This window comes from Chitinophaga solisilvae, assembly GCF_009928525.1.
Lineage (GTDB): Bacteria > Bacteroidota > Bacteroidia > Chitinophagales > Chitinophagaceae > Chitinophaga > Chitinophaga solisilvae.
The window spans coordinates 173,015-274,791 of record NZ_JAABOK010000011.1 but is presented as its reverse complement, the minus strand read 5'-3'; the positions used below and the strand labels follow the sequence as shown (position 1 = coordinate 274,791).

Below are 101,777 nucleotides of genomic sequence, written 5' to 3'. Positions count from 1 at the left end.
AGCCTTTAAGAGGCTGCCAGCTGATAGTAGCCTAATATTACATTCTGATCAGGGATGGCAATATCGCATGGAAAAATATCAGACACTGCTTAGCGACCGGGAGATTTTACAGAGTATGTCTGCTAAAGGCAATTGTCTGGATAATGCTGCTATGGAAAGTTTTTTTAGTATCCTTAAAACTGAACTTTTCTATCTTCAAAAATTTGATTCAATTAAGTCGTTGAGACAGCAAATCGTTAAATACATCGAGTATTACAATAATGACAGGATAAAACTTAAACTAAATGGCTTGAGTCCAGTAAATTACCGTACTCAAGCCGCTTAATTTTTAAAATCTAATAAAAGTGTCCAACTTTTTGGGTGCACTCCACTTTTAATCTTCGTTTTAATCTTCGCTTCTACATTCGTAATTCGCAATTCGTAATTCGTAATTAAACCCACCTACTTTGCCGCCTATCACTATTTCCCCACCTATACTTGCATATCCCCGCCCATCTTTATATCTTACCGTCACCATCAGCCAAAACATATCACAGTGAACTAACAGGGATCTATAAACGAATCCAATCAAACAGATATATGGCAAAACAAAACAGCGATTCAAGGCGCGCATTCCTCCGGAATTCCCTGGGGGCACTGGCCGCTTTTACGATTGTTCCACGGCATGTACTGGGGCGCGGCTTTCTGGCCCCCAGTGACCAGCTGACCAAAGCAGTAATAGGCACCGGCGGTATGGGCCGCGGCCACTTTGGTTATGCAGGCACCCGCGTAGTGGCAATCTGCGATGTTGACCGCAACCACCTCAAACTCGCTATGGACCAGCTCGGAGATAAAGGCGTCAAAACCTTTTCCGATTACCGGGAAGTCATCACGTTACCGGAAGTGGACATCGTTCACGTGGCCACACCGCCGCACTGGCACGGTATTATTGCTGCCGATGCAGCACGCGCCGGTAAAGACATCTGGTGCGAGAAACCGATGACAGCTACCATCGGCGAAGGAAAACGCCTGGTGGAAGCAGTACAGCAGCATGGCCGCATCTTCCGGCTCAATACCTGGTTCCGCTTCGAAGACCGCTTCTATGGCATGGGCACCACCGTGAAACCTATCAAGAAACTGGTAGACAGCGGTCTGCTCGGATGGCCCCTGAAAGTCACCGTAAGCAAGCATACCGGGTTCGACTGGAAATTCTACTGGGTCGGAAAAACCAACCTGGAAGCCATGCCCGTACCTAAAGAACTGGACTATGACATGTGGCTCGGCCCCGCACCTTACCGTCCCTACAACGCTCATCGCGTACACCAGACCTTCCGCGGCTACTGGGATTATGATGGCGGCGGGCTCGGCGATATGGGACAACACTATCTCGATCCAATACAGTATTTCCTCGGTAAAGATGATACCAGCCCTGTCAGCGTAGAAATAGATGCACCGCAGCAACACCCCGATGCAGTAGGCACCTGGAGAAGAATTACCTACACCTACGCCGATGGCTGTCAGATCATCCTGGACGGTGAAGGCAAAGATGAAAAGGCCGCTTATATTGAAGGCCCGAAAGGTAAGCTGTATCCGGGTTTCCGCTCCGATATACCGGAGCTGGAAAAGAAACTGGCTGCATTCCCCGACCCGGCGCCACAGCAGACAGACTTCGCTGACGCGGTAAAGAACCGTAAGAAATTTGCACTCAACGAAGAAAACGGTCACCGCTCCTGTACGTTGGTGAATATCGGAAAGATCGCCCTGCGCCTGAACCGCAACCTGAAATTCGATCCCGTAAAACAGGAATTTATCGACGACGCAGGCGCCAACAGCCTGATCTATCAACCCATGCGTGGTTCATGGACCATCTAAATCTAACTACCAGGAAATTTAAACTATGAAAAAGAGTTTATACATATTGGCATTGCTGGCTGGCTGGTGCTGTACTGCGTTTGCGCAGGGCCCGTCTGATCAGCGTGCATTTCATACCAAAGTAGCTGACGTACTGGCCCTGCTGCCATCGCCGGATAACGCGCAGTTCAACACCAGCATGAGCGCCATCGCCGCTCTCGGAGAAGAAGGACTGACCCGCATCGCCGGTATGCTCGCCGCACCCGGCAAAGGCGACAACACCCAGCTGCAGTATGCGCTGGCAGGATACGCCTATTATGTAACCCAACCCGGAAAAGAAACCCTGCGCAAACAGGCCGCAGCAGCCTTCTGCCAGGCAATCGCCAAAACTGCCGATCCGGAAAATAAAGTGTTCCTGATCACGCAGCTGCAAACTACCGGCGACAATGACGCCGTAGCCACCCTGAAGCCGCTGCTGGCGGAAGACCGTTACTGCGATCCTGCTGCACGCGTACTCATCAAAATAAATACGCCCGATGCACAACAGGCATTACTCGGTGCGCTGGCAACCGCCAACGCTGAGAACCGTATCACACTGACTACCGCCCTGGGCGATAGCCGCTGCCGCAAAGCGGTAGCAGCCATTACGCCTGCTGTGAACAATGCAGACAAGAGACTGGTGAAAGCCTCCTTATATGCGCTGGCGGAAATTGCCGACCCGGCTTCTGCCGCCACCATCGCCGCCGCTGCTGCCAAAGCCGGCTACAACTATGATATTACCAATGCTACGGCCTCGTATATACGCTTTGCCGGTCAGCTGCTGTCAGACGGCAACAAAGCCGCTGCCGGAAAGATCGGGGAAGCGCTGGTGAAACAATGCACTGCTGATGCACAGGTGCATACCCGCACTGCCGGCCTGAAACTTCTCAGCGATGTCAACAGGGAAAAAAGTATCACCGCCGTTATACAGGCCGTCAACAGTAAAAACAATGAGTACCGCGACGCTGCCCTGAAATTTGCTGCGCCTTATGCCGCTGCTAATGCTGCCGCCTGGCTGCAGCAGCTGAAAACTGCCGGCGATGATAACAAGGCTGCTATTCTGACCATGCTCGGCGCGGGACAGGTGAAGGCTGCTCTGCCCGTAATGCTGCTGGCGACTGCTGCTAAACAGGAAAACGTAAAACACGCTGCTGTTACAGCTGCAGCCAGAACAGGTGAAACGGCTGCGCTGCCCGCACTGCTGGCAGTCATGAAAACAGGTACTGCAGCAGACATTGCCGCAGTGAAGGACGCATTGCTTCAGATCCCCGGCGAAGCAGTGGTACAACAGTCCGCCGCCGCGCTGGCAACTATGCCACCTGCGGCACAGACAGCTTTGATAGCTGTGCTGGCGGCCCGTAAAGCTGACGCGCATGTGAGTGAAGTACTGAAGCTGACCGAAAGTACGGATAAGGATGTACGAAAAACTGCTTTTGGTGCGCTGAGAAATATAGCCGGTAAAAGTATGATACCGGTATTCTTTAACATGTTACGCGTTGCTGCTGACCCGCAGGAGATCAGTGACATACAGGCAGGTCTTATCAGCGCCGGCGCCGGCAGCGAAGAAGTACTGGCACAGATGAAACAGGCGCCTGCTAACGATCAGGCCCGCTACCTCGCCATCCTGGCAGGTATTGGTCAGGGTACCGCATTACAGCCGGTAATTGCTTCCTTTACTAACGGTGACGGAAGTACGAAAAAAGCGGCGGTAGCTGCGCTGGCAGGATGGAAAAATGCTTCCGCTGCTCCCGCATTGCTGCAGATAGCCCGCGACGCGGCTAACAGCGCGTATAAAGAACAGGCGCTCAGCGGCTTTATCAACCTGGTGAGAAAATCCGGTTATCCGGCTGACCAGAAGCTGCTGCTGCTCCGCGATGCAATGGAATTAGCTCCTTCTGTGCCTTTACAACAGCAGCTGCTGGAAGGCGTGGAACAATGCAAAACACTGTCTGCCTTACTCTTCGCCGGCAACTACCTCGATAACAGCAACCTGCAGCAGGAAGCGGCCATGGCAGTGATGAACATTGCACTGGCCAATAAATCCTATAACGGTGCAACCGTACGTAACCTGCTGGAAAAGGCCGCCAAAGCGCTGAAAGGCGGGGATGCAGACTACCAGCGGCAGTCTGTCCGCAAGTACCTGGCAGAAATGCCGGCAGGCGAAGGCTTCGTGCCCCTGTTTAACGGAAAAGACCTGAGCGGATGGAAAGGCCTGGTGGAAAATCCGGTGGCCCGTGGTAAAATGGATAACAAAGCCCTGCTGAAAGCACAGGATAAAGCCAATGAAGCTATGCGCAAAGGCTGGTCCGTGAAAGACGGCCTGCTGGTTTTCAACGGGCATGGCGACAATCTCTGTACAGAAAAAAAATACGGAGACTTTGAAATGCTGGTAGACTGGAAAATTACGGCCAACGGAGATGCAGGCATCTACCTGCGCGGTTCCCCGCAGGTACAGATCTGGGATACCTCCCGCCGCGATGTAGGCGCAGATGTAGGTTCCGGCGGATTATACAATAATCAGCAGCATCCTTCCAAACCACTGGCGCTGGCAGATAACGGTATCGGTGAATGGAATCATTTCCGCATCGTGATGAAAGGAGACAGGGTAACAGTGTATCTCAACGGCGTACTGGTGACAGATAACACTATCCTCGAAAATTACTGGGACCGCGGCCTGCCCATCTTCCCGGAAGAACAGATAGAACTGCAGGCGCATGGTACTTATGTAGCGTACCGCGACCTGTATATAAAAGAACTGCCACGCGTACAGCCGTTCACGTTAAGTGAAGTAGAAAAAAAGGCAGGATACAAGGTGTTGTTCGATGGTACCAATATGCACGAGTGGACCGGTAATACCAAAGATTATGTGATTGATGAAGGCAACCTGGTGATCTATCCGAAAAATGGTGGTCACGGTAACCTCTATACGAAAAAGGAATACGGTAATTTTTCCTTCCGTTTTGAATTTATGCTCACACCGGGTGCAAACAATGGTTTAGGTGTGCGTGCCCCGCTGGATGGCGACGCTGCTTATCAGGGTATGGAGTTACAGATCCTGGACAGTGAGGCAGACATTTACAAGGACCTGAACATATACCAGTATCACGGTTCCGTATATGGTGTTATTCCTGCGAAACGTGGTTTCCTGAAGCCTGTGGGAGAATGGAACTATGAAGAAGCGATTGTAGACGGCACCCATATCAAGGTGATCCTGAACGGTACGGTTATCCTGGACGGAGACATTGCCGATGCCCGTAAGAACGGTACACTGGATCACAAGGACCATCCCGGACTGAAGAATGAAACCGGTCATATCGGTTTCCTGGGACATGGTTCTGTAGTGCGTTTCCGCAATATCCGTGTGAAGGAGTTGTAATAAAGCTGACTGTAATACAGTAAGGGCGCCGGTACTTACCGGCGCCCTTTTTTATACAACCTGGCGAAAGGAAAGTAAGAGGTGCTGCCTGCGTATCCCGGATGATGGGGCCGGAACTGCCATAGGCATCAGGAGAAACGCCGGCCGGAACCGGCGTTCTTTTTATTGAACGAAAGGATCCGCAAATTTCGGATCAGTAGCGAGTGAGTGGTCGGTAAGGGTTTTCAGGAAGGCGATAATATCTGCCATATCATTTCCGCGGAAGGGAATACCCGGGGAAATGCCGCTCAGCTGAATACCGATATTCGGGTTTTGTTTGATGCCGGTATGATAATGTTCCAGTACCTGTTCCAGCGTGGTGAAGCGGCCGTCGTGCATGTAGGGGCCTGTTAGCTCCACATTGCGCAGGGCGGGGATTTTGAAGGTTCCCTGGTCTTTCGCAAGATGGGTGATTTCGCCGATACCTTTATCGGTATAATCCGTTTCCAGTCCGTTGTTGGAGCCGAAGCCGGTATTGACGCCGGTATTTTCCACGATGAGCATGGAGGGTATCTGTCCGAAGGTAGAGGTTGGAAGGTCGCTGTGGCATTCAGAGCAGAAGTTCACCTGGAACAGCCGCAGCCCGTTTTTTTCCTGGGCGGTGAAGTTGCTGAAGTTATTGTCTGTGCCTTTGTCGTATTTGGAACTGAAGGAAACGATGCTGCGCAGGAATTGAGACAACGCTCTGGAGATTCTGTCAGCGGTAACAGTTTCAGTACCGAATGCTGCTTTGAACAGGGGCCTGTAGTAGGCGATGCCGGTGAGTTTGGTTTCCAGTGCGCTGAGGGAGGGCATGCCCATTTCTATCATGTCCTGGATAGGCATAAGCGATTGCGCTTCGAGATGGGCGGCGCGCAGATCCCAGAACATGGTTTTGTCTTTGAAGAAACGGAGGTTTACCGTAGGCATACCATTGCGGCGGGTGAGTTCGCCGGCGAAACCGGGTGACCGGGAGAGGCCGTCTGTAAAGCCTTTATCCTGATGGTGGCAGGAGCCGCAGGATTTTGTATTGTTTACCGAGAGGGCTTTGTCATAGAACAGTACCCGTCCCAGGGTGGCGCCTTCATTGGTAATCTGGTTGCCGGCCGGCATATTGTCTATCTCCGGCCTGCCGTTGAGGAAATTTTTCATATAGGTGGGCATGTTATTGCGTGTGCCTATATAATCATAGAGAGTGGCCGGCAGCCGGGGAACGCCTGTTTCTGTGACCGGTGCTGACGGCTCAGGGGCCTGGCCACCGGCTGAGGGCTTAGGATCTTTCCTGCACGACTGTGTCAGCAGGAAGGATACACTTACAGTAAAGCATAGGAGCAGCAGGTGTTTTTTCTGCATATTTTTTATCATGTCCGGTTATTTGCAGTAGTACACCTTTGAAAAGAAAAACCCTTACATCTATATGAAAAAAATTAATTTGCCGCGCGATAAGGGTATTCTTTACCTGAGGTGTATTATTACCGTAACAGCTAAACATTGGACGAACATCTGATAACAGGCGGGGATCAGGAACAACTGGTGGAACGGGCCTTTCATCTTTATTTTGAAGGGCTGCACCGTTATGCCTTTACCATACTGAAAGACAATGACGAAGCCAAGGATGCTGTGCAATCCGTATTTCTGAAGCTATGGGAAAAGAGAGCAGGACTGGATGAGCAGCAGTCCGTTAAATCATACCTGTATACGGCAGTATATCATTATTGCCTGAACATCAAACGGCATGAAAAAGTAAAAGACAGTTATATATCAGCCAGCAGTAACGTCACCGGAGTACAGGAACATGCGCTTGTCAGCAAAGAAACCTATCAGCAGATATTGCAGCATATTGAAGCGCTGTCGCCACAATGCAGGATCATCTTCTGCAAAAGCCGGTTCGACGGAATGAAATATGCCGAAATCGCCGCAGAAATGGGATTATCGGTGAAAACCGTGGAAGTCCAGATGGGTAAGGCATTACGCATATTGAGAGAAAAACTGTCTGAATTCCTGGTAACGCTGATCATTTTCTACCTGTTATAATCAACTATGGCATTCAATTTTACACGGCATGAATAAATCCGAACATATTCCATATGAACTGCTGGGAAAGTACTTTTCGGGGGAAGCCTCCCCGGAAGAGGCTATAGCAGTGGAAGATTGGATAGCGGCCGCTCCGGAACACCGCCGGCTGTTTGAGCAGACGGCCGGTTTATGGGAAAATGCGGCCGGCGGACAGCAACATACCTTGCCGGATAAAGCCGCAGTATGGCAGGAGATCCGCCGGCAACTGCCGGGCGCCGCTCCGCTGAAAACAGCTGCTGTACGCCCGGGCAACCGTCGCCTCATGGCTGCCGCCATACTGCTGCTTATCTGTGGCGCTTCGTTGTATTTCCTGCTGTACCGGACATCGGCGCCTGCCGCAGATTGGGTGTCCAGGCAAACTACTGCCGGCATTTTCCGCGATACGCTGCCGGATCATTCCCTGGCTGTGATAAACAGCCATTCCGCTATCAGCTATGAAAAAGGTCTGGCCGGCCGGAACCGGCTTATCAGGTTAAAAGGACAGGCATGGTTTGATGTAACTTTTAATCCCGGTAAACCGTTTATTGTGGAGGTGGGCGATATAGCAGTGAAAGTACTGGGCACCGCTTTTAATATTCAGCAGAAAGACAGCACCATCGAAGTAGCTGTACTGAACGGAAGCGTTGCTATGATGAACAGCCGGAACAGGCTCACCGTAACCGCCGGCCAGCAGGGTATCTATCATGCTGCCTCCGGCACCTTCGAACTGGTGAACGCTTTCAACAGCAACAAAATGGGCTATGCCACCCGTGTGTTTAACTTTGAGAATACATCCCTGAAAGATATAGCCGCACAACTGGAAAAAGCCTATGGCGTTACCATCCGCATTGCAGATAAAAAACTGGAGAACTGCGCCATGAGCAGCTCTTTTGAGAATAAACCATTGGATTATATTTTTGAAGTTATCTCTGTGACGCTTAATGTTCAATGCAGGGTAGAAAAAGACAGTGTATATATAAATGGCGAGGGCTGTAATTAAGCATCTGATCAGCAAGGCTGCTGTACTGATTTTCCTGATAGCAATAAGTGCTGCCCGTACCCGGGCGCAGCAGACACCTGCTTCCCTGCAACGGAAGGTAAATATAACAGTAACGAATATACGTTTTGACTCCCTGCTGAGCCTGGTCAGCAAACACACCGGCGTTAAATTTGCCGTGAATACACACAAGTTTCCCCCTTCAAAAATTATACGCGTCAGAAAAGGCGTACAGCCCATAACTACGCTGCTGGATAATATCAGGGAGCATACCGGCATCTGGTATACCGTCGTCGGGTCGCATGTTATTTTTGTAGATAACCCGCCGCGCAAAAAGGAACCGGTAACAGCACCCGCGACAACCACTGCTGCAAAGTATCCCGCGATACCTGTAAAACGTATAGCCGATACCGTATTCCGCATCGCACTGCAGCCACTGGCTACCGTGCAGTACCGCCCGGATACTATCCCGGATAGCTCCGGACTGGCATTCCCTTCTTTCGGTATAAAATTAAAAAAGACCAGAAAAGTAACCGCCGATACCAGCGCTACCGGATGGCTGAACATCAGTCTCCTCCGGCTGCCTTCCCTGTTTTCGCTGGGACTTTACCGGAACGATACCATGTACAGGCAGCTATCGGCGCACAGATCCCTGGTCATTGCCGGATGGTATGATACCACAAAGCAGCAGCCGCCACCGCCTTCGCCTGCAACCGCAGCAAAAAATACTGCTGCCCGCATCGTTGCCGCCAGACAACATACGGAGCGTAAACCAACACTGTTGCAGCGTACCGGCGATTTTATTAAAGAGGCCCTCACAGTGCCATACCGGCCTTCTACCAATGATACCAGATCAGAGAACAGTGATGCCGCCACCTTTGCGTTAGCACCCTTTATCAGAACAGGCGTATATGCGGATGAAACTTTTTATGTGAACCCCACCCTGCACCTGGGATTGCCATTCCTCTACGGCGTGCTTACCTGGAGCAGTAATTTAAATAAGTCGCTTGTCCGTTACGGCGCCGGTACGTCTGTACGGCTGGCTGATAACTGGCGTATGCACCTGCAGGTGACTACAGGTTCTCTGAACCTGAATGCAACAGACCATGATACCCTGGGAACTGCACTGCCGCTGGAAACAAAATCCAACTACCTGAAAGCAGCATTGCTCGCAGATAAACGCGTGGGTAAACAATTCAGGCTACTGGCAGGCGTTACCTTCAATCAGCTCAGCAGCACCTATTACTTCCGTAATAACCCGGTAGCCCCCGGTGACAGAGACTATCCCCGCTTTGCCAATCTGCAGCCGCCAGGCCCGCCCTACGGTAACAACAACGAAAACAATAAGCGACAATGGATTGGTTTTTATCTAGGCATTTTTTATCAGCTTGATTTTTTAAAATAGCATAAGGGTATTTTCTAAGGGAGGTGTATTAGTAGTGATTAAAATGAGCATGTAACTATTTCACTCACTACAACTTCTTATGACAATGATCGCACTACTCAAGACTGCGGAACGGACCAGCCATACTTCCTTCATCAACAACTATGTTTTTCAGCGGCACGTATTTGCCTATAAGGCTATTCCTCTTGAACATGTTGCCGGCCGTCATGTGCTGGAACTGGGCAGTGGCGAAGGTTACGGCATACAGCTGCTGTCGCGTTACTCAGCACGCTACCTCGCGCTGGACAAACATAAGCCGTTTGCCGAATTCCTGCCGGTGAATGCATCCTTCGAACAATGCGACCTGCCGGACCTTTCCCGTATCCCGGATAATACTTTTGATACCATCGTATGTTTCCAGGTAATCGAACACATAAAAGACGATCATACCCTGCTCCGCGAAGCCAGACGGGTACTGAAACCGGGAGGTACAATGTTTCTGACCACACCGAACAGACTTACCTCGCTTACCCGCAATCCCTTTCACGTAAGGGAATATCTGCCTGCAGAAATGAAAGCGCTTATCCGCACACATTTTGCCATCTCCGAAGTACAGGGCATCTATGGTAATGACCGTGTTATGAGCTACTACCAGGAGAATAAAAAAAGTGTGGAAGCCATTACCAGATTTGACATCCTGAACCTGCAATACAGGCTGTCGGCAGTTTTGCTGAGAGGGCCCTACACCCTGATGAATAACATCAACCGCTGGCTGCTGGTAAAAAAGATGGCAGATGTTACCGTGAATATCGAACACAAGGACTTCTTCCGGCAGCATCTGCAGGATGACTGCCTTGATTACTTCGTGACCGCAGTAAAAGAACAGTAGGGACTATTTGGTTATTTGAGATGTGGTTATTTGAGATTTGTATCTCATCATGATCATCCTCCTGACAACCAGGCTGGCATCATGCGGTGATACAAATCTCAAATAACCACATCTCAAATAAACAAATATTAACTTTTCTTTTAAAACTGTTTTTTGGGAAGGTGTAGTAAAAAAACTAACTTTTATATCAGATCCTGATCAGTGGTTTTTTTAACTATTAAATCTTCCACCTATGATTGATTACCTCTATTACAAAATGTACCGCGCATTCCTGTTATCCTATCTGAGAGACATCCCGCACACTTCAGCCAGGATATATTTACCAGGTCTTCTCTATGTCAACGTTCTGATCTTAAATGCACTGCTCTCGCGGTTGCATGTATTGCCTTTTATCTTCTACAACACCGGCATCGCCGTCTCGGTATGCCTGCTGCTGATAACTTTCAGTTTCGCCTACTTCAGCGATGACAAAAGTCTCAGCGTTGTAGAACGTTACGAAGATGAAACTGACGAGCAGCGTGTCAATGGCAACAAACGAGTGATCTCCTACGTTATCCTCACCCTGCTGTCTGTCCTCGCCATACTTATTATTTAGTTATTTGAGATTTGGTTATTTGAGATTTGTTTCACCTCACGATGTCCTCCTGCCCGTCACGAGGAAGATGATGATTTAAAACAAATCTCAAATAACCAAATTTCAAATAACTAAATATTCGCCGGGTTTTGCTGGAAGATGCGGCTCAGCATCTGGTATAGCTCCGGATGTTTTTCGGCGAGGAGGTCCGGCCGTTCGAAGAAGTATTCTGATATGACAGCGAAGAACTCGGCTTCGTTGGTAGCGCCGTATGGGTTTATATCGGTGTGCCCTTCAGACATTTCATGGATGGTTTGATGAACGAGTTTCATCCAGGGGATGCTGTAGCTGTGTTCCAGTAGTTTGGTAGGGAGGCCGTCTACCGTACCGTCTGACTTATCCAGGAGGTGTACAAATTCATGGATGGCGGTATTGCTTTTGTCGGTGGTGTTGGAAAAGCCTTCCCGCAGGGCAGAGCGGGAGAGGATCATTTGTCCGTTCAGTGCGCCGCTGCCTACCATGCCCAGGATATTACGGCGGTTGCCTTCAAACTGGTAGCTCTCATCAAAGGTGTCCGGGTAGAGGATTACATTGGTAAGATTGAAATATTCCCAGTCTTTGAATCCGAAGATGGGAATGATAGCGCTTGCGGCGATCAGTACACGGTCCAGGGGTTCTGGTTCAGCGCCTACGCCTTCGATATGTGTTCTTTTGAGGAAGCGTTCTACTTTTTCTTCAAAGCGTATTTTATCGTTGGGGCCCAGTTGCTGATAGTAGCGCACATTGGCTTCCAGCAGTTGCCGGTAACCGGTGGGAACGGCTGTTTTTTTGCGCTTCCGCCGGGTGTACAGGTTTTTGAAATAGAGCATGAGTATCAGCCCAATCAGTATCAATCCGAATAAGTCCATGCTGAATAGTTGAAAGTATTATTTTCTGTATGCTTTAAACTCTGATCCCGTTTTCCATTGAGGGAATCCGGTTTCATTGCTGAGGGTATAGCCAACATCGAACAGGAGGCGTACATCCGTTACCATGCCATCCATCACCCAGGTAGCCGGATTGAATTCATCGGCGGGGGAGTGGTAACGTAAACGGTTATACGCAGCTGTCTGTTCTTTCCCGGATCCGGGGGCTTTTCCGGAAATGTCGTTACCAGGGCCGATATAAAGGCCGGGAATACCTTTTTTGGCGAAATTGAAATGATCGGAGCGGAAGAACCAGCCGCCTTCAGGATTGGCTTCTTTCACGATGATGCGGTGCTGTTTTGCGGCGGCCCGCTGTGCGTATTCATCCAGTTCCGACTGACCGTATCCGATAACGGTTACATCGCTGGTAATACCAAAAGTATTGAGTACATCCAGGTTGATGTCTGCCACTGTTTTCTCCGGAGCAAAGACAGGGTGGGAGGCGTAGTATTCAGATCCCAGCAGCCCTTGTTCTTCGCCGGTGACAGAGAGGAACAGTACGGAACGTGCCGGTTTTTGTTTCAGCCGGGTGAACGCGGTGGCCAGTTCCAGCAGCCCGGCAGTACCGGTGGCATTGTCTACCGCGCCGTTATAGATAGAATCACCTTTAACGGCTTCACCTATCCCGAAGTGATCCCAGTGGGCGGAGTATACCACGCATTCCTGCGGCCGTCTGGCGCCGGGCAGTATGGCCAGTATATTATGTGAGGTGGATTTTTTGATGGTGTTGTTAATCACCAGGGATGTTTGCAGATGGAGGTCTACCGGCTTGAAATCCTTGTTCCTGGCCTGCTGCATAATATCCGGAGACACGCCAGCCAGCTGGAATATTCTGCGGGCGGCATCCTGCGTGATCCATCCTTCCAGCGCTGTCCGGGACATATTGTTGTCGGCTGTCTGCAGGTGCAGTTTAGAGTTGGACCATCCGCTGCGCACTACTTTCCATGGGTAGCTGGCGGCGGCGGTTTCATGGATGATGATAACGCCGGTAGCGCCCTGCCGGGAGGCTTCTTCAAATTTATAGGTCCAGCGGCCGTAATAGGTCATGGTGCGTCCTTTGAAGAGGGTGCTGTCTACGAAGCCCGGATCGTTAATCATCACGATAACGGTTTTCCCTTTTACATCCAGTCCGGCGTAATCGTTACGGCCATATTCCGGTGCTACGATGCCATAGCCGGCAAATACCAGCGCCGAATTACTGACGGTCACCTGCTCCTGTACACGGCGGGTGGCGGCTACATAATCGTCGAGATATTGCAGGGATACTTCGCCGCTGCTGCCTTTGATGACCATGTTGCCAGCGGGTCTGGAGGCGATATTCACCATCGGTACTTCCTGGAAATAACTGTTGCCGTTACCGGGTTTCAGTCCGAGTTGCCTGAACTGTGCTGCCAGGTATTGAATGGTGCTGTCTTCCCCGCGGGTAAAAGGTTTACGGCCTTCAAAGGCGTCGGAGGCAAGCACCTGTATATGTTTTGCAAAGCTGGTGGCATTGATTGCCCTGATAGCAGCGCTGTCCTGTGCGCGGATGCCATGCATGACCATTGAGCCGGCCAGGGTTAATATAACGGATGTTTTCACGGTTCTGATCAGTTGTTTGTTTGCAAATATTAACTTTTTTGTTGCAAAAATTAACCAAAGCTGCCGGTGTTTTAAAATGGCCGGCGAAGGAAATTTAATACAGCAAAGGTTCTACAGTAAATCTACGTATTTAAATGAGGAAATCCGAAAATCCCGGAAATTCAAAAATGATGCTTACATTGCCATATGCTAAACGCCAACCGCACTGCTGAAATGCCTGCCGGCAAACATGAGGAAAAGGATTACGCCGGTTTTTGGTACGAGATGCAACAGGACAATGAACAAGGCCTGTATAAGATTTACCACGAGTTATATGATAACTTTTATCATTACGGCATCTCCGTCGTATTGGATAAGGCTATTGTAAAGGAAGCCATCAATGATATTTTTGTAGAGATATGGCGGAAACGGCATCAGCTGGAGATGCCCGCCAATATTAATGCCTACCTGTTTATCTGCTTTAAAAGAAGATTGTATAAGATGCTCGCCAGGGAACAAAAGAGCGCGGTAATATCGGACAGTCAGCTGTTCCGTGAACCGGAAGAACAACCCTGGGAGACAGTGCTGATACGCCAGGAAACGGATTCGCTGGTGAAGGAGAAGCTGGAAAAAATGCTGACGCTGCTCACTTCCCGGCAACGCGAATTTATCCGGATGCGGTTTTACGAAGACCTGAGCATCGATGAAATAGCCATGAAAACGGCGGCTACGCCCCGTACTATTTATAATACCATTCACAACGCCCTGGTACGTATCCGGGAAGTATATACAGATGCCACATTTATAGCGCTGCTGCTGCTTTTGATAGACATAGAAAAAAATTCCTGAAATTCTTTGGTAAAAAATTAACCGGGTGGTCCTCTTTATCTTAAACGCCCGGAATGGATTTACAGCAATACAAGGCGGAAGACTTCATCCTCAACGATTCCTTTGTTCGTTATTGCCTGCGCAGTAACGAATCAGACATTCAGTTCTGGGAGAACTGGCTGGAAAGGTATCCGCATAAGCAGGAAGAAGCGGCTATCGCGCGGGAATGGTTGTTCCGGTTGGGGCTTCGCATTACCCCGGAAGAAAAGGAAGCGGAGTTCGGCAAGCTGAAACTGGCGGTAGCCGGAGCAGCAACGCCGCCGTCGGCCTTTCCCCGGAAAAGAATAATACGTATAGCCGCTGCTGTCATGCTGCCACTGATACTGGCGGGTAGCTGGCTGCTGAGCAAAAGACAGGGCCATACACCACAACAGTCTGATACATATACGATATATACCGCTGCCGGCAGCATACGCCGCGAGATCATGCTGGCAGACGGAAGTCATGTGATCCTGAATGCCAGCAGCACGCTGAAAGTACCGCACAGTTACAACCAACAGGACCGCCGGCTGGAGCTGCAGGGCGAAGCGTTGTTCGAGGTAGCAGGCGTAGAAAACAAACCATTTATTGTTAACAGTGGCAGTCTGCATGTACAGGCATTGGGCACTGCATTTAAATTACGCGCCTATCCCTTTGATACCGCCGCCGCCGTGCTGCTGGTAAACGGAAAGGTACGCGTGGCGCAGGCGGCAGCTACTGCAGACCTGCAGCCCGGAGAACAGCTGACAACCGGTAAAGAACAGCCGGCATTCCGCAAAAGTACCTTTGACACCAGCCGGGAAATGGCCTGGAGAAAAGGCCAGCTGATATTCAGCAACGCGTCCCTGGCAGATATTGCCGCTTCGCTCGAATACTGGTACGGCATAAAAGTAGTGGTACAACCAGGCAAATACAAGCCTATCCGCTTCAACGGCGTATTCAGCAACAAGCCGCTGCAGGATGTACTGGCAGCAGTGTGCTTCGTGAACGGATTATCATCATCAACAAAAAACAACATTTTATACATACAGGCAGTAACTAAATAAGACCACGCTACCATCTAAACAACCAAAATGCGTTATGACGAAAACATCCCTTTTGAGGGCATGCTTTGGCATGCTCATGTCCTTCCTTTTGCTAAGCTGGGTACAGATAGCAGAAGGTCTGAAAGATAAGATCGACGTTGGTTTCAGACAAACGAAAGTACTCGGTGTGCTGCAGTACCTCGAAAAAAATACCCGTCTGAAATTCTCGTACAATCTTGACGATCTGGAAAAATTAAAACCTGTTACGATCGATAAAAAAGAGAGAACAGTAGAGAATTTATTACAGGAAATCAGTCATGTTACTTCACTTGAATTCAGGATGACAGAAGACATCATCCTGGTGAAAGTGCCTGCTGCCAGAAATGTGGCAATGGTAACCACAGCTGCACCGGCACAGGAAAAGCCGGTGGCAGGTACGGTGAAATCTGCTTCAGGAGAGGCTTTGCCTGGTGTAAGCGTGCGCGTGAAAGGAACTTCACGCGGCATGCTCACTGACGTAAAGGGTGCTTTCCGCTTCACTGACCTGCCCGCAGGCGCAGTGCTGGAAGTATCTTTTATCGGCTACGATAAACAGGAAGTGGCATATACCGGCCAGCAGGTGCTGGATATTACCCTCAATACCTCCACCAAGGTACTGGACCAGGTGGTGGTAGTAGGCTACGGCACCCAGAGCAAAAGAACGGTGTCCAGCGCTATCTCCTCTGTTAAAGGCAGCGAGATCGCCAATGTAGCCAGCAACAACCCTGTAGGCGCATTACAGGGCCGCGTGGCGGGTTTAACCGTCAACAATACCGGTGGTACCCCCGGCGCCATGCCTGATATCAGGCTCCGTGGCGTAAGCACCTATGGTTCCCACGCTCCGCTGTTTATCATAGATGGTAGCCCCGGAGATCCCTATTACCTGAATAATAATGACATTGCTTCCATTGAAGTACTGAAAGACGGCGCCGCGGCGTCTATTTACGGTTCTAAGAGTGCCAACGGCGTTATCCTCGTAACTACCAAGAAAGGTAAAAAAGGCGCGCCTAAAATGGAATTCAACGCCTGGTACAGCATGGTAAACCCTACCGGTAAAATGAAACTGCTGGATGCGGAAGGCTACCTGAAAGTACACACCATGATGTATGATAATGCACCCAGGGCCAAACGTCCGGCTTACCTGAAAACAGGCGTTACTGCCAACACCAACTGGCAGGACGAAATCACCCGTTCCGGTAGTTCTGAAAACTACAGTCTCAATGTTACCGGCGGCGGCGATTATTTCAACTATGGCCTGAGTGGTAGCATCGCCAATGATAAAGGTACTTTCATCGGCAGCGACTTCAAGAAGAAAGCACTCCGTTCCCGTAACGAGTATAAGAAAGGCCGCCTCACCATTGAGGCTAACCTGGTATATGCCGAAACTGAACGCAAGGATGTAGCTTACAGCATCAAGGATGCCTACTTCCAGTCCCCGCTGCTGTCTGTTTACGATGCAAAATCCAAATATGGCTACGGGATGCAGATCAACGAACTGCCGAAGTTTGAAAATCCTGTAGGCGTTAACTTCTATAACGACAACTACAGCAAGAGCCAGTATTTTAATGGTAACGCCCGCCTGTCATTACAGCTGATCCAGGGTATGAAGTTCGTGACGAACCTCAACCTGGTGAACACCAACTATATCAACTACGCTTTCCATCCGCCGTACCGCGCCAATGCAAACGATCCGGAAACGCCTTTTGCACGGCTGGAAGACGGCCGTTCCAACTACCGCGAACGCCTGATGGAAAACCTGTTATACTATGACCGCACCTTCGGTAAGCACAGCCTGAACCTGCTGGCGGGTTACACTGCACAGCAATATCAGACAAACAGCATTACCACCGTGGCGGATGGTAAAACAACCGTATACACCGTAAACGGCGATGGCGCTATTGAAAGCAATGTGATTCCCGGCGGTTTCCTGGATCCTTCCTTCAATACTATGGATGGCGCTGCCGGCGGTTCCTTCAAGGCAACCGGCTCCCGTCCGCAGTACTACCGCCTGTCTACACTGGGTCGTATTAACTATGCATACGATGGTAAATACCTCCTGCAGCTGTCCGTTCGCCGCGACGGTTCTTCCAAATTCGGTGAAAACCGCCGCTATGGAGTATTCCCGTCTGTGTCGGTGGGCTGGAACATGCAGAGTGAAAACTTCATGCAGTCCCTGACCTGGCTCAATCAGCTGAAATTACGCGCCAGCTATGGCCGCCTGGGTAATGAAGATGTACTCGGATATTACGATCACCAGCAGCTGATCTCCGTACTGAACTACATGGGCGGCGGATATGTGCAGGGTGATGGCAGCACGGCATGGCCCGGCGGTATCGCCTGGGATCTGAAAAACAAAGATCTGCGCTGGGAAACAAACGTATCCCGCAACATTGGTTTTGATTTTGGTGTGCTGAATAAACTGACGGGTTCCTTCAACTATTTCAACAACGTGACGGTTGACCTGCTGATCACCAAGGAGCTGGCTCCAAGCGCCGGTCTGGTAGAGCCTACCCTGAACGCCGGCCGCATCGGCAACCGCGGATGGGAACTGGACCTGACCTGGGCTGATAAAAAATCTGACTTCTCCTATAGTGTAACCGGTACCGTTAGCCAGGTGAAAAACAAAGTGCTGGAACTGGCCAACAAGGGACAGTACCTGAATGGCCTTGGTCTGAAATACGGTACTTCCGTATTCCCTACCAGCAGCCGCGAAGGCACGGAAATGGGCGCTTTCTACCTGTATCAGACACAGGGCCTTTTCCAGTCTGACGAAGAAGCGGCCAACTATAAAAATGCCAAAGGCGAAAGATTACAGCCTGCCGCAAAAGCCGGTGATATCCGCTTTGAAGATACCAACGGCGACGGTGTGATCGATGATAACGACAAAACCTATAAAGGCAGCTATTTCCCTAAACTGGAATACGGCCTGAACATCAACCTGGCGTACAAGGGCTTCGACCTGCAGATGTTCTGGCAGGGTGTTACCGGTAACAAAATCTATAATGGTAATATGTATGAACTCCAGGGTATGGATGCCGGCCGTAACTTCGACGTGAGCACCCTGAATGCCTGGACGCCACAGAATACCAATACCAGCATACCACGTGCTGTGTTAGGTGATCCGAACAGAAACAACCGCGAATCTACCCGCTTCCTGGAAAATGGCAGCTACCTGCGCCTGAAGATGCTGCAGCTGGGTTATGCCTTCTCTCCGAAACTGCTGGAAATGGCTAAAATATCACGGTTACGCCTCTACGTAAGTGGACAGAACCTGCTCACCTTCACCAAATATTCAGGGCTGGATCCTGAAATCGGTAATGCGGACGCACTGAACAGCGACCCCACTACCCGGAAATACGGTAGCCTGAGCAATGGTATCGATCGCTGGAAATATCCGCAGAACAAAGTGTTTATGGTTGGTATGCAACTGGAATTCTAAAATTATTCGTTATGAAAAAATCTTTGTTATATACAATGCTGGTATCAGCAGGACTTTTTTGCAGCACCGGCTGCAAAAAGGAGTTGCTGAACCAGAACTCTCCTGATAAGCTGACTACCGATAACTTCTGGAACAGCCGGGAGCGCGCACTCAGCGGCCTGGCTGCCGCCTATTCACAGGTCGAGAGCTTCGTAGGCTGGGAAAACTTCATCGAAGGCCGTTCCTGCCGCGAGTACTTCCGCGAAGATTTCGTGGAACCAGGTACAGACGCCTACAACTACAGCTGGTGGATGGAGATATACAACTTCACCTATCAGTCAGACAATGTGGCCATCGATTATTTCTGGAAAGATAATTACCGCGGTATCAACTTCACCAACCAGGTGCTGGCCAACGTAGCGGCGATGACCGACAACCAGATCGACGAGGCCAGCCGCAAGGCTATCCTGGCGGAAGCCCGCTTCCTGGAAGCCTATTACTACTTTAAACTGCTGACCAACTTCGAAAAGGTAATCATCCGTGACAAAGTGCCTGAAGGCGAATCTGATATGCCTAAAGCTCCTGCCTCCCGCAGTGAAGTATGGGATCTGATTATCAATGACCTGAAGCTGGCGGAAGCTGACCTGCCACTCCGCAGTGGCAGACCTAACAAGGAATTGGGAAGGGCCACCAAAGGCGCTGCACAGGCTTACCTGGGCAAGGCGCTGATCTACCGCGGTGGTGAAGATGCCGCCAACAAAACCAAATACTACACAGAAGCTGCTACCTGGCTGAAGAAAGTGATGGACTCCAATGAATACTCCCTCGAATCCAATTTCATGGGCATGTTCAACGGTACACTGAAGAATTCCAAAGAATCTGTTTTCGAACTGCAGATGACCATGGATGAATCCAATGGGAACTACTTCAAATCACAGCTGAGCGACTGGATCGCAGCCTTTGAACTGGGCGGCTACGGCGAAATCTATGGTACGCCACGCCTGCTGGCAGAAATGAAGAAAGAAGGCAAAACAGCCTCCGATGGCCTGTACGATCACCGTATCTACAGTACTGTTTTCTTCAAGGATGCCTACTTCAACGATCCCGCAAACCCGCGCGTATATGATGAGATCTACGACGACGTGTTCAAAAACAACGACGGCGCCATTGCCTTCCGCAAATGGATTCCTGCCAGCAGCGCCCTGCTGGGCAACGCAACCGCCATCAATATGCCTATCATCCGCTTTGCGGACGTGAAGCTGTTGTATGCGGAAACACAGAACCACCTCGGCGCCCAGGATAAAGCCATGGAACAGGTCAACGATGTGCGCGCACGCTCCGCAATGCCTGCACTGAACCTGACTGCCTCCGCAGACGTATTTAACCAGATCGTGCACGAACGTGTCATGGAGTTCACGCTGGAAAGCAGCCGTTTCTACGACCTTCGCCGCTGGGGCCTTTTGGCAACAAACATGCAGGCTGCAGGCCGTACCTGGACAACAGCGAATAACTATTTCCCGCTGCCGCTGAAAGAAACATTAAACAACCCGCTTGCTAAATAATTACGAATTGCGAATTACGAATTGCGAATGATAGCGAAGATGGGAATTTGATAATTAAGAATTATGAATTATGAATGATGAGTTAACGGGAAGATAAGAGCGGAGATGGAAGCATTATTAACACTTGTTCTTTATGCCTATGCCAGCTTTTAGCTTCGCTGCTATTTTCCCGTTAACTCATCATTCATAATTCTTAATTATCAGATTTCCATCTTCGCTATCATTCGCAATTCGTAATTCGTAATTCGCAATTCTTAATCCGGAACCATGAAAAAATTCCTCCTCTATCTGCTTCTTCCACACCTGGGTTTTGCACAACTGCCTGACTGGGAGAACCCGCAGCGGCCCTCGCTGAATACTATGGCGCCTCATGCGCACTTTACGCCTTACCCGGATGCCGCTGCTGCTATGAAAGGTGGCGCATCAGACTTTATATTGTCACTGGATGGCACCTGGCAGTTTCACCTGGCCCGTAATCCGGACGCGCGTCCGGATGGTTTTGAAAAACCGGGCTATGATGTCAGCAAATGGAAAACTATTGCAGTACCTGCCAACTGGCAGACGTACGGTTATGCCCCTTACATTTTTACGGATGTGGAGTACCCGTTTACACCCAATCCGCCTTATGTGCCGAAAGAAGATAACCCTGTAGGGTCCTACCGCCGCGACTTCCGCCTGCCTGCCGCCTGGAAGGGCAAGCAGGTACTCCTGCATATCGGCGCAGCCAATGCCTTCGTGTATGCCTGGGTAAACGGACATATGCTCGGCTTCAGCAAAGACAGTAAAACACCCGCCGAATTTGATATCTCCGCCTGGCTGAAACCCGGCGCCAACACCGTAGCGCTGCAGGTATTCCGCTTCAGCGACGGCTCCTACCTGGAAGGACAGGATATGTGGAAACTCAGCGGCATCGAACGCAGCGTTAAACTTGTCGCCAGGGAACGGTTAAGCATATACGATTTCTTCGCCCGCCCGACCCTTACCAATAACTACCGCGATGGCCAGCTGCAGCTGGATATTGCCCTGAATAAAATACCGGATGTAACGGACAGGAATAAACGTATTAAAGTACAGGTGCTGGATAAAGACAAAATTCTCCTCTCCCGTATCCTCGCTATTGAGAAAGACAGCCTCCTGCAACTACAGGAATTATTCCCCGCTATCCGCCCCTGGAGCGCGGAAAAACCACATCTCTACCAGCTGGTAATTTCCCTGGAAAATAAACAGGGCGCCGCTGTAGAAGTATTTAAACATGCTATCGGATTCCGGCAGGTGGAAATAAAGCACGGCCTGCTGCTGGTAAACGGTACCGCGGTGAAAATTAAAGGCGTTAACCGCCATGAGCATGATATGCAGACGGCCAAAGTAGTGAACGTGGATGGCATGCTGAAGGATATACAAACCATGAAGCAGTATAATATCAACGCCGTGCGTACCAGCCACTACCCCAACCGGGAAGAATGGTATGAGCTGTGCGACCGGTACGGATTATATGTAGTTGATGAAGCCAATATAGAATGCGATGGAATGAGCATGCATCCGCTGCAGACCCTCTCCGACAAACCGGAGTGGAAAGCTGCTTACCTCGACCGTACCCGCCGTATGGTGGAACGCGATAAAAACCACTGTAGTATTATCACCTGGTCGCTCGGCAATGAAAGCGGTTTCGGTGAAAACTTCATTGATACCTATAAATGGACCAAAGGCCGTGATAATACCCGCCCGGTACAATACGAAGCTGCCCGCAACAATCAGTGGACAGACATCGTATGCCCTATGTACAAATCACTCGGATGGATGCAGGAATATGTGCGCGAATACCGCGACCGCCCGGCTATCCAGTGCGAATATGCGCACATGATGGGCAATAGCGGCGGCAACCTGCGCGACGACTGGGAAATGATATACCGTCACGATCAGCTGCAGGGCGGATTTATCTGGGACTTCACGGATCAGACATTCCTGCAGCGCGACTCCCTCGGCAGAACCATCTGGGCTTATGGCGCAGATATGGGAACCGTTGGGTCTACCAGCGATACCAGCTTCTGTGCCGATGGCATGCTGGCTGCCGACCGTACGCCGCATCCCCAGGCCTTTGAAGTAAAGAAGGTGTATCAGCCGGTACACTTTGCTACGGTAGATTTATCTGCCGACCAGATCCGTATTCAGAACCGCTACGACTTTAACCGACTGGATAATATCATCCTGAGCTGGACCCTGAAGGCGGATGGAAAGGTGCTGGCAACCGCCACGTTGCCGGCGCTGCACACCGCTCCACACCAGTGGGATACTGTGCGTATAGCCTTACCCGTTATCAATCCGGCTCCGGGTACTGAGTATTTTGTACACCTCCAGGCCCGCCTGAAAGAAGCAGACGGTCTGCTCCCTGCCGGCGCCATAGTAGCCGCCGATCAGTACCAGCTGCCGGTATATGCACCCGTACAGGCGAAAAAAATTGCCGGTAAATCCCTGCAGGTGAAGCAGGAACAGAATACCTGCGAAATCTCAAATGATCATTTTACGGTTACCATAAAAGACGGCTGGCTGCAGCAATTCAGGGCTAACGGGCACGACTATATGCAATCTGCCCTTCTGCCGTCCTTCTGGCGCGCCGCTACGGATAATGACATCGGAAACAGCCAGCAGGTGCGCTGCGCCATATGGCAGCATGCTGCTGATAACGCTGTCGTAAAATCGGTGGAAGTAATCCGTCAGGATGAAGCGCACGTACTGGTGAAAGCCCGTCATTACCTGCCGCTGGTAAAAGTAAACTACGCTACCGACTATACGATTTATGCCAATGGGGACATAAAGGTGGCCGTGCAGTTCCTGCCGGGAGATGCCATTTTACCGGAAATGCCGCGCATGGGGATGCGTATGCTGCTGCAACCGGCAATGGATAAGGTTTCCTGGCTGGGCCGCGGGCCTTTCGACAACTACCAGGACCGCAAATATGCTGCCGATGTAGATGTATATACCATGCCTGCAGACTCCCTGTTCCATCCCTATCCACGCGCCCAGGAAAGCGGCTATCGCTCGGATGTACGCTGGATGGCGCTCCGCAACACCGCCGGCAACGGCTGGATGGCCTGTACAGATTCACTCCTCAATATGGGCGTATTACACTTCGATATGAGCCGCCTCGATTTTAACCGCAAACATAATATCCATGGCGGTTCCATGAATAACCAGCCGCTCATCTGGTGGAATATTGACTACCAGCAGGCCGGTCTTGGCGGTGATAACAGCTGGGGCGCAAAACCACATGCCCCTTACACTGTCATCTGCAAGGATTATCAGTACAGTTTTATATTAAGACCATTATTTAACGGAGACGATGCTTCCGCAAAGGCGAAAGAAATATATGAATAAACTGAAATGGTGTGTACTGCTGCTCTGCATGCAGCAGCAGGTACAGGCCCAGCGCACACAATTTCCTGATGTACTGGACATCCGGTACACCGTGAAGGATACAGGCAGGGTGTCGGGCTCTTTTTTCTCGGACAACGGGGCATGGCATGCCTATGCACTGCCCGCAAATAATACGGCAGCTGGCTTTACAGGCCCGCTGCTGATGGATATGAAAGGAGAGTGGCTCTCCGGATGCATCGCGCAGCTACGGCTATACGAAAATGACCGGGAGCTGGTATTGCAGCAGACAGACAGCGCCATGCGCTATTACCCCGGACTGATACAGGGCGCCTGGAATGCAGGCCCGGTGAAGGTGAACATGCAACTCCTGTTCAGCAGTAACAGAACCGCCATACTACAAACCACCATTATCAATACCGGCGGCAGTCCGCTGCAACTGAAAGTGCAATGGGAAGGTAAAACCGCGTTGCAGCGGGCGCGGCTGGAGTCCGGAAAAAATGAACTGCGTATAGGCATTGCCGGTACCGGCCATCATTTTAATATCCGTTACCTCACACAACAGCCATGGGATATTGCCACTACCACCGGCAGCTATACCGCTGCCAGCAATATTTCCCTGGCAGCGCATGGCAGCTGGTCTGCCACACAGGCTCAGTCTTTCTACCCGGAATATAAAGAGCAGGAACTGCCGCCGGTTGATTTTGCTGACGCCTTCCGGCAGAATGAAACACGCTGGAATGGATACCTGAAGCAGTTATTCAGCCATATGCCGTTTCCTGCCAGCGATACCTTCCGTAGCCGCCTGGCAGTAAAAAGTATGATGACGCTGCTCACCAACTGGAGAAGTGCATCCCGTCATATACGCCGTGATGGCGTATTCCCGTCTATCTCCTACCAGGGATTCTATGGTATCTGGTCCTGGGACAGCTGGAAGCAGGCAGTAGGTATCAGCTATTTTGATCCTGCCCTGGCGCAATCCAACATACAATCCATGTTCGACTACCAGGATGCTGCTGGCATGGTACCGGATTGTATTTATGCAGACAGTACCGAGAATAATCTCCGCGACACCAAGCCGCCATTGGCAGCGTGGGCCGTGTGGACGGTATTCGGAGCTTCGCGGGATACTGCTTTTGTCAGCCGCCTGTACCCATCGCTGGTACGCTATCATAACTGGTGGTACACTGCCAGGGATCATGACCACAACGGATTGTGCGAATTCGGCTCCACCGATGGCACCCGCATTGCAGCAGCCTGGGAAAGCGGGATGGACAATGCCGTGCGCTTCGACAAAGCTGTGATGGTAAAGAACGGCGAAGGCGCCTGGTCGCTCAACCAGGAATCCGTTGATCTCAACAGTTATCTCTATAAGGAAAAGCTGATACTGGCGCAGATGGCTACCATGTTGCACCGGCCGCAGGAAGCCGCCACCTGGCGCAGACAGGCAGCCGCTTTGAAAAAACAGATTCATGCTGCTTTCTACGATGAAGCCAGCGGCTATTACTATGACCGTATGCATAACGGTACGCTCATCCGCGTAAAAGGACCGGAAGGCTGGATTCCTTTATGGACAGGTATTGCACCAGGAAAAGCTGCTGCAGCCACCATAAAATATATGCAGGATACCACTGTTTTTAATACATTAGTGCCCTTTCCGGTGCTGGATGCCAGTGAAAAGGCGTTTGACCCGCAACGCGGCTACTGGCGTGGTCCGGTGTGGATAGATCAGTTCTATTTCGCTATCGCGGCCATGAGGCAGTACAAGGCCGGCGCAGCTGCTGCCGGCATGAGCGCCAAACTATGGAACCATGCGGCAGGTATGCGCGGCAACGGTCCGCTGCACGAGAACTACCATCCGCGCACAGGTAAAGGATTGAATGCATCAAATTTCAGCTGGACAGCCGCACATGTACTGATGCTGCTGGCAGATAAACAATAATAACGGGATTATGTACTATACTTTTTCTACAACAGGCATCATTAAACTGGTGCAGGAATATTACGGACTCAATGTGACAGGCAAGGAACTCGAAGGGTATGAGGAGGCGAACTTCTTCCTGGAAGATGAAAACGGAAAGAAATATATCTGTAAGGTAGCAGATGATACACATAGCCCGTCTTTCCTTGATGCGCAGGCAAAAATACTGGATAAGCTGTCCCGCAGCAATATCGCCGGGCATTTCCAGCAGGTGCTGAAGAATAAGAAGGGGGAAGCAGTTACACCGCTGATATTCCCCGAAGAAATACATTACATGCGCCTGTATACCTGGCTGGAAGGAAAGCCCATGGTAACGGTAAAGGGTACACGGGAACTGAATGTCTCCCTGGGTAATTTCCTCGGTAAAATGGATCAGGCCCTGGAAATGTTTTCTCATCCGGCCATGCACCGTTACATCAAGTGGGATATTGCGCAGGCGCTGGATGCACGTGCACAGCTGCCCTGCATTAAAGACCATGAGAAACGCAGACTGGCAGCCTATTTCCTGTTGCAGTTTGAAATGGAGGTTTTACCGCAGCTCTCTTCCCTGCGTAAGGCATATATCCACAATGATGCAAACGATTATAATGTTCTTGTAGAAAATAATGCCATCAGCGGGCTGATTGATTTCGGCGATATGGTACATACCACACTGGTGAATAACCTGGCTATTGCCTGTACCTATGTTATGCTGCAGGCAGCCGATCCGTTGCAGGCCGCCGTAGAAGTGGTGGGCGGTTACCACCAGGCATATGCGCTCACGCCGGAGGAAACAGATCTGCTCTATTACCTCATCGCTGCACGTTTATGCATCAGCGTTACTACTTCTGCCGGTAAAGCTGCGGAAGGCAGTGATAATGAATTCCACTTTATCACAGAAAACGGCGCCTGGCAGCTGCTGTTCAAACTGATTACCATCAACCCGGTGGCTGCGCAACAGGCATTCCGCCTGGCTTGCGGGTTTCCGTCTGTTATTCAGGAAGATGACGCCTATGCACCGCTGTTAGACAACCGCCGGGCACATATCGGCCGCAATCTCAGTATCAGCTATAAAAAGCCGTTGAAAATAGTACGCGGCGCACTGCAGTACCTCTATGATGATAAGGGCCGCACCTATATTGATTGTGTGAATAACCCCAGTCACGTAGGGCATTGCCATCCTACCGTGGTAAAAGCGATGCAGCGCCAGATTGCGAAGCTGAATACCAATACCCGCTATCTGCACGATAACCTGGTGGATTATGCGGAGCTCCTGTTATCTACGTTGCCTTCCAGTCTGGAAGTCTGCTATTTTACCAATTCCGGCAGCGAGGCCAATGACCTGGCTATCCGTATGAGCCGCCATTTCACGAAACAGAAAGATGTTGTTGTACTGGATCATGCTTACCACGGCACTTCTACGGTGGCGATGGAGCTGAGTCCGTATAAGTTCGATGGTAAAGGCGGATTCGGCAAACCGGAGCATACCCATAAAGCCCTGAATCCTGATATGTTCCGCGGACCATACCGTAGTGATGATCCGCAGGCAGGAGAAAAATATGCGGAAGATGTGCAACGCATCATCACCGGCCTGCAGCAGGACGGTAAAGGCGTGGCGGCATATATCTGTGAAACGTTGCTGGGCGTAGGCGGCCAGATTCCATTACCACCCGGTTACCTGAAAAGCGTGTATGCCGCTGTGCGCGCCGCCGGCGGCGTTTGTATCGCAGACGAGGTGCAGGTTGGCTTCGGCAGGGTAGGAGACGCTTTCTGGGGCTTTGAATTACAGGAGGTAACTCCGGACATCGTGGTGCTGGGAAAACCGATCGGCAACGGTCACCCGCTGGCCGCCGTAGTAACCACCAAAGCCATTGCAGACGCATTTAATAACGGGATGGAATATTTCAACACCTTCGGCGGTAACCCCGTATCTATGGCTACCGGGCTGGCAGTGCTGCAGGTCATCAAAGAAGAAGGCTTACAGGAACACGCCCGCGTTACCGGTAATTATTTCATGGAAGGCCTGGAAAAACTAAAGGCACGGCATGCCATCATCGGCGATGTGCGCGGACACGGTTTCTTCATCGGCGCAGAGCTGGTGCGCAGCCGCGAAACGCTGGAGCCGGCTGTTCCGGAAATAGACCAGATTGTAGAGGCAATGAAGGAAAGAGGTTTCCTGCTGAGTACCGACGGACCGCTGCATAACGTGCTGAAAATAAAACCGCCCATGGTGTTTAACAAGGCGAATACAGACGCATTGCTCGCGCATCTCGACGAAGTACTTGCCTCATTCTGATTCCTTATATTTGTTGCATGCAACAGGATCTGGCAAAGAAAGCCGCAGGAGAAGCCGCGGCAGCATATATTCAGCCCGGTATGACCATCGGGCTGGGAACAGGCAGTACCGCCTATTACGCGATTATGCGTATAGGCGAGCTCGTTAGGAACGGGATGCAGCTGCAGGCTGTCGCTACTTCGGCCGCTTCTGAGGAACTGGCACGCGCGCAGCAGATCCCCATCATCCCTTTTGAACAGGTAGACAGCATAGACCTGGATATTGACGGAGCTGATGAGGCAGACGAATCGCTGCAACTGATTAAAGGCGGCGGAGGCGCTTTGTTGCGCGAGAAGATTGTGGCCGCTGCCGCGAAGGAAATGCTGGTGATTATGGATGCTTCCAAACTGGTGAAACAGCTGGGAAATTTTCCCCTGCCGGTGGAAATCATTCCATTCGCCTGGGAGTTCACCTTCCGGCACCTGGAGCAGTCAGGCGCATCACCGGTGCTCCGTAGAAAAGAAGGTAAAATATTTATTACAGATAACGGTAATTATATCCTGGATTGTCATTACGGCCGGATTACAGCCGCCCCTGAGCTGCACCGGCAGCTCAATGACATCCCCGGCGTAGTGGAGAACGGCTTGTTTCTCCGCTACGCCAGCCGTCTGCTCATCGGTTATGCGGACGGTTCTGTTAGATCCTTGTCCAGATAGGAGTTCCGCCTGGTATCTTTGGAGGTAATATATACCAGCAGCGATATGAAAATACAAACTGTCACATACCAGTAGTACCAGGATTCATGTCCTGTTTTCTTAAAATATAATGCGATGGATTCCGCGGTACCGCCAAACAGCGCTACCGTGAGCGCATACGGGAAGCCTACGCCCAGCGCCCGCACTTCAGCGGGGAACATTTCAGCTTTTACGACCGCATTGATGGAGGTATACCCGCTTACGATGATGAGCGCCACCAGTATCAGCAGGAAGGCCGTGCTTTCTGAGGTAGTCTGACTGATGCCGGTTAAGATAGGCACCGTAAAGAGGGTGCCGAGCACGCCGAAGCCTATGAGTAAAGGCTTTCGGCCATATTTATCTGACAGCAGCCCGAACAGAGGTTGCATGCAGGCGTATATCAGCATCAGGAAGAAAACGAGTGTGGTTGTCCGTTCAATGCTTAGTTTCACTGTATTCACCAGAAATTTCTGCATGTAGGTAGTATAGGTATAGAAGGCCAGCGTGCCGCCCATGGTGAGTCCTACGACGGTAAGCACCGCCCGCGGATATTTTTTGAACAGCTCTTTTACGGAACCTTTTTTATCTGTCGCTTTGGATTTGTCAAACGAGGTAGATTCCTGCATATGGGAGCGCAGGTAGAGGGTGAACAGGGCCAGCAAGGCGCCTATTACAAAAGGAATACGCCAGCCCCAGCTGTAGAGCTGCTCCCGTGTAAGCAGGGATTGCAGGATCATCTGAACACCGAGTGCGGTGAGTTGGCCGCCTATGAGTGTTACATACTGGAAGCTGGAGTAGAACCCGCGGCGGTTGGCGGTTGCCACTTCGCTGAGGTATGTCGCGGAAGTGCCGTATTCGCCGCCTACGCTGAGGCCCTGTAATAACCGCGCCAGGAGCAGCAATACAGGCGCCATCACCCCAATGCTTGCATGCGAAGGGGTAAAAGCAATCAGCATGGAACCGAGGGACATCAGCAATACAGACAGTGTCATGGCTGTTTTGCGCCCTTTCTTGTCAGCAATGGCGCCAAACAGCCACCCGCCCACAGGGCGCATGAGGAAGCCTACCGCAAAGATAGCCGCCGTATTGAGCAGCTGTGCTGTATAATTATCTGATGGAAAAAAGACAGGCGCAAAATATAAAGCAAAAGTAGAGTAGACATACCAGTCATACCATTCTACCAGATTGCCCGCCGACCCGGTTAATATGGCTTTTATCCGCCACGTATCAGTGTTTTTCATATAACCCGCTAAAATATGTAGTTATTTTTTTATTTTATTATCTGAGATTTGAAGGCAAAGCAAGAATTCAAAAGAGAAGTACATTTTATGTTAAACTTCAAACAGTAAAATATAAATTTATTTTATCATCTTATTATTTGATATTAGAATAGGGTAAATGAACCTAAAAAATCTTCGCTCATTTCAAAATCTCAAATAATAAAATAATTAAATAATCAAACGGGATGGGGCCTTGCGGTAAAAAAAGTTTGGTTCGTATTCCGGAAAACTCTTATCTTCGTTGCGCTTCTTAAGAATATTGTATTTCAATTCTGTTGGTAATCTCCTTTTACACTCAGCTTTTATTTTACATTTTTTCTTCTAGTCGCCCAGGTAGCCGCCTGTCTAATAATTGGCGAGAACAAGTTCACAATTAAATATTAAATAAATGCAAACAGGTGTAGTAAAATTTTTTAATGAAGCTAAAGGTTTTGGATTCATTAAAATCGAAGGAACTGGACAAGAAATTTTTGTTCACGTATCTGGTATCAAAGAAAGCATCGGCGAAAATGACCGCGTAGTATTCGACGTGGAAGAAGGCAGAAAAGGCCCGAATGCTGTTAACGTAAGACTGGCATAACTTATTGAATAATAGTTTTGTTATTAACTGCCCAAGCTTAGCTTGGGCAGTTTTTTTTTGCCATCTTTCGTTATCTTCATGAAGGAATGCACATATTGTTAACCCGTACTGCGAACGCCTATGAAGCTATCGGCTTTTTTTCTATCTTCGCAGTTTCAATTTTTAAATAATCATGCCCCAACCGGATAATACGAATACCATCTTTCACCTGGCGGCAGATTTCATTAACCACACACACCGCCATATATTCCTTACCGGGAAAGCCGGTACAGGGAAAACTACGTTCCTGAAGTATATCAAAGAACATACAAAAAAGAATACGGTAGTAGTAGCGCCCACCGGTGTTGCCGCTATCAACGCAGGCGGTGTAACCATGCACTCTTTTTTTCAGCTTCCTTTCGGCCCCTTTGTTCCGGGTACGAAAAGAGGCTTCGCGATGGATGAAATCAGCAGTACGGACAAACACAGCCTCTTCCGCAATATCCGCTTTACCAACGATAAGAAAGCGCTGTTGCAGGAAATGGAACTACTGATTATTGATGAGGTGAGTATGGTGCGCTGCGATATGCTCGATGCTATCGATACCATCCTCCGTCACTTCCGGAACAAGCCCCTGTTGCCTTTCGGCGGCGTACAGGTACTGTTCATCGGGGATCTTTACCAGTTGCCGCCCGTAGTGCCGGATGCCGAATGGCAGCTCCTCTCCGAATATTATAACAGCTCCTTCTTCTTCGATGCCAAAGTGATTGACCAGGCGCCGCCTTTATATATTGAACTGAAGAAGATCTACCGGCAGAATGAACAGACCTTCATCGATATTCTCAACCGCGTGCGGAACAGTGAAGTGCTGCAGGATGACCTGACTACGCTGAACAGCTTGTACAGACCGGATTTCAAGGGAGAAGACGGAGAATATATCGTGCTTTCCACCCATAACCGCAAGGCGGATGAAATCAATACCCGCCGCCTGGCAGATATGCCCGGAAAGCTATATCGCTTCGAAGGCAGGATAGAAGGTGATTTCAGCGATAAGGCATTGCCCACAGAGCTGGTGCTGCAACTGAAAATAGGAGCGCAGGTCATGTTTCTCAAAAACGACCTGGCCCAGCCCCGCCGCTACTATAACGGGAAAATCGCTACCGTAAAGGAAATCAACGATACGGAAATTACGCTGGTATTATCAGGATCCCATGAAGAGCTGAAACTCGAAAAGGAAACCTGGCGTAACATCCGCTATTCCTATAACCAGGAAGAAAATAGTATTGAAGAAGAAGAGATCGGCAGCTTTACACAGTTTCCGATCCGGCTTGCCTGGGCTATCACTATTCATAAGAGCCAGGGGCTTACTTTTGAGCGTGCCATCATTGATGCAGGATATGCCTTTGCACCCGGACAGGTATATGTGGCGCTGAGCCGCTGCACGTCCCTCGAAGGACTGGTATTACATTCACGCATCAGCCACGGCAGCATCAGAACAGACCGGCAGGTGATTGAATTTGCAGAGAAGGAAGTAGCGGCCAATGAACTGGTAGTATTGCTGGAGATGGAAAGGAAAAAATTCCAGGCTACCACGCTGCTGCAGCTGTTTGACTGGTATCGTATGCAGGCTACCATGAGGAGTCATGGTGTCTGGATACAGGATAAAAAAGTGCCCGACTTCGATGCGTCTATTCAGCTGAGCCGGCATCTGAGCAGCAAAACAGAACAACAGCAGGAAGTAGCCAACAAATTTGTGGTGCAGCTGCATCAGCTGCTGGACACCGTGGTGCAGACCGGCGAAACGGAACAGCTGGAAGCGCGCGTCAATAAAGCCATTGGCTACTTCACCCAAAGCATATACGAAGATCTCATCAAGCCGCTGAAGGCACATATCGAAACCGTCAGAAAGGCGAGATCGAAGAAATACCTGCTGCAGCTGATGGGGCTGGAAAGTGACTGCTGGCATAAGCTGCGGCAGATATGGGAGGTATCCTATGCGGACCTGAATTTCACACAGGGACTGAAAGATTATTTACAGCTGCGGGAAGAAGAAGCTACCACCACCGGTGAAAAAGTACCGGCGGTAAAACCACCGGCCAAAGGCAAGGTGGAAAAAGGCAGCAGCCGCCGCGGCACACTGGAGCTGTACCTGGGAGGTAAATCCATTCCGGATATCGCGGTAGCGCGGCAGCTGGCCGTCAGCACCATTGAGAGCCACCTGGCCCAATGCGTGGAGGCCGGAGAGCTGGACCTGCACCGCTTCGTCAGCGAATCCAATGTAAAGCTGATTATCTCACACATAAAGGAACTGGGCGCCACCGCCACAGGACCTATCAAAGAAAGGGTAGGACCCGCCATCAGCTTTGCGGAAATACGCGCAGTACAATGGTATCTGAAAAAACAGCAGGAGGAGGAAATCATGCGGGATTAACGTAACAGGAAACGGCAGCTACCAGTACGACATACAGCACAGACAAGATACATTCAGATCATATAAAAGAACAACAAGATGAAACTTAGTGTACTGGATCAGTCGCCCATCAGAAAAGGCAGCAACGCCACCGAAGCGTTGCACGAAAGCGTGGAATTGGCGAAACTGGCTGACAAGCTGGGTTATACACGCTATTGGTTATCGGAACATCATAATACAAAAAGCCTGGCCGGCGCTTCACCGGAAATATTAATTGCCAGGCTGGCCGGCGTCACGGAACGCATCCGGCTGGGATCGGGCGGTGTCATGCTGCCCAATCACAGTGCCCTGAAAGTAGCGGAGAACTTCCGGCTGCTGGAAGCCATGTATCCCGGCAGGATAGACCTTGGTATAGGCCGCGCCCCTGGCGGCGACCGCGTAACGGCGCATTTGCTGAACCCTTCCAACACCTTCGATCCGAAAGAATTTGTACAGCAGCTCGTAGATCTGCAAGCATGGCTCACCGACACAGCCGCACCCGGCTCCATGCAGGAAAAGGTGAGAGCCATTCCTTCTATTCCTACCACCCCCGACCTCTGGATACTTACCTCCAGCGGGGAAAGCGGCCTGCTGGCTGCCCACTTCGGGATGGCCCTTTCTTTCGCCCACTTCATTTACCCGGTTGGCGGCCCTCAGGCGGTGAGCAACTACCGCAAACAGTTTAAGCCTTCCGCCTGGCTATCCGCACCCCAGGCCAGCGTAGGCATATTCGTGTTCTGCGCCGACACCGAAGAAAAGGCTGCACAACTCCAGGCCGTTATGGATTATCGCCTGCTTAGCTTTGAAAAAGGTCGCTATGACCTCAACATCGACTACGCCGATGTGAAGGATATCACCTACACACCGGAAGAGCAGCAACGTATCCAGGCCAACCGCGGCCGTATGGTAGCCGGTACGCCCACCCAGGTAAAAGCGCAGCTGGAGCAGCTCGCCGCCGCCTACGACGTGGATGAACTGGTCATCGCCACCATCACCCCCGATCATGCAGACCGCCTCCGTTCCTACGAACTGCTGGCGCAGAGCTTCGGCATCAGATAATCATTTACGGATTTTGGAATTTTGGAATTTTGAGATTTTAAAAATGCAGCAAATATTTACACAATGGTCTTCGCTGCATTTTCAAAATCTCAAAATTCCAAAATTCCAAAATCCGTAAATGTTAATCAAATCTCAAATAATCAAATAATAAAATAACCATATATTTGTAGCGTCTTACCATAATCCAAATGCCTATGAAGAAACTGTTTATTGGCGCAGCTATGCTGGCCGCTGTCATTACTGCGTGTTCCAAAAAAGATGATACCAATACCGGCAGTGGTAACCCGGATAACAATACACCTGTACCTGGCGTGACCAAAAAGGATACGCTGGCAGTTTACAAAGACATTGAATTTGACATCTCCCCTGACAAGGATAAATATGGAGTAGCCTTTTCCACGAAGGAAGGAAAGGTATATCTCCGCAAAAACCTGCCTGCTGACGGCAGCAAGATAGACCTGGTATTTGCAGATGTGGATCCGGCGATGCTCTTCTTCAGCAGCCCTGACAACAAAAACCTTACGGTAAAGATTACCGGCGCCACCACCACCCTGTTCCGGAACTATCCTTCGGCGAACGAGCTGGATCCTGCTAAATTTGATACGCTGTCGCACGTAGCTGCCCTGAATAACCTGTTTACTGCCGCCGACAACGGCAGCTTCCCCATGACCTACAAGGGACTGGTACTGTTCAAAAATGCCGCCGGCAAATTCGGGGTGATGAAAGTTACCGCTATCAATGCGGAAAGGGTGCAGGTGACTATTAAGACCCAATTGTAATTAATAATTATGAATTAATAATTATGAATTATGAGTTAAAGGGAGAAGATCCAAGCGAATAACTATTCTATTATTCGCTTGGATCTTCTCCCTTTAACTCATAATTCATAATTCTTAATTCATAATTATTAAAAATAAGTTAGTAAGCGGTAAAAAACAGGAAGGAATCCTCCTGCCTTCACCGCTAAATTTGCAGGTGATCATTTAAACTATTGTATCCGTGAAAGTAGGATTATTTATACCGTGTTACATAGACCAGTTTTATCCGCAGGTGGGTATTGCCACGTTGCAGCTTTTACGGAAGCTGGGATGTGAAGTGGAGTATCCGCAGGGACAGACCTGTTGCGGACAGCCGATGGCGAACAGCGGTTATGAGCATCTGACGCATCAGTGCAACAGCCTGTTTATTGAGCATTTTGCCGGATATGATTATATAGTGGGGCCTTCGGGCAGCTGCGTGCTGCATATCAGGGAGCACCTGCATGATGCGGAGCAGGAGCCGGCAGCGGCCGGCATACGATCACGGATATACGAACTGACGGAATTCTTAACGGATGTGCTGAAGGTAACGTCGTTGCCTGCACGGTTTCCCTGTAAGGTAGGCCTGCATCAGAGCTGCCACGGGCAGCGCGGCCTCGGGCTGGCGCAGATGAGCGAGCTGGTGGCAGCGCCTTTCTCCAAACCTTTACAGCTGCTGCAGATGGTGGATGGAGTAGAGCTGGTAGAGCTGGACCGCAAAGATGAGTGCTGCGGATTCGGAGGTACTTTCTGTGTAACAGAAGAGGCCGTGTCTGTCAAGATGGGAAAAGACCGTGTAGCCGATCACGTTAAACATGGCGCTACCGTGATTACCGGTACGGATGTGAGCTGCCTGATGCACCTGGAAGGTATCTTACGCCGCGGGCATCAGCCGGTGAAAGTGATGCATATTGCAGAAATCCTCAACCAGACAACAGATGAACAGGCAAACAGCTGACCACGCCACGCTGGCGGATAAATTCAATGAAAATGAACCACGTGTCAACTGGCACGATGAAACGTTGTGGTGGGTGAGAGCCAAGCGCGACAAACAGGCATGGAGCATTCCTGAATGGGAACAGTTACGCGAAGCTGCCTCGCAGATCAAGTTGAATGTGCTGGGTAACCTGCACGGCTACCTGCTGCAGTTCGAGCAACAGGCACGGCAGAACGGCGCAATAATACATTGGGCCGCGGATGCTGCCGAGCATAATGAAATAGTGACCGCTATACTGAAGCAGCATGGCGTGAAACGGATGGTGAAGAGTAAGTCCATGCTCACGGAAGAATGCCACCTGAACCCGCATCTGCAGGCCAACGGCATTGAAGTAATAGATACCGACCTGGGAGAACGCATTGTACAGCTGGCAGATGAGCCGCCCAGCCATATTGTGCTGCCCTGTATACATAAGAAGAAGGAAGAGATAGGGGAGCTGTTTCATGAACACCTGGGAACACCCGCCGGCAATGCTGATCCGCAGTTGCTGACTGCGGCGGCACGTGCACACCTGCGTAAGGAATTCCTGGCATCCAGGGCTGCGATCACCGGTGTGAACTTCGCAGTAGCGGAAACGGGAGAGATGGTGGTTTGCACCAATGAAGGCAATGCCGATATGGGGGCGCACCTGGCAGATGTGCATATAGCCTGTATGGGCATTGAAAAAATTATTCCGCAGCGTAAACACCTCGGGGTGTTTTTGCGGCTGCTGGCGCGCAGCGCCACCGGCCAGCCCATCACCACCTATTCCAGTCATTTCCGTACGCCCGTTCCCGGTAAGGAACTGCATATTGTGCTGGTAGATAACGGCCGCTCCAGGCAGCTGGGCAGGGAAGATTTCCGTAACTCGCTGAAGTGTATCCGTTGCGGGGCATGTATGAACACCTGCCCGGTATACCGCCGCAGCGGCGGGCATAGCTACCATACTGCGGTAGCAGGACCAATAGGCGCTATCCTGGCGCCCAACCTGGATATGAAGGATTATGCAGACCTGCCTTTTGCTTCTACCCTGTGTGGCTCCTGCTCTAATGTTTGTCCGGTGAAAATAGATATACATCAGCAGTTGTATAAATGGCGGCAGGTATTGGTGAAGGAAGGGCATACCACTGCGGGGAAAACTGCAGGGATGAAGATGATGAGCGCTGTGTTATCAAAGCCCGGTACCTTTAAAAGAGCGGGGAAGATGGGACGCTGGGTGATGCGCGCCTTTCCGGGCATGGTGAACAACCGCCTGAACCCCTGGTACAAACAACGTGATATGCCTGCACCGCCGAAACAATCTTTTGCAGAATGGTATGCAGCGAATGAAGAAAAAAAGTAACCGGATATTTATCGTAGTAATCAGATAAGTATCGTAGTGTCACAAAAAAAATAATGATGAGCAGCAGAGATAAAATATTAAGCGCCGTAAAAATGAATCAGCCTGAGCAGGTAGCATTGCCTTCGCTGGATGGTCTGCGCGGCGCTATGCCAGCTACTTTGGACGCCTACCGTAAGGTGCTGGAAAGCCTTGGTGGCAGCTTGTTTGAGATCAGCGATGAGAAGGAGATCCCTGCTTTGCTCGCGCAACATTATCCAGAAATGAAGCGGGTGATAGCAGCCACATCAGGAGAACGGTCATGGATACACGAAGATCCGCATATGCTGGAGGATGTGGATATGGCTGTTATCCGCGGACAGTGGGCCGTGGCGGAAAATGGCGCTGTATGGGTCACAGAGGAAGAAGCGCCGGTGCGCGTACTGCCTTTCATCTGTCAGCATCTGGCAATCGTTATCTCACGGGAACGCATCCTCGCAACCATGCATGATGCATATGAAAAAATTGGTTTACCCCTCACCGGCTTTGGCGTATTCATTGCGGGCCCTTCCAAAACCGCTGACATAGAGCAATCCCTCGTATTAGGCGCACATGGCGCAAAGAGTCTGGTTGTATTCGCATTGTAATCTTCCCGTTAATCTTTTAATTTTTTCAAAAAATTTAGTTGAAATCGTAAACACTTTACCTAACTTTAGTTCGAAATTTATTGTTTCTACTAAAGTTGGTATGGTGTTTGTTTCTTAACGCCCGTCTGAAAAAGACTTTAGTAGTTTGATTATTGAACCATATCGCGAACTTTAGTTAACCGGAAAAACCGAAGAACCATGTATCAAAGTGTTAAGACCTTAGCTATGCCAGCGGGCAAATGTTTGAGAAATAATAAATATAGCAGCAGTCTCGAGTATGATAAGCGGTTGAAACTGCCCGGCGTTGGCAGTTGTTGCTGCTAGTATCCCTTTTCGTATATCCCATGTTGTTAGTAGTCCGAATCTGCCTGAAATACAGGCCGGGTAAGACTGCCAGGGGATTGTATTTTCAGGTTGGGTCCTTACTGTCACATCAGTTACTGTTCACAGGGAAAGTCATCTTTGAAAAGTTTATGTTTTTTAAAATTGTTTACTTTTTCATAATAGAGATGTCAAAATTTAGTGTTTACTTTGCATGAACTTTGAAAACCATATCATGCGAGTTTGTAACTGAAATCTGATTTGTAGGTAAAGACGCCGACTATGAAAACCCGGAAAGGGCGTCGCTTATAAAATAGACGAGCATATATTTAATAACCATATCTTATCATTGAAACCTATGGTGCACAGATCATCATGGATTACCCCGTCATGGCTTATTTTGCTCTTAGACCTTGGGTGCTCCGTTCTCGCCATCAATCTGGCCTTTCTGCTCAGACTTAACTTTGAGGTAGAAACGCTCTACCGATATCCCCTGAAAGAAATTTCCCTCCTCGTAACAGGCGTGACCCTGATACTATCACTGATACTGCGTACTTACCGCGGTATTGTCAGACATACCAGCCTTGCAGACATAGGTAATATCGCCTGCATGAACATCATCAGCTGCTGTATGCTGGTCAGCATAGGCTATAGTCACGTGCTGGATGCAGATGCCAACCTGTTTCCATTGTCAGTAGTCCTGATTAATTTCTTTATAGGCTCCTTCTTCCTCTTATCGTACCGCCTGCTCGTGAAATGGGTGTTCAAATATTACAACAATTTCCGGGCAGTGAACAGAACACGTGCGGCCATTTATCATACCGGACATACCAGCCTTATGCTGCGTAAGGCTATTACAGACAATCCCGGTTCCGATATCCGTATTGTGGCCTTCCTGGCAGATTCAAAATCTCATGCCGGTAAATCTATTGAAGGCCTGCCGGTGTATGTTTCCCGCAAAGGTCAGTTGTTCAAAATGGCCCGTCAGGGTAAAATCTCCCTGCTGCTGATTCCGGATGACCACCTGGATATGCCGCACCTGAATGAGCTGGTGGAAGAATGTATCTCCCTAAACATTCGTGTACAGAAAATTATTTCCGTTGATCAGTGGATCGATGGCGCACATAATAATGGTATTCAATTGAAAGATATTAATATAGAGGACCTCCTGGAAAGGTCTGTGATCAATATCAAGAATGAACAGCTGAGTGAGGAACTGAAGGGAAAGAGTATTCTTGTAACCGGTGCTGCCGGATCTATCGGCTCTGAAATTGTACGCCAGGTCATCAAGTATGAACCCAGTGTGATTATACTCTGCGATAAGGCGGAATCGCCGCTGCATGAACTGGAGCTGGAGATGCTGGAGAAAGGCTCCGATGTGCCCGTTATTCCGTACATCGGTAACGTATGCGATAAAGTACGTATGCAGCAGCTGTTTGAAGTATATGCACCGGCTATCGTATATCATGCTGCTGCCTACAAGCATGTGCCTATGATGGAAAAAAATCCTTCCATCGCAGTTATGAATAATGTGCTGGGAACTAAAATCATGGCGGAACTCGCAGTAGAATTCGGTGCAGAGAAATTTGTGATGGTATCTACCGACAAAGCCGTGAATCCTACCAATGTAATGGGGGCATCCAAACGTATTGCTGAAATCTTCACACAATCTTTCAATAATTCCATAAACGAGCATTTCAAGCAGACAGGCCCCATATTCGGCCTGCCGCCTACACGTTTTATCACTACCCGTTTCGGCAACGTACTCGGTTCCAACGGGTCTGTCATTCCACGTTTTAAAAAGCAGCTGGAGAGCGGCGGTCCGCTCACCGTAACGCATCCGGAAATCACCCGTTATTTCATGACCATCCCCGAAGCCTGCCAGCTGGTGCTGGAAGCGGGCGCTATGGGACAGGGCGGCGAAATATTTGTGTTCGATATGGGCAAACCCATGAAAGTGGCAGACCTCGCCCGGAAGATGATCCGCATGAGCGGAAAGGAACCCGGCCGGGATATTCAGATCGTTTACTCCGGATTAAGACCGGGAGAAAAACTGTATGAAGAACTGCTCAACAACGCAGAAAATACCCTGCCTACCTATCATGAAAAAATACTGATTGCCAAAGTACGCAGCTACAGCTTTGCAGAAGTAGACGCGAGAGTCAGCGAACTGATTGCCTCTGCGCAACAGCATTACCTGACGCCTACCGTGGCGCTGATGAAAGCGCTGGTACCGGAATTCATCAGTAAGAATTCTGCTTTCGAAGAACTGGATAAAGACAAAATAAAACTGTAATAAAAGATGAAGTTATTCAAGCGGGAAAATCGCTCCCTGTTTTTTAAGTGTTTAGGTGGTAATAGCTGGTCTGACTGGAGCATGATGGCTGTGTTGAGCATATGCCTGTTTTCCTGTGCTGCGCCTAAGAATATTACTTATTTCAAAGATCTGCCTGATACATTGAACAACCGGGAGGTAACACAGGCTGCCTTTAAAACACCGGTAATACAATCTGATGATATTCTGCAGGTGAGCATCCAGACACTGGACCCCGCAGCTACCACCTTACTGAACCAGCAGAACACCGCCAGCTGGCCGGTAACAGGAAATTCCAGCCTGCAGCCAGCTGCAGCCAACAACGGCGTTGCGGGTTACCTTGTTGACAAGGAAGGAAACATCGTACTGCCGCTGGTAGGCAAGGTGCTGGTAAAAGGATTATCCACTGACCAGGTACGTGATACCATCCGGGCAAAGGCGGCTGAGTACTACAAAGACCCGGTGGTAAACGTACGTTATGCCAACTTTAAAATTACTGTGCTGGGAGAAGTAAACCGCCCCTCCACCTACGTGATGCCCAATGAAAAAGTCACCCTGCTCGATGCATTGGGTGTTGCCGGAGATCTTACCATCTACGGGAAAAGGGAAAACGTACTCCTCATCCGTGAAAATAACGGCAGGAAAGAATTTGCGCGGTTCAATCTCAATAACAGCAACCTGTTTACTTCTCCGTATTTCTACCTCCGTCAGGGAGATGTGGTTTACGTGGAACCGAATAAATCAAAAGCTGCTTCAACTGATATGGCACAGGTAAAACGGATTTCTATCATGGCCTCAGTATTATCACTGCTGATTGTTGTTGTGTCGAGAGTAAACTTCTAAGTTTTTTTAAGGTTTGATTATGCAGGAAATTATTAAACATAACGGCATACACCTGAACGGTAACGGGGTGGATATGCCGGTCGAGAGCAAAGACAATTCATTTAATCTGCGGATGATACTGGATCAGTTTCTCGCATACTGGTACTGGTTTGCCATCTGCCTGATCGTGGGTGTACTGGCGGCCTGGCTCTACCTCCGCTATGCAGTGCCCCAGTATAAAGTGGCCGCTAAAATACTTGTTCAGGATGAACAGAAGGGAGGAAATGCTCCCGGTGAAGAATTACTGTCACAGCTGCAGATATTCAACAGCAAAAGTAATGTGGACAATGAAGTAGAAATTATTAAGTCGCGCTCCCTGATGGAGAAGGTGGTAAAAGACCTGCAACTGAATGTAACCTACTACACGGAAGGCCGGGTGAAGAAAACGGAGGAATTCAGCCGTATGCCCTTTACTTTCCGGTGGCTTAACCTGAAAGATTCTATCGGGAAAGGAATTACTTACAAGCTCAGGGCTACAGATGCAGGATACGCACTGTCAAAGCCAGGGTACGATCATGATGGCGCCTGGGGCGATACCTTGGTACTGCCGGAAGGTACCCTGCATATGCAACGTAACCGCGCATACGAAATGAGCAGCGAACCATTTCTCATCAACGTGGTATCTGTTGATCAGGCAGTATCTGACTACCAGAAACTGCTGGAGGTACGCGTTCCCAACCTGCAGGTGAGCACCGTGGATCTGACGCTGACCACCACCATACCGGATAAGGGAGAACTGATCCTCAACCGGCTGATGGACTTCTACCAGCGTTCCAGCGTGGAAGCCAAAAACAGGATTGTAGACAGTACCATCGCCTTCGTGGATAACCGACTGGTAATCGTGAGCCGGGAGCTGAGCGGCGTGGAAAAGGAAATACAGTCATTCAAACAGTCCAATGAACTGGCTGACCTGACGGAGCAATCCAAACAACTTATCCAAGGCACCGGTGAATTTACAAAGCAGCTGACAGACCAGCAGGTACGCCTCAGTGTTATCAATACCCTGGAAGAATATATCGGCGACGAGAAAAACAACAAACGTATTGTTCCCGCGGCCATGATTATGCAGGACCCTACGTTTATGTCGCTGGTAGAAAAGTATAACAACCTGCAGATGGAACGGGAACGCCTGCTCATGGCCAATACCGCCTCCAACCCGGTAGTGGTGAATACAGACCGGCAGCTGGCCGGCCTGCGGGGAGACCTGAAATCTAACCTGTCCACTATCAAAAGAGGGGTAGAGGTCAGTATCAGCGAGCTGAAATCCCGTGCGGGCAGCCTGGACAGCAAGATAAGGCAGGTGCCTGCAAAGGAGCGTATCTTCCTGGACTTCTCCCGTCAGCAATCCATCAAACAGGAATTGTACCTGTTCCTGCTGAAAAAGCGTGAGGAATCAGCTATTTCCAAGTCATCCAATCTGGCGGTTGCGAGGGTGATAGACAGTGCCAAAACCGCTGCCCTGCCATTCTCTCCCAAACGTCCGCTGATATATCTGCTGGGACTGATGTTCGGGGTGATATTCCCGGCAGGCTGGCTGTATCTGCGGGATACGCTTAACCGCCGCGTGAGCCGCAAGCAGGATATTACCAACTATACGCCGGTGCATATACTGGGTGAAATAGGCCACAGCTCCTCCAGGGAATTGATTGTAGCCCAGCAGGGGGCCACTTCCGTGATCGCAGAACAGTTCCGCGCCATGCGTACCAATCTGCAGTTTATTTTAGCAGGTAAGGAAGAAAAGGTAATACTCCTGACTTCCAGCATGAGCGGCGAGGGAAAAACCTTTGTATCAGTGAATCTGGCTGCAGTACTGGCTTTGTCAAATAAAAAAGTGGTACTGCTGGAAATGGATCTGCGCAAACCCCGGATATCTCAGCAGCTGGGTGTTCCCAATAACATCGGATTCAGTACTTATGCCGCGGGGCAAACGCCATTGGAGGCCCTGATTCGTCCTTCGGGTATTCATGATAACTGCAGTATTATTTCTTCCGGACCATTACCACCGAACCCTTCAGAATTATTGATGCTGGAAAGAACGACTCAACTGTTCAACCGGTTAAGGGAAATGTTCGATTACATCATTATTGATACAGCACCGATAGGTCTGGTTACGGATGCACAGCTGCTCGCAAGGCAGGCAGATGCTACACTGTATCTGGTAAGACAGGGATACACCTTTAAAGATCAGGTGCAAATGACAAGGGAGCTGTATTACTATAAGAAACTTCCCAAGCTGAATCTTATCGTGAATGATGTGAAGGCAGATGCCGGCAGCGGTTACGGATATGGTTATGGCTATGGATATGGTTATGGCACAGAGAATAACCGGAAAGGTATGTTCAGGAAAATCAAAAAAACTTTCTCAAAAGTATAATTAATCAAATTGTATTTCAATTAAAAAAGCAGAATATGAATCAGCAGGATGTAAAGATTGCTATTGTCGGATTAGGATACGTAGGCTTGCCTCTGGCAGTGGAATTCGCCACCAGATACAACACAGCCGGCTTCGATATCAACCAGGGAAGAGTTCAGCAACTTAATGATGGTATAGACATCACTCTGGAAGTAGAAGGTGATAAGCTGAAAAGTGTACTGAAAGACGGAGGAGCCCCGGGCTCTGGTCTGTTCTGTACCTGCAGCCTTGATGGTATCAGGGATTGCAATTACTATATCGTTACCGTGCCAACACCGGTAGACAAACATAATAAACCAGACCTTACCCCACTTTACAAAGCCAGTGAAACCGTTGGTAAAGTACTGAAGAAGGGTGATGTAGTAATATATGAATCTACGGTATATCCAGGTGTAACGGAAGATGAATGTATACCGGTACTGGAAAAGGTTTCCGGCCTGAAATTCAATGTGGATTTCTTCGCCGGTTATTCTCCGGAACGTATCAACCCGGGGGACAAGGAACATACTGTTGCCAAAATCAGGAAGGTAACTGCAGGTTCCACCCCTGAAATAGCGGAGAAAGTAGATGAACTGTACAGATCCATTATTACTGCCGGTACTTTTAAGGCTGCTTCAATCAGGGTTGCGGAGGCTGCAAAAGTAATTGAAAACTCTCAGCGCGATATTAATATCGCTTTCATGAACGAACTGGCAAAAATCCTCAACCGCCTTGGTATTGATACCAATGATGTGTTGAAAGCTGCCTCCACCAAATGGAACTTCCTGAACTTTAAACCCGGTCTTGTAGGTGGTCACTGTATAGGGGTAGATCCCTACTACCTGGCCCAGAAAGCACAGGAAACAGGTTACCATCCTGAAATCATCCTCGCCGGAAGACGCCTGAACGACGGTATGGGAGAGTACGTAGCGCATGAAGTGGTGAAGCTGATGGTAAAGAAAGATATTGCTATTAAAGGTGCTAAGATTCTGGTGCTGGGAGTAACTTTCAAGGAGAACTGTCCGGATGTCCGTAATACAAGGGTAGTTGATATTCTCAATACTTTATCAGGATACGATACAGATATTACTATTTATGATCCCTGGGCGAAACCGGAAGAAGTAAAACACGAATATGGATGGGGAGCTATTAATCAGCTCAACGGACACCGTGATTTCGACGCTGTTATCCTGGCCGTTGCCCACCGCGAATTTGAGACGCTTGAGATTAACAGGTTATGTAAATCCAATGCAGTGGTATATGATGTAAAAGGCGTATTGCAGAAAGAGGCTGTAGACGCAAGATTATAGCAGCAACTTTAACGAAAACCATGTACAAGAAACCATATCATACTGAAGACCTGAGCCGTAGCTCCTTCCTGGTAACAGGCGGAGCCGGGTTCATAGGCAGCCATATCGTTGAATACCTCCTGAAAAACGGCGCCGGTAAAGTGCGGGTGCTGGATAATTTTTCAACAGGATCCAGGGAGAACCTTGCCCCGTTTGCAGATAATCCTGCTTTTGAACTGATGGAAGGCGACATCCGCCACGCGGAAGATTGCAGTAAGGCAGTGGCAGGAATGGATTATGTAACCCACCAGGCTGCGCTCGGATCGGTACCCCGCTCCATCAACGATCCCATCACCACCAATGATGTCAATATCAGCGGCTTCCTCAATATGCTGGTGGCCGCACGCGATCATAACGTGAAACGCTTCGTGTATGCCGCCAGCTCCAGTACTTACGGAGATCATCCGGGGCTGCCCAAAGTGGAAGACCGGATCGGAAATCCGCTTTCTCCCTATGCCGTCACAAAATATGTCAACGAACTATATGCCGCGGTATTCTCGCGTACATATGATTTTCATGCGGTCGGGCTGCGTTATTTCAATGTATTCGGACCCCGGCAAAACCCGAAAGGGCCGTATGCCGCAGTGATACCATTGTACATGGAAGCGGCGTTGGAACAGCAGGCGCCTTTCATTAACGGCGACGGAGAAACCAGCAGGGACTTCACCTTTGTTGAAAACGCCGTGCAGGCCAATATCAGGGCGCTGCTGACGGAAATCATAGACAGGCATGAAGTGGTGAACATCGCTTTCGGGCAACGTACCACCCTCAATGAACTGTGGCAGGAAATATGCAACATCACCGGTATTGAACTGGCGCCCATCTACCGGGAAGAACGCAAAGGCGATGTAAGACACAGCCTGGCAGATATCTCCAAAGCTGCAACACTGATTGGTTATAACCCGGCAGTTTCCGTACGTGAAGGTCTGAGAATAACCGCCGGCTGGTACCGGCTGGCTGCGGACCACTAACGGAAACGGCTAACCGCTAATACAAACACCATTACTATGAATACCAGTCAACGGAGCAATAGTCTCAAAAAAAACGTGTCCTGGATGTTTATCGGTAACGGAAGCTACGCTTTTGCCCTATGGGTACAACTTTCGCTGGTAACTAAATACTGTGGCCCGATGGACCTGGGTACCTACACCCTGGCCCTGGCAGTAACTGCGCCCGTATTTATGTTTACCGGTCTGAATCTGCGGGCTATCCAGGTCACCGATGTGAAAGGAGAGTGGCGCTTCGCTGATTACTTCACCCTGCGGCTCTTCTCTGTTATCCTGGGGCTGCTGATCATCGGCGGCTATGCACTGCTTTCAGATACACACGCCATCGCCATCTTCCTTTGCATAGGATGCCTCAAGGCAATTGAAGGCTTTGCAGAAGTATTCAACAGCAAGCAGCAGCTGCACGAACAAATGAAAAATATAGCGATATCGCTGATGTTGAAAGGACTCAGCGCTACCATATCCATCGCTGTGGGCGTATACTTTTTTCATGCCCTCCATATAGGATTACTCCTTGCCATTTTTACCAATTTCTGTGTATTATTTTTTAATGACTACCGGAGATGCCTGCCGCTTATCAGCGGGCAACCACTTTTTGAAATAGATATGCCCAGCCTGAAAGCATTGCTGATAAGGGCTTTGCCGCTGGGTATCGTGATGTTCGTCATCTCTGTGAATACCAATGTGTCCAAATATTTTGCGGAATATTTCCTGGGCACCGCCGAACAGGGCGTGTATTCTACCATTTCTTACCTGATTGTACTGGGCAATTTCGTGAACATGGCCATCGGACAGTCGTTCACGCCCAGGCTCAGCAGGTATTATGCAGACGGGCAGCTGTCGCAGTTTATCAGACTGAAAAATAAATTCATGCTGATCAGTACCGTACTCGGAGCAGGGCTGTTCCTCGGCTCCCTGGTGCTGGGAAAGCCACTACTGACAATGCTTTTCAGCAAGCGCATTGCGGAATACCATCAGCTGTTTACATTGGTGATGTTTGCCGGCATATTCGTGTACAACGCATCTGCCCTGGGTTTTACCCTCACCTCCATGCGCATTTTTAAGGTGCAGCCCTACATCAATCTGGCTGTACTGGCGGTGAATTGCATCAGCAGCTATTTCCTGATAAAAAGTTACGGACTGTATGGTATCACCTATGCATCCGTACTGGGATTTGCCACCCAGCTGATAGTCACCTGGTTTATTATCAGAAAACACCTGAAAGAAAAAAGCAACACAGCAGCAGCTGCAGTAACGCATACAACAACAGCATTGGCCGGAGAAGTTTTGTAAGAAATTAAAGGATGAAAGAAATGAAAGCACTGCACATATTGGCAAGACTGGACAGGGGCGGGGTAGAAACCTGGCTGAAAGACGTATGCCTGAACCTGGAGGGAACGCCGCTGAAAATCGACTTTATGCTGATGAAAGGTGGCAAGGGCGCATACGACGACGTGATTGCCGCCAGCGGCGCTCAGTTGTATTCCCTGCCCCTGCAGCGCAAAAATATTTTCAGCTTCGTATGGAAATTTTACCGGCTGATTAAAACACAACACTACGATGCGGTACACTCCCATGTGCACCACTTCAGCGGATTCCTGCTGTTCATCGCCTGGCTGGCAGGGGCGCGCTGCCGCGTGAATCACAGCCATACGGACTCGCGTATACGAAATGCAAAGGCAGGCAGGCTGAAACGGATGTATATCAAAGTATCACACCTGTTCTCAGATCTGTTCTCCACAAAGAAAGTGGCCGTTTCTCCGGAAGCCGGTATCGCCCTGTTCGGCAGCAAGAAATTTACCATCCTGAAACTGGGAATAGACCTCAGCCGCTTCGGACAGGCTAATCCTGCCTTCCGCCGGCAGATATTGCAGGAACTGCACATCCCGGACAATGCCCTGATTATAGGGCATGTGGGCCGTTTCATGGAAGTGAAGAATCATCGGTTCCTGATAAACGTGTTCAGCGAAATACTGGGAGAGAACAACAACGCCTGGCTGCTCCTCATCGGCGCAGGGGATCTCCAGAACGATACGGCCAGACAATGCTTTGAGCTGGGTATCGCAGACAGGGTGAAGTTCCTCGGACTACGCGGTGATGTCCCCGATTTTCTCAGAAATGTTTTCAACGTAGTAGCTATGCCTTCCCTCTTCGAAGGCTCGCCGGTAATACTGCTGGAATCCCAGGCCGCCGGTGTACCCTGTGTGGTGTCCGACGGCATTTCCGCTGTAGACCGCCCCATCCCGGAACTGTTTACAACGTTAAGCCTGAATAACCGCAAGGAATGGATAAGAAGTTTGCAGGAAGTCACGCCCGCCAATGATGCGGTAAAGGCGGCGTGCTACCTGCGTATGGTCAACAGTGATTACAGCATCGCCAGCTCGGTGAATGCACTCATTCAATTATATGCAGCGAAATGAATAGTTTAAAAGCCATCATCATACAGATTGTATTCATCCTCGTGATATTCACGGTGTCATCCTTCATTTATGACGCCGGTATCCAGGAATTTGAACTGACGTTATCTTACCTGATCGTCATACAGTTTGCATGGCAATCGCTCAACTTCTTCCGGTTGAACGATACCGTGGTGAGCATCTTCTACTTTTTCCTGCTGGCAGGCATGCTGTTCAACGGTGGTGGATTCTTCGTGAAAATATTTAATCCGACCGAATACTCATTGATGACAGAAATTACGGATCTGGCTGTAAAGCGCGACACCATTATATTTGTGGCGTTGTGTTTTTCCTTCCTCTATCTCGGCGCACTGCTCTATCTGAATCACGGTAACCTGAAATCAGTGAAAACCATTGTCTACAATCAGCCGGTATATATCCGTACCTTCCGCGTAGTAGGTTTTGCACTGCTGGCGGTTTCCATCGTATTTGAAATGAGCTATATGATGGATTCCCTGCAGGTGGCGATGGCCAACGGTTACTACGCCCTGTACGGTATGGAGAAAGTGTATGGGGTAGACTCCGTGCCGAAGATTCTGCGCGACTTCTACATTCCGGCCTTGTATATTCTCTACTGGTGCGATGTAAACAGCGGTAATAGAAGAAGCCTGATATGGATGATTATGATTTTCGTGCATTGCATGCTGCTGTTTATGATCGGCTTCCGCGGCCACTCCATTATGCCCGTACTGGGATTTGCCATCCTGTACGACAGATGTGTGGCACGCATCAATATCCGCAAGTCTTTCATTATCGGCGCAGCCGTATTGTTCTTTGTATTCCCGCTGATTAAAAACTACCGCAACGCAGCCGATAAGCCAACCATGGAAGCGGCCCTGGAATACCTGGGCGACTCCTTCCGGGAGCTGGCCATCCTCAAGGAAATGGGCAGCAGCGTGAAAACCGTCGGATATACCCAGACACTCGTGCCGGCGGAAAGAGATTACGCCTACGGCTCCGGATACTTCTGGGCCATGACCAGTATTTTTCCCAACATATTTACTAACGGAAAACATCCGGCTATTGAGAACGCTCACTACAGCCAGTGGCTGACAGAACGCGTAAACCCGCATGCTGCTGCAGCCGGCGGCGGTGTGGGCTATTCATTTATCGCGGAAGCATATATGAACTTCTCCATCTTCGGCGTATTCTTTATGGTGTTGCTCGGTTATATGCTCGTGAAACTGGACGTATTTGTCATGCAGAAAAATACCCGGCTGATACTGGCGGCATCCTTTACTTCATTCTTCCTGATGTATGGCAGAGGCGAGTTCCTGTTTGTGGTAAGAAGCCTGCTGTGGTATTCCATCGGACCTTACCTGCTGTACAAATTTCTGTTACAGCGGGCCATTAAACCCAAACTATTTCAACGCATAAATGCATAAAAGCTTTTTATTATGACCAATATTTTGATACAGGCATGGGTGGTGCATAAAGCAGGAGATCAGTATTATCTGCCATATACCAACTGGGTTTATCTCAGTGAAATAGTAAAATATTATGATGACGTTTGCCTGCTTTCACCGGTAAAACAGGATGATACCGCCGAAGAAACAGGACTGCTGCCGGTAGGCCGGTTCAGTAACGTACGCGTTATCCCCCTTCCTTACGCGGAAGGCTATATGAACCAGGTCAGACATCTTTTTTCGTATAACCGTGCCTATAAAAAACATGCCGCAGGCTTCGACTCCGTGTATGTCAGATACCCATCTCCCTGTGGCTGGCTGAGCAAACGCTATTTCAGGAATAAACGCCGCATCGTGCATTTTGTGGGAGATCCCATTGATGCCGCCCGCAATAATCCGAATTTCAGCCTGCTGAAGAAAACAATGCTGATTTCCTTTTTTCAGCCGGAACACCAGGCTTACCTGTGGGCCTGCAAAGGCGCAAAGGTATTCACCAACGGCACACACCTGCAGCAAAGACTGGCAGCGCAACGTGTAAATGCTACTGCCGTTGTTTCCAGCACACTGGATGAAAACGACTTCTTTCTGGATGAACAGCGGCAGCTATCACAGCAACCGCTGAAACTCCTGTATGTAGGATATCTGCGTAAGGCCAAAGGTGTGGAAGTGGTTATCAGGGCTTTTCATGAATTGCTGCAGACGAAACCCGACGCCACACTGACGATCGTAGGCTCAGGCGATTTTGAAAATGACCTGAAGACACAGGCCGCTCAGGCAGGCATCAGCAATAAAATCAATTTCGTGGGGCATGTGGACAAACGCAATCAATTAAACCGCCTGCTGAGAACACATGATGTGTTTGTTTTTGCCAGTCTGTCGGAAGGCTCACCCCGCGTAATTCTTGAGGCAATGGCCAATGGTATCAATGTCATCAGCACACCGGTAGGATCGCTGCCCGGTATGTTCAAAAATGAAGAAGATATCCTGTTTGCGGATTTTAATGATCATACAGATTTTAAGAATAAAATCATCAGCCTGACTACGGATGATGCGCGTGCCGCAAGCTTACGGAAGAATGCATTTAACAAAGTGAAAGAAGTAACGATACAGCAGTTTATCAGGAAAATATTTTATGAATCCTGATGCTGGTATTAATCAGACAACTATGACAATTATCTATCTGCACCAGTATTTTTCTTTGCCCAGCACCGCCGGCGGAACGCGTTCCTATGACCTGGCGAAACAGTTTCAGCAGCAGGGGCACCGGGTAGTGTTTATTACCAGCAGCGCTTTCCTGAAGGGAATGCCGCTGTCCGGTAAATGGACCGTTACACAGGTAGAAGGACTGGAGCTGCATATTCTTCAGCAGGAATACAGTAACAAGCTGAGTTTCTTCAAACGCATACTGGTATTTCTGCAGTTTCTGATAGCTGCTTCAAAGCGGGTACTGCACATAAAAGGAGAAGTGGTGATTGCTACCTCCACTCCGATTACCATTGCCATCCCTGCGCTGGTAAAGCGCTGGCGGCATAAAACGCCTTTCATTTTTGAAGTGAGGGACGTATGGCCGGAAGTTCCTATAGCCATGGGCGTTATAAAGAATAAATGGGTCGTGAAGGCGCTGAATGCCTTTGAACGCATAATTTACAAGCGTGCGGCGCATATCGTGGCTTTGTCGGACGATATGAAGGCATCTATCCTGAAACGTACTGCTACACCGGCGGAGAAGATTACGGTCATACCCAATATTTCAGAAGTAAAACGATTTGAAGCGTTTGATCCGGAGAAGAAAATGCTCACTGATCTGCTGGGATTCAGGCCGCAGCGCAGCGTCTTGTATGCCGGTACCATCGGAATGGTGAACGGGCTCCGGTATATGCTGGACCTGGCTGTACATACCAAATCCATCGATCCGGAAATAAAATACCTGATTATCGGTGATGGTATGGAAAAGGATGCCCTGCTGAAATATGCGGCAGATCAGCAGTTGCTGGATCAGAACGTTTTCTTTTTACCACCGGTGCCGAAATCCAGTTTGCCGCAACTGTACCATGAATGCACCGTAGCTTCCTCATTTGTGATTCCGGTCCCCGAGTTGTGGGCTAACTCCGCCAATAAATTCTTTGATAGTCTGGCGGCCGGAAAACCCATGCTCATCAACTATCGCGGCTGGCAGGCCACTGTGCTGGAACAGGAGAATGCTGGCATCGTTTTGGCGGAGGATGTTTCCTGTATAAATACAGAAGCCCGGCGTTTTACCGGGTATATCAATAATGCGGCATTATTATCTGCCCAGGGATTAAACGCTACCAGGTTAGCCCGTGCAAACTATGCGCTGAATATTGCTACACAAAAATATTTAGAGGTAATCAAAATGAGTGCATCATGAAAAACCGATTAGTGCAGGCGGGTATCGCCATGTCTTTATTGTGTATTACTCTCTCTGCTGCGGCGCAGCTGAACAGCAACTTTAAGTACCGCAAACTGCCTGCAGCCTATATGAAAAAGGGCGGCAGCGTACAGGCTTTTGCTGCTGCGGCGCCTGCCGCAAAAAGTATGAAAAGCGATGCTGCCGGCGTATTTGATCTGACTACCCTGTTACCCAGAGGATATGTGAAAGACGGCTCTGTGGATTATACGGATCAACTGCAGCAAGGTATTCAGCAACATGAGGATGTGATGTTTCCCGATTTTCCGGTAGCTGTAAATGCAAGGGGGCTTACCCTGCGCAGTAATACCAGCGTGCGTTTTCAGCCAAACTCTAAACTGCTGCTGTTACCCAACAGCAAGGAAAATTATGAAGTGCTGCGCCTGCATCAGGTGAAACAGGTGAAAGTGTATAATCCTGTTATCACCGGCGACCGCAAAGCGCATCAGGGCAGCGGCGGACAGTGGGGGATGGGCATCTCCGTGAGAGGCTCGCAGGATGTGACGATTGTCAGCCCGGTGGTGTCCGACTGCTGGGGAGATGGTATCTACATCGGGGATATCAGCGGGAAATGCAGCAGCAACATTATCGTGAATGACGCTATGCTGGACTTCAACCGCCGTAACGGTATCTCCGTTACCTGTGTAAATGGTCTGCAACTGAACAGGCCCGTGATTTCCAACACTTCCGGTACCAATCCTAAAAGCGGTATCGATATAGAACCTAACAGCAATACAGATGTGATCGATAATATCAGCATCAACAGTCCGGTTACTTTCAATAATGGTAGCGCCGGAATAGTTGTATCGCTGGGGAAGCTGACGGGTAAAAGCCTGAAAGATGTAAATATCACAGTCAGAAATCATATTGACGATGGTTCATTTATCGGGTTCTATGTGTACGGTACAAAACGTGAGCTGCCGCAGCCAATGAAAGGCAGTATCAATGTAGAGAATCCGGTATGGAAGAACTGCCAGAAGAAACCTTTTCTGTACAACTCTGCAGATTATGGCGTAAGTACAAAACTGAAAAATGTGGAAGTAAAGAGAACAGAAGCCAGCAGGGAAGTAACTGATAATAATGCGCTGATGAATATCCGGAAAGAAGCAGCACAGCAGAAAGTGCAGGTGCAGTAAGCATTTCCGGCAATCGTCCGATATCTTTATAAAAACCATATCAATTGAAGCCTTACCAATTTTTCTTCAAGCCGTTAACCGATGGCGCAGTAGCCCTGTTGGGGCTACTGTTATTATCTCCTGTTTTCCTGATACTGGTATTGTTGCTGAGTATAGCCAACAACGGGAAGCCGTTTTTCTTCCAGGCACGTCCCGGCAGGAATGGCCGCATCTTCCGGGTAATCAAGTTTAAAACCATGAATGACAGGCGCGATGCCGGTGGTATGCTGCTGCCGGATCATGAGCGTCTGACAGCGGTGGGCAGCTTTGTGCGCAAAACATCCCTGGATGAAATTCCGCAGCTCATCAATGTGTTGAAGGGAGATATGAGCCTGATTGGTCCGCGGCCGTTACTGGTGGATTATCTCTCTTTATATTCTCCGCGGCAGGCGAGAAGGCATGAGGTAAAACCCGGTATCACCGGATGGGCGCAGGTCAACGGCCGCAATGCCATCAGCTGGGAACAGAAGTTTGAACTGGATGTGTGGTATGTGGATCATATCAGCCTGTTACTGGATATACGGATTCTGATAATGACAGTGATAAAGGTATTTAAGTCGGAAGGAATCGCACAGGCAGGGCATGTGACGACCGAGAAATTTACCGGTACTGTTAGCGTGTAGCCAGCAACGTTAGTAAAATATTAACCATATAATTATTGTTAACTATGAATGAAAAGATCTGGCTTTCCTCGCCGCATATGGGGGAGAGCGAACTGAAGTTTGTCAACGCGGCGTTTGAAACCAACTGGATTGCGCCACTGGGGCCAAATGTAGATGGATTTGAAAATGACCTGAAAGCATATCTCAAAGCGGGTGATGTGGCAGCATTATCTTCCGGTACTGCAGCGCTGCACCTGGCGCTGATACTGGCAGACGTAAAAGCGGGCGACGAAGTTATTTGTCAGAGCATGACCTTCTCCGCTTCCGCCAATCCGATTGTATACCAGGGCGCAACGCCGGTGTTTGTTGACAGCGAAACGGATACCTGGAATATGGACCCGGTATTGCTGGAAACAGCTATCAAAGACCGTATCAGCAAAGGCCGGAAGCCAAAAGCCATTATTCCCGTGCATCTCTATGGTATGCCGGCAAAGATGGAAGAGATACAGGCGGTGGCAGAAAAATATGAAATCACCGTGATTGAAGATGCGGCGGAAGCACTCGGATCTTTATATGATAACCGCGCCTGCGGCACATTGGGAGAATATGGTGTGCTGAGTTTCAACGGTAACAAAATTATTACGACCAGCAGCGGCGGCGCTCTGGTAGGTCATAATCCGCATGCGCTCACGAAAGTGCGCTTCCTCGCTACGCAGGCCAGGGACCCTGCGCCGCATTATGAACATAGCCACATCGGTTACAATTACCGGATGAGTAATGTTACTGCCGGTATTGGCAGAGGCCAGATGGAAGTACTGGATGAAAGGGTAAGGCAACGCCGCGCCAATTACAGTTTTTATGAAGCACAGCTGCAAGGGCTCCCCGGTATTGAATTTGTGGCAGAACCTGCGCGGATGTTCAGCAACCGCTGGCTCAGCACTATCCTGGTGAACCCGGAAACAAGCAACGGGATTACCCGGGAAACCATCCGCCTGGCGCTGGAAAAACTCAATATTGAATCCCGGCCGCTGTGGAAGCCAATGCACCTGCAGCCGGTATTCTCCGGAGCGCCGGCCTATGTAAACGGTACCGCTGCCCGCCTCTTCGAAAACGGGCTTTGTCTGCCCAGCGGTTCCAATCTCACTACAAAGCAGCTGACAGCTACCGTTGATTGCATTAAATCACACTGGCAATAATATTCCATTCCACGTTTTGGTCCGTGCCATTCATCAAAGCAATTATTGCAAAGATGTCTGGCACTTTTTTTTACTGTCGCCGGAAACAAGCCACCGGCAAGTGTATGCGCGAAACGCTTTTTGAACAGGTACGATGAAAATATGATTCCCTCTCTTCATAATCAGTTGTCCGAACCAAGAGGGGACTGAGCCGAAAGGCCGGTCCCCTTTATGTTTTCATACGATTATATTTTTTCTTACTGTTATATTTTTTGAACAAACAATAATGTTTTCATGTTGACAGTTATTAAATAATCGTTCGGGGATAAAATTAATATGTACATTTGTGTTCATGTGTTATTGTTTATGTGAAAGAAGTTAATAGATCTATAATTTCCTAATGCGCTCAAATACTTAACCATTCTGATATTGATTGCCGGTAGCATATTTGCCAGCGAACATTGGCCGGATTTCAGAGCAAGCACTTAATTTATGGCTGCAGTGAAAAACCTATTTGTAAGAAAAAATTTCTTGACGATGCTGCTATGGCTATCCTTTTTGTCTTTAACGGATATCCATGCACAGGATGTTATTATCCGTAATCCTTCCCTTGAAGGGAAGCCCAAAGCTGCCACCGCCCCGCCGGAATGGACGATCGCAGCTAATTCGCCCGACATTCAGCCGGGCACCTGCTGCAACATTATGAAGCCTGCCGTGAACGGCGATACCTACATCGGGCTACTCGCTACAGCAGAATGGGATGAAGGCATCTCCCAGCAACTGAATGGTGTACTCAAGGCGGGCATCACCTATGCGCTGTCTTTTGATATGGCTTTTCCGGTAGATTATTTTAAGCAGAAAGTATGTAACGGAGGTCTTGCCATATACGCCGGTAACGGTTCGCAGGCTAAAGGGGAGCTGTTGTGGAAATCGCCCGTATTCACGCATACGGAATGGAAAAGATATAACATCATCTTTACACCGAAGGCAGACTACCACGTGTTTTCCCTGTTCAGTTATCACAGCAGCGACTGCAACAATGGTCGTCTGGCGGGTATACTGGTGGACAACCTCTCGGCCAGCGTACTGGAAACCCCGCGGCTGTCGCTCTCTTCACAGAACACCTGCCAGGGAGAAAGTACCGGCATTGTTCGTGCAGCCGTTACCGGTGGTACCGGCCCCTGTACTTACCTGTGGAAGCCTGGCGGACAAACCACCAGCCAGGTGACCCATCTGCCGGCAGGTAACTACGAGGTAACAGCTACTGCCCGTAACGGTACCACCAGCACCGGGCAGATAACCGTGATGGAAACCATCCTGAAAAATGATATCCTCATCACACCCTCCCGCTGCTCCGGTGATAACAACAATGAAATAGCGCTGACGACCAGCGGCGGCACACCGCCGTATCATTATTTCTTCAACGGCGGAGGTCATCCCACGGAAACACCGCAGTTCAGGAAGCTCCGCCCCGGCAGCTATCAGGTAAAAGTAAAAGATGATCCGGGTTGTTCGGTAACACTGAATGATATCCGGGTCGTAGAGCCATTACCGTTACAGATAGCACACCAGGAGGTAAAGGATATCAGCTGCAGCGATACCCGCGATGGCCGGATCTCCCTCGCCATAGCCGGGGGCACCATGCCTTACCTGTTTAAACTGGAACTGGGCAACTGGCAGTCAGACAATGCCTGGTCCCAGCTCAACGAGGGCCGCTATTATTTCCAGGTGAAAGATAAAAATGAATGTGAGGTACGCGGCAATGCTGAAATTATCCGCAACCAGCGGCAATGCGCGGTATATGTCCCTACGGCGTTTAGCCCTAACAGTGATGGCCTGAATGATGTGTTCCGCTGCCGCGTGAATGATGATGTACGCGATTTCCAGCTACAGGTATTTAACCGGTGGGGGGCTGCCGTTTTCCGGAGCAGCAATCCGCAGGATGCCTGGGATGGGGCGCAGCAACCTGCGGGCAGCTATATTTGGGTACTTACCTATACAGACAGCCGGCAGCAGGCCCGTAAGCAGCAGGGGAGCCTGACGCTCATCCGCTGACAGCTAATCCAGATGGGTGAGGGTATTGTTTTTAAACGGGTATTGTTCCAGTGTTTTCAGCAGCTTCCGGTTCTCCGGAATTTGACACAGGGCATGCATATGCTTATCGTGGTGCAGGTCAGTGCCGATAAAGTCAATCATCTTCTGCTCCATTAATTTTTCGGCGGCCTGTTGTACGCTTTTACCATAGTACCCGGTAAGGGAGAGCAGGTTCACCTGCAGCAGGCATCCCCACTGCTTAAACTGTTCGTAGGCGGCAAAGTTTTTATGACAGTAGTTATATCTCTCCGGATGAGCAAGCACAGGCACATAGCCCTGGGCTACCAGCTCAAACAGCCACCGGTGCATCTGCGGAGGGGCCATGATAAAAGATACTTCCACCAGCACGTACCGGCCGCTGAGGGTGAGCAGCGGTGACTGCATCAGCAATTCAAACTGTTCGTCCATATAATATTCAGCGGCATACCTGAACTGCAGCTCCGGATGTTGTACCGAGAGTACGCGCATGACTTCCTGATAAGGCCCTGCCAGCGTTTTGACAGAGTTAGGATACCGGTCCATCATGATATGCGGTGTGGTAACAATTTTCCGCAACCCCATTTCCTGCAGCTGCCGTATGAAACGCAGGCTGGTATCAGCATCCGGCACGCCGTCATCCACGCCCGGTATGAGATGGGAATGTATATCTGTTTCTATCGCTGATAAAAATGGGGTGAGTATTTTATGGCTTTCCTTTTTTTTTCCAAAGAAGAACATGGCAAAAATTTCTTTTAATGAATGAACGCTTGGGATTTTCCAGGCTGGTTGCTCAAAATCTTTGCCAGTTGAGGTCCGGACTATTATCTGCCTGTCTGTTCCAGTGTTATAATGCTATTAATTTTACAATTTCTTCCAGGTATTGCTGATCGGTGGTATCAAAGTGATCCGGCAATTCGCTGTCAACATCCAGCACACCGGCCACTTCCCCGTTTTTGAACAACGGTACTACAATTTCTGATTTGGATAAACTGCTGCAGGCGATATGTCCGGGAAATGCCTCCACGTCCGGCACTATAAGGGTCGCCGCCTGTGCCCAGCTGGCGCCGCATACGCCCCTGTTCTTACGGATACGGGTACACGCAACCGGACCCTGAAAGGGGCCTAATACCAGTTCTTCCTGTCTGACAAGATAGAACCCCACCCAGAACCAGCCGAACTGTTCTTTCAGCGCTGCGGCCACATTAGCGAGGTTAGCCACCAGATCCGGTTCCCCGTCCAGCAATCCTTTTATCTGCGGTATCAGTGCCTGATATTGTTCCGCCTTACTGCCCTTTGCTATCTGTAAATCCTCTGCCATTGTTTCTTTTTTCTGTAAAAATACAGTAAATCCGTATTTGTAATTTTTTTCTCTATTCAGCGTTATTATTGTATATTTATTTAGGTAACCATTAGAGAGTAGACGATTAAAGATCTGTATTTTACTGCCAGCTAACATTTATTAAATATCTTTGTTACGCTATGAATTTACCTGAAGTAATATTAGTGACAGAATCCGATGAGGCTATAGGGACAATGGAAAAAATGGAGGCGCACCGTAAGGGCCGGCTGCATCGTGCTTTTTCAGTGTTTGTAATGAATGATGCGGGAGAAATGTTACTGCAACAGCGTGCGCTGGATAAATATCACTCACCCGGGTTATGGACAAATGCCTGCTGTAGTCATCAGCTGCCGGGAGAACCCACACTGGCCGCCGCTCACCGTCGCTTACAGGAGGAAATGGGTTTCGACTGTCCGATGCAGGAAATTTTCACGTTCACATATAAAACAGTATTTGACAACGGACTTACTGAGCACGAATTTGACCACGTGCTGCTGGGGACTTTCAATGGTGCTATCGTCCCCGATACAACGGAAGTAAATGATTACCGGTATTTGCCAGTACACCAGGTACTGGAATTAATGGAACAGGAACCTGCTACCTTTACGAGTTGGTTTCACCTCGCGTTACCGAAGGTATTACAACACCTGAACCTACCTGTCACAACAGGACTGTAATTCGCTTCAGGGATTTTTCAACGCTTTACCGTTAACCGAAGCAGCTGATTCAAATTTTACTATGCTATACGTATGGTAGGCCTGTGGTATGCCTGCCAGTCATGTTTCCGGGGAATGACAAGCACTCCGGAAAAGCCTATGTCATTTCTAAACCCTAATAGTTAACGATTAAAATCCACAGACACATGACAACGATCCAGTTTCCCCGGATCCAGTATCCGTTTCCATCCCGTATCAACATCCATGTAGCGGAAGCCCAGGAGCACATCTGCAGCTGGGTAAGAGATTACAACCTGCTTACAACAGAGAAGGCGCTCACCAGATTTGAAAAATCCCGTTTCGCCTGGCTGGTGTCCAGAGCCTTCCCCGATGCCTCCCTGCATGAACTCTGTCTAATCTCCGATTTCAACGCCTGGCTCTTCATCCTCGACGATCAGTGCGATGAAGCGGAAACTGGTAAGAAATCCGCTTACCTCAGAAGCCTGATGGCCAGTCTGACCGACATCCTGCACAACAACAAAGTAGTTACTCCCGCCTATGGTGCGCCCCTGGCCGCCGCCCTCAGCAGCATCTGGGAGCGTATGCGCGCTATCAGCAAGCCCTCCTGGCGGCTCCGGTTTATCCGCGACATCGAAGATTATTTCAACGCCTGTATATGGGAAGCCGAGAACAGGGAAACGCACATCATCCCCTCCGTAGCCGACTATATTAAAATGCGGACACATACAGGCGCCGTATATGCGGATGTTACTGCGGTAGACATCATCGAAAAAATTTACCTGCCGGAAGATCTCCTGCAAAACGCCATCCTGCAACGTATGGTCCTCGCCTGCAGCAACGTGGTATGCTGGGCCAACGATCTCTTCTCCTGCAACAAGGAATCCCGCCAGGGCGATGTGCACAACCTTGTACTGATACTCCGGCACGAACGCCAATGCTCCCTGCAGGAAGCCATCAACGAAGCCGCCCGCATGCACAACGAAGAAGTAGCCATCTTCCTCGTCCTGGAAAAACTACTACCCCTCACCGGCACAGAAAAAGACTACGAACTGCTCCGCTATGTATCCGTTCTCCGCTCCTGGATGATCGGCAATTATGACTGGAGCATGCAGGATACAGGGAGGTATGGAGTGGCGGCGGTGAAGGAAACAGTTAGTGTTTAATTTAATTATGAATTACGAATGATGAATGATGAGTTAGATCGAAGAGCTAAGCAAAGAATAAATTTTGTTCTTTGCTTAGCTCTTCGATCTAACTCATCATTCATCATTCATCATTCATAATTTATTTCTTCATTCTTTTCTCAATCACCTTCCCCAGCTGCCAGAACGACAACGCCAGGATGGCGAAGAAAATACCTTTATTGGTGCGGTCCCAGAGGTATTCAAAGTAGCGGGTGTATAAATCCAGGAGCAGGAAAATGATGCCGAGGTCCCGGAGCTGGTTGTCTTTCAGGCGGAGGCCAAGCAGGAGTACGGCAATGCATTGGGCGCTGAAAATAAATACCCACATGAGCAGATGCACCTGCCGGAGTTCCTGCCATTCCTGCCAGGTGCCGCAGTTGCCGAAGATGGAGATGAGCCAGCCGGAAAGCATGAACAGCAGCCAGCTGCCGCTCCAGGTAATATCTTTTACGGGTTCATACAGGTTGGTGTTGCGCATGATGCGGGCAGCCAGTATCATGATTCCCGCGAGCAGGGCCATGCGGCAGGGGAGGTTCATCCCCAGGAAATAGGGGGCATCGCCGGTAAGATAGTAGGTGAGTTTTACGTAGGCCGGTATCAGAGAAGCCAGCGTTCCGATCCAGAGCAGGCGGGAACGCAGCGTCAGCGCCAAGACGGCATAGATAACGGTGGCCAGCAGCCAGAAGAGGCCATAATTGCCGTTGAAATAATGCACGCTTTTACCCAGGTATACTACGGTAACGCCTGTACTGAGAACCGGCAGCAGCCAGAACAACTCCCTGTTCAGCGAAAAGCCAGGCTGGTGCCTGTTCCTGCGCCATCCCTGGTAACACAGCAACCCGGTAATGACGGCAAATAGAAAGGCAATGACACCGTCCGTCAGGGAGAATTTCTTGCGGATGATCTCAATCCACTTCTCATCCAGTACCAGCGAACCAAACGCCATCAGCGCACAGGAAATGGCGGCAATGAATATATACAGGGCGATGGTCTGCCAGTCTGTACTGCGTATGCTCCAGGTTTTCCGCAGCTGATCCGCCTGGGCGCCGGTAATCAGCTGCTCCTGTTCCCACCGGCGGACTGCATTTTCCAGTAAACGTGCTTCTCTTTTGTCAAGTTCCAGCATAGGCTAACTGCTTTTATCCCCGATATGCACGAGGCGTAAGGTATTTCTTTTCTTTATCCTGATCCGGAAATAGTTAAATAACACCAACGCAGGTATGAAGGTATAACTTAAACGCTGAATAGTCATACCATCCGGGAAGATGAAGAAGGAAAGCGCTAGTGTCGTGAAAACAGTGGCTACCGTGAAGAAGTTGTATTTAAACCGCTGATATAACAGCTCTTTTTCTGTATGATGACCCGCAATTGCCAGACCCGGATTACGCTGGAATACGTAGTAGCTCAGCCAGAACAGACCCGCCAGACAACCTGCCAGGTTGCCCAGGTAAATAAACATGGGTAATACAAAGTTCGTAGTAAGATGCATCATCGCCGCAGCAGAAAAGGGAAAGCATACCACGAAAAATAAAAAGAAAAGGTTGCGGTAAACCAGCCCGATATTATAGTGCTGCATAAAGCGGCATAACTGCAGGTGCCTGATCCAGAAATTGCCGATAAAAGCAAAGCTGGCAACAAAAGTAAAAAACTCAAATACAAAGGGCTGTATGACTTTGCTATACTCGCCCGGCGCCAGGTGCTCCGGCACATGCGGTAATTTGATTTCGATAATCAGGAGGGTAATCGCAATGGCAAATACCGCATCGCTGAATAATATAACCCGCTCCAGCTCAAACTCCTTGTGCTCCTGCCTGGGCTCTTTAATAACTGACATAGACATAAGAAAAACGTATAGCTTTTCAGCAATATACGAAAAGCTGATAAAGCAGTTGGTTTTTTGGCAGAAAGCAGGAGATTTCCGGACAACCTTTTCACCATTCCTGTGTTATGTAGTTATCAATCATCATATACTTTCAAAGTAATAAGTATGCGTTGTAGCCTTGTTTTGTTTTCTTTTCTTTTTTTATCAGGAATAACAACTGTTTACGGGCAAATGGATACTACCCGGTCTGGAAACTATATCTTCAATCTGGCTGATTGCATACAATATGGGCTTGCCCATCATCATGATATGGTAAATGCCAACCTGGATGTTCATTTTTCAGAAGAACAGGTGAAGGAAGCCACCGGCAAACTCTTGCCGCATGCGGATATAACTGCCGGTTTCAACGATAATATGAAACTCGCCACCTCCCTGATTCCTGATATTGCCAGCGGTAACTACGATAAGAAAATTCCGGTGCAATTCGGTACCCGTTTCTCCTCTAACGTGCTGGGGCAGGTGAATCAGACCATCTTCCAGAGCGATTATTTCCTGGGCCTGAAAGCCGCGAAGGTCTATTCTGAACTCGCCTCTAAAACGTATACACGAACAGAAATAGATACCCGGGTGGCCATCACCAAATCATATTATGCCGTGCTCACCAACCAGGAAAATATCCGGCTCACAAAAGCCAACCTGGATCAGCTGAAGAAAACGCTTGCTGACACCAGAGCCAGATATGATGCCGGTGTTGCGGAAAGAATTGATGTTGACAGAATCCAGGTATCCTATAACAATTCCGCTACGGAAATTCAGAACCAGATCCGGCTGCTGGTATACACCATGCAGCTGCTGAAATTTCAGATGGGCATGCCGCAGGAAGACCAGCTGGAGCTGAAGGAAACCGTACAGGACCTGACGGTAGATGATTTTGCCACAGATACCTCCAACTATGCAGTAACAGACCGTATCGAATACAGCATACAGAATACACAGATCGCCCTGAATGAGCTGAACCTGAAAAGCAAGAAGATGGCGTACCTGCCCAAATTATCCGCTTTTGTCAACTACGGCTATAACTATTTCTCGGATAAATTCAGCAGCCTGTATAATACCGGCTTCGCTGCCTCTACGCTGGGTCTGTCTCTTACCTGGAACATTTTTACAGGTACCGAAAGGCTGCACCAGATCCGGCAGAACAGGATCACCCTGGAGAAATCCGTGAACGACCGGAACTATCTCTCCCAGCAGATCAAGGTGGAAGTGAAAAATGCCAATACCGTCTACCAGAACAACAAAGCGCTTTTTGTAACACAGAAGGAAAACATGACGCTCACGCAGGGTATTTACGAACGGGTGGTACTCAAGTTTGAACAGGGCGTAGCTACGAGCCTGGATGTGATTTCCGCTGAAAGTGAACTGACTCAGGCACGCACGCAGTACGTCAACTCCATGCTCAATACCCTTATCAGCAAAACTGATCTGGATAAGGCGATGGGCAGAATCAAATGATAAACAACTTTTCCTGATTAGCAATAAGTAATTCTATCATAATATGAATAACAGGATTTTACTGATCGTCATTACGCTGACCGCCGCAGCTTGCGGTGGCGGCAATAAACAGCAACAACAGGCGGCTATGATGGGGAGGATGAAAGCAACGGTAGTAGCACAGGAGGTCACCGTGGGCGCCCGTACCGTCAGCTCACAGTTCCCGGCTACCCTGGTGGCGCATGATATTGTGGAGATACGTTCCGATGTCACCGGTTTCCTGGATGCCATCAAGGTAAAGGATGGCAGCAATGTAACCAAAGGACAGCCCCTGTACGAAATTGATAAAAGCCGCTATACTGCTGCATACGGACAGGTAGTGGCCAGTCAGCAGCAGGCCGAGGCAGACCTCGCCCAACGGCAACGGGACTACGAAAGATATAAGACGCTGCTGGACCATGACGCTATTTCCAAACAGACCGTGGACCAGGCTTATACAGCCGTACTCACCGCCAAAGCCAATGTGGCCGCCGCCAAAGCATCGGTAGCCAGGGCCGGCACTGATGTAAATCACGCTATACTGCGTGCTCCCGTAAGCGGTAGTATCGGCATCTCCCTCCTGAAGGTGGGCGACATCGTGAATGCCGGGCAAACACTCATCAACACCGTCGTGAATGAACACCCCATGTTTGCCGACTTCGACGTGCCGCAGGCCAGTTTACCTGAGTTCCTGCGCATTCAGAAGGGACAGGGCGCTGAAAAATTCTTTCTGCAGTTCACCAATGGCGACAGATACGGGGAAGAAGGAGCGATACAGACAATTAATAATACCGTGGATGCGCAGACCGGCACCATCCGGGTGCGGCTGGTGTTCCCGAATAAAGACGGTATGCTTAAATCCGGTATGAGCTGCGTGGCAGTCATGCAGTTCAGCACCCCCGCCACCCAGATTTCTATCCCGGCCAAAGCCATTGTGCAGAACCTGTCTGAAACCAGCGTGCTTACACTCACGCCGGCCAACGTGGTGAAACCCGTGGACGTAATGCCCGGCGCCATCGCCGATACCATGATACTGATCCAGAGCGGCCTGAAAGCCGGTGACCGTGTCATAGTAGAAGGACTGCAGAAGGTAAGACCCGGCGATACCGTGAATGTTGCAGGCGCTACACCGCCGGCAGGTAAACAATAATCCTAAAACCGCCATCACAGTATGATCTCAAAAACATTTATAGAGCGCAAGAATACTACGATTGTAATAGCTATCATCCTGGTGATTGTAGGGTTGATCTGTATGTTTAACCTGCCTATTGCCCAGTTGCCGGATATTGCACCGCCCGTTACCGATGTACGGGCCAACTACGTAGGCGCCAACTCCACCACGGTGGAAGAAACCGTTACCACGCCCATCGAAAACCAGGTGAACGGTACCCCCGGCGCCATGTACATTCAGTCTGTAAGTGCAAACGACGGCTCCATGAGCCTGACCGTTACCTTTAATATAGGTACCGATCCCGACATCGCTACACTCGATGTACAGAACCGTGTGAGCCTCGCCCTGCCCAGTACCCCCGATGAAGTAAGGCGTGTAGGCGTTACCGTTAAAAAGCGTTCCAATGACATGCTCATGGTAATAGCCCTGAACTCGCCCAAAGGCACCCATACCCGCGAGTTCATGGACAACTACGTGAACATCTACCTGAAGCCGGAGCTGGCGCGTGTGACAGGTGTCGGCGACGTGAACGCCTTCTCCCAGGACTATAGTATGCGCATATGGCTGAACCCCGATAAAATGGCGGCCCTCAGCCTGACGCCGGGCGATATTGCCCGCGCCATTACAGAACAGAATCAGCAGGTGCCTGCCGGTAGTATCGGCGCGCCGCCCATGAGTAAAACACAGGCATTTGAATACACCGTCAGTGTTAAAGGCCGCCTCGCCACCTCCGAAGAATTCGGCAACGTGGTAGTGGCTACCAGCAAAACCGGCGGACTGGTCCGCCTGCGCGACGTTGCCCGCATCAACCTCGGCTCCTTCACCTACGCCATTGATGCCAAGGCAGACGGTAAAACAGGCAGCGGGATGGCTATCTACCTCGCTCCCGGCGCCAACGCACTGGATGTGAATGACCGTGTCATGAAGAAAATGGAAGAACTGTCCAGGTCCTTCCCGGAAGATGTCAACTGGCTCGTGCCCTTTGAAACGACTTCCTTCGTGAAAATATCCATCAATGAGGTTATTGAAACCTTCCTGGAAGCAATGGCCCTGGTGGTACTGGTGGTGTTCATCTTCCTCCAGAACTGGCGCGCCACGCTCATTCCCATCCTGGTAATACCTATCTCCCTCATCGGTACGTTCATCTTTTTCCAGCTGCTCGGATTTTCCATCAATACGCTGACCCTGTTCGGGTTTGTACTCGCCATCGGTATTGTGGTGGACGATGCCATTGTGGTGGTGGAGGCGGTGCAGCATCATATCGATTCCGACCTCATGTCGCCGCGGGAAGCCACTTTCAAAGCCATGTCGGAAGTGCAGGCGCCGGTAATTGCCATCGCGCTGATCCTGGCGGCAGTATTTGTACCGGTGGCGTTTATACCAGGGGTAAGCGGCCGGCTGTATCAGCAGTTCGCCCTGACGATCGCCTTTTCCGTATTACTGTCGGCCTTCCTGGCGCTGTCTTTTACACCGGCGCTAACAGCCATACTATTACGGCCGGCGCATCTCACGAAACAATCACATGGTCTGAATAAACTCTTTTTTAAATTCAACGAATGGTTTAACCGGGTGACCAACCGCTATGGCAATTTCGTGATGCGGCTCATAAAAGTCACGCCCGTAGTGCTTATTGGTATGGGGATCCTGTTTGCCGTCGCCTTTTATCTGTTTAAGAAAACACCTACTACCTTTGTGCCCCAGGAAGATATGGGCGCTATGTTCATCGCCCTGGAACTGCCGGAAGCTGCATCTGCAGAGCGTACCAAGGACGTGATTGCCGAAATCAACAATATCCTTCTGAGTGACAGCGCCGTGAATCACTTCTTCGGCATCAGCGGAATGAACTTCGTGGCCAACGCGGTGAAGCCCAACTCCGGTACGTTCTTCGTGAGCCTGAAACCATGGGATGAACGCTATGCGCACGGCGATGATATCAATACAGTGCTGGGGCGGATCCAGGGTGCTACCATGCGCATCGTCGGCGCCACTATCATCTGTATCCCCGCGCCCACCCTGCGCGGTATGGGTACATCGGGAGGCTTCTCCTTTATCCTTGAACAGAAAAGTAACCCGGACATCGGGGAGTTTATGAAGGTAATGGGGCAATTCCTCATGGCTGCCAACCAGCGCCCGGAAATTGCGCGCGCCTACGCCTTCTTCAGCGCCAATACCCCGCAGTTCAATGTGGATGTAGACAGGGATAAATGTAAACAGCTGGGCGTGGCGGTGAGCGATGTGTTTAACTGCCTGCAGACATTCCTAGGTGGCTTGTATGTGAACGACTTTACCAAATTCAGCCGCAGCTTCCGCGTTGTGTTGCAGGCTGATTCATTATACCGCACCAGTATCGATAACCTGGCAACATATTACGTACGTAACAACGTAGGACAGATGGTGCCGCTCAGCGCCCTGGTGACCTCGAAGAAAGGATCAGGTGCGCCGGTTATCAATCACTTTAACCTGTATCGTGCCGTGGAAATTGACGGGGACAGTAAAGTCGGTTACAGCAGCGGCGATGCCATCAATGCCCTGAAAGAAGTGGCCGAACAGACCCTGCCTGAAAATTTCGGGTACGACTGGGCCAACGTATCCCTGCAGGAAATACAGGCAGGTAATACCAGTGTTCTCATCTTTGCCCTGTCCATATTATTTGTATTCCTGCTGCTCACCGCACTCTACGAAAGCTGGTCCGTTCCGTTCTCTGTACTGCTGGCGGTGCCGGTAGCCCTCTTCGGGTCTATCCTGGCGCTGACATTAACCCGGCAGGCCAACAGTGTGTATTCCCAGATCGGGTTGATTACACTTATCGGCCTGTCTGCCAAAAATGCCATCCTGATTGTGGAGTTCTGTAAGGAACGTGTAGACAGAGGAATGCCTTTGATGCAGGCTACCCTGGAGGCAGTAAAGCTGCGTTTCAGACCGATCCTGATGACTTCCTTTGCCTTTATCCTCGGCGTGGTGCCTCTGTGTCTGGCAAAAGGCGCCGGTGCAGCTTCCCGTGTCAATATCGGCTATACGGTGGTGGGCGGTATGCTGGCGGCTACGCTGCTGGGGGTCTTCACTGTTCCGGTACTGTACGTGCTGATTACCAAAATGGCCTACGGCAAGAAAAAGCTGGCCGACCTGGAAGCCCATGGCAATGAAGAGAAGAAACCACATGGTCTGGGAGAATAACTTTATTTTTAGTCTGCCATGAAAAACACAGAACGATTCAGCAACCGTGTGGATGACTATGTCAAATACCGTCCGCAATATCCGGTAGCCATCATTCCTTACCTGCAGGAGGTTGCCGGTCTTACGCCATCAGCCGCAGTAGCCGATATCGGCTCCGGTACAGGCATCTCCGCACAGCCTTTCCTGGACAACGGAAATACCGTGTATGCCGTAGAACCCAACCGGGAAATGCGGGAGATGGGAGAGCGACTGCTGCAACGGTACCCTTATTTTAAAAGTATAACGGGAACGGCCGAACGAACTACGCTGCCGGATGCATCAGTAGACCTGCTGATAGCCGGACAATCCTTTCACTGGTTTGAGCGGGAGGAAGCCCGGCAGGAATTCCGGCGTATCATGCGCCCCGGAACTTCTGCCGTATTGATGTGGAATTTCAGGGAAACAGACACTCCCTTCGATAAAGCCTACGAAAAACTGCGTCATGACTTTGGCATCGACTACAAAGACATGAAGCACCGCAATATTCAGCCGCAGGAAATAGCCCGTTTCTTCCTGCCGGACACCTTCCATGAAAAATACTTCCACCACGTACAGCGCCTGGACTACGCCGCCATCAAAGGACTGCTGCTGTCATCCTCCTATATGCCCGATAAAACCCATCCGCGCTACAACGCCATGATCCAGGAACTGGAAGATGTATTTGAAAAACACCAGGAGAACAGAATGGTGGCGTTGAGGTATGAGACGAAGGTGTTTACGGGTAAATTATGAAGAAATAATTACGAATTACGAATTGCGAATTACGAATGAAGAGCGAAGACATAAGCGGATAAAGAATTTACTTCTTTGCTTATGTCTTCGCTCTTCATTCGTAATTCGCAATTCGTAATTCGCAATTAAACTATCGCATCATATAGTATTTCCACCGGATGCATCGCCTTCACCCCCGTTCCATCCTTTACCTGATGTCGGCAGCTGGTGCCGGGAGCGGCAATCAGCGTGCCTTTGGCAGCGTTGCGGACGGCAGGGAAGAGCACCATTTCACCGATTTGCATGCTGAGGTCGTAGTGTTCTTTTTCGTAGCCGAAGGAGCCGGCCATACCGCAGCAGCCGGAAGGGATGACTTCCACGGAATAGTTTTGCGGGATGCTTAACATCTGCTGACTGTGCTGGGAAGAGGATAGTGCTTTCTGCTGACAGTGGCCGTGCAGCTTGATATGCTGCTGCGCGGTGGTGAACTGCGCAGCAGTGATATGTCCTTTGGCAGCCTCGTTGGCGATGAATTCATCAATGAGGAAAACGTGTCTGGAGAGGTCATGTGCCTGCTGCCGTAAGCCTTCCCTTACCAGATCCGGGTATTCATCGCGGAAACTGAGGATGGAGGAAGGTTCTACGCCAAGCAGGGGCGTGTCTGCATTGATAACGGTACTGAATATACGAATATTCTCTTCTGCGATTTCACGCGCCTTGCGCAGCAGTCCTTTAGACATATAGGCGCGGGCGCTCTCCGGATGCTCCGTCATTTTTACATCGTAGCCCAGCTTATGCAGCAGCTTTACGGCTTTGATGCCGATGGTGGTATCGTTATAGTTGGTGAACTCGTCGCAGAAAACGTATACGGTTTTATTGCCGGCAGTACCTGTCTTTTCTTTGGGCCATTGCCGGTTAAACCATTTGCGCCAGGTGGTGCTGTGAAGCGCCGGCAGTGAACGTTTGGATGCAAAGCCGGAGAATTTCCGGATGATGCCGCCGGTGAGTTTATTATTGATTAATCCGTTATAGATACCTGGTGTGATGGCAGCGAGTGCAGACAGTTTAGAGAAGTTGCCGATCATTTTTGCACGCACCGGAACACCGTTGGCATCGTAGTAATGCTGGAGGAATTCCATTTTCATCTTGGCCATATCTACGTTGGACGGGCACTCTGACTTACAGCCCTTGCAGGCGAGGCAGAGGTCCAGCACTTCATAGATTTCCTTATGATCAAAGCGGTTTTCCTTGTGGGAGTGTGTCAGAAATTCCCGCAGGATGTTGGCTCTGGCGCGGGTGGTATCTTTTTCGTTGCGGGTGGCCATGTAGCTGGGGCACATGGTACCTCCGCTGAGCGGTGTTTTGCGGCAGTCGCCGGAACCATTGCATTGTTCGGCGTGCTGCAGGATGGTTTGTTCCGGGAAATGAAAGATGGTGTTGAACGCGGGTGTTTTCTGTCCGGGTTCATACCGCAGCATGCTGTTCATGGATGGCGTATCCACTATTTTGCTGGGATTGAAGATATTTTCCGGGTCCCAGGTGTATTTGATCTGCCGGAGCAGTTCATAGTTTTTATCGCCTACCATCTGTTTGATGAACTCACCGCGCAGGCGGCCATCGCCATGTTCGCCGCTAAGGGAGCCGTGGTATTTTTTTACGAGGGTGGCAATTTCTTCTGCAATTTTTCTGAAGAGGAGATTACCTTCTTCCGTTTTCAGGTTGATGATAGGGCGGAGGTGTATTTCGCCGCTGCCCGCATGTGCGTAGTGAACGGCATAAAGTCCGTATTGCTGCAATATGACGTTGAAGTCACGGATAAATGCGGGGAGGTCTTCCACGGCTACGGCTGTATCTTCAATAACCGGCACGGCTTTTTCATCGCCGGGGAGGTTGCTGAGCAGGCCCAGACCGGCTTTGCGCAGCGCCCATATTTTTTTGCTGTCGTTGCCGAACAGCAGGGGGAAATGATAGCCTAGTCCGGCGGCGCGCAGCGTGGCTTCCACACGGCCCGCTATGGCAGTGATTTCTTCCCTGGTATCGCGGCAGAATTCCACTACCAGGATGGCGCCGGGATCTCCCTGTACAAAGAAGCGGTTCTTGCTTTGCTCGATATTGTCTTTGGTACATTCGAGTACGTAGTGGTCAATCAGCTCGCTGGCGCTGGGTTTGAAATCCATGACGAGCACGTTGGCGCGCAGGGATTCATCTACATTATTGAAGTGGATGCAGAGCAGGCCCGTTTCTTTCGGAGGAAGCGGATCTACATGCAGTTTTATTTCTGTCAGAAAAGCCAGGGTGCCTTCAGATCCGGCGATAAGTTTACAGAAGTTAAAATCTTCTGTTCCGGCTGTGAAAGGCGCGGTTTCCAGGAGCATATCCACGGCATAGCCGGTATTACGGCGCGGGATACTTTTCTTCGGGAATTCGCGGCGTATTTCATCCTGGTTGGTATGATGGCTCAGGGCAGTGCGTATCTGGCGGTAGATTTTTGTTTCCAGTGTATCCGGGCCTTCGCATTTCTGATGGAAGGCTTCGGTGTCCAGGGTGCTGAAGGTGACTTCTTCGCCGTTGCTGAGCAGGGCTTTTACTTCCAGCAGGTGTTCCCGGGTACTGCCATAGACCACACTGTTGGAACCGCAGGAGTTATTGCCTACCATGCCGCCTATCATGGCGCGGTTGGCGGTAGAGGTTTCCGGGCCGAAGTAAAGTCCGTGCGGTTTAAGGAACATATTCAGTTCATCCCTGATAACGCCGGGCTGAACGCGTACCCAGCTTTCCGCTGCGTTGAATTCCAGTATGCCGGTGAAAGTACGGGATACGTCTACCACGATGCCGTTGCCGACCACCTGTCCGGCCAGCGAAGTGCCGGCAGTGCGGGGAATCAGCGAGGTATTGTTATTGCGCGCAAAACTGATCAGTGTTTTCAGGTCTGCTATATGTTGTGGGATTGCTACTGCCAGGGGCATCTCCCGGTATGCCGACGCATCGGTGGCATAGAGAGTCCGCATGGTATCATCTGTATAAAGCGTGCCTTCCAGTTCTTTGGCCAATTGCTCTAGCTTGTCGCGCATCATTGTAAAATACCGGTTTTGAGAAGGCGAAATTAATATTTCAGACTGTCATTTTTTAGCCTTGTAATGTATTCGTCAAAAAATAAATTATTCCTTTACAAACCGGGGCTTTTTTACGTGGAGGCCGCAAACGGCCTCCAGCCTGTCTGCCAGGTAGAGCGCCAGTTCGGGTGACAGCGCTTCATCATGCATATGCATAAAAAAATATATCTCCTGCAGGCCTTTGTCCAGCCAGTATTTGATGCGGTTGGCCCAGTCGTCGATACGGGTGTAGTCTGTCGGATGCAGGCTGTTGCCTACAAACCGGATGAATATTTTGGGGATGGTAAGATGCATATGCGCCACATCCCTTCTGCCTGCGGTATCCGTAATCACCGCGCCTACCTTCAGTTTGCGCAGCGTTTCGAAAAAATCCATGCGGGCAACCTCATCTTCGTACCACTGCGGATGCCGGACTTCCACAAAGAACTGCAGGTCGGTAGGCAGCGATGCCAGGTATTCGTATAGGGCTTCCCGTTTGGCCGGACCATATTTGTCACTCAATTGCAAAAAAATGGGACCCAGATGGTTGCCGAAAGCCAGCACACCTTCCAGGAAGGCGGTGGTTTTAGGCCCGGCGCTGACCAGGTTGCTGAAATGGCTGATGGCCTGCGGTACTTTCGGGCAGAATTTAAAATCCATTCCCTGCGCTTCCGCATCCCATTTGGAAATAGTGGGAGGGCCATAGATTTGGTAGTGAGTAGCATTGAGTTCTATGCTGTTGAAGTGCTTCACATATTCATGCAGGAACTGTGCGTCTTTGGTTCCCTTAGGATATATCTTGCCCAACCATTCCTTACGCCCCCATTTGGCGCATCCGGCATAGGCCAGCGGTTTCTTTACAGGCTTGCCTTTCAGTACTTTCTTGTTAAACAGCGGTTCTGCCGGAAGTTTGAAATCCAGTTCCTCCAGCGCTGCAGGTGTTACACGACCGAAATCCATGAGCAATGGTTTTAGCGTTAACAGGATAGGGGAAATCACATGACATGAAGTATAACAAAGATAAGAAAATGAAAGTGTTGACAGCTCAGGCGAAAAAGTCTGCGCTGCCGCCCTGCATACCGGCAAATCTCAAATAACCAGATAACAAAATCTCAAATAAATAAATTCCCGCAAACCTTTTGTTTTCTTATTTTTCCAAGGTAACTTAAGACAGATTATCAATTATTTAGCATGGAAATATTGCACGTGAGCGCCGAGTGTTATCCGGTAGCGAAAGTAGGCGGACTGGGAGATGTAGTGGGCGCTCTGCCCAAGTATCAGCAGCAGCTGGGGAATATCGCCAAAGTAGTAGTACCGGCCTACAGGAATAAGTATTATGACACACATGAGTTTGATGTGGTACATCAGGCCGGTATGTGGCTGGGCCACGATTGGTACCACTTTAATGTACTGAAGGAAAGACATAATGAACTCGGCTTCGACCTGTACCTGGTAGATATTCCCGGATTGCTGGACACACCGGGCGTGTATGGTTACCCCAACGATACAGAACGTTTTCTCGCCTTCCAGGTAGCTGTGCTGGACTGGGTGAACGAATGGCAGCATCATCCGGATGTGGTGCATTGCCATGATCATCATACCGGGCTGATTCCCTTTTTAATGAGCTATGGCTATAAATACAGCCGGCTGAAAGAAATACCTTCCGTGATTACTATCCACAACGCCCAGTACCAGGGCCAGTTCGGATGGGATAAACTATACCTGATTCCCGGCTTTGACCTCTGGAAAGCAGGATTGCTGGACTGGGGCGGCGCAATTAACCCGCTGGCTGCAGCCATCAAATGCGCCTGGCGCGTTACCACCGTATCTCCCGGTTACCTGGAGGAACTCTACACCAACGCCAATGGCCTCGAGAGCCTGATCAGCCACGAACGCGCCAAAACTGCGGGCATCATCAACGGCATCGATACCGCCGTATGGGACCCTGCCAGCGATGTGATGATCCCGGCGCATTATGATCCCGATAACATCGACAAAGGCAAGAAGGAAAATAAGAAAGCCCTCTGTGAACGCTTTGGACTGGACACATCCCTGCCGCTGGTAGCCTTCATCGGCAGGCTGGTAGGAGATAAAGGCGCCGATCTGCTGCCAGAAGCGATTGGCCGCTCCCTGCATGAACTGCCGGGAGAAGTGAATTTCCTCGTTTTGGGAAGCGGGGAACCACATATTGAATGGTCTTTGCAACAAACCAGGGATACCGTCAGCTACGGATTTAATCTGCATATTGGTTATAATGAATCCCTGTCGCATTTAATATATGCCGGCGCCGACTTCCTGCTGATGCCCTCCCGCGTGGAGCCCTGTGGACTCAATCAGTTATATGCGCTGCGCTACGGCACGGTTCCTGTAGTTCGCAGCACCGGCGGCCTCAAAGATACCGTCACCGACTTCGGGGATAAAGACGGCGTAGGCATCCGGTTCAGCCAGGTGGGCATATGGGACATCTGTTACTCTGTAAAAAGGGCCATAGAACTGTATGATAATAAGGAACATCTCCGGGAAATACGGTTGCGCGGTATGCATACCGACCATTCCTGGGGCCGTTCGGCACAACAATACCTGGAACTGTATCAGCAGCTGACAATAAGCGGTTAAGCACAGGAACGCCTTTTGCAGGAACAATGAAAAAATCACAACGAAAGAGAATCACAATATCCAATAATTTCACAGCTAAAGGCCCAATAACACACATGTGACGCATGTATGCCAACAGCTGATAGCCAACCGCTAAAGCTATAGTATATGGTTAATGACGTAATATCCATTATCCTCGGAGGCGGCGCTGGTACCCGCCTGTACCCCCTTACCCGACGCCGCTCCAAACCGGCCGTACCCCTTGCCGGCAAATACAGACTGGTAGACATTCCCATCTCCAACTGCCTGAATGCAGAACTGAACCGCATTTTTGTTTTAACACAGTTCAATTCCGCTTCACTGAACAAACACATCAAAAATACCTACCATTTCAGCAATTTCGACAAAGGCTTCGTGGATATACTGGCGGCAGAACAAACCCCTGATAACCCCACCTGGTACCAGGGTACTGCAGACGCCGTAAGGCAATGCCTGCATCATATGGAGAACTTTGAATTCAAATACGTGCTGATATTATCCGGCGACCAGCTGTACCAGATGGATTTCCGGAAGATGATCAGCCATCATATAGAAACCGGTGCAGAGATCTCTATCGCCACCATTCCGGTGTCCGCCAAAGATGCATCTGACTTCGGTATTCTTAAAACAGACGAAACCGGCGCTATCGTTTCCTTTACGGAAAAGCCATCCCAGCAGGCCCTGCCACCATGGGCGTCTGACGTAAGCGATGACATGAAAGCTGCCGGCCGAATATACCTGGCCAGTATGGGCATCTATATTTTCAGCCGGGAAGTGCTGTTTGAAATGCTGAGCAAACAACCGGAAGCGGCGGACTTCGGTAAACAGGTAATTCCGCAGGCCATAGAAGCCAAAAGCAGGGTGTTCAGCTATCAGTACGAAGGCTACTGGACAGACATTGGTAATATCAGTTCCTTCTGGGAAGCCAATATCGGTCTTACCGACGACATACCGCAGTTTAACCTGTTCAACGAATCCCAGACCATCTATTCCCGCGCCCGCATGCTGCCGCCGGCAAAAATCTCCGGAACCCTGGAGAAAACAATCATAGCAGACGGTTGTATTATTATGGCAAGCCGCCTCGAACAATGCGTGGTAGGTATCCGTACCCGTATAGGCCATGGTTCCGTCATTACCAGCACCTATATTATGGGGAGCGATTATTACCAGACACTTGACGAACTGGAAAGGGCAAAGGCGGAAGGCCGCCCCCAGATGGGCATCGGCGATAACTGCATCATTCACAGGGCCATTATCGATAAGAACTGCAGCATCGGAAATAACGTACATATCAACGGCGGTGACCACCTCCCGGACGGAGACTTTGAAAAGTATACCGTAAAAGACGGCATCGTTGTTGTAAAAAAAGGAGTTGTCCTGCCGGACGGTTTCACAGTTTAACAAAACGATCAGTATGCGATTGACAATAGAGCGGAAGTCTACCAAGATATATCCGGATCTCAAACGGGTGGTGGCCAGATTCTTTTTTAATGGAGAAGCCCGCGCCAAATCCATTATTCAGCTTGTAGCCGCCATGACAGATGAGGAGGTGGATATAACTATCACGCCTATACTCAGAGAGTTTTCCCGGCGCCACCGTAACATCACCCGCATCTTTGAAAAGCATGCCGATCGTATCAGGCACCTGTTTTCCGCTGTACAGCTGAATTACGAGGACCTGTCCCTTAAAAGAAAACTGCTCACCGGCTCTTACTTTACCAACGAATATTCTATTGAATCTGCCGCCTTCTTCAATCCCTCCCTCGTGGAAGATGTGGATCAGAGCGGACTGGAAGAAGGGCAGAAACGCGTTATACTCAGCTTCCGCGCGGTGGGCGAAGGACATATCTCCTCTATCGCCTTCCGCAGCGGGCTGATAGACAGCAACAACCAGGTCACTATCCTGGAAGCCGGCAATTACGTGGATGAAGCCGAACTTATCCGTAATGCCAGCTATAAAAAGACCATCTTCTTCCAGAATGCCGTTTCTATCAAACTCCCGGATTCCGTTTTCCAGGAAGTGCAAAATAGCCTCCCCGACGAGTTTGAATATATGGCACTGAAAAAGGTGATCCGCGAAATGCAGCAGCGCTACCAGGTAGACTCCCTCCTGAAAAAAGCCCTGGAAAGACTGCTATGGCTGGCAGACTCATATTATGAACTGAACTTCTCCCTGGATACAGATATTTCAGATAGGGTAATCTTCCCATACTCCGATGCTGAAAGCCGTGGTATTGAAGATGCCCGCTTCGTGAAATATACCGGGGATAACGGCAGCATCACCTACTACGCCACGTATACCGCCTTTGATGGTATTACTATTCAACCTAAACTGCTGCAGACAAAAGACTTCTATAGCTTTAAAATAATGCCGTTGTACGGCGAAGGGGCACAGAACAAAAACCTGGCGCTCTTCCCCAGAAAAATCAATGGCAAATATGTCATGATTTCCCGTATAGATGGTATCAACGGGTATATCATGTACTCCGACAAAATCAATATCTGGGAGAATCCGCAGATACTACAGACACCGAAGTATCCCTGGGAATTTGTGCAGGTCGGCAACTGTGGCTCGCCGATAGAAACATCCGAGGGATGGCTGGTCATCACGCACGGTGTAGGACCTATGCGTACCTACTGCATAGGAGCCAGTCTGCTGGATATAGATAACCCCGGCCGGGAAATAGGCCGCCTCCGCGAACCCCTGCTCATGCCCAATAAAGATGAACGGGAAGGATATGTGCCCAACGTATTGTATTCCTGCGGCTCCTTCATCCATAACGATGAACTCATCATCCCCTACGGTCTGTCCGATTATGCTTCCGGCTTCGCCACCGTGAACCTGGAAAAGCTGCTGGCACAGATAAAGGCGGACGGCATATAGTTATCTCACATGGTTTTATAGATTTCGAGATAGTCAGCAGTCATGCGGGTGGCGCTGAAATGCGTGCTGGCACGGGCGGTACAGGCATGCCGGTCGATGCAGGACAAGTCTTCCACACAGGCTGCCGCTTCATGGGTATTATTCACTAAAAAACCGGTTATCCTGTCAGTTATCAGCTCCGGCATAGCGCCCCGGTTGTAGGCAATGACAGGCGTTCCGCACAGCATTGCTTCGGCCACGCTGAGGCCGAACGGTTCATTGAAATGTATCGGATGCAGCAACGCCGCGGCTTTGCCCAGCAACGTGCTGCGGGCACTTCCTCCCACAGCTCCCAGGTACTTTATCTGTTCCCCGTCTGCATAAGGCTGTACCATTTCCCTGAAGTATGCTTCATCCTGTACAATACCGGCTATCAGCAGCGGCCGCCGCGTATGCAGCGCTATCTGTATGGCGTCGTGCGTGCCCTTGTCAGGATGAATGCGGCCGTAGTACAGCAGGTATTCCTGCGGAGAAGGCTCAAAGGTAAAATCGGCCGTATTGATGCCATTGTACACTGTAGCACGGTACCGTAGCTCCGGATGACGGTCCGCATTACTGATGGAAACATATTGCCCTGCATCATTGTAACGCTGATATACCGGGATAATTTTTTCTGAAGAAAAACCATGAATAGTAGTCACCATCGGCGTCCGGATCAGGCGGGAATAGGTGAGGGGAAGAAAATCAAAATGATTATGAATGATATCGAAGCGGTGAGCCTGCTCCATCAGGTAACTGATATGCATACACTCGTTTACTTTAGCGTCAGCTGTTTTGTCTTCTTCCCAGCCCTGCGGGCAGATCGCCTCCAGCTGTGCGCCGGTAACGGAATCCGCAGTTGCAAACAAGGTAACATCATGGCCTGCTGCTATCAGCCCTTCTGCCAGGTTAGACGCCATCTGTTCCCAGGGACCGTAATGCCTGGGGGGCGTACGCCAGGCAACAGGAGAAAGAACCGCTATTTTCATGTGAAATTTTTTTATGAAGTTATTTTATTATTTGAGGGTGTTTTGTTTTAATCATCGGAGAATATGACCATGTTTCGTCAGGATGATATAGTACTATTTGGCTATATTTTGTCCATATCTGCAAAAGAGCGTGTTCCTTTCGCCTGTTTCCCGTCTATCAAATTTCAAATAACCAAATAATTAAATAACCAAATTGTTATCTAACTTCGTTCATCCAAAAGTTTCGATGTATTCTTTTTACGTCTGTAGCTTTTATTGATCATTAGTAATTCTACAATATGCAGGAATATATTCCTTATGGGAAGACTGGCTATTTTAATCCGCTTGTCACAGATTTTTTAGCAGAAGAGGCGCAGATCAGACCTTTTTACACCTATTCTCCTGTACATCCCGATTTTGCCGCCGCCATACAGGCCAGGCAGCAGTTCAATACGCCACGCGCCGCGCTGGTAGCCGCGCTGGAACAGCAATACAAAAACCTGGAGCCGGTAACCGCGGTGCAGGAAAATATACAAAGCCTGCTGCAGCCACAGACCTTTACCGTAACCACGGCGCACCAGCCCAATATTTTCACCGGCTACCTGTATTTTGTCTATAAGATTCTGCAAACCGTCAAGCTGGCTGAGAACCTCCGTCAACAATATCCGCAACACAATTTCGTGCCGGTATATTATATGGGCAGCGAAGACAACGACCTGGAAGAGTTAGGCAGCATATACCTGGAAGGTAAAAGCCTTAGCTGGGCAGCCGGACAGGAAGGGCCGGTAGGCCGCATGCGCCCCGATGGCCTGGAACAGCTGATCGACGAAGTAAAGAACATACTCGGCTATGCACCGCATGCGGCGGAACTGATTACCCTGCTGCGCAATGCATACCTGGAACATAACAACATACAGGATGCCACCTTGTACCTGGTGCATGCGCTGTTCGGCCGTTTCGGGCTGGTAGTGCTGGTACCGGACAATCCGGACCTGAAACGTTTATACCTGCCTGTTATGAAGGATGAACTGTTTCAGCAGGCATCTCACAACATCGTCAATGCTACACTGGAAAAGTTAGGGGAGCATTATAAGGTACAGGCCAATCCGCGGGAAATAAATCTCTTCTACCTGCAGGACGGGCTGCGGGAACGAATAGTACAGGAAGGCGACCAGTGGAAAGTATTACACACCCCGTTGAAATTCGACGCGGTAGCCCTGGAAGCTGAGCTGGAAGCACATCCGGAAAGATTCAGTCCGAATGTTATCCTCCGTGGCATGTTCCAGGAAACGGTACTGCCCAACATCGCCTTTATCGGTGGCGGCGGTGAAATCGCCTACTGGCTGGAGCTGAAGCAGCTGTTTGCCCGCTACGGCGTACCCTACCCGGTACTGCTGTTGCGTAACTCCCTGCTGCTGGTCGATGAAGTATCCGCTCAAAGAATGAATAAGCTGGAACTATCTACCACAGAGCTTTTCAAAAGTACCGATGATATTGTTAATGATTTTGTGAAGAAACATACCAACGCTTCGCTGGTACTGAAAGATGAATATGCCGCCATAGAAAAACTCTATGACGCCCTGGAAGAAAAGGCCCGCAGCATAGACATCACCCTCATTGCCAGTGCCGGCGCTGAAAGAACCCGCGCGCTGAAATCCATCGGCAAAATGGAACATAAATTCCTCCGTGCAGAAAAGAAAAAGTTCGCCTGGCAAACAGACCAGATCAAACAAATAAAAAGCAGACTATTCCCAGGAGGCTCCCTCCAGGAAAGAAAAGAAAACTTCATGCCCTGGTACGCCGCTGAAGGCGCAGGCTTTTTTGACAGAATAATAGCGGCGCTGGAGCCGGTAACAGATAAGTTTTTAATAATTACGAATTAAGAATTATGAATGATGAGTTAGTGGGAAGACCTAAGCGATTAATTATCCGCTTAGGTCTTCCCACTAACTCATCATTCATAATTATTAATTCATAATTTCTACTGCAGCGCTTTCCCCATATCCTTCACCAATCCCAGTACCGCCTGCAGCTGATCATGTACCTGTTTGGTTTCGAGCATTTCGTCGCGTATAGGCGTGGCTCCTTTTCCTTCATTGATTTCGAGTTGTCTCAGGTGAACGAGGTTCATAAGGTGTTCGTCGAGAGTATCGAATGCGTGAACGGGAGGTTCTGGTTTGGCCTGCGCGCGGGTGGCGGGATCTATCATGAGATAGAGCTGGTCCATGTAGGCGAGGAGGTAGTCGCTGATTTGACGGTATTCCGGTCTTGGGAACTGAACGCCGTGGTGCATGCTGTAGGCCGCCAGTGCAGCGATATGGGAAGTGAGCGTGTGGTTCAGTACTACGAAGTGATATACCTGGGAAGCGTTCTTCTGTTTGCTTTTAGGTTCTGACAGCATACGCTGGAAAGCTGCCATCATATTGGCACTGGACACATAGGTGTCTTTACGGGCCAGTTTGAAATCTGTGATGGTGATGGATTCGTTGGCATATACGGTCATTACACGTTCAAAATATTTTCTGTTCGCCTGCATCATTTTCTGCATGTAGGAGGGAAGGGTGTTATGTTCCCAGGAAGGCCACAGCAGTATGTTGGCCAGGAAGGCGATGCCTCCGCCGATGAAGGTGTCGAGCACGCGCTGGGCGGCATTGTACAGGTCGGACGGATGCAGGAAGTGTAACAGGAAGATGATGAACGGCGTCACAAAAAATACGCTCAGCGTATACCGGAAGCTCATAAAGCTGTATGCGCCCAGGATGCTGAGCAGCATGGTAATGAAAATGATGGTGTCGTTGTTGGTAAGGTACAGCAAACCGGCTGCAAAGAGCGCACCGAGTACCGTGCCGATCAGCCGCTGTATGGAGCGGGACCTGGTAAGGCCAAAGCCCGGTTTCAGGATCACGATAATGGTAAGCAATATCCAGTAGACGCGGTCCAGGTGCAGGGCCTGTCCCAGCAGATAACCTGTGACAGTGGCCAGGCTCACGCGGATGGCATGTCTGAATATCTGTGATTTGAAGGTGAGGTTATCGCGGAAGGTTTCTACATCATACTTCTGACGGGTAGTGAATTTGGATAGTTCCAGCTTGGGATCTATGGATTCATCTTTCAGTCTTTCCAGTCTTGTTAAACGATGCAGGTTGTAAATACGTTGCGCCATATCCTGCAGGTTCTGCAGAATGTTGGTGAGGGGAATGGTGCGAGTTCTTTCCAGTAGCGTAGGCATTTTCAGTGTAATCTCCGCAATGGATTTTTTTACCTTTTCCATACCGTATTTCAGGTTGGATTTAGGCAGGGAGCGTTGTCCGGAGGCTACCGCGAGTCCGATATTTTTTAGTTCTTCCGTAAATTCAAGAATCAGGGAATGGAATTTTTCCAGTATCTCCTGGTCGCCGAAGTCGCGCTGCAGGGCTTTGTAGTCAGTCTGCGAAGCCATGATCTGTTCCTGCAGATCCACCATATCCAGGAAGATGAGCACCATACTTTTGTTGATGCTGGTAGTACCCTGTTGGGCGGAACGCCTTTTCAGCAGCAGTTCCCGGACGTTTTCCTGTTTCTCGTTAACGATTACCTGCTGGTCGAGAACGGCTTTATAGTTTTCTGTAACATTCACGCCGGGAGTGTAGAAGTTAGCACGGACTTCCAGGTAGCGGGCGGTTTGTATGATACAGTCGCCGAGTGCCTGTTGTACGTTGAGATAAGGTCTGATCTGCCACAGTATCAGCGCCAGCATGGCATACCAGATGCTGCCCAGCAGCACCATGGATGAGTGCAGGAGGGTGAGCGGAACTGATAGCTGCGGTTCTCCGAGGATAGATACCATGATGAGCAAACAGCCGGTACCGATGTTACCGCCACGGTTGCCATAAACGAGCATCATGGCGAACACGAAGCAGCAACCTGATATCCAGCCGGTCATCAGTACAGGATAGGGAGCCAGGAAACCTGTCACCAGCGCCGTGATGAAAATGAGAATGGTGCTGATGATAAGTCCGTTCCGCTTATGGATGATGGTACCGGGTACATCGCTGAGCGCCGTACACAATGCGCCCATAGACATGGCAATACCTAACCCCAGCTGCCCGAACCAGGCAAAAATCAGGGAAGGCACCACCACACTGATGGTAGTACGTAAACCATTGCTGAAGTGATAACTGTAAAGGAAACTCTTGATATCGTTGATCCGCTGTTCTGTTCGCAAACGTTAATGGGTTTTGGAAGCACAAAGGTAATATTTTACGCAAGGTATCCTTGTGTTTGCGGAAGAAGAAATCTTAAAAATTCTTTAATAATTCGTGTCTATCCCTTTTTTGCGGGTAGCGCTCTGTTGCAGTCTTCCGAAGCGCCAGCTGATTGAAATAGTGTAGTTGTTGGTACGTGAAACGATCGTGGATGTTCTGCGGAAAGCGTCGTCGCGGGTGTCGGAAGTGAAGCGCAGGTTCGGCCGGAAAGGCTGATCTGCATTGATGCTGAGCGATAGCTTCTTGTCGAAGAAGTCCTTGCGGGCAGAGAGGCCATAGCCAAGATAGGAAGAGCTGCTGCCTTGCAGGGAAGGCGCTCCGGAGGAATAATACATATGTGCGCTCAGACGGATATCATACTTGAAGGTATAATCAGACATAAAATAAGCGGAGACGAAAAAGCCGCTGTTGCTGATGGTGTCCGATCTGTACTGATTATGACTGATCCTGGTATTGGCGCTCAGGTTCCATTTGGGCGTAACAGGCAGGCTCACGCTCAGGTTAAGTCCGTTCGCCATGGTTTTACCGATGTTGTCATAGGTAGTAACGCTGCTTTTCCGGGTAGTATCGTAATGCGTGATAGAGGTGATGTTGTTGTTGCTGAAAAGCAGGTCATAACCAATGTTGACATTGAGCTTATCAATGATGAGGTTATAGGAAAGACCGAAGTTGTCGAAAACGGAAGGGCCGAGATCGGGGTTGCCGTACACAATATTGTAAGGATCGTTATCATTGACAAAAGGGTTCAGATTCTCTATCCACGGGCGTTGTATACGACGGGTATACGCAAACGAAAGGGAGTTGAAGCCTTTCAGGGTTTTGTTAATGTTGACAGAAGGAATCAGGTTGTAAAAGGAAGAACGGACGCTGGATTGCGTGGAGCCAAAGGTTCCCTGCATGTTGGTATGTTCCAGACGCGCGCCCAGCTTGATACTCAGCTTTTCGCCTATCTTAAAGCGATAGGTGGCATAGGCAGCCAGGATGTTCTGGGTAGAGTTGTATCTGTCAGCACGTTCCGGGTTTAATATCATTTCCTGCTCCTTGTTGCGGATATACTGGGCAAAGCTGCTCTCTACGCGGCGGAATACTCCCCTGACGCCGGTTTCAATTTTCTGGTCATGAGGTAAGGGGAGGTTGTAATCTGCCTGTACGCTGGTATTGGCAGAGGTGTTGTTGTTATGGTTATCATAGGCGCTGTCTGTTCCCGGAATATTATGTTGCAGGTTGTTAGCCAGACTATTGTCCCGGGAGCCGCTCTGGTTAAACTGTACAGAGAGTTCATGTTCCGGTTTCCTGAATTTCAGCTGATAGTCCAGCCCAACACTGTAGATATTTTCCTGCCTGCTGGTAATGCTTTCATAGATCCCTCTTTTTATCAGCGTGCCGGTGCTGTCAAAGAGCTGAAGATCCTGGGGGGCTTCATTGCCTGTTTTTGATTGGTTGATGCCGCCATACAGGGTAATACTGTTACTGCTGTCAATATCATAAGTGAGTTCCAGACTGCCGTTCAGGTTATCTCTTTTATCTTTCATATCAGTACGCTGGAGCAGGTTGGTTTTATTGCCGGGCAGCAGGCCTTCCATTCCTGATTCACTGCTGCTGCGGATACTGCTGTTATTGGTAGATACAAAGGAAGAAATACCGAATTTTCTGACCCTGGCGCTGATGGAACCGCCGCCGGTAAAAGAGCCCAGCGTATTGTAATTCGTGAATACATTACCGTTATATCCGATAATATTTTTCTGTGTAATGATGTTGATGATACCACCGATACCTTCTGCTTCGTATTTGGCGGAAGGTTCGGAGATAACTTCTATCTTTTTGATGATAGCTGCCGGAAAGGCTTTCAGGGCTTCTTTTGGGTTGTTGGCAATCATAGAGGTGGCCCTGCCGTTCAGCAATATTTTAAAGTTGGTCTGTCCTTTCAGTTTGATATTACCATCGGGGTCTACTGTCAGCATGGGTACTTTACGCATGATGTCGGAGGCGGAGCTATTGTCCTTGTCGATATCATTTTCCACGTTATAGATCAGCTTCTCGTCTTTTATTTCTATCATCGGTTTTTTGGCGGTAACGGTAACGCCTCCCAGCTGCTGGGTGGTTTTAGAGAGGTACCGCACGCCCAGCTGATGTGCGGGGTGGGTGGAGTCTACCTGAAAGGTGTCAATAATGCGGGGGCTGTATCCCAGCATGGTAATACCTACCTGGTAGGAGCCATAGGGCACTCCGGTAAAGCTGAAGTTACCCTGCCCGTCGGCCAGTACCTGCGCCACCGGTCTGCGTTCCGGGGCCTGCATCAGTACAATGGTGGCAAATTCGACCGGTTTACGGGAAAGGCTGTCCGCCACCTGACCATGCACGGAAGCGCCGCCCCGCTGGGCATGAGCGGATATGAAAATACAGGAGAGGAGCAACAGGAATAAAGCCTTAACCATGGATAGATAGATTATTTTGAGGCGGGGCTACGCAGGATAGTGGCATAAGTATCGTTGGCATAACTACATAGCTTCCCGGATAACCTTCACAATCTACTATAAACTACTGCTATGCGGGAGCGGTAGGGACAACCGGGGAAGGCTTCATTTCCGGTCCGGAAATTCCCGGTTAAATTTATAATTTCTCACAGGGAGTTAAATTCGAACTACGTTTTTTACTATATTTATAATCAGTCGTTTAGATTTTCAGTGAATGGTTCTTAGGTATTTATTTACCACCAGGGTGTGTATAAATAATTGACGGATATTATGGGTTCTCACTTAAATTACCTTTTCATTCAGGTAAAATTATATCTTTGACGCCTTAAAAAAACCTCGGAGTAAGTCGTGCGCTTAAAAACACTAGAAATTAAAGGCTTTAAAAGTTTTGCTGATAAAACTGTTCTGAACTTTGACGAAGGCATTACAGGGGTTATTGGACCAAACGGTTGCGGCAAAAGTAATATTATCGACTCCATTCGCTGGGTTATCGGGGAGCATAAAATCAGCAACCTGCGTTCTGACAATCAGGCAGGGCTGGTATTTAACGGCTCGAAGACCCGCTCAGCCAGCGGCATGGCGGAGGTTAGCCTTACCTTCGAGAACACCAAAAACGTACTTCCTACGGAATTTACTACGGTGACCATCACCCGTAAATTCTACAAGAACGGCGACAGCGAATACCGCCTCAATGATGTTGCCTGCCGCCTGAAGGATATCCATAACCTCTTTATGGATACCGGTGTCAGCACGGACTCCTACGCCATCATTGAGCTGGGGATGGTAGATGATATCATCAAGGATAAGGAAAACAGCCGCCGGCGCATGCTGGAACAGGCCGCCGGTATCTCCATCTACAAAACCCGTAAAAAGGAGGCTAAATCCAAGCTGGATGCTACCGAAGGTGACCTAAACCGCATCGAAGATCTCCTGTTTGAAATCAATAATAACCTGAAAACCCTGGAAAGCCAGGCCCGTAAGGCCGAACGCTTCTATGAGGTGAAAAAGGAATACCGCGATTTAAGCATTGAACTCGCTAAAGCCGCGCTGGAAGGCTTTAACATCACTTATAAGGAGCTGTCTGACAAACAACAGGAGGAAAGCGACCGCAAACTGCAGCTGGAAACAGAAATTACTACCGCCGAAGCCGCCGTGGAAGAAGATAAACTCCATTTCGTGGCCAAGGAACGGGAACTGCAGACCCTCCAGAAATCATTCAACGAACTGGTAGCTACCATCCGGACTAAAGAAAACGATAAAAACCTTGCTACCCAGCAGCTGACCTATCTGCGGGAACGCGAAAAAAATATCAACGACTTCCTCGCCAATGCAGAGGGGCAACTCCAGGGGCTTACCACCTCAATTGAGTTCTCTGAAAAACAGGTGGTGGAAGAGGCAGAGGTGTTTGAATCCATGGAAGATGAACTGGAAACCCTCCGTGAAATGGTGGAAGAGAAGAAGGACCGCTTCCAGCAAAAGAAACTCGCCCTCGAAACCCTCCGCAATGACCAGCAGCGCTGGCAGCGCCAGCAGTTCGAGGCAGAAAAGAAAGTAGCCGTAGCGGATACCTCCGTTCAGAACCTGCAGCGCAGCATTCAGCAACTGCAGGAAGAAAAAGCCAGCCGCCAGCAGCAGATTGCCCAGCTGGAAACAGAGAAGGAAGCCCTGCAGCAGACACTGAATACCGGCAAAAACGACCTGGATGAAATGGTACGCTTCCAGGAAGAAACCAAAGGCAAAATTCTGGCTACCCAATCCGATATTGAAGGTCTCCGCGATCAGCTGGTAGACGAAAACAGGACGCTGGACTCCAAAAAGAATGAGTTCGACCTGTTAAAATCACTGGTAGACAGTCTGGAAGGCTATCCCGAAAGTATCAAGTTCCTCAAAAAGAATCCTGACTGGAACAATAACGCTCCCATTCTGAGTGACGTATTCTTTTGTAAGGAAGAATACCGCACCTGCGTGGAAAACCTGCTGGAGCCATTCCTCAACTACTATGTGGTGAACAATGTGGCGGAAGCTGTACAGGCCATCCGCCTGCTGGATGAGAACAAAAAAGGTAAAGCCAATTTCTTTATACTCGATCAGTTTAAAATGCCGGCCAACGGCCTGCTTGCACCTGCGGGCACCATACCGGCACTGGATGTGGTGGAAATTGAAGAAAAATATAAAGGTCTCGGATATCACCTGCTGGGTAAAGTATTTATCGGAGAAGACATTACCCGCCTGGAATTCAGCCAGGTAGCGGACGATGAAATCTGCCTGGTAGAGAAGTCCGGCCGCATGCACCGTGGCAAATTCAATATCACCGGCGGTTCTGTCGGTTTATTTGAAGGCAAGAAACTGGGCCGCGCCAAAAACCTGGAAAAACTGGAAGTGGAAATCAAAGACCTCGAAGCTATCGTTGGCCGCCTCCGCATTCAGATCCAGGACAAACACAACGAAGTACTGGGCTATAACAGCCAGCTCAACGAAAATAATATCAACGCTGCCCGTGAGAAGATCAATCAGCTCAGTAATCAGCTGTTTGGTCTGCAGAACAGGATCGAGAATTTCCACCACCTCATTGAGGCCGGCGACAAACGGCTGGAGGAAATGCATACTTCCCTGGCCACTAACCAGGAAAGCATCTCCGGGGTGAGGGAAGAACTGGAAAACCTGAACGACCGGGTAGGGGAGCTGCAGGACAGCATTACGGAGGCCGACAGAACCGCGCAGGAATCTGAGCAGCAGTTCAATATGGCCAATGTGCAGTTCAATAACCAGAACCTGCAACATACCCGCCAGCACAGTAAGGTGCAGGCCCTGAAGCAGGAACTGGAATTCAAGCGCAAGCAACTGGCGGATCTCCATCAACAGATCACCAGCAATAAAACGCAGCTGGAAGATGCCGTTGCCAATATCACCGCGGCCGTGGAAAAACTCAGCCACGCTGATGACGGCCTCGTGGAGCTCTTCCGCCAGCGTGAAGAAGAGGAGAAGGCCCTCAACGAAAAAGACCAGGAATACTACAACTTCAGGAACCACCTGCAGGAACTGGAAACTACCCTGAGAACCAAACAGCGCGCCAGGGAACAGCTCGAGCAGCAGCTGAATGCAGTGAAAGATAAACTCAATGAACTGAAGCTGCAGCTAGCCTCCATGAAGGAACGCCTCAGCGTGGAGTTCAAGGTTAACCTGGATGAAATCATCGATGAGCAGCGAAGCTCCGAATTACCGGTAGACGAACTGCAGGCTGGTGCGGAAAGGCTCAAGAAGCGCATGGAGAACATGGGAGAAATCAACCCTACCGCAATAGAGGCCTACCAGGAAATGAAAAAAAGATATGAGTTTATCCTGGAACAGAAAACAGACCTGGTAAATGCAAAGGACTCCCTGCTGGCAACCATCCAGGAGGTAGAAACTACCGCTAACCAGAAGTTCCTGGATACCTTCAATATGGTAAAGGAAAACTTTATCCGCGTATTCAAGGCGCTCTTTACCGAAGAAGACCAGTGTGATATGATCCTGAGCGACCCGGAAAACCTCGCGGATACCGGTATTGAAATCATCGCGAAACCGAAAGGTAAGCGCCCGGCAGCTATCACACAGCTGTCCGGTGGTGAGAAAACACTGACCGCCACCGCGCTCCTGTTTGCCATCTACCTGATCAAACCGGCTCCTTTCTGTATCCTGGATGAGGTAGACGCCCCGCTGGATGATGCCAATGTGGGTAAGTTTACCAATATGATCCGGAAATTTTCTGATAATTCACAATTTATTATTGTGACGCACAACAAACAGACAATGGCCGCTGTAGACGTTATTTACGGCGTTACCATGCAGGAACCGGGCGTTAGTAAGCTGGTTCCGGTAGATTTCAGAAGTTTAAACTGATGAAAGGGTTTTGTTGTTGTTAGGAGAGTCGTTATTTTTATTCTTTATTCTGAAAAAATAAAAAACTGTAATTACTATGGGCGCATGGGGCACCAGGAATTTTGAAAATGAAGGATCACAGGACTGGATTTTCGATATCATTGAAAACAAAGATGGTGGCGCGGTAACCGATACCCTGGCACGTATCGTGAACAATACCGAAACACTGGAAACTTCAGATTGCGAAGAAGCACTGGCAGCTGCTGAACTGGTAGCAGCATTAATGGGACGTGCCAGTGAGGACTTCCCGGAAGATCCGCTGGACGCACTGGATTCACTGAATCTGATTGCCACAAAAGGCCTCAGAGGCCAGGCCGCTGCCGTTGTTACCAAAATCCTCGCCGGTTCCGAGCTGAGGAATTACTGGGACACAGACGGTCAGCTGCAAGCCTGGGAAGCCGTACAGGCGGGTCTGTTGAAGAGACTGGATGTGTAAATAGTTTAATTACGAATTACAAATTGCGAATGTTGAGCGAAGATTTGTGCGGATGAAGCATCTGTTTCATGAGATGCTGCATGCTGTTCTTACGCCATTCATCATTCGTAATTCGTAATAATGCATTCATATTTCAGTGAAATTCGTTATTTTTATTAAAACGGTTTCATATGGATACTAATCAATTGGTATTGATGAAAAAGAAGATCTGCATTATCGTTTTTATTGCAGAGATACTTTTCTTTATAGCAGGAGCTGGTTACCGGCAATTGCATAAGGAAACGGGCAAAGGAGCGCCGGCTGCCATGCAGCAAGAGCTGTCTCAGACCGTCAGCGCAAAAAGCCTGTAAAGAATTCGTGATTACAATGCCTGTATATAAAGAAAGCCGCTCATCATGAGCGGCTTTCCTGTTTCCGGACTATACCGGAGTATATCTATATCTTTCTTTAAATCAGTATACCGGCAATGGTGGCAGATAAATAGCTGGCAAGGGTACCACAGAACAGGGCCTTCAGTCCCAGTTTGGCAAGGTCTGTACGTCTGCCGGGAGCCAGTTCCCCGATACCGCCTATCTGCATGCCTACGCTGCTGAAATTGGCGAAACCCGCAATGGCGATTGTTACGATGGTAACCGCTTTGCTGCTGACGATAGGAACAGTATGGCTGGTAAGGCTTTTGAAAGCTACAAACTCATTGATGGTGAGTTTTTGCCCGAGCAGCGTAGCCACATTATTTACATCTCCTTTGGGAACACCCATAGCCCAGGCCATCGGCATGAAAAGTTTACCGAAAATCCAATCCAGGCTCAGGTTAAAGTCTGGGTTGAAAATATGCCCGATATGAATCAGGCACCAGTCTATCAGGGCAATAAGGGCAATAAACCCGATCAGCATGGCAATAACGTTCATGGCTATCTTAAAACCGTCGCCGGCGCCATGGGAGATGGCGTCAATAACGTTGGTGTAGTTGCTTTTTACCTCCATTTTCACGCGGCCCATGGTAGCGCTCTCCTCTGTTTCCGGGAATACAATTTTGGAAATCACCAGTGCGCCGGGAGCTGCCATCAGACTGGCGGTAATCAGGAACGGCGCTATATCCATACCTGCCTGGAAACCCATGTTGGCATATACCACCAGGATACCACCGGCGATACATGCCAGGCTGCCGCTCATAGAAGCCAGCAGCTCACTTTTGGTCATAGACGGGAGGTAGGGGCGTATCATTACCTGTGCTTCCACCTGACCCACAAAGGCGCTGGCCACATTACTCAGCGCTTCGGCGCCGCTCACACGCATCACCACGTTCATGGCCCGTGCAATCACAGCTACAATCCGCTGCATAATACCATAATGATAGAGAATAGCCACCAGCACACAAACGAGGATAATAGTGGCGGTTACATTAAAGGCAAATACAAAACCACCGCTGGCATAGTCTGCAATTGTACCTGTAGGTGGCTGGGCCACGCCGATACCACCATATACAAAAGAAGCACCCTGGCGGGCAAAGGCTTCTATCTTACCCATAGCATGACCTACTTGCTGGAAAAACCAGGTTATAGGAGGAACCTTAAATACCAGCAGTGCAATTACCACCTGCAACAAAATCCCACTCAACACCAACCGGTAATTAATCTTGCTCCTGTTGTTGGAAAATAAAAAGGCCAAACCCAGTATAAGGACTATGCCTATTAAGCCCTGAAAGCGTTCCATAAATGCAAATAAATCGTAAAATGTATGCAATGAAGCGACGAAGATAAGTTATTTTATTTAGCAGGGGCCTTGCGTAAGAAGGGAAATTTTCGGATTTTGGATTTTTCAATTCATTTGAGATTTTTTCATTTGAGATTCGAATTTTAGCCGTGGTTCTTATAAATCTTCAAATGAAAAGTGATAAAATTCCATGTTATCATGAAGCGCAATTTACTATGGATAGGCCTGGTCATGGTGGCCTGCGGACAAACGAAGAACAGACAGTACAACAGCCAGCGGCAGCAAGATTCCCTGGCTATCAGGGAGCAGTTCGCCTCCTCGCCGGTAAATGACGGGAAACAGGCTATGACACATATGCAGGTGGAAGATGGGCTGGAAGTACAGCTGGTGGCGGCTGAACCGATGGTGGTAGCTCCTGTGGCAGCCACCTTCGACGAACGTGGCAGGATGTGGGTGGTGGAAATGACCGGCTTTATGCCCGATACCAGCGGTACCGGAGAAGATGCTCCCGATGGAAAGATTGTAATTCTGGAAGATACTACCGGTGATGGTGTGATGGACAAACGCACCGTTTTCCTAGACTCCCTGGTACTCCCCAGGGCGGTATGCCTCGTAGGCAACGAAGTGCTGGTGGCTACCCCACCTGAATTATGGAGTTATGAAAACAACCATGATAAGCCCGGCAGAAAAACACTGATAGACGGACAGTACGCTGCCGGCGGTAATGTAGAACACCAGCCGAATGGCCTGCTGCGGGCAATGGATAACTGGATTTACAATGCCAAATCAGACCGCCGGTATCGCAAAGCAGGCGGTAAATGGATCAAGGAACCTACCGTCTTCCGCGGACAATGGGGTATCACACAGGATGATAAAGGCCGCCTTTTCTATAATAATAACTCTGAAAACCTGCTGGGAGATTACTTTCTGCCAGGACTGGGCGGAAAGAACAGCCACCAGCAGAACATGGCCGGATATGATCAGAAAATTGTGAGGGATAATCATGTTTACCCGATAAGACCTACCACCGGCGTCAACCGCGGGTATATAAAAGGTATCCTGAATGATAGTCTGCGCCTGGTGGAGTTTACGGCAGCCTGCGGTCCTGTTATTTACCGCGGCGCCTTACTGCCTGCGCAATATGCCGGCAACGCCTTTGTGGCTGAGCCTTCCGCTAACCTGATAAAACGGAATATCCTGTCAGACAGCGGCTATATCGTGAAAGGCCGGCAGGCATACCAGGGCCGGGAGTTCCTGGCCAGCACTGATGAACGTTTCCGGCCAACCGGACTATACAACGGCACTGATGGCGCACTGTATTTCACGGATATGTACCGTGGCATACTGCAGCACAAAACATACATAACGGCTTACCTCAGGAATGAAATTAAAATGAGGGAGCTTACCAGGCCGCTCAACTGCGGCCGCATTTACCGCATTGTCCCCAAAGGATCACATCCTGCAAAAACAGTGTTGGATACTACCGCCGCCGGATTGCTGAAAATGTTGCAACACCCTGCCGGTGCGGTACGTGATAAGGCGCAGCAGCTGATTACTGACAGGCAGCTGACAGCGCTGGCGCCGGCGCTGCGCAGCTTACTGCTGGACAGTACGTCGCCGGTGGTGCAGATACATGCCCTCTGGACGCTGGAAGGATTGCATCAGTTACATAAAGAAGACATAGCCGGTATTTTGAAGGGAGATGATATTGCCCTGAAAGCCCAGGCTCTGGCTGCATTGTCTGGTCTGCCTGATAAAGACGTGGATGGTGCTACGCTGGGCACAGCCGGCAGTCTGCTGCAAAACCCTTTGCTGGCGCCGTATGTAGCCTACCTCTTGCCTGCCATCAGCAGGCAGGATAAAATGCTTGCTGCCAGGCTGGAAACAACCCTGTTGAAAACGTATGCCCGTGACCGTTATGTATCAGCTGCGCTGGTCAATAATGCTTTCAACCGCGAAGCCGTTCTGCTGCAACAGCTGGAGGCATTCAACCCCGATACCTCGCAGGTATTACACCGGCAGCTGCGCCAGGTGCTGAAAGATATGGATGGACAGGCCAATGCTGCAAAAATGGATGCGCTGAAACTGAAATATCCGCGGGGATATAAAGTGTTCAATACCGTCTGCCAGACCTGTCATGGTAAAAATGGTAACGGCATCGCCGCTATGGCGCCGCCACTCAACGAAAGCAACTGGGTCAACGGAAACAAACAGGCGCTGGCCGCCGTGGTGTTATATGGTCTTACCGGTCCGGTAGAGGTGCATGGTAAAGTATATAAGGCGCCGGAAATTAACGGGGATATGCCCGGAATAGGTGGCAGCGACGAATTCAGTGACAGCGACATTGCCGAATTGCTTACCTTTTTACGCAACGCCTGGAATAATAAAGCAGGAAAAGTAACAGCTGCGGATATACAGCAGGTGAGAAAACAATATAACGGTCGCCAGAAACCCTTTACAGCAGCGGAATTAACGAAATGATACGCTTATATGAATAAAACGCCCTATCTTTGTGTCAAGAGAACTGACAACATTGATTAAGGCAGCAAACATATTATTCTTCTGTAGCAATCCCTGTACCGGCAAGCGTACTGTGGGTTTCCTGCTGCCATTTTTATCCTGTCCCAAAGACTTCAACAATTAAGCCCGGGCAACTTATAGCATCGTAACAGTTGTACCGGGGGATGACTTACGTGTATCTATTATACAGGTAGTTGAATCCAATTTGCATTATTCCAAAACAATCTTATAAAAACAGTTTTATGAATCATCGGATGGCACGATGGGCAATTTACTTTGTATGCCTGTTGCTGGATGTAAGTGTGGCTGCTAGCCTTTATCGCGGTTATTTATCAGGATGGATTTTACTGCCGCTGGCAGTAGGGCTTACAGTGCTTGCATTGTACGACCGCCTGCAGCGCAAACATGCTTTGCTGCGCAATTACCCGCTGCTGGGGCGCGCACGCTATATGCTGGAGCAGATCAGGCCGGAGATGCGCCAGTATTTTTTTGAGTCTGACACAGACGGCCGCCCTTTCAACAGAAGGCAGCGTGCGGTAGTATATCAGCGTGCAAAGGATGTTAAACAAACCGTTGCTTTCGGTGCGCTGGAAAACATGTACGAGCCGGGCTATGAATGGGCTGCGCATACTGCCTTTCCGCTGAAGGTAAAACCTGAATCACTGAGAGTAACCATTGGAAATACACAATGCAGACAACCTTATGATGCCAGCCTGCTCAACATCAGCGCAATGAGTTACGGTGCGCTGAGTAAAACGGCGGTGCTTTCCCTCAACGGCGGTGCGCTACTGGGGCATTTCGCACATAATACAGGAGAGGGAGGTATCAGTCCGTACCACCTGGAGAATGGTGGTGACCTGATCTGGCAGATCGGAACCGGTTATTTCGGTTGCCGTGACGAACACGGTAACTTCTCTCCGGAAGTATATACCGCGGCAGTTGCTGCACCATCTGTAAAGATGGTGGAGCTGAAACTGAGCCAGGGCGCCAAGCCGGGTAAAGGAGGCGTGCTGCCTGCAGCGAAGAATACACCTGAAATTGCGGCTATCCGTAAAGTGAAGCCCGGCATCAGCGTATTATCTCCGGCAGGACATACTGCATTTTCCAATGAATACGAAATGCTGGTATTCCTGCAGCAGCTGCGCGACCTTTCCGGTGGTAAGCCTGTTGGTTTCAAACTGTGCGTGGGCCGCAAGGATGAATTTGAACGTATCTGTCAGGCGATGATCAATACCGGCATATATCCTGATTTTATTACGGTAGACGGTGCAGAAGGCGGTACCGGTGCAGCTCCGCTGGAGTTCACGGATTCCATTGGTATGCCCCTCTATGACGCATTGGCTTTTGTGGCGAATATGCTGAAACAGTATAAGCTGAAGGAACATATCCGCATCATGGCCAGCGGTAAAATTATTACCGGCTTTGATATCATGAAAGTACTGGCACTGGGTGCAGACGCCTGCTACAGCGCCAGAGGCATGATGCTGGCTTTGGGTTGTATCCAGGCTTTGCAATGCGACAGCGGCAGCTGCCCGGTTGGCGTAGCCACACAGGACCCGTCCCTGTACCAGGGCGTGAATGTGGAAGACAAACGCGTACGTGTAGCCAATTTCCACCGCAATACCATCTATGCGCTCGCGGAACTGATGGGCGCCTGTGGATATGCTGCTGCAGATAAAATTAATCCTGCCGCCATGTATAGGAGAGTAACGAGAACGGATATACGATCATATGAAGAAATATATGCACCGGATAACGGTCGTTCCAATGGGGTAGCCCTCTATCCGGGGCAGACAGTCAATAACTGATAAAACCCTTGTTATCATGAAAAAGAAGCAGATTATTGTATCCCAACATGATTACGAAATTTTAAAGACCCTCTGCTATCATTCACCCGGCACGGAAAAGCTCCGGGAAGAGCTGGAGAGGGCGGTTATCAGAAAACACAAAATACCGGAAGATGTAGTACAGGTAAATTCCCTGCTGCAGTTCAGAGATGTACGCAGCGGTGCTGTACGGGAGGTGAAACTGGTATTACCTGCTGCCAGCAATATACAGCAGGGGAAATTATCAATCCTGTCTCCGATAGGTACCGCCCTGCTGGGTTACAGCACCGGCGATATTATCGACTGGGAAGTGCCGGCAGGTAAAACCCAGCTGCACATTCTGCGTGTCATCAACGACGGAGCAGGACAATGAAACAGGCTATTATGTTAGCGATCAAATATGTATCACAAGCAAAAAAAGCCCCGGCATCTGCCGGGGCTTCCTGTATGGGCTTTGAATTACGAATTGCGAATTACGAATTACGAATGAGGAGCGAAGACATAAGCGGATAAAGAATTTACTTCTTCGCTTATGTCTTCGCTCCTCATTCGTAATTCGCAATTCGTAATTCGTAATTAAATTCTAAAGAAAACCTTATCTCCATACGCAATATGGTATTTGTCGCAGAAGCCACCGTTTACTTCTAATACGTATTTGGCTTTTTTGAAAGAAGGTAGTCCTTCTTCAGAGAGTGGTGTTGCGTATTTCTGGATGGAAACGATCTCCATTTTGTCATCTATGTAAATAATATCCAGGGAGATGTAGGTATTTTTCATCCAGAAGGAGCGTTCTTCCATATCTGGGAAGATAAACAGCATACCTTGTTCATCTGTCATGGATCTTCTGTACATAAGCCCATCTTCGCGCTGCTGGTCGGTCTGCGCTACCTGAATATCAATTTTGCGGATGGTGTCCGCCTGGTTTTTAGACAGGAAATCCAGTGTGCCGTCCTTTTTAAATTCGCTGCCGTTGGAGGTAGCGGTAACAGCCGGCGTAGTGGTGACTGTGCCGGTATCAGCAGTGCCGGCGGTGTTATTACCGGCATTCCCCTGACATCCCGCAGTGTACAAAGCGGCTAGCAGTATGCATTTCAGATGTAATTGCATAAGATTACGTGAGCTTATTTAGCGAGTATTTCTTCATCAGAAAATACTACTTCGGAATAATCTTTTATTTCGTTGTAAACAGTATCCCTTTCAATTGGTTTTCTGCCGGCCAGTTTAATCAGATTGGCCAGTTGCGCTGTGTTCATGGAAGGGTTTTGTTCTTCCGCGCCGGCCATGGAATATATTTTAGTGGTATCGTCGATGGTACCGTCCAGGTCATTAACACCAAAGGAGAGGGTAAGCTGTGCGGTATTTCTTCCCAGCATAGGCCAGTAGGCTTTCAGGTGAGGGAAGTTATCCATGTACAGGCGTGCGATGGCATAGAGCCGCAGGTCTTCTACAATGGAGGTTTCCGCAATATCGGACATATCGTTGCCTTTGTTCCTGAACTTGAGTGGAATGAAGGTATTGAAGCCGTTGGTTTCATCCTGCAGCTGACGCAGGCGTTCCATATGATCTATGCGGTGTTCAAATGTCTCGATGTGGCCGTAGAGCATGGTCGCATTGGTATGCATACCACGCAGGTGCGCCGCCCTGTGAATGGCGAGCCATCCGTCTGCATCTACTTTATCATGGCAGATTTTGGCGCGTACGTCCGGGTGGAAAATTTCAGCGCCGCCGCCGGGCATGGACTGGAGGCCTGCTTCGTTGAGGATGCGCATGCCTTCGTCTACGCTGACTTTAGCTTTACGGAACATATAGTCCAGTTCCACTGCGGTGAATCCTTTGACGTGCAGGTCCGGACGGTGTGCCCTGATTTGCCGAATCAGTTCCACAAAGAAGTCCAGCTGCATTTTAGGATGCACGCCGCCAACAATATGTACTTCGGTAACCGGCTGGCCATCGTATCCTTTCACGATGTCCATCATCTGGTCTATGCTCAGCTCCCAGCCGTCTTCCCGGTTTTTATACAACCTTGAATAAGAGCAGAAGTGGCAGGTGAACACGCATACGTTGGTGGGTTCAATATGAAAATTGCGATTGAAGTAAGTTTTATCGCCGTGCATGCGCTCACGCACATGGTTGGCCAGTGCCCCTACAAAACCGATATCGCCTTTCTCGAATAAGGTGAGCCCTTCTTCGGGCGTAATTCTTTCCTGTTGCAGAATTTTTTGCGCTATGCGCTTCAGTGAAGTGTCGAGTGTTGCTTGTGTCAGCAGCTCCTGAACAGCCGGGTAGTCTTGTCTCATCGTCATCTTACTTTCATTAATTTAATGGTCTTGGCTCTGTTCCTGTAAATTAATTTTACAAAATAAACACCATTTGGCTCATTTACCAAATTAAAGGTCATCCGGTTATTGGCGGCGATGGCGCCGGGTGGTTTGGTGGCGATGAGCTGACCATTTGCGTTGTACAGGGATACCTGTAACAGGTCTGCCGGAACTTCAAAAAATGTGACCCATACGATGCCGTCGGTCGGGTTAGGATTCACCAGAACGCCGGCTTCCCGCAGGGCAGGATTTACATCTTTCCTGATAATCCTGATATTATCTATATAAATATTATTTTCTGAATTTGAGATGTTTCTGAAGATAACCTGAAATTTTTCTTTAGATACGAATGCGGTTAAATCCACAGAATCCCGGCGCCATTCATTGGCGGTAGGAACAAATTCCGTAGTAAGCGCATCCGGATGCGTAATCAGTCTCCGACCCCATTTGCGGTAAGCCAGTTTACCGGTCTGATGGCAATCTTTGGTAACAAGTACCTGCAGCGTATCCCATGGATTATTCGGAGTACCGGGATCAGAGTATACTGCCGCGGCCACGTCAAAAAACAGGAAAACGGAATCTGCCTGCTGAGGATCAATCACGGGCGTCACGAGGTCGTCTGTCTGGTTATTGACATTGTACCCCAGGTTGCGGATCAGCGCAGAAGCCCGGCTGTTACGGCCTACAGCCCTTTCGCGCTCCCAGGTGAAACTTCTGTCAGGGTTATAGATCACCCATCCCGGAGGAGGGAAGCTGTCATCTTCAAAGCCCTGTTCAAACGGAAGTGTTACGATATCATCAAAGTTAAAACGGCTGGTAATGGTATCATTAGCGGTGTTGGCATCCGGCAGGCCATTCGGCAGGTTCGTATAGGCTTTCAGGTTATATACCCCTATGGATACGGTGGAAGAGGGCAGTGTAACGGTGGTTTCGGTAAGACTGGCCAGGTTACCGCGCCAGGCGTAGGTAGCCACATTACCATTATTGATTCTGTAAAGGATGTTGATGCTGGTCAGCGGGTTACGGCCTTTGTTACGGAGCGTAACTACCGGCGTGATGCGGTTATCGCACTGTTTGCCGTTTGTACCGCTGATGGTTGTCAGGGAAGCGTCTTCGCCGGGAAGGCTCACCGGCTGGCATCCGTCGGAAGTCATCAGGGAGGGCCGGATATTTTCGAGTACGAAGCGCATCCGGTCTACCTGTCCGTTAGTAAAGAGGTGCATGCAGGCGTCGTCGGAGTAGTCCATGTAATTCATGAACATGATACCCGGATAGGTGGCGCTGCAGTTGTCCAGTTTAGGAAAGCCGGGGCAGCCGAAGGTATTATCTCCCTGTGGCGGGGTATCGTCAATGCCGTCATCGTCTTTGTTATTGGTGCGGGTACAGCTGCCGCTGTCGTCACCCCATATATGCCGCAGTCCGAAGTAGTGACCTAATTCATGTGTGGTAGTGCGTCCGAGGTTGAAGGTGCGGCCTACGCTGCCGGTGGTACCAAAAGCGGTATACTGGATAACTACGCCTTCCTGTTCGGCGGGGTAGCCAATGCCGGGAGGGGCGGCAACGCCGAGAAAGTCGCCGGAGATGCGGGTAACCCAAATGTTGAGGTATTTCCTGGTATCCCAGGCATTGGAACCGCCGGTACTATTATATTTCACATCGGGGCTGCCGTTGGAGATATCAAAGCTGCGTCCGGCGGCGGTGGTGGTGCGTAAAATGCCGGTAGCGGGTTCACCGCCGGGTGTGCGCTGCGCCAGGCAGAAATTAAGCCGCGTATTGCCTGTCAGCGGTTGCCATACGGCCGGTATCCCGGATATATCCTTATTGGTAGCGGTAAAGTCCCGGTTCAGCACGTCAATCTGGGAGCGTACCTGTGCGTCGGTAACCAGGCCGGGCTCATCCATAACGATATGTACCACCACGGGGATAGTGATGACCTGGGGGGAAGCCTCTGTACGGGCCATGCGTTGCCGCTGCTGACCCTGTACCAGGGTTCTTTCGGTAGTCCGTATCAGTTCCTGTAAGGCAGGGTTGTTTCTGGAGCGCTGCTGCAGCGCCTCAGTGGTGCCGCACTTCCGCTGGCCGGCGGCGGAAAGACAGTAAAGTAAGGTAAGCAGGATAATAAATGTCTGACGCAAAGAAGATAAATATTTATGATGTAATATACATAGCGTTGCTGAGATATGGGCATAAAAAAAGCGAAGATGCGAGCACTTACTCACATCTCCGCTTCCTGCACCGGTAGTTATAAAACGTCCGGCGGGCTTACTTTATTAGAGGTTTGCCTGAATTTTTTTCTCCAGCACTGATTTAGGAACAGCGCCTACCTGTTTGTCTACTACCTGGCCGTTCTTTACGAACAGGATAGCCGGAATGCTGGTGATACCGTAGTCAATAGATAACTGTGGGTTATGATCCACGTTAACTTTGCCGATATTAACTTTACCGGCGTAGTCTTTAGACAGTTCTTCAATTACTGGTCCGATAGCACGGCAAGGACCACACCATTCTGCCCAGAAATCTATTACAGATAATTTATCGGAGTCTAAGACTGTTGACTGAAAGTTCGCGTCAGTGAATTCTAAAGCCATATAATATTATAATTTAAAGGTTGTTATTAATGATTGTTTTTGATAGTCTTTGATTGTTTACGATGTTATTATGATCAAATCCTGATCCGAGTGCAAATTACTGCTTTTTTGACATCCTACTTATTGATAGTTTCGATATAGACATCAATATCCGGCTGTTTTCGCAGGAAGTGTGCCAACTCGTCATTCATTTCGATTTTCTTATTGAAGGTATGCAATTTTACCTGCAGGTTATCGTCGCGGTCGGTGAGCTGTACATGCAGTGTGCTGTTACCGGGGAAGCGGTTGATATTTTCTACGAGGAAGTCTACTGTTTCGCGGTTCAGCTGTTTGGGAGCAGTAGCGAGGAATACCTGTTTGGTATGTGTTTTCTTTACTTCCTGCAGCAGCTGGATACCGCTAACCTTGAACTCATATTCGTTATCATTGAAGCGTTTGGATTTGAAGCCGCCGTTGATGAACAGGCAGAGGCCCGGTTTCAGGTAGGGGGCGAAGCGGATGAAATCTTCGCTCCACAGCGCGAATTCAAATTTGCCGGTATAGTCTTCAATGGTCATCACCCCGAACTGGCGGTTGTTACGGGAAATTCTTTCCTGTGCGTTGGTGATGTATACGGCGAGGCGGAAGTTGCGTTCACGCGCTCTGCCACCGGTGCTGCCGGGTGTGCTGATTTCCGCCTGGTATTCTACCAGTTCCTGTACGGAGTTCATATTGTAGTGTTTCAGCTCAAAGCGGTAATCATCCAGCGGGTGGCCGGAGATATAGATACCGGTGATATCCCTTTCATTATTGAGCTTCATAATGAGCGGCCAGGGGTCGCAATTGGCAATTTTCGGCGGCTCCACATCGGGGAGAATATCGTCTGCAAAGAGGCTGCCGATATTGGAAGAGCCGGC

At 49.6% G+C, this 101,777-nt stretch carries 72 protein-coding genes (1 of these 72 cut by a window edge); 53 read left to right on the top strand and 19 right to left on the bottom strand.

Features of this window, described 5'->3' with window-relative positions; all coding sequences use genetic code 11:
- The 3 genes from GWG06_RS22505 to GWG06_RS22495 form a co-directional block, all read left to right on the top strand.
- On the top strand, positions 1 to 325 hold a 325-nt coding region (locus GWG06_RS22505), incomplete at its 5' end, for an IS3 family transposase (RefSeq protein WP_235938491.1).
- A gap of 254 nt (positions 326 to 579) precedes the next feature.
- Complete coding sequence (locus GWG06_RS22500) at positions 580 to 1,851, top strand: Gfo/Idh/MocA family oxidoreductase (RefSeq protein ID WP_127038714.1); 1,272 nt, start codon at positions 580 to 582, stop codon at positions 1,849 to 1,851.
- A 25-nt stretch (positions 1,852 to 1,876) separates the two neighbouring features.
- Positions 1,877 to 5,245, top strand: coding sequence for a DUF1080 domain-containing protein (locus tag GWG06_RS22495; RefSeq protein ID WP_160716150.1), 3,369 nt, complete (start codon positions 1,877 to 1,879; stop codon positions 5,243 to 5,245).
- Between the two features lie 162 nt (positions 5,246 to 5,407).
- Here the strand turns inward: GWG06_RS22495 and GWG06_RS22490 are convergent, their stop codons facing one another.
- The gene (locus GWG06_RS22490; RefSeq protein ID WP_160716148.1) at positions 5,408 to 6,628 is read right to left on the bottom strand and encodes a cytochrome-c peroxidase; all 1,221 of its coding nucleotides are present in this window, start codon (positions 6,626 to 6,628) and stop codon (positions 5,408 to 5,410) included.
- Between the two features lie 126 nt (positions 6,629 to 6,754).
- Here GWG06_RS22490 and GWG06_RS22485 point away from each other — a divergent pair, with 126 nt between their 5' ends.
- The 5 genes from GWG06_RS22485 (at position 6,755) to GWG06_RS22465 (ending at position 11,183) form a co-directional block, all read left to right on the top strand.
- Positions 6,755 to 7,297, top strand: a complete 543-nt coding sequence (locus GWG06_RS22485; protein WP_127038723.1) for an RNA polymerase sigma-70 factor — start codon at positions 6,755 to 6,757, stop codon at positions 7,295 to 7,297.
- 28 nt (positions 7,298 to 7,325) lie between these two features.
- Positions 7,326 to 8,318: a FecR domain-containing protein gene (locus GWG06_RS22480; RefSeq protein WP_160716146.1), complete on the top strand. Its 993-nt coding sequence runs from the start codon at positions 7,326 to 7,328 to the stop codon at positions 8,316 to 8,318.
- Positions 8,299 to 9,720: a hypothetical protein gene (locus tag GWG06_RS22475; protein ID WP_160716144.1), complete on the top strand. Its 1,422-nt coding sequence runs from the start codon at positions 8,299 to 8,301 to the stop codon at positions 9,718 to 9,720. Before GWG06_RS22480 ends, GWG06_RS22475 begins: the two co-directional genes overlap by 20 nt.
- Before the next feature lie 85 nt (positions 9,721 to 9,805).
- Positions 9,806 to 10,588 (top strand): class I SAM-dependent methyltransferase, encoded by a 783-nt coding sequence (locus GWG06_RS22470; RefSeq protein WP_160716142.1) that lies wholly within the window; start codon positions 9,806 to 9,808, stop codon positions 10,586 to 10,588.
- A 232-nt stretch (positions 10,589 to 10,820) separates the two neighbouring features.
- Positions 10,821 to 11,183, top strand: a complete 363-nt coding sequence (locus GWG06_RS22465; protein ID WP_160716140.1) for a hypothetical protein — start codon at positions 10,821 to 10,823, stop codon at positions 11,181 to 11,183.
- A gap of 110 nt (positions 11,184 to 11,293) precedes the next feature.
- On the opposite strand, the gene GWG06_RS22460 is transcribed toward GWG06_RS22465, so the two are convergent.
- Entirely contained in the window at positions 11,294 to 12,070 is a 777-nt protein-coding gene (locus tag GWG06_RS22460) for a M90 family metallopeptidase (RefSeq protein WP_160716139.1), read from the bottom strand.
- A gap of 18 nt (positions 12,071 to 12,088) precedes the next feature.
- Positions 12,089 to 13,708: a M28 family metallopeptidase gene (locus GWG06_RS22455; protein WP_235938490.1), complete on the bottom strand. Its 1,620-nt coding sequence runs from the start codon at positions 13,706 to 13,708 to the stop codon at positions 12,089 to 12,091.
- Between the two features lie 186 nt (positions 13,709 to 13,894).
- Here GWG06_RS22455 and GWG06_RS22450 point away from each other — a divergent pair, with 186 nt between their 5' ends.
- The 8 genes from GWG06_RS22450 (at position 13,895) to rpiA (ending at position 28,918) form a co-directional block, all read left to right on the top strand.
- Complete coding sequence (locus GWG06_RS22450) at positions 13,895 to 14,536, top strand: RNA polymerase sigma factor (RefSeq protein ID WP_160716138.1); 642 nt, start codon at positions 13,895 to 13,897, stop codon at positions 14,534 to 14,536.
- Between the two features lie 53 nt (positions 14,537 to 14,589).
- Complete coding sequence (locus GWG06_RS22445) at positions 14,590 to 15,600, top strand: FecR family protein (protein WP_160716136.1); 1,011 nt, start codon at positions 14,590 to 14,592, stop codon at positions 15,598 to 15,600.
- Positions 15,601 to 15,634: 34 nt separating this feature from the next.
- Positions 15,635 to 19,057 carry a SusC/RagA family TonB-linked outer membrane protein gene (locus GWG06_RS22440; RefSeq protein WP_160716134.1) on the top strand — a complete coding sequence of 1,141 codons (3,423 nt, stop codon included), beginning with the start codon at positions 15,635 to 15,637 and terminating at the stop codon, positions 19,055 to 19,057.
- Between the two features lie 11 nt (positions 19,058 to 19,068).
- A complete protein-coding gene (locus GWG06_RS22435; RefSeq protein ID WP_160716132.1) occupies positions 19,069 to 20,598 on the top strand; it encodes a RagB/SusD family nutrient uptake outer membrane protein in 1,530 nt (509 codons plus the stop codon).
- A gap of 267 nt (positions 20,599 to 20,865) precedes the next feature.
- Entirely contained in the window at positions 20,866 to 23,970 is a 3,105-nt protein-coding gene (locus GWG06_RS22430) for a glycoside hydrolase family 2 TIM barrel-domain containing protein (RefSeq protein WP_160716130.1), read from the top strand.
- Entirely contained in the window at positions 23,963 to 25,909 is a 1,947-nt protein-coding gene (locus GWG06_RS22425; RefSeq protein WP_160716128.1) for an MGH1-like glycoside hydrolase domain-containing protein, read from the top strand. The genes GWG06_RS22430 and GWG06_RS22425 overlap by 8 nt, the downstream gene beginning before the upstream one ends.
- A gap of 10 nt (positions 25,910 to 25,919) precedes the next feature.
- Complete coding sequence (locus GWG06_RS22420; RefSeq protein WP_160716126.1) at positions 25,920 to 28,223, top strand: aminotransferase class III-fold pyridoxal phosphate-dependent enzyme; 2,304 nt, start codon at positions 25,920 to 25,922, stop codon at positions 28,221 to 28,223.
- Positions 28,224 to 28,240: 17 nt separating this feature from the next.
- Positions 28,241 to 28,918: a ribose-5-phosphate isomerase RpiA gene (rpiA, locus tag GWG06_RS22415; protein WP_160716124.1), complete on the top strand. Its 678-nt coding sequence runs from the start codon at positions 28,241 to 28,243 to the stop codon at positions 28,916 to 28,918.
- Here the strand turns inward: rpiA and GWG06_RS22410 are convergent.
- Positions 28,882 to 30,177 (bottom strand): MFS transporter, encoded by a 1,296-nt coding sequence (locus GWG06_RS22410; protein WP_127043970.1) that lies wholly within the window; start codon positions 30,175 to 30,177, stop codon positions 28,882 to 28,884. The two genes, rpiA and GWG06_RS22410, sit on opposite strands and share 37 nt — an antisense overlap.
- 427 nt (positions 30,178 to 30,604) lie before the next feature.
- Between GWG06_RS22410 and GWG06_RS22405 the strand changes: the two genes are divergently transcribed.
- The 21 genes from GWG06_RS22405 (at position 30,605) to GWG06_RS22305 (ending at position 57,583) form a co-directional block, all read left to right on the top strand.
- Positions 30,605 to 30,796 carry a cold-shock protein gene (locus GWG06_RS22405; RefSeq protein WP_078668260.1) on the top strand — a complete coding sequence of 64 codons (192 nt, stop codon included), beginning with the start codon at positions 30,605 to 30,607 and terminating at the stop codon, positions 30,794 to 30,796.
- A 172-nt stretch (positions 30,797 to 30,968) separates the two neighbouring features.
- Complete coding sequence (locus GWG06_RS22400; protein ID WP_160716122.1) at positions 30,969 to 33,206, top strand: helix-turn-helix domain-containing protein; 2,238 nt, start codon at positions 30,969 to 30,971, stop codon at positions 33,204 to 33,206.
- Between the two features lie 78 nt (positions 33,207 to 33,284).
- On the top strand, positions 33,285 to 34,283 hold the full coding sequence (locus tag GWG06_RS22395; RefSeq protein WP_160716120.1) for an LLM class flavin-dependent oxidoreductase: 999 nt from the start codon (positions 33,285 to 33,287) through the stop codon (positions 34,281 to 34,283).
- Between the two features lie 194 nt (positions 34,284 to 34,477).
- A complete protein-coding gene (locus GWG06_RS22390; protein ID WP_160716118.1) occupies positions 34,478 to 35,062 on the top strand; it encodes a hypothetical protein in 585 nt (194 codons plus the stop codon).
- Between the two features lie 220 nt (positions 35,063 to 35,282).
- Complete coding sequence (locus GWG06_RS22385; protein WP_160716116.1) at positions 35,283 to 36,038, top strand: (Fe-S)-binding protein; 756 nt, start codon at positions 35,283 to 35,285, stop codon at positions 36,036 to 36,038.
- Positions 36,019 to 37,398, top strand: a complete 1,380-nt coding sequence (locus GWG06_RS22380) for a lactate utilization protein B (protein WP_160716114.1) — start codon at positions 36,019 to 36,021, stop codon at positions 37,396 to 37,398. Before GWG06_RS22385 ends, GWG06_RS22380 begins: the two co-directional genes overlap by 20 nt.
- Before the next feature lie 53 nt (positions 37,399 to 37,451).
- Positions 37,452 to 38,021 (top strand): LutC/YkgG family protein, encoded by a 570-nt coding sequence (locus GWG06_RS22375; protein WP_202183092.1) that lies wholly within the window; start codon positions 37,452 to 37,454, stop codon positions 38,019 to 38,021.
- Between the two features lie 679 nt (positions 38,022 to 38,700).
- Positions 38,701 to 40,638, top strand: coding sequence for a polysaccharide biosynthesis protein (locus GWG06_RS22370; protein ID WP_235938488.1), 1,938 nt, complete (start codon positions 38,701 to 38,703; stop codon positions 40,636 to 40,638).
- A gap of 6 nt (positions 40,639 to 40,644) precedes the next feature.
- The gene (locus GWG06_RS22365) at positions 40,645 to 41,499 is read left to right on the top strand and encodes a polysaccharide biosynthesis/export family protein (RefSeq protein WP_160716112.1); all 855 of its coding nucleotides are present in this window, start codon (positions 40,645 to 40,647) and stop codon (positions 41,497 to 41,499) included.
- A 19-nt stretch (positions 41,500 to 41,518) separates the two neighbouring features.
- Positions 41,519 to 43,912 carry a GumC family protein gene (locus GWG06_RS22360; protein WP_160716110.1) on the top strand — a complete coding sequence of 798 codons (2,394 nt, stop codon included), beginning with the start codon at positions 41,519 to 41,521 and terminating at the stop codon, positions 43,910 to 43,912.
- 35 nt (positions 43,913 to 43,947) lie between these two features.
- On the top strand, positions 43,948 to 45,240 hold the full coding sequence (locus GWG06_RS22355; RefSeq protein WP_160716108.1) for a nucleotide sugar dehydrogenase: 1,293 nt from the start codon (positions 43,948 to 43,950) through the stop codon (positions 45,238 to 45,240).
- 20 nt (positions 45,241 to 45,260) lie between these two features.
- Entirely contained in the window at positions 45,261 to 46,250 is a 990-nt protein-coding gene (locus GWG06_RS22350; protein ID WP_160716106.1) for an SDR family oxidoreductase, read from the top strand.
- Positions 46,251 to 46,286: 36 nt separating this feature from the next.
- The gene (locus GWG06_RS22345) at positions 46,287 to 47,579 is read left to right on the top strand and encodes a lipopolysaccharide biosynthesis protein (protein ID WP_160716104.1); all 1,293 of its coding nucleotides are present in this window, start codon (positions 46,287 to 46,289) and stop codon (positions 47,577 to 47,579) included.
- 20 nt (positions 47,580 to 47,599) lie between these two features.
- A complete protein-coding gene (locus GWG06_RS22340) occupies positions 47,600 to 48,706 on the top strand; it encodes a glycosyltransferase (RefSeq protein WP_160716102.1) in 1,107 nt (368 codons plus the stop codon).
- Entirely contained in the window at positions 48,703 to 50,127 is a 1,425-nt protein-coding gene (gene wzy, locus GWG06_RS22335) for an O-antigen polysaccharide polymerase Wzy (protein WP_160716100.1), read from the top strand. The genes GWG06_RS22340 and wzy overlap by 4 nt, the downstream gene beginning before the upstream one ends.
- A 12-nt stretch (positions 50,128 to 50,139) precedes the next feature.
- Entirely contained in the window at positions 50,140 to 51,291 is a 1,152-nt protein-coding gene (locus GWG06_RS22330) for a glycosyltransferase family 4 protein (RefSeq protein ID WP_160716098.1), read from the top strand.
- A gap of 22 nt (positions 51,292 to 51,313) precedes the next feature.
- On the top strand, positions 51,314 to 52,537 hold the full coding sequence (locus GWG06_RS22325; protein ID WP_160716096.1) for a glycosyltransferase family 4 protein: 1,224 nt from the start codon (positions 51,314 to 51,316) through the stop codon (positions 52,535 to 52,537).
- Positions 52,534 to 53,712: a right-handed parallel beta-helix repeat-containing protein gene (locus GWG06_RS22320; protein WP_160716094.1), complete on the top strand. Its 1,179-nt coding sequence runs from the start codon at positions 52,534 to 52,536 to the stop codon at positions 53,710 to 53,712. Before GWG06_RS22325 ends, GWG06_RS22320 begins: the two co-directional genes overlap by 4 nt.
- Before the next feature lie 44 nt (positions 53,713 to 53,756).
- Positions 53,757 to 54,374 (top strand): sugar transferase, encoded by a 618-nt coding sequence (locus GWG06_RS22315; RefSeq protein ID WP_160716092.1) that lies wholly within the window; start codon positions 53,757 to 53,759, stop codon positions 54,372 to 54,374.
- A gap of 44 nt (positions 54,375 to 54,418) precedes the next feature.
- The gene (locus GWG06_RS22310; protein WP_127041394.1) at positions 54,419 to 55,549 is read left to right on the top strand and encodes a DegT/DnrJ/EryC1/StrS family aminotransferase; all 1,131 of its coding nucleotides are present in this window, start codon (positions 54,419 to 54,421) and stop codon (positions 55,547 to 55,549) included.
- Positions 55,550 to 56,065: 516 nt separating this feature from the next.
- Positions 56,066 to 57,583: a T9SS type B sorting domain-containing protein gene (locus GWG06_RS22305; protein WP_160716090.1), complete on the top strand. Its 1,518-nt coding sequence runs from the start codon at positions 56,066 to 56,068 to the stop codon at positions 57,581 to 57,583.
- A gap of 3 nt (positions 57,584 to 57,586) precedes the next feature.
- Here the strand turns inward: GWG06_RS22305 and GWG06_RS22300 are convergent, their stop codons facing one another.
- Both GWG06_RS22300 and GWG06_RS22295 read right to left on the bottom strand, forming a co-directional pair.
- The gene (locus GWG06_RS22300) at positions 57,587 to 58,339 is read right to left on the bottom strand and encodes a tyrosine-protein phosphatase (protein WP_127044530.1); all 753 of its coding nucleotides are present in this window, start codon (positions 58,337 to 58,339) and stop codon (positions 57,587 to 57,589) included.
- Between the two features lie 106 nt (positions 58,340 to 58,445).
- Positions 58,446 to 58,919 carry a GAF domain-containing protein gene (locus GWG06_RS22295; protein ID WP_127044529.1) on the bottom strand — a complete coding sequence of 158 codons (474 nt, stop codon included), beginning with the start codon at positions 58,917 to 58,919 and terminating at the stop codon, positions 58,446 to 58,448.
- A gap of 161 nt (positions 58,920 to 59,080) precedes the next feature.
- Here GWG06_RS22295 and idi point away from each other — a divergent pair, with 161 nt between their 5' ends.
- Both idi and GWG06_RS22285 read left to right on the top strand, forming a co-directional pair.
- On the top strand, positions 59,081 to 59,617 hold the full coding sequence (gene idi / locus GWG06_RS22290) for an isopentenyl-diphosphate Delta-isomerase (RefSeq protein WP_160716088.1): 537 nt from the start codon (positions 59,081 to 59,083) through the stop codon (positions 59,615 to 59,617).
- 185 nt (positions 59,618 to 59,802) lie between these two features.
- Positions 59,803 to 60,780, top strand: a complete 978-nt coding sequence (locus GWG06_RS22285; RefSeq protein ID WP_160716086.1) for a terpene synthase family protein — start codon at positions 59,803 to 59,805, stop codon at positions 60,778 to 60,780.
- A gap of 121 nt (positions 60,781 to 60,901) precedes the next feature.
- Here the strand turns inward: GWG06_RS22285 and GWG06_RS22280 are convergent, their stop codons facing one another.
- On the bottom strand, positions 60,902 to 61,927 hold the full coding sequence (locus GWG06_RS22280) for a hypothetical protein (RefSeq protein ID WP_127041892.1): 1,026 nt from the start codon (positions 61,925 to 61,927) through the stop codon (positions 60,902 to 60,904).
- A gap of 3 nt (positions 61,928 to 61,930) precedes the next feature.
- Positions 61,931 to 62,641, bottom strand: a complete 711-nt coding sequence (locus tag GWG06_RS22275; RefSeq protein WP_127041890.1) for a TMEM175 family protein — start codon at positions 62,639 to 62,641, stop codon at positions 61,931 to 61,933.
- A gap of 213 nt (positions 62,642 to 62,854) precedes the next feature.
- Between GWG06_RS22275 and GWG06_RS22270 the strand changes: the two genes are divergently transcribed.
- Genes GWG06_RS22270 through GWG06_RS22255 form a run of 4 tightly spaced genes read left to right on the top strand, consistent with a single transcriptional unit; the run spans position 62,855 to position 69,269 of the window.
- Positions 62,855 to 64,135 (top strand): TolC family protein, encoded by a 1,281-nt coding sequence (locus GWG06_RS22270; RefSeq protein ID WP_158631565.1) that lies wholly within the window; start codon positions 62,855 to 62,857, stop codon positions 64,133 to 64,135.
- Between the two features lie 43 nt (positions 64,136 to 64,178).
- Positions 64,179 to 65,303, top strand: coding sequence for an efflux RND transporter periplasmic adaptor subunit (locus GWG06_RS22265; RefSeq protein WP_127041886.1), 1,125 nt, complete (start codon positions 64,179 to 64,181; stop codon positions 65,301 to 65,303).
- A gap of 21 nt (positions 65,304 to 65,324) precedes the next feature.
- On the top strand, positions 65,325 to 68,498 hold the full coding sequence (locus GWG06_RS22260) for an efflux RND transporter permease subunit (protein WP_160716084.1): 3,174 nt from the start codon (positions 65,325 to 65,327) through the stop codon (positions 68,496 to 68,498).
- An 18-nt stretch (positions 68,499 to 68,516) separates the two neighbouring features.
- Positions 68,517 to 69,269, top strand: coding sequence for a class I SAM-dependent methyltransferase (locus GWG06_RS22255; RefSeq protein ID WP_127041882.1), 753 nt, complete (start codon positions 68,517 to 68,519; stop codon positions 69,267 to 69,269).
- Between the two features lie 125 nt (positions 69,270 to 69,394).
- On the opposite strand, the gene GWG06_RS22250 is transcribed toward GWG06_RS22255, so the two are convergent.
- On the bottom strand, positions 69,395 to 72,319 hold the full coding sequence (locus GWG06_RS22250) for an FAD-binding and (Fe-S)-binding domain-containing protein (RefSeq protein ID WP_160716082.1): 2,925 nt from the start codon (positions 72,317 to 72,319) through the stop codon (positions 69,395 to 69,397).
- Positions 72,320 to 72,406: 87 nt separating this feature from the next.
- The gene (locus GWG06_RS22245) at positions 72,407 to 73,300 is read right to left on the bottom strand and encodes a DUF72 domain-containing protein (RefSeq protein WP_160716080.1); all 894 of its coding nucleotides are present in this window, start codon (positions 73,298 to 73,300) and stop codon (positions 72,407 to 72,409) included.
- Positions 73,301 to 73,531: 231 nt separating this feature from the next.
- On the opposite strand from GWG06_RS22245, the gene GWG06_RS22240 reads away from it, so the two are divergent.
- From GWG06_RS22240 to GWG06_RS22230, 3 genes are all read left to right on the top strand, one after another.
- Positions 73,532 to 74,956 carry a glycogen synthase gene (locus GWG06_RS22240; RefSeq protein ID WP_160716078.1) on the top strand — a complete coding sequence of 475 codons (1,425 nt, stop codon included), beginning with the start codon at positions 73,532 to 73,534 and terminating at the stop codon, positions 74,954 to 74,956.
- Positions 74,957 to 75,103: 147 nt separating this feature from the next.
- Complete coding sequence (locus tag GWG06_RS22235) at positions 75,104 to 76,375, top strand: glucose-1-phosphate adenylyltransferase (RefSeq protein WP_160716076.1); 1,272 nt, start codon at positions 75,104 to 75,106, stop codon at positions 76,373 to 76,375.
- A 13-nt stretch (positions 76,376 to 76,388) separates the two neighbouring features.
- A complete protein-coding gene (locus GWG06_RS22230) occupies positions 76,389 to 77,858 on the top strand; it encodes a glycoside hydrolase family 130 protein (RefSeq protein ID WP_160716074.1) in 1,470 nt (489 codons plus the stop codon).
- 5 nt (positions 77,859 to 77,863) lie between these two features.
- Here GWG06_RS22230 and GWG06_RS22225 read toward each other — a convergent pair whose 3' ends face one another.
- Positions 77,864 to 78,865, bottom strand: coding sequence for a glycosyltransferase family 4 protein (locus tag GWG06_RS22225; protein ID WP_160716072.1), 1,002 nt, complete (start codon positions 78,863 to 78,865; stop codon positions 77,864 to 77,866).
- Positions 78,866 to 79,143: 278 nt separating this feature from the next.
- Between GWG06_RS22225 and bshC the strand changes: the two genes are divergently transcribed.
- A complete protein-coding gene (gene bshC, locus GWG06_RS22220; RefSeq protein ID WP_160716070.1) occupies positions 79,144 to 80,727 on the top strand; it encodes a bacillithiol biosynthesis cysteine-adding enzyme BshC in 1,584 nt (527 codons plus the stop codon).
- A 98-nt stretch (positions 80,728 to 80,825) separates the two neighbouring features.
- On the opposite strand, the gene GWG06_RS22215 is transcribed toward bshC, so the two are convergent.
- Together GWG06_RS22215 and GWG06_RS22210 are read right to left on the bottom strand one after the other, a co-directional pair.
- A complete protein-coding gene (locus tag GWG06_RS22215) occupies positions 80,826 to 83,048 on the bottom strand; it encodes an FUSC family protein (RefSeq protein ID WP_127043195.1) in 2,223 nt (740 codons plus the stop codon).
- A gap of 84 nt (positions 83,049 to 83,132) precedes the next feature.
- Positions 83,133 to 85,523 carry an outer membrane beta-barrel family protein gene (locus tag GWG06_RS22210; protein ID WP_160716068.1) on the bottom strand — a complete coding sequence of 797 codons (2,391 nt, stop codon included), beginning with the start codon at positions 85,521 to 85,523 and terminating at the stop codon, positions 83,133 to 83,135.
- 387 nt (positions 85,524 to 85,910) lie between these two features.
- Between GWG06_RS22210 and smc the strand changes: the two genes are divergently transcribed.
- The 3 genes from smc to GWG06_RS22195 all read left to right on the top strand — a co-directional run bounded on the left by smc (position 85,911) and on the right by GWG06_RS22195 (position 90,266).
- Positions 85,911 to 89,441 carry a chromosome segregation protein SMC gene (smc, locus tag GWG06_RS22205; protein WP_127043191.1) on the top strand — a complete coding sequence of 1,177 codons (3,531 nt, stop codon included), beginning with the start codon at positions 85,911 to 85,913 and terminating at the stop codon, positions 89,439 to 89,441.
- Positions 89,442 to 89,517: 76 nt separating this feature from the next.
- Positions 89,518 to 89,916, top strand: a complete 399-nt coding sequence (locus tag GWG06_RS22200) for a DUF4259 domain-containing protein (RefSeq protein ID WP_127043189.1) — start codon at positions 89,518 to 89,520, stop codon at positions 89,914 to 89,916.
- A 170-nt stretch (positions 89,917 to 90,086) separates the two neighbouring features.
- The gene (locus GWG06_RS22195) at positions 90,087 to 90,266 is read left to right on the top strand and encodes a hypothetical protein (RefSeq protein ID WP_127043187.1); all 180 of its coding nucleotides are present in this window, start codon (positions 90,087 to 90,089) and stop codon (positions 90,264 to 90,266) included.
- A 97-nt stretch (positions 90,267 to 90,363) separates the two neighbouring features.
- On the opposite strand, the gene GWG06_RS22190 is transcribed toward GWG06_RS22195, so the two are convergent.
- Positions 90,364 to 91,629, bottom strand: coding sequence for a NupC/NupG family nucleoside CNT transporter (locus GWG06_RS22190; protein WP_160716066.1), 1,266 nt, complete (start codon positions 91,627 to 91,629; stop codon positions 90,364 to 90,366).
- A gap of 198 nt (positions 91,630 to 91,827) precedes the next feature.
- On the opposite strand from GWG06_RS22190, the gene GWG06_RS22185 reads away from it, so the two are divergent.
- The 3 genes from GWG06_RS22185 to GWG06_RS22175 all read left to right on the top strand — a co-directional run bounded on the left by GWG06_RS22185 (position 91,828) and on the right by GWG06_RS22175 (position 96,348).
- Entirely contained in the window at positions 91,828 to 94,110 is a 2,283-nt protein-coding gene (locus GWG06_RS22185) for a DUF7133 domain-containing protein (protein ID WP_160716064.1), read from the top strand.
- 281 nt (positions 94,111 to 94,391) lie between these two features.
- Positions 94,392 to 95,957 (top strand): FMN-binding glutamate synthase family protein, encoded by a 1,566-nt coding sequence (locus GWG06_RS22180; RefSeq protein ID WP_202183091.1) that lies wholly within the window; start codon positions 94,392 to 94,394, stop codon positions 95,955 to 95,957.
- Between the two features lie 16 nt (positions 95,958 to 95,973).
- The gene (locus GWG06_RS22175) at positions 95,974 to 96,348 is read left to right on the top strand and encodes a GreA/GreB family elongation factor (protein ID WP_160716062.1); all 375 of its coding nucleotides are present in this window, start codon (positions 95,974 to 95,976) and stop codon (positions 96,346 to 96,348) included.
- Between the two features lie 203 nt (positions 96,349 to 96,551).
- On the opposite strand, the gene GWG06_RS22170 is transcribed toward GWG06_RS22175, so the two are convergent.
- The 5 genes from GWG06_RS22170 to dnaE form a co-directional block, all read right to left on the bottom strand.
- On the bottom strand, positions 96,552 to 97,082 hold the full coding sequence (locus tag GWG06_RS22170) for a DUF192 domain-containing protein (RefSeq protein ID WP_160716060.1): 531 nt from the start codon (positions 97,080 to 97,082) through the stop codon (positions 96,552 to 96,554).
- A 14-nt stretch (positions 97,083 to 97,096) separates the two neighbouring features.
- On the bottom strand, positions 97,097 to 98,278 hold the full coding sequence (mqnE, locus tag GWG06_RS22165; RefSeq protein WP_127044095.1) for an aminofutalosine synthase MqnE: 1,182 nt from the start codon (positions 98,276 to 98,278) through the stop codon (positions 97,097 to 97,099).
- Positions 98,275 to 100,428, bottom strand: a complete 2,154-nt coding sequence (locus GWG06_RS22160; RefSeq protein WP_160716058.1) for a M43 family zinc metalloprotease — start codon at positions 100,426 to 100,428, stop codon at positions 98,275 to 98,277. The genes mqnE and GWG06_RS22160 overlap by 4 nt, the downstream gene beginning before the upstream one ends.
- Positions 100,429 to 100,563: 135 nt before the next feature.
- The gene (gene trxA, locus GWG06_RS22155; RefSeq protein ID WP_127044097.1) at positions 100,564 to 100,881 is read right to left on the bottom strand and encodes a thioredoxin; all 318 of its coding nucleotides are present in this window, start codon (positions 100,879 to 100,881) and stop codon (positions 100,564 to 100,566) included.
- A 116-nt stretch (positions 100,882 to 100,997) separates the two neighbouring features.
- Positions 100,998 to 101,777: the end of a DNA polymerase III subunit alpha gene (gene dnaE, locus GWG06_RS22150; RefSeq protein ID WP_160716056.1), read on the bottom strand. It continues 2,862 nt past the right edge of the window; only the last 780 of its 3,642 coding nucleotides appear in the window; the start codon falls outside the window, past its right edge; its stop codon occupies positions 100,998 to 101,000.

Coding starts and splice junctions, on each gene's coding strand:
- GWG06_RS22370 (WP_235938488.1), top strand. CDS start 38,701: ATGGTGCACAGATCATCATGGATTACCCCGTCATGGCTTATTTTGCTC.
- GWG06_RS22265 (WP_127041886.1), top strand. CDS start 64,179: ATGAATAACAGGATTTTACTGATCGTCATTACGCTGACCGCCGCAGCT.
- rpiA (WP_160716124.1), top strand. CDS start 28,241: ATGCAACAGGATCTGGCAAAGAAAGCCGCAGGAGAAGCCGCGGCAGCA.
- GWG06_RS22295 (WP_127044529.1), bottom strand. CDS start 58,919: ATGGCAGAGGATTTACAGATAGCAAAGGGCAGTAAGGCGGAACAATAT.
- GWG06_RS22400 (WP_160716122.1), top strand. CDS start 30,969: ATGCCCCAACCGGATAATACGAATACCATCTTTCACCTGGCGGCAGAT.
- GWG06_RS22235 (WP_160716076.1), top strand. CDS start 75,104: ATGGTTAATGACGTAATATCCATTATCCTCGGAGGCGGCGCTGGTACC.
- GWG06_RS22450 (WP_160716138.1), top strand. CDS start 13,895: ATGCTAAACGCCAACCGCACTGCTGAAATGCCTGCCGGCAAACATGAG.
- GWG06_RS22200 (WP_127043189.1), top strand. CDS start 89,518: ATGGGCGCATGGGGCACCAGGAATTTTGAAAATGAAGGATCACAGGAC.
- GWG06_RS22255 (WP_127041882.1), top strand. CDS start 68,517: ATGAAAAACACAGAACGATTCAGCAACCGTGTGGATGACTATGTCAAA.
- GWG06_RS22480 (WP_160716146.1), top strand. CDS start 7,326: ATGAATAAATCCGAACATATTCCATATGAACTGCTGGGAAAGTACTTT.
- GWG06_RS22355 (WP_160716108.1), top strand. CDS start 43,948: ATGAATCAGCAGGATGTAAAGATTGCTATTGTCGGATTAGGATACGTA.
- GWG06_RS22275 (WP_127041890.1), bottom strand. CDS start 62,641: ATGTCTATGTCAGTTATTAAAGAGCCCAGGCAGGAGCACAAGGAGTTT.
- GWG06_RS22390 (WP_160716118.1), top strand. CDS start 34,478: ATGAAGAAACTGTTTATTGGCGCAGCTATGCTGGCCGCTGTCATTACT.
- GWG06_RS22425 (WP_160716128.1), top strand. CDS start 23,963: ATGAATAAACTGAAATGGTGTGTACTGCTGCTCTGCATGCAGCAGCAG.
- GWG06_RS22495 (WP_160716150.1), top strand. CDS start 1,877: ATGAAAAAGAGTTTATACATATTGGCATTGCTGGCTGGCTGGTGCTGT.
- GWG06_RS22175 (WP_160716062.1), top strand. CDS start 95,974: ATGAAAAAGAAGCAGATTATTGTATCCCAACATGATTACGAAATTTTA.
- GWG06_RS22435 (WP_160716132.1), top strand. CDS start 19,069: ATGAAAAAATCTTTGTTATATACAATGCTGGTATCAGCAGGACTTTTT.
- GWG06_RS22260 (WP_160716084.1), top strand. CDS start 65,325: ATGATCTCAAAAACATTTATAGAGCGCAAGAATACTACGATTGTAATA.
- GWG06_RS22250 (WP_160716082.1), bottom strand. CDS start 72,319: ATGCGCGACAAGCTAGAGCAATTGGCCAAAGAACTGGAAGGCACGCTT.
- wzy (WP_160716100.1), top strand. CDS start 48,703: ATGAATAGTTTAAAAGCCATCATCATACAGATTGTATTCATCCTCGTG.
- GWG06_RS22490 (WP_160716148.1), bottom strand. CDS start 6,628: ATGATAAAAAATATGCAGAAAAAACACCTGCTGCTCCTATGCTTTACT.
- GWG06_RS22285 (WP_160716086.1), top strand. CDS start 59,803: ATGACAACGATCCAGTTTCCCCGGATCCAGTATCCGTTTCCATCCCGT.
- GWG06_RS22365 (WP_160716112.1), top strand. CDS start 40,645: ATGAAGTTATTCAAGCGGGAAAATCGCTCCCTGTTTTTTAAGTGTTTA.
- GWG06_RS22475 (WP_160716144.1), top strand. CDS start 8,299: ATGGCGAGGGCTGTAATTAAGCATCTGATCAGCAAGGCTGCTGTACTG.
- GWG06_RS22320 (WP_160716094.1), top strand. CDS start 52,534: ATGAAAAACCGATTAGTGCAGGCGGGTATCGCCATGTCTTTATTGTGT.
- GWG06_RS22445 (WP_160716136.1), top strand. CDS start 14,590: ATGGATTTACAGCAATACAAGGCGGAAGACTTCATCCTCAACGATTCC.
- GWG06_RS22375 (WP_202183092.1), top strand. CDS start 37,452: ATGATGAGCAGCAGAGATAAAATATTAAGCGCCGTAAAAATGAATCAG.
- GWG06_RS22245 (WP_160716080.1), bottom strand. CDS start 73,300: ATGGATTTCGGTCGTGTAACACCTGCAGCGCTGGAGGAACTGGATTTC.
- GWG06_RS22240 (WP_160716078.1), top strand. CDS start 73,532: ATGGAAATATTGCACGTGAGCGCCGAGTGTTATCCGGTAGCGAAAGTA.
- GWG06_RS22380 (WP_160716114.1), top strand. CDS start 36,019: ATGAACAGGCAAACAGCTGACCACGCCACGCTGGCGGATAAATTCAAT.
- GWG06_RS22350 (WP_160716106.1), top strand. CDS start 45,261: ATGTACAAGAAACCATATCATACTGAAGACCTGAGCCGTAGCTCCTTC.
- GWG06_RS22440 (WP_160716134.1), top strand. CDS start 15,635: ATGACGAAAACATCCCTTTTGAGGGCATGCTTTGGCATGCTCATGTCC.
- GWG06_RS22300 (WP_127044530.1), bottom strand. CDS start 58,339: ATGTTCTTCTTTGGAAAAAAAAAGGAAAGCCATAAAATACTCACCCCA.
- GWG06_RS22210 (WP_160716068.1), bottom strand. CDS start 85,523: ATGGTTAAGGCTTTATTCCTGTTGCTCCTCTCCTGTATTTTCATATCC.
- GWG06_RS22185 (WP_160716064.1), top strand. CDS start 91,828: ATGAAGCGCAATTTACTATGGATAGGCCTGGTCATGGTGGCCTGCGGA.
- GWG06_RS22305 (WP_160716090.1), top strand. CDS start 56,066: ATGCTGCTATGGCTATCCTTTTTGTCTTTAACGGATATCCATGCACAG.
- GWG06_RS22270 (WP_158631565.1), top strand. CDS start 62,855: ATGGATACTACCCGGTCTGGAAACTATATCTTCAATCTGGCTGATTGC.
- GWG06_RS22310 (WP_127041394.1), top strand. CDS start 54,419: ATGAATGAAAAGATCTGGCTTTCCTCGCCGCATATGGGGGAGAGCGAA.
- GWG06_RS22430 (WP_160716130.1), top strand. CDS start 20,866: ATGAAAAAATTCCTCCTCTATCTGCTTCTTCCACACCTGGGTTTTGCA.
- GWG06_RS22190 (WP_160716066.1), bottom strand. CDS start 91,629: ATGGAACGCTTTCAGGGCTTAATAGGCATAGTCCTTATACTGGGTTTG.
- bshC (WP_160716070.1), top strand. CDS start 79,144: ATGCAGGAATATATTCCTTATGGGAAGACTGGCTATTTTAATCCGCTT.
- GWG06_RS22180 (WP_202183091.1), top strand. CDS start 94,392: ATGAATCATCGGATGGCACGATGGGCAATTTACTTTGTATGCCTGTTG.
- GWG06_RS22345 (WP_160716104.1), top strand. CDS start 46,287: ATGAATACCAGTCAACGGAGCAATAGTCTCAAAAAAAACGTGTCCTGG.
- GWG06_RS22470 (WP_160716142.1), top strand. CDS start 9,806: ATGATCGCACTACTCAAGACTGCGGAACGGACCAGCCATACTTCCTTC.
- GWG06_RS22395 (WP_160716120.1), top strand. CDS start 33,285: ATGAAACTTAGTGTACTGGATCAGTCGCCCATCAGAAAAGGCAGCAAC.
- GWG06_RS22225 (WP_160716072.1), bottom strand. CDS start 78,865: ATGAAAATAGCGGTTCTTTCTCCTGTTGCCTGGCGTACGCCCCCCAGG.
- GWG06_RS22325 (WP_160716096.1), top strand. CDS start 51,314: ATGACAATTATCTATCTGCACCAGTATTTTTCTTTGCCCAGCACCGCC.
- GWG06_RS22230 (WP_160716074.1), top strand. CDS start 76,389: ATGCGATTGACAATAGAGCGGAAGTCTACCAAGATATATCCGGATCTC.
- GWG06_RS22280 (WP_127041892.1), bottom strand. CDS start 61,927: ATGCTGGAACTTGACAAAAGAGAAGCACGTTTACTGGAAAATGCAGTC.
- GWG06_RS22410 (WP_127043970.1), bottom strand. CDS start 30,177: ATGAAAAACACTGATACGTGGCGGATAAAAGCCATATTAACCGGGTCG.
- GWG06_RS22170 (WP_160716060.1), bottom strand. CDS start 97,082: ATGCAATTACATCTGAAATGCATACTGCTAGCCGCTTTGTACACTGCG.
- GWG06_RS22340 (WP_160716102.1), top strand. CDS start 47,600: ATGAAAGCACTGCACATATTGGCAAGACTGGACAGGGGCGGGGTAGAA.
- GWG06_RS22405 (WP_078668260.1), top strand. CDS start 30,605: ATGCAAACAGGTGTAGTAAAATTTTTTAATGAAGCTAAAGGTTTTGGA.
- GWG06_RS22465 (WP_160716140.1), top strand. CDS start 10,821: ATGATTGATTACCTCTATTACAAAATGTACCGCGCATTCCTGTTATCC.
- GWG06_RS22195 (WP_127043187.1), top strand. CDS start 90,087: ATGGATACTAATCAATTGGTATTGATGAAAAAGAAGATCTGCATTATC.
- GWG06_RS22420 (WP_160716126.1), top strand. CDS start 25,920: ATGTACTATACTTTTTCTACAACAGGCATCATTAAACTGGTGCAGGAA.
- GWG06_RS22330 (WP_160716098.1), top strand. CDS start 50,140: ATGACCAATATTTTGATACAGGCATGGGTGGTGCATAAAGCAGGAGAT.
- GWG06_RS22360 (WP_160716110.1), top strand. CDS start 41,519: ATGCAGGAAATTATTAAACATAACGGCATACACCTGAACGGTAACGGG.
- GWG06_RS22500 (WP_127038714.1), top strand. CDS start 580: ATGGCAAAACAAAACAGCGATTCAAGGCGCGCATTCCTCCGGAATTCC.
- trxA (WP_127044097.1), bottom strand. CDS start 100,881: ATGGCTTTAGAATTCACTGACGCGAACTTTCAGTCAACAGTCTTAGAC.
- idi (WP_160716088.1), top strand. CDS start 59,081: ATGAATTTACCTGAAGTAATATTAGTGACAGAATCCGATGAGGCTATA.
- mqnE (WP_127044095.1), bottom strand. CDS start 98,278: ATGACGATGAGACAAGACTACCCGGCTGTTCAGGAGCTGCTGACACAA.
- GWG06_RS22460 (WP_160716139.1), bottom strand. CDS start 12,070: ATGGACTTATTCGGATTGATACTGATTGGGCTGATACTCATGCTCTAT.